122 protein-coding genes, 1 tRNA gene, 30 pseudogenes and 1 riboswitch (2 of these 154 cut by a window edge) are annotated in these 108,811 nt (G+C 68.9%); of the genes and pseudogenes, 84 read left to right on the forward strand and 69 right to left on the reverse strand.

What is annotated here, in order from left to right; genetic code table 11:
- The 10 genes and pseudogenes from LP418_RS34620 to LP418_RS25395 all read left to right on the forward strand — a co-directional run.
- A pseudogene (locus LP418_RS34620) lies at positions 1-285 on the forward strand (molybdopterin cofactor-binding domain-containing protein); its annotated part reaches 1,962 nt to the left of the window's first position; the annotation flags it as partial.
- On the forward strand, positions 285-890 hold the full coding sequence (locus tag LP418_RS25355) for an FAD binding domain-containing protein (protein WP_257954140.1): 606 nt from the start codon (positions 285-287) through the stop codon (positions 888-890). The pseudogene LP418_RS34620 and the gene LP418_RS25355, both read left to right, overlap by 1 nt.
- Complete coding sequence (locus LP418_RS25360; RefSeq protein WP_257954141.1) at positions 869-1,159, forward strand: hypothetical protein; 291 nt, start codon at positions 869-871, stop codon at positions 1,157-1,159. The genes LP418_RS25355 and LP418_RS25360 overlap by 22 nt, the downstream gene beginning before the upstream one ends.
- Before the next feature lies 1 nt (position 1,160).
- Positions 1,161-1,646, forward strand: coding sequence for a (2Fe-2S)-binding protein (locus tag LP418_RS25365; RefSeq protein WP_257954142.1), 486 nt, complete (start codon positions 1,161-1,163; stop codon positions 1,644-1,646).
- Positions 1,647-1,758: 112 nt separating this feature from the next.
- The gene (locus LP418_RS25370) at positions 1,759-2,082 is read left to right on the forward strand and encodes an AAA family ATPase (protein ID WP_257954143.1); all 324 of its coding nucleotides are present in this window, start codon (positions 1,759-1,761) and stop codon (positions 2,080-2,082) included.
- Complete coding sequence (locus tag LP418_RS25375) at positions 2,066-2,557, forward strand: hypothetical protein (RefSeq protein ID WP_257954144.1); 492 nt, start codon at positions 2,066-2,068, stop codon at positions 2,555-2,557. Before LP418_RS25370 ends, LP418_RS25375 begins: the two co-directional genes overlap by 17 nt.
- Before the next feature lie 138 nt (positions 2,558-2,695).
- Positions 2,696-2,860, forward strand: coding sequence for a hypothetical protein (locus tag LP418_RS25380; protein ID WP_257954145.1), 165 nt, complete (start codon positions 2,696-2,698; stop codon positions 2,858-2,860).
- A gap of 85 nt (positions 2,861-2,945) precedes the next feature.
- Positions 2,946-3,679, forward strand: a pseudogene (locus tag LP418_RS25385) (VWA domain-containing protein).
- A 10-nt stretch (positions 3,680-3,689) separates the two neighbouring features.
- Positions 3,690-4,748: a DUF917 domain-containing protein gene (locus tag LP418_RS25390; protein ID WP_257954146.1), complete on the forward strand. Its 1,059-nt coding sequence runs from the start codon at positions 3,690-3,692 to the stop codon at positions 4,746-4,748.
- A 213-nt stretch (positions 4,749-4,961) separates the two neighbouring features.
- Positions 4,962-6,353 carry a PucR family transcriptional regulator gene (locus tag LP418_RS25395; protein ID WP_257954147.1) on the forward strand — a complete coding sequence of 464 codons (1,392 nt, stop codon included), beginning with the start codon at positions 4,962-4,964 and terminating at the stop codon, positions 6,351-6,353.
- Here the strand turns inward: LP418_RS25395 and moaA are convergent.
- The 6 genes and pseudogenes from moaA to LP418_RS25425 form a co-directional block, all read right to left on the reverse strand.
- Entirely contained in the window at positions 6,298-7,296 is a 999-nt protein-coding gene (moaA, locus tag LP418_RS25400) for a GTP 3',8-cyclase MoaA (RefSeq protein WP_257954148.1), read from the reverse strand. The two genes, LP418_RS25395 and moaA, sit on opposite strands and share 56 nt — an antisense overlap.
- A gap of 89 nt (positions 7,297-7,385) precedes the next feature.
- Positions 7,386-7,946: a DUF917 domain-containing protein gene (locus LP418_RS25405; RefSeq protein WP_336275819.1), complete on the reverse strand. Its 561-nt coding sequence runs from the start codon at positions 7,944-7,946 to the stop codon at positions 7,386-7,388.
- 64 nt (positions 7,947-8,010) lie between these two features.
- Positions 8,011-8,463 (reverse strand): annotated as a pseudogene (locus LP418_RS25410) (S-methyl thiohydantoin desulfurase domain-containing protein); the annotation flags it as partial.
- Positions 8,464-8,534: 71 nt separating this feature from the next.
- Positions 8,535-8,786, reverse strand: coding sequence for a hypothetical protein (locus LP418_RS25415; RefSeq protein ID WP_257954149.1), 252 nt, complete (start codon positions 8,784-8,786; stop codon positions 8,535-8,537).
- 225 nt (positions 8,787-9,011) lie between these two features.
- Positions 9,012-9,791, reverse strand: a complete 780-nt coding sequence (locus LP418_RS25420; protein WP_336275820.1) for a hydantoinase/oxoprolinase family protein — start codon at positions 9,789-9,791, stop codon at positions 9,012-9,014.
- Between the two features lie 32 nt (positions 9,792-9,823).
- Positions 9,824-10,201 (reverse strand): annotated as a pseudogene (locus tag LP418_RS25425) (hydantoinase/oxoprolinase N-terminal domain-containing protein); the annotation flags it as partial.
- Positions 10,202-10,587: 386 nt separating this feature from the next.
- Between LP418_RS25425 and LP418_RS25430 the strand changes: the two are divergent.
- Positions 10,588-12,177 (forward strand): PucR family transcriptional regulator, encoded by a 1,590-nt coding sequence (locus LP418_RS25430; protein ID WP_257954151.1) that lies wholly within the window; start codon positions 10,588-10,590, stop codon positions 12,175-12,177.
- Positions 12,178-12,235: 58 nt separating this feature from the next.
- Positions 12,236-13,256 (forward strand): annotated as a pseudogene (gene fgd, locus LP418_RS25435) (glucose-6-phosphate dehydrogenase (coenzyme-F420)).
- On the opposite strand, the gene cofE reads toward fgd, so the two are convergent.
- The 8 genes and pseudogenes from cofE to LP418_RS31625 all read right to left on the reverse strand — a co-directional run bounded on the left by cofE (position 13,249) and on the right by LP418_RS31625 (position 18,003).
- Complete coding sequence (gene cofE, locus LP418_RS25440; RefSeq protein WP_257954152.1) at positions 13,249-14,025, reverse strand: coenzyme F420-0:L-glutamate ligase; 777 nt, start codon at positions 14,023-14,025, stop codon at positions 13,249-13,251. The pseudogene fgd and the gene cofE overlap by 8 nt on opposite strands.
- Before the next feature lies 1 nt (position 14,026).
- A complete protein-coding gene (gene ribA / locus LP418_RS25445) occupies positions 14,027-14,848 on the reverse strand; it encodes a GTP cyclohydrolase II RibA (protein WP_336275821.1) in 822 nt (273 codons plus the stop codon).
- Positions 14,848-15,402, reverse strand: a complete 555-nt coding sequence (locus LP418_RS25450; protein ID WP_336275822.1) for a hypothetical protein — start codon at positions 15,400-15,402, stop codon at positions 14,848-14,850. The genes ribA and LP418_RS25450 overlap by 1 nt, the downstream gene beginning before the upstream one ends.
- A gap of 160 nt (positions 15,403-15,562) precedes the next feature.
- Positions 15,563-15,757, reverse strand: a pseudogene (locus LP418_RS31605) (hypothetical protein); the annotation flags it as partial.
- Between the two features lie 90 nt (positions 15,758-15,847).
- Positions 15,848-16,459, reverse strand: a complete 612-nt coding sequence (locus tag LP418_RS31610; RefSeq protein WP_336276137.1) for a radical SAM protein — start codon at positions 16,457-16,459, stop codon at positions 15,848-15,850.
- 50 nt (positions 16,460-16,509) lie between these two features.
- Positions 16,510-17,157 carry a hypothetical protein gene (locus tag LP418_RS31615; RefSeq protein WP_336275823.1) on the reverse strand — a complete coding sequence of 216 codons (648 nt, stop codon included), beginning with the start codon at positions 17,155-17,157 and terminating at the stop codon, positions 16,510-16,512.
- Between the two features lie 7 nt (positions 17,158-17,164).
- Positions 17,165-17,347: a hypothetical protein gene (locus LP418_RS31620; RefSeq protein WP_336275824.1), complete on the reverse strand. Its 183-nt coding sequence runs from the start codon at positions 17,345-17,347 to the stop codon at positions 17,165-17,167.
- Complete coding sequence (locus tag LP418_RS31625; RefSeq protein ID WP_336275825.1) at positions 17,338-18,003, reverse strand: radical SAM protein; 666 nt, start codon at positions 18,001-18,003, stop codon at positions 17,338-17,340. Before LP418_RS31625 ends, LP418_RS31620 begins: the two co-directional genes overlap by 10 nt.
- 388 nt (positions 18,004-18,391) lie before the next feature.
- Between LP418_RS31625 and LP418_RS25460 the strand changes: the two genes are divergently transcribed.
- The 5 genes and pseudogenes from LP418_RS25460 (at position 18,392) to LP418_RS34635 (ending at position 22,069) form a co-directional block, all read left to right on the forward strand.
- Positions 18,392-19,084, forward strand: coding sequence for an FAD binding domain-containing protein (locus LP418_RS25460; RefSeq protein ID WP_257954155.1), 693 nt, complete (start codon positions 18,392-18,394; stop codon positions 19,082-19,084).
- Complete coding sequence (locus LP418_RS34625) at positions 19,026-19,277, forward strand: hypothetical protein (RefSeq protein WP_442940012.1); 252 nt, start codon at positions 19,026-19,028, stop codon at positions 19,275-19,277. The genes LP418_RS25460 and LP418_RS34625 overlap by 59 nt, the downstream gene beginning before the upstream one ends.
- Complete coding sequence (locus LP418_RS25465) at positions 19,274-19,774, forward strand: (2Fe-2S)-binding protein (RefSeq protein ID WP_257954156.1); 501 nt, start codon at positions 19,274-19,276, stop codon at positions 19,772-19,774. The genes LP418_RS34625 and LP418_RS25465 overlap by 4 nt, the downstream gene beginning before the upstream one ends.
- A gap of 92 nt (positions 19,775-19,866) precedes the next feature.
- Positions 19,867-20,074, forward strand: a pseudogene (locus LP418_RS34630) (hypothetical protein); the annotation flags it as partial.
- A 162-nt stretch (positions 20,075-20,236) separates the two neighbouring features.
- Positions 20,237-22,069 (forward strand): xanthine dehydrogenase family protein molybdopterin-binding subunit, encoded by a 1,833-nt coding sequence (locus LP418_RS34635; RefSeq protein WP_257957188.1) that lies wholly within the window; start codon positions 20,237-20,239, stop codon positions 22,067-22,069.
- A gap of 102 nt (positions 22,070-22,171) precedes the next feature.
- Here LP418_RS34635 and LP418_RS31640 read toward each other — a convergent pair whose 3' ends face one another.
- The 3 genes and pseudogenes from LP418_RS31640 to glpX all read right to left on the reverse strand — a co-directional run bounded on the left by LP418_RS31640 (position 22,172) and on the right by glpX (position 24,148).
- The gene (locus LP418_RS31640; protein ID WP_336276165.1) at positions 22,172-22,417 is read right to left on the reverse strand and encodes a hypothetical protein; all 246 of its coding nucleotides are present in this window, start codon (positions 22,415-22,417) and stop codon (positions 22,172-22,174) included.
- Between the two features lie 91 nt (positions 22,418-22,508).
- Positions 22,509-23,032: pseudogene (locus LP418_RS31645) on the reverse strand (NAD(P)-binding domain-containing protein); the annotation flags it as partial.
- 84 nt (positions 23,033-23,116) lie between these two features.
- Positions 23,117-24,148, reverse strand: a complete 1,032-nt coding sequence (glpX, locus tag LP418_RS25485; protein WP_257954157.1) for a class II fructose-bisphosphatase — start codon at positions 24,146-24,148, stop codon at positions 23,117-23,119.
- Positions 24,149-24,404: 256 nt separating this feature from the next.
- Between glpX and LP418_RS34640 the strand changes: the two genes are divergently transcribed.
- The 3 genes and pseudogenes from LP418_RS34640 (at position 24,405) to LP418_RS25495 (ending at position 26,849) form a co-directional block, all read left to right on the forward strand.
- Positions 24,405-24,581 carry a DeoR family transcriptional regulator gene (locus LP418_RS34640; RefSeq protein ID WP_442940013.1) on the forward strand — a complete coding sequence of 59 codons (177 nt, stop codon included), beginning with the start codon at positions 24,405-24,407 and terminating at the stop codon, positions 24,579-24,581.
- Positions 24,578-24,970: pseudogene (locus tag LP418_RS34645) on the forward strand (DeoR/GlpR family DNA-binding transcription regulator); the annotation flags it as partial. The gene LP418_RS34640 and the pseudogene LP418_RS34645, both read left to right, overlap by 4 nt.
- A 232-nt stretch (positions 24,971-25,202) precedes the next feature.
- Positions 25,203-26,849 (forward strand): FAD-dependent oxidoreductase, encoded by a 1,647-nt coding sequence (locus tag LP418_RS25495; RefSeq protein ID WP_257954159.1) that lies wholly within the window; start codon positions 25,203-25,205, stop codon positions 26,847-26,849.
- A gap of 16 nt (positions 26,850-26,865) precedes the next feature.
- Here LP418_RS25495 and LP418_RS34650 read toward each other — a convergent pair whose 3' ends face one another.
- Positions 26,866-27,036, reverse strand: coding sequence for a helix-turn-helix domain-containing protein (locus LP418_RS34650; protein WP_442940324.1), 171 nt, complete (start codon positions 27,034-27,036; stop codon positions 26,866-26,868).
- Positions 26,961-28,403, reverse strand: coding sequence for a PucR family transcriptional regulator (locus LP418_RS25500; protein ID WP_257954160.1), 1,443 nt, complete (start codon positions 28,401-28,403; stop codon positions 26,961-26,963). The genes LP418_RS34650 and LP418_RS25500 overlap by 76 nt, the downstream gene beginning before the upstream one ends.
- A 107-nt stretch (positions 28,404-28,510) precedes the next feature.
- Between LP418_RS25500 and LP418_RS25505 the strand changes: the two genes are divergently transcribed.
- From LP418_RS25505 to LP418_RS34675, 11 genes and pseudogenes are all read left to right on the forward strand, one after another.
- Positions 28,511-28,681, forward strand: coding sequence for a hypothetical protein (locus LP418_RS25505; protein WP_257954161.1), 171 nt, complete (start codon positions 28,511-28,513; stop codon positions 28,679-28,681).
- Positions 28,682-28,749: 68 nt separating this feature from the next.
- Entirely contained in the window at positions 28,750-29,718 is a 969-nt protein-coding gene (gene alr / locus LP418_RS25510) for an alanine racemase (protein ID WP_442940014.1), read from the forward strand.
- A 188-nt stretch (positions 29,719-29,906) separates the two neighbouring features.
- Entirely contained in the window at positions 29,907-31,181 is a 1,275-nt protein-coding gene (locus LP418_RS25515) for an ABC transporter substrate-binding protein (RefSeq protein WP_257954163.1), read from the forward strand.
- Between the two features lie 32 nt (positions 31,182-31,213).
- Positions 31,214-31,720 (forward strand): annotated as a pseudogene (locus tag LP418_RS25520) (ATP-binding cassette domain-containing protein); the annotation flags it as partial.
- Between the two features lie 133 nt (positions 31,721-31,853).
- On the forward strand, positions 31,854-31,970 hold the full coding sequence (locus LP418_RS34655; RefSeq protein ID WP_442940325.1) for a hypothetical protein: 117 nt from the start codon (positions 31,854-31,856) through the stop codon (positions 31,968-31,970).
- Positions 31,963-32,310 (forward strand): ATP-binding cassette domain-containing protein, encoded by a 348-nt coding sequence (locus LP418_RS34660; RefSeq protein WP_257954165.1) that lies wholly within the window; start codon positions 31,963-31,965, stop codon positions 32,308-32,310. The genes LP418_RS34655 and LP418_RS34660 overlap by 8 nt, the downstream gene beginning before the upstream one ends.
- 115 nt (positions 32,311-32,425) lie before the next feature.
- Entirely contained in the window at positions 32,426-32,686 is a 261-nt protein-coding gene (locus LP418_RS34665) for a hypothetical protein (protein WP_257954166.1), read from the forward strand.
- The gene (locus LP418_RS25535; protein WP_257954167.1) at positions 32,683-33,564 is read left to right on the forward strand and encodes a branched-chain amino acid ABC transporter permease; all 882 of its coding nucleotides are present in this window, start codon (positions 32,683-32,685) and stop codon (positions 33,562-33,564) included. The genes LP418_RS34665 and LP418_RS25535 overlap by 4 nt, the downstream gene beginning before the upstream one ends.
- A gap of 77 nt (positions 33,565-33,641) precedes the next feature.
- Entirely contained in the window at positions 33,642-34,775 is a 1,134-nt protein-coding gene (locus LP418_RS25540) for a branched-chain amino acid ABC transporter permease (protein WP_257954168.1), read from the forward strand.
- A pseudogene (locus LP418_RS34670) lies at positions 34,772-35,248 on the forward strand (helix-turn-helix transcriptional regulator); the annotation flags it as partial. The gene LP418_RS25540 and the pseudogene LP418_RS34670, both read left to right, overlap by 4 nt.
- 313 nt (positions 35,249-35,561) lie before the next feature.
- Entirely contained in the window at positions 35,562-35,741 is a 180-nt protein-coding gene (locus LP418_RS34675; protein WP_442940326.1) for a helix-turn-helix domain-containing protein, read from the forward strand.
- A 24-nt stretch (positions 35,742-35,765) separates the two neighbouring features.
- On the opposite strand, the gene LP418_RS25545 is transcribed toward LP418_RS34675, so the two are convergent.
- Positions 35,766-36,194, reverse strand: coding sequence for a molybdenum cofactor biosynthesis protein MoaE (locus LP418_RS25545; RefSeq protein ID WP_257954169.1), 429 nt, complete (start codon positions 36,192-36,194; stop codon positions 35,766-35,768).
- 606 nt (positions 36,195-36,800) lie between these two features.
- Here LP418_RS25545 and LP418_RS25550 point away from each other — a divergent pair.
- A complete protein-coding gene (locus LP418_RS25550) occupies positions 36,801-37,049 on the forward strand; it encodes a hypothetical protein (protein ID WP_257954170.1) in 249 nt (82 codons plus the stop codon).
- Positions 37,050-37,609: 560 nt separating this feature from the next.
- Here the strand turns inward: LP418_RS25550 and LP418_RS25555 are convergent.
- The 3 genes from LP418_RS25555 to LP418_RS25565 all read right to left on the reverse strand — a co-directional run bounded on the left by LP418_RS25555 (position 37,610) and on the right by LP418_RS25565 (position 39,247).
- Positions 37,610-37,683 (reverse strand) — tRNA-Pro (locus LP418_RS25555).
- Positions 37,684-37,763: 80 nt separating this feature from the next.
- Positions 37,764-38,363 (reverse strand): sulfatase-like hydrolase/transferase, encoded by a 600-nt coding sequence (locus tag LP418_RS25560; protein ID WP_257957189.1) that lies wholly within the window; start codon positions 38,361-38,363, stop codon positions 37,764-37,766.
- Positions 38,300-39,247, reverse strand: coding sequence for a sulfatase-like hydrolase/transferase (locus tag LP418_RS25565; protein ID WP_257954171.1), 948 nt, complete (start codon positions 39,245-39,247; stop codon positions 38,300-38,302). The genes LP418_RS25560 and LP418_RS25565 overlap by 64 nt, the downstream gene beginning before the upstream one ends.
- A 180-nt stretch (positions 39,248-39,427) precedes the next feature.
- On the opposite strand from LP418_RS25565, the pseudogene LP418_RS25570 reads away from it, so the two are divergent.
- From LP418_RS25570 to LP418_RS34690, 16 genes and pseudogenes are all read left to right on the forward strand, one after another.
- A pseudogene (locus tag LP418_RS25570) lies at positions 39,428-39,703 on the forward strand (DUF21 domain-containing protein); the annotation flags it as partial.
- A 485-nt stretch (positions 39,704-40,188) separates the two neighbouring features.
- The gene (locus LP418_RS25580; protein ID WP_257954173.1) at positions 40,189-40,944 is read left to right on the forward strand and encodes a transporter associated domain-containing protein; all 756 of its coding nucleotides are present in this window, start codon (positions 40,189-40,191) and stop codon (positions 40,942-40,944) included.
- The gene (locus LP418_RS25585) at positions 40,886-41,776 is read left to right on the forward strand and encodes a hemolysin family protein (RefSeq protein WP_257954174.1); all 891 of its coding nucleotides are present in this window, start codon (positions 40,886-40,888) and stop codon (positions 41,774-41,776) included. The genes LP418_RS25580 and LP418_RS25585 overlap by 59 nt, the downstream gene beginning before the upstream one ends.
- Before the next feature lie 43 nt (positions 41,777-41,819).
- Positions 41,820-42,458: a CDP-alcohol phosphatidyltransferase family protein gene (locus tag LP418_RS25590; RefSeq protein WP_257954175.1), complete on the forward strand. Its 639-nt coding sequence runs from the start codon at positions 41,820-41,822 to the stop codon at positions 42,456-42,458.
- A gap of 2 nt (positions 42,459-42,460) precedes the next feature.
- Positions 42,461-43,333: a DUF881 domain-containing protein gene (locus LP418_RS25595; protein ID WP_257954176.1), complete on the forward strand. Its 873-nt coding sequence runs from the start codon at positions 42,461-42,463 to the stop codon at positions 43,331-43,333.
- On the forward strand, positions 43,330-43,662 hold the full coding sequence (locus LP418_RS25600; RefSeq protein WP_257954177.1) for a small basic family protein: 333 nt from the start codon (positions 43,330-43,332) through the stop codon (positions 43,660-43,662). Before LP418_RS25595 ends, LP418_RS25600 begins: the two co-directional genes overlap by 4 nt.
- Positions 43,663-43,757: 95 nt before the next feature.
- A complete protein-coding gene (locus LP418_RS25605) occupies positions 43,758-44,399 on the forward strand; it encodes a DUF881 domain-containing protein (RefSeq protein ID WP_257954178.1) in 642 nt (213 codons plus the stop codon).
- Positions 44,400-44,434: 35 nt separating this feature from the next.
- Positions 44,435-44,821, forward strand: coding sequence for a glycine cleavage system protein GcvH (gene gcvH, locus LP418_RS25610; RefSeq protein ID WP_257954179.1), 387 nt, complete (start codon positions 44,435-44,437; stop codon positions 44,819-44,821).
- A gap of 128 nt (positions 44,822-44,949) precedes the next feature.
- Positions 44,950-45,282, forward strand: coding sequence for a zinc-ribbon domain-containing protein (locus LP418_RS34680; protein ID WP_442940015.1), 333 nt, complete (start codon positions 44,950-44,952; stop codon positions 45,280-45,282).
- Positions 45,209-45,490 (forward strand): FHA domain-containing protein, encoded by a 282-nt coding sequence (locus LP418_RS34685; protein WP_442940016.1) that lies wholly within the window; start codon positions 45,209-45,211, stop codon positions 45,488-45,490. Before LP418_RS34680 ends, LP418_RS34685 begins: the two co-directional genes overlap by 74 nt.
- Before the next feature lie 33 nt (positions 45,491-45,523).
- Positions 45,524-46,222, forward strand: a complete 699-nt coding sequence (gene ftsR, locus LP418_RS25620) for a transcriptional regulator FtsR (RefSeq protein WP_257954180.1) — start codon at positions 45,524-45,526, stop codon at positions 46,220-46,222.
- 42 nt (positions 46,223-46,264) lie between these two features.
- Positions 46,265-46,732: a bifunctional nuclease family protein gene (locus LP418_RS25625; protein ID WP_257954181.1), complete on the forward strand. Its 468-nt coding sequence runs from the start codon at positions 46,265-46,267 to the stop codon at positions 46,730-46,732.
- Positions 46,733-46,922: 190 nt separating this feature from the next.
- Positions 46,923-47,520: pseudogene (locus LP418_RS25630) on the forward strand (MerR family transcriptional regulator).
- Positions 47,521-47,567: 47 nt separating this feature from the next.
- Positions 47,568-47,687, forward strand: a riboswitch (glycine riboswitch).
- A gap of 72 nt (positions 47,688-47,759) precedes the next feature.
- Positions 47,760-50,604: pseudogene (gene gcvP / locus LP418_RS25635) on the forward strand (aminomethyl-transferring glycine dehydrogenase).
- Positions 50,601-51,554, forward strand: a pseudogene (locus LP418_RS25640) (serine hydrolase domain-containing protein); the annotation flags it as partial. The pseudogenes gcvP and LP418_RS25640, both read left to right, overlap by 4 nt.
- Before the next feature lie 104 nt (positions 51,555-51,658).
- On the forward strand, positions 51,659-51,970 hold the full coding sequence (locus LP418_RS34690; protein ID WP_442940017.1) for a DUF7586 domain-containing protein: 312 nt from the start codon (positions 51,659-51,661) through the stop codon (positions 51,968-51,970).
- Here LP418_RS34690 and LP418_RS25645 read toward each other — a convergent pair.
- From LP418_RS25645 to LP418_RS25655, 3 genes are all read right to left on the reverse strand, one after another.
- On the reverse strand, positions 51,939-53,939 hold the full coding sequence (locus LP418_RS25645; protein WP_257954183.1) for a metallopeptidase TldD-related protein: 2,001 nt from the start codon (positions 53,937-53,939) through the stop codon (positions 51,939-51,941). The two genes, LP418_RS34690 and LP418_RS25645, sit on opposite strands and share 32 nt — an antisense overlap.
- A 126-nt stretch (positions 53,940-54,065) precedes the next feature.
- Positions 54,066-54,542, reverse strand: a complete 477-nt coding sequence (locus tag LP418_RS25650; RefSeq protein WP_257954184.1) for a hypothetical protein — start codon at positions 54,540-54,542, stop codon at positions 54,066-54,068.
- Complete coding sequence (locus LP418_RS25655) at positions 54,472-54,840, reverse strand: hypothetical protein (RefSeq protein ID WP_257954185.1); 369 nt, start codon at positions 54,838-54,840, stop codon at positions 54,472-54,474. The genes LP418_RS25650 and LP418_RS25655 overlap by 71 nt, the downstream gene beginning before the upstream one ends.
- Positions 54,841-54,896: 56 nt before the next feature.
- Here LP418_RS25655 and LP418_RS25660 point away from each other — a divergent pair, with 56 nt between their 5' ends.
- Positions 54,897-55,592, forward strand: coding sequence for a sulfotransferase family protein (locus LP418_RS25660; protein WP_257954186.1), 696 nt, complete (start codon positions 54,897-54,899; stop codon positions 55,590-55,592).
- Between the two features lie 6 nt (positions 55,593-55,598).
- On the opposite strand, the gene LP418_RS25665 is transcribed toward LP418_RS25660, so the two are convergent.
- The 8 genes and pseudogenes from LP418_RS25665 to LP418_RS25690 all read right to left on the reverse strand — a co-directional run.
- On the reverse strand, positions 55,599-56,444 hold the full coding sequence (locus LP418_RS25665; protein ID WP_257954187.1) for an SbcC/MukB-like Walker B domain-containing protein: 846 nt from the start codon (positions 56,442-56,444) through the stop codon (positions 55,599-55,601).
- Between the two features lie 104 nt (positions 56,445-56,548).
- Complete coding sequence (locus LP418_RS25670) at positions 56,549-58,603, reverse strand: AAA family ATPase (RefSeq protein WP_257954188.1); 2,055 nt, start codon at positions 58,601-58,603, stop codon at positions 56,549-56,551.
- Entirely contained in the window at positions 58,603-59,313 is a 711-nt protein-coding gene (locus tag LP418_RS25675; RefSeq protein WP_257954189.1) for an exonuclease SbcCD subunit D, read from the reverse strand. The genes LP418_RS25670 and LP418_RS25675 overlap by 1 nt, the downstream gene beginning before the upstream one ends.
- Positions 59,314-59,467: 154 nt before the next feature.
- Positions 59,468-59,764, reverse strand: a pseudogene (locus tag LP418_RS25680) (metallophosphoesterase family protein); the annotation flags it as partial.
- Between the two features lie 224 nt (positions 59,765-59,988).
- Positions 59,989-60,342: pseudogene (locus LP418_RS31660) on the reverse strand (formate dehydrogenase accessory sulfurtransferase FdhD); the annotation flags it as partial.
- 1,531 nt (positions 60,343-61,873) lie between these two features.
- Positions 61,874-62,053 (reverse strand): annotated as a pseudogene (locus tag LP418_RS34695) (M1 family aminopeptidase); the annotation flags it as partial.
- Between the two features lie 148 nt (positions 62,054-62,201).
- A pseudogene (locus LP418_RS31670) lies at positions 62,202-62,456 on the reverse strand (M1 family aminopeptidase); the annotation flags it as partial.
- Positions 62,368-62,835 (reverse strand): annotated as a pseudogene (locus tag LP418_RS25690) (aminopeptidase N); the annotation flags it as partial. The pseudogenes LP418_RS25690 and LP418_RS31670, both read right to left, overlap by 89 nt.
- Positions 62,836-63,294: 459 nt before the next feature.
- On the opposite strand from LP418_RS25690, the gene LP418_RS25695 reads away from it, so the two are divergent.
- From LP418_RS25695 to LP418_RS25710, 4 genes are all read left to right on the forward strand, one after another.
- The gene (locus LP418_RS25695; RefSeq protein ID WP_257954191.1) at positions 63,295-63,438 is read left to right on the forward strand and encodes a hypothetical protein; all 144 of its coding nucleotides are present in this window, start codon (positions 63,295-63,297) and stop codon (positions 63,436-63,438) included.
- Between the two features lie 119 nt (positions 63,439-63,557).
- The gene (locus LP418_RS25700) at positions 63,558-63,899 is read left to right on the forward strand and encodes an OsmC family protein (RefSeq protein WP_257954192.1); all 342 of its coding nucleotides are present in this window, start codon (positions 63,558-63,560) and stop codon (positions 63,897-63,899) included.
- 47 nt (positions 63,900-63,946) lie between these two features.
- A complete protein-coding gene (locus LP418_RS25705; protein ID WP_257954193.1) occupies positions 63,947-64,105 on the forward strand; it encodes an SDR family NAD(P)-dependent oxidoreductase in 159 nt (52 codons plus the stop codon).
- On the forward strand, positions 64,102-64,818 hold the full coding sequence (locus LP418_RS25710) for an SDR family NAD(P)-dependent oxidoreductase (RefSeq protein WP_257954194.1): 717 nt from the start codon (positions 64,102-64,104) through the stop codon (positions 64,816-64,818). Before LP418_RS25705 ends, LP418_RS25710 begins: the two co-directional genes overlap by 4 nt.
- Here the strand turns inward: LP418_RS25710 and LP418_RS29985 are convergent.
- A complete protein-coding gene (locus LP418_RS29985) occupies positions 64,796-65,272 on the reverse strand; it encodes a peptidylprolyl isomerase (protein ID WP_272496292.1) in 477 nt (158 codons plus the stop codon). The genes LP418_RS25710 and LP418_RS29985 overlap by 23 nt on opposite strands.
- Positions 65,273-65,348: 76 nt before the next feature.
- The gene (locus LP418_RS25720) at positions 65,349-65,513 is read right to left on the reverse strand and encodes a hypothetical protein (protein ID WP_257954195.1); all 165 of its coding nucleotides are present in this window, start codon (positions 65,511-65,513) and stop codon (positions 65,349-65,351) included.
- 107 nt (positions 65,514-65,620) lie between these two features.
- On the opposite strand from LP418_RS25720, the gene LP418_RS25725 reads away from it, so the two are divergent.
- The 3 genes from LP418_RS25725 (at position 65,621) to LP418_RS25735 (ending at position 66,760) form a co-directional block, all read left to right on the forward strand.
- Complete coding sequence (locus LP418_RS25725) at positions 65,621-65,974, forward strand: hypothetical protein (protein WP_257954196.1); 354 nt, start codon at positions 65,621-65,623, stop codon at positions 65,972-65,974.
- Between the two features lie 286 nt (positions 65,975-66,260).
- Complete coding sequence (locus LP418_RS25730; protein ID WP_257954197.1) at positions 66,261-66,476, forward strand: hypothetical protein; 216 nt, start codon at positions 66,261-66,263, stop codon at positions 66,474-66,476.
- Between the two features lie 5 nt (positions 66,477-66,481).
- Positions 66,482-66,760, forward strand: a complete 279-nt coding sequence (locus LP418_RS25735) for a hypothetical protein (protein WP_257954198.1) — start codon at positions 66,482-66,484, stop codon at positions 66,758-66,760.
- Positions 66,761-66,781: 21 nt separating this feature from the next.
- Here the strand turns inward: LP418_RS25735 and LP418_RS25740 are convergent, their stop codons facing one another.
- Together LP418_RS25740 and LP418_RS34700 are read right to left on the reverse strand one after the other, a co-directional pair.
- Positions 66,782-67,495, reverse strand: coding sequence for a hypothetical protein (locus tag LP418_RS25740; RefSeq protein WP_257954199.1), 714 nt, complete (start codon positions 67,493-67,495; stop codon positions 66,782-66,784).
- Positions 67,492-68,127, reverse strand: coding sequence for a hypothetical protein (locus LP418_RS34700; protein WP_442940024.1), 636 nt, complete (start codon positions 68,125-68,127; stop codon positions 67,492-67,494). The genes LP418_RS25740 and LP418_RS34700 overlap by 4 nt, the downstream gene beginning before the upstream one ends.
- A 127-nt stretch (positions 68,128-68,254) precedes the next feature.
- Here LP418_RS34700 and LP418_RS25755 point away from each other — a divergent pair, with 127 nt between their 5' ends.
- Entirely contained in the window at positions 68,255-68,917 is a 663-nt protein-coding gene (locus LP418_RS25755; RefSeq protein ID WP_257954200.1) for a hypothetical protein, read from the forward strand.
- On the opposite strand, the gene LP418_RS25760 is transcribed toward LP418_RS25755, so the two are convergent.
- On the reverse strand, positions 68,874-69,221 hold the full coding sequence (locus tag LP418_RS25760) for a hypothetical protein (protein ID WP_257954201.1): 348 nt from the start codon (positions 69,219-69,221) through the stop codon (positions 68,874-68,876). The genes LP418_RS25755 and LP418_RS25760 overlap by 44 nt on opposite strands.
- Between LP418_RS25760 and LP418_RS25765 the strand changes: the two genes are divergently transcribed.
- Entirely contained in the window at positions 69,220-70,065 is an 846-nt protein-coding gene (locus LP418_RS25765; protein WP_257954202.1) for a hypothetical protein, read from the forward strand. The genes LP418_RS25760 and LP418_RS25765 overlap by 2 nt on opposite strands.
- A 212-nt stretch (positions 70,066-70,277) precedes the next feature.
- Positions 70,278-70,409 (forward strand): ATP-binding domain-containing protein, encoded by a 132-nt coding sequence (locus tag LP418_RS25770; RefSeq protein ID WP_257954203.1) that lies wholly within the window; start codon positions 70,278-70,280, stop codon positions 70,407-70,409.
- A 59-nt stretch (positions 70,410-70,468) separates the two neighbouring features.
- Here LP418_RS25770 and LP418_RS25775 read toward each other — a convergent pair.
- Positions 70,469-72,830, reverse strand: a pseudogene (locus tag LP418_RS25775) (ATP-binding cassette domain-containing protein).
- Between the two features lie 100 nt (positions 72,831-72,930).
- Here LP418_RS25775 and LP418_RS25780 point away from each other — a divergent pair.
- Genes LP418_RS25780 through LP418_RS25790 form a run of 3 tightly spaced genes read left to right on the forward strand, consistent with a single transcriptional unit; the run spans position 72,931 to position 73,933 of the window.
- Positions 72,931-73,470, forward strand: coding sequence for an AzlC family ABC transporter permease (locus LP418_RS25780; RefSeq protein WP_257954204.1), 540 nt, complete (start codon positions 72,931-72,933; stop codon positions 73,468-73,470).
- Entirely contained in the window at positions 73,449-73,619 is a 171-nt protein-coding gene (locus tag LP418_RS25785) for a hypothetical protein (protein ID WP_257954205.1), read from the forward strand. Before LP418_RS25780 ends, LP418_RS25785 begins: the two co-directional genes overlap by 22 nt.
- Positions 73,616-73,933 carry an AzlD domain-containing protein gene (locus LP418_RS25790; protein ID WP_257954206.1) on the forward strand — a complete coding sequence of 106 codons (318 nt, stop codon included), beginning with the start codon at positions 73,616-73,618 and terminating at the stop codon, positions 73,931-73,933. Before LP418_RS25785 ends, LP418_RS25790 begins: the two co-directional genes overlap by 4 nt.
- Here the strand turns inward: LP418_RS25790 and LP418_RS25795 are convergent.
- Entirely contained in the window at positions 73,825-74,877 is a 1,053-nt protein-coding gene (locus tag LP418_RS25795; protein WP_257954207.1) for an LLM class flavin-dependent oxidoreductase, read from the reverse strand. The two genes, LP418_RS25790 and LP418_RS25795, sit on opposite strands and share 109 nt — an antisense overlap.
- A 179-nt stretch (positions 74,878-75,056) precedes the next feature.
- Here LP418_RS25795 and LP418_RS25800 point away from each other — a divergent pair, with 179 nt between their 5' ends.
- The 10 genes and pseudogenes from LP418_RS25800 (at position 75,057) to LP418_RS25845 (ending at position 79,144) form a co-directional block, all read left to right on the forward strand.
- Positions 75,057-75,221 (forward strand): hypothetical protein, encoded by a 165-nt coding sequence (locus tag LP418_RS25800; protein ID WP_257954208.1) that lies wholly within the window; start codon positions 75,057-75,059, stop codon positions 75,219-75,221.
- A 2-nt stretch (positions 75,222-75,223) separates the two neighbouring features.
- Positions 75,224-75,658 (forward strand): annotated as a pseudogene (locus LP418_RS34705) (benzoate/H(+) symporter BenE family transporter); the annotation flags it as partial.
- Positions 75,659-75,728: 70 nt separating this feature from the next.
- The gene (locus LP418_RS25810) at positions 75,729-76,226 is read left to right on the forward strand and encodes a benzoate/H(+) symporter BenE family transporter (RefSeq protein ID WP_257954210.1); all 498 of its coding nucleotides are present in this window, start codon (positions 75,729-75,731) and stop codon (positions 76,224-76,226) included.
- A 17-nt stretch (positions 76,227-76,243) separates the two neighbouring features.
- Positions 76,244-76,894: a hypothetical protein gene (locus LP418_RS25815; protein ID WP_257954211.1), complete on the forward strand. Its 651-nt coding sequence runs from the start codon at positions 76,244-76,246 to the stop codon at positions 76,892-76,894.
- Positions 76,895-77,068: 174 nt separating this feature from the next.
- A complete protein-coding gene (locus tag LP418_RS25820; RefSeq protein ID WP_257954212.1) occupies positions 77,069-77,428 on the forward strand; it encodes an ArsR/SmtB family transcription factor in 360 nt (119 codons plus the stop codon).
- Between the two features lie 75 nt (positions 77,429-77,503).
- Positions 77,504-77,779 (forward strand): hypothetical protein, encoded by a 276-nt coding sequence (locus LP418_RS25825; protein ID WP_257954213.1) that lies wholly within the window; start codon positions 77,504-77,506, stop codon positions 77,777-77,779.
- A complete protein-coding gene (locus LP418_RS25830) occupies positions 77,736-78,092 on the forward strand; it encodes an aquaporin (RefSeq protein WP_257954214.1) in 357 nt (118 codons plus the stop codon). The genes LP418_RS25825 and LP418_RS25830 overlap by 44 nt, the downstream gene beginning before the upstream one ends.
- The gene (locus LP418_RS25835; RefSeq protein WP_257954215.1) at positions 78,089-78,502 is read left to right on the forward strand and encodes an arsenate reductase ArsC; all 414 of its coding nucleotides are present in this window, start codon (positions 78,089-78,091) and stop codon (positions 78,500-78,502) included. The genes LP418_RS25830 and LP418_RS25835 overlap by 4 nt, the downstream gene beginning before the upstream one ends.
- A gap of 87 nt (positions 78,503-78,589) precedes the next feature.
- The gene (locus LP418_RS25840; protein ID WP_257954216.1) at positions 78,590-78,736 is read left to right on the forward strand and encodes a hypothetical protein; all 147 of its coding nucleotides are present in this window, start codon (positions 78,590-78,592) and stop codon (positions 78,734-78,736) included.
- 60 nt (positions 78,737-78,796) lie between these two features.
- Complete coding sequence (locus tag LP418_RS25845) at positions 78,797-79,144, forward strand: putative quinol monooxygenase (RefSeq protein ID WP_257954217.1); 348 nt, start codon at positions 78,797-78,799, stop codon at positions 79,142-79,144.
- On the opposite strand, the pseudogene LP418_RS31680 reads toward LP418_RS25845, so the two are convergent.
- A pseudogene (locus tag LP418_RS31680) lies at positions 79,093-80,113 on the reverse strand (zinc-dependent alcohol dehydrogenase family protein). The gene LP418_RS25845 and the pseudogene LP418_RS31680 sit on opposite strands and share 52 nt — an antisense overlap.
- Positions 80,114-80,215: 102 nt before the next feature.
- Here LP418_RS31680 and LP418_RS25860 point away from each other — a divergent pair.
- The 6 genes and pseudogenes from LP418_RS25860 (at position 80,216) to LP418_RS25885 (ending at position 85,202) form a co-directional block, all read left to right on the forward strand.
- Positions 80,216-81,743: pseudogene (locus LP418_RS25860) on the forward strand (helix-turn-helix domain-containing protein).
- Positions 81,744-81,922: 179 nt separating this feature from the next.
- On the forward strand, positions 81,923-82,438 hold the full coding sequence (locus LP418_RS25865; RefSeq protein WP_257954220.1) for a GNAT family N-acetyltransferase: 516 nt from the start codon (positions 81,923-81,925) through the stop codon (positions 82,436-82,438).
- 19 nt (positions 82,439-82,457) lie between these two features.
- Positions 82,458-83,240 (forward strand): glycerophosphodiester phosphodiesterase, encoded by a 783-nt coding sequence (locus tag LP418_RS25870; protein ID WP_257954221.1) that lies wholly within the window; start codon positions 82,458-82,460, stop codon positions 83,238-83,240.
- A complete protein-coding gene (locus LP418_RS25875; protein ID WP_257954222.1) occupies positions 83,237-84,391 on the forward strand; it encodes an MFS transporter in 1,155 nt (384 codons plus the stop codon). Before LP418_RS25870 ends, LP418_RS25875 begins: the two co-directional genes overlap by 4 nt.
- Complete coding sequence (locus tag LP418_RS25880) at positions 84,369-84,599, forward strand: MFS transporter (protein ID WP_257957191.1); 231 nt, start codon at positions 84,369-84,371, stop codon at positions 84,597-84,599. The genes LP418_RS25875 and LP418_RS25880 overlap by 23 nt, the downstream gene beginning before the upstream one ends.
- Positions 84,600-84,811: 212 nt before the next feature.
- Positions 84,812-85,202: pseudogene (locus LP418_RS25885) on the forward strand (RNA polymerase-binding protein RbpA).
- 169 nt (positions 85,203-85,371) lie between these two features.
- Here LP418_RS25885 and LP418_RS25890 read toward each other — a convergent pair.
- The 9 genes and pseudogenes from LP418_RS25890 to LP418_RS25935 all read right to left on the reverse strand — a co-directional run bounded on the left by LP418_RS25890 (position 85,372) and on the right by LP418_RS25935 (position 92,255).
- A complete protein-coding gene (locus LP418_RS25890) occupies positions 85,372-85,671 on the reverse strand; it encodes an FxsA family protein (protein WP_336276140.1) in 300 nt (99 codons plus the stop codon).
- A 16-nt stretch (positions 85,672-85,687) separates the two neighbouring features.
- A pseudogene (locus LP418_RS25895) lies at positions 85,688-85,825 on the reverse strand (FxsA family protein); the annotation flags it as partial.
- Positions 85,822-86,322, reverse strand: coding sequence for a glycosyltransferase (locus LP418_RS25900; protein ID WP_336275827.1), 501 nt, complete (start codon positions 86,320-86,322; stop codon positions 85,822-85,824). The gene LP418_RS25900 and the pseudogene LP418_RS25895, both read right to left, overlap by 4 nt.
- A gap of 88 nt (positions 86,323-86,410) precedes the next feature.
- Positions 86,411-86,578 (reverse strand): annotated as a pseudogene (locus LP418_RS31685) (glycosyltransferase); the annotation flags it as partial.
- Positions 86,579-86,618: 40 nt separating this feature from the next.
- Complete coding sequence (locus tag LP418_RS25905) at positions 86,619-88,121, reverse strand: apolipoprotein N-acyltransferase (protein WP_257954223.1); 1,503 nt, start codon at positions 88,119-88,121, stop codon at positions 86,619-86,621.
- A gap of 98 nt (positions 88,122-88,219) precedes the next feature.
- Positions 88,220-88,921 (reverse strand): hypothetical protein, encoded by a 702-nt coding sequence (locus LP418_RS25910; RefSeq protein WP_257954224.1) that lies wholly within the window; start codon positions 88,919-88,921, stop codon positions 88,220-88,222.
- Complete coding sequence (locus LP418_RS34710) at positions 88,918-91,221, reverse strand: lysine 5,6-aminomutase subunit alpha TIM-barrel domain-containing protein (RefSeq protein ID WP_442940025.1); 2,304 nt, start codon at positions 91,219-91,221, stop codon at positions 88,918-88,920. Before LP418_RS34710 ends, LP418_RS25910 begins: the two co-directional genes overlap by 4 nt.
- Positions 91,218-91,427, reverse strand: a complete 210-nt coding sequence (locus LP418_RS25930; RefSeq protein ID WP_257954225.1) for a hypothetical protein — start codon at positions 91,425-91,427, stop codon at positions 91,218-91,220. Before LP418_RS25930 ends, LP418_RS34710 begins: the two co-directional genes overlap by 4 nt.
- Before the next feature lie 438 nt (positions 91,428-91,865).
- Positions 91,866-92,255 carry a hypothetical protein gene (locus LP418_RS25935; protein WP_257954226.1) on the reverse strand — a complete coding sequence of 130 codons (390 nt, stop codon included), beginning with the start codon at positions 92,253-92,255 and terminating at the stop codon, positions 91,866-91,868.
- 147 nt (positions 92,256-92,402) lie between these two features.
- Between LP418_RS25935 and LP418_RS25940 the strand changes: the two genes are divergently transcribed.
- The 4 genes from LP418_RS25940 to LP418_RS25955 all read left to right on the forward strand — a co-directional run bounded on the left by LP418_RS25940 (position 92,403) and on the right by LP418_RS25955 (position 95,586).
- Complete coding sequence (locus tag LP418_RS25940) at positions 92,403-92,741, forward strand: hypothetical protein (RefSeq protein ID WP_257954227.1); 339 nt, start codon at positions 92,403-92,405, stop codon at positions 92,739-92,741.
- On the forward strand, positions 92,698-94,062 hold the full coding sequence (locus LP418_RS25945) for a KamA family radical SAM protein (protein ID WP_257954228.1): 1,365 nt from the start codon (positions 92,698-92,700) through the stop codon (positions 94,060-94,062). The genes LP418_RS25940 and LP418_RS25945 overlap by 44 nt, the downstream gene beginning before the upstream one ends.
- Positions 94,063-94,124: 62 nt before the next feature.
- Positions 94,125-94,358 (forward strand): transposase, encoded by a 234-nt coding sequence (locus LP418_RS25950; RefSeq protein ID WP_257954229.1) that lies wholly within the window; start codon positions 94,125-94,127, stop codon positions 94,356-94,358.
- A 16-nt stretch (positions 94,359-94,374) separates the two neighbouring features.
- Positions 94,375-95,586, forward strand: a complete 1,212-nt coding sequence (locus LP418_RS25955) for a transposase (protein ID WP_257954073.1) — start codon at positions 94,375-94,377, stop codon at positions 95,584-95,586.
- Positions 95,587-95,754: 168 nt separating this feature from the next.
- Here LP418_RS25955 and LP418_RS25960 read toward each other — a convergent pair whose 3' ends face one another.
- A complete protein-coding gene (locus tag LP418_RS25960; RefSeq protein ID WP_257954230.1) occupies positions 95,755-96,093 on the reverse strand; it encodes an Lrp/AsnC family transcriptional regulator in 339 nt (112 codons plus the stop codon).
- A 153-nt stretch (positions 96,094-96,246) separates the two neighbouring features.
- On the opposite strand from LP418_RS25960, the gene LP418_RS25965 reads away from it, so the two are divergent.
- Entirely contained in the window at positions 96,247-97,173 is a 927-nt protein-coding gene (locus tag LP418_RS25965) for a 5'-3' exonuclease (RefSeq protein ID WP_336275828.1), read from the forward strand.
- Between the two features lie 88 nt (positions 97,174-97,261).
- The gene (locus tag LP418_RS25970) at positions 97,262-97,630 is read left to right on the forward strand and encodes a hypothetical protein (protein WP_257954231.1); all 369 of its coding nucleotides are present in this window, start codon (positions 97,262-97,264) and stop codon (positions 97,628-97,630) included.
- A gap of 150 nt (positions 97,631-97,780) precedes the next feature.
- On the opposite strand, the gene LP418_RS31690 is transcribed toward LP418_RS25970, so the two are convergent.
- The 17 genes and pseudogenes from LP418_RS31690 to prcB all read right to left on the reverse strand — a co-directional run.
- Complete coding sequence (locus LP418_RS31690) at positions 97,781-97,966, reverse strand: hypothetical protein (RefSeq protein WP_336275829.1); 186 nt, start codon at positions 97,964-97,966, stop codon at positions 97,781-97,783.
- Between the two features lie 45 nt (positions 97,967-98,011).
- Positions 98,012-98,242, reverse strand: a complete 231-nt coding sequence (locus LP418_RS31695; protein ID WP_336275830.1) for a hypothetical protein — start codon at positions 98,240-98,242, stop codon at positions 98,012-98,014.
- On the reverse strand, positions 98,130-100,448 hold the full coding sequence (locus LP418_RS25980; protein WP_257954232.1) for a DEAD/DEAH box helicase: 2,319 nt from the start codon (positions 100,446-100,448) through the stop codon (positions 98,130-98,132). The genes LP418_RS31695 and LP418_RS25980 overlap by 113 nt, the downstream gene beginning before the upstream one ends.
- A 61-nt stretch (positions 100,449-100,509) precedes the next feature.
- Positions 100,510-100,911 (reverse strand): hypothetical protein, encoded by a 402-nt coding sequence (locus LP418_RS25985; RefSeq protein ID WP_257954233.1) that lies wholly within the window; start codon positions 100,909-100,911, stop codon positions 100,510-100,512.
- Positions 100,860-101,381: a diacylglycerol/lipid kinase family protein gene (locus LP418_RS25990; RefSeq protein ID WP_257954234.1), complete on the reverse strand. Its 522-nt coding sequence runs from the start codon at positions 101,379-101,381 to the stop codon at positions 100,860-100,862. The genes LP418_RS25985 and LP418_RS25990 overlap by 52 nt, the downstream gene beginning before the upstream one ends.
- Positions 101,382-101,436: 55 nt before the next feature.
- On the reverse strand, positions 101,437-102,666 hold the full coding sequence (gene tatC / locus LP418_RS25995) for a twin-arginine translocase subunit TatC (RefSeq protein WP_257954235.1): 1,230 nt from the start codon (positions 102,664-102,666) through the stop codon (positions 101,437-101,439).
- Between the two features lie 24 nt (positions 102,667-102,690).
- On the reverse strand, positions 102,691-102,975 hold the full coding sequence (locus LP418_RS26000; protein WP_257954236.1) for a Sec-independent protein translocase subunit TatA: 285 nt from the start codon (positions 102,973-102,975) through the stop codon (positions 102,691-102,693).
- Positions 102,976-103,009: 34 nt separating this feature from the next.
- Positions 103,010-103,528 carry a helix-turn-helix transcriptional regulator gene (locus tag LP418_RS26005; RefSeq protein ID WP_336276142.1) on the reverse strand — a complete coding sequence of 173 codons (519 nt, stop codon included), beginning with the start codon at positions 103,526-103,528 and terminating at the stop codon, positions 103,010-103,012.
- A pseudogene (locus tag LP418_RS26010) lies at positions 103,461-104,615 on the reverse strand (WYL domain-containing protein); the annotation flags it as partial. The pseudogene LP418_RS26010 and the gene LP418_RS26005, both read right to left, overlap by 68 nt.
- A 388-nt stretch (positions 104,616-105,003) precedes the next feature.
- Positions 105,004-105,453: an FKBP-type peptidyl-prolyl cis-trans isomerase gene (locus tag LP418_RS26015; protein WP_257954237.1), complete on the reverse strand. Its 450-nt coding sequence runs from the start codon at positions 105,451-105,453 to the stop codon at positions 105,004-105,006.
- Complete coding sequence (locus LP418_RS26020; RefSeq protein ID WP_257954238.1) at positions 105,422-105,949, reverse strand: hypothetical protein; 528 nt, start codon at positions 105,947-105,949, stop codon at positions 105,422-105,424. Before LP418_RS26020 ends, LP418_RS26015 begins: the two co-directional genes overlap by 32 nt.
- A 79-nt stretch (positions 105,950-106,028) precedes the next feature.
- Positions 106,029-106,943: a proteasome accessory factor PafA2 family protein gene (locus LP418_RS26025; RefSeq protein ID WP_257957197.1), complete on the reverse strand. Its 915-nt coding sequence runs from the start codon at positions 106,941-106,943 to the stop codon at positions 106,029-106,031.
- 76 nt (positions 106,944-107,019) lie between these two features.
- Positions 107,020-107,178 (reverse strand): annotated as a pseudogene (locus tag LP418_RS34715) (proteasome accessory factor PafA2 family protein); the annotation flags it as partial.
- A gap of 25 nt (positions 107,179-107,203) precedes the next feature.
- Positions 107,204-107,392 (reverse strand): proteasome accessory factor PafA2 family protein, encoded by a 189-nt coding sequence (locus tag LP418_RS34720; protein WP_257954239.1) that lies wholly within the window; start codon positions 107,390-107,392, stop codon positions 107,204-107,206.
- The gene (prcA, locus tag LP418_RS34725; protein ID WP_442940327.1) at positions 107,320-108,327 is read right to left on the reverse strand and encodes a proteasome subunit alpha; all 1,008 of its coding nucleotides are present in this window, start codon (positions 108,325-108,327) and stop codon (positions 107,320-107,322) included. Before prcA ends, LP418_RS34720 begins: the two co-directional genes overlap by 73 nt.
- A complete protein-coding gene (locus LP418_RS34730) occupies positions 108,302-108,475 on the reverse strand; it encodes a hypothetical protein (RefSeq protein WP_442940027.1) in 174 nt (57 codons plus the stop codon). Before LP418_RS34730 ends, prcA begins: the two co-directional genes overlap by 26 nt.
- A gap of 7 nt (positions 108,476-108,482) precedes the next feature.
- Positions 108,483-108,811: pseudogene (prcB, locus tag LP418_RS26045) on the reverse strand (proteasome subunit beta) (it continues 471 nt past the right edge of the window).

Below are 108,811 nucleotides of genomic sequence, written 5' to 3' on the forward strand. Positions count from 1 at the left end.
CTGGTCTACGGGCCAGATGGTCAGATCCAGACCACGACCTTCATGGACTACCTGATCCCCACGGCCAGCGAGATCCCTGACATGGACATCTTGCACATGGAGACGCCGGCCGAGCACATCCCCGGCGGCTTCAAGGGCGTCGGCGAGGGCGGCACGATCGGTGGCGCAGCCGCGATCGCTGGTGCTGTTGACGATGCACTGTCCGAGGCAGGCGTGTTCACCACGAGTCTCCCGATCACTCCGCCGCGCCTCTTGGCGGCCATGAAGGCAGGAGCAGCCCAGCGATGAAGGCTTCCACTTTCGAGTACCACCCGGCCACCTCGGTGGACGAGGCGATCCAGCTGCTGGCGGCCAACGAGGATGCCAAGGTGCTGGCCGGCGGCCAGAGCCCGGTGCCGTTGCTGAACATGCGGCTGGCGCGACCCAGCCTGTTGATCGACCTGAACGGTCTGACGGACCTTGCGTACGTTCGCCGCGACGGTGGTCATCTGGCGATCGGAGCTCTCACACGTCATCGCGACGTCGAGGAGTCCGAACTGGTGCTGAAGCACGCCGAGTTGCTCAGCCTCGCGCTGGGACATGTCGGACACGTGACGATCCGCAACCGGGGAACCGTCGGCGGCAGCATCTCGCACGCTGACCCGGCAGCCGAAGTACCTGCCGCCATGACTGCGCTCGATGCCGAGCTGGTCGTCCGCGGGCCATCTGGTTCGCGCACGATCCCTGTGCGAGGATTCTTCCTCGGCTATCTCATGACGCTGCTGGAACCGGAAGAGATTCTCACCGAGATCCGGATCCCCCTCCTGCCGGATGGCACCGGCTGCGCTGTGGAGGAACTCACTCAGGCGCAGCGGCGACTTCTGCACTGGTGGCCGTCTTCGTGGCCCTGACGTTGGGCGCCGACGGCACGGTCGACGCTGCTCGCATCAGTGTGGCCGGTGCTGATTCCACTCCCGTTCGAGCCGATACTGCGGAGGCTCTCCTCGTCGGCAAACTCCCTTCGGATGAGCTGTTCGCCGCAGCGGCCGACGCCGTTGCAGCCGCAACGAATCCACCCAAGGACATCCACGCTCCCGCCGAATACCGGCGAGAGATGGCTGCGGTGCTCAGCCGCCGAGCTCTGAAGAACGCCGCCGCACGAGCCAATAGGGGTGAATGACGTGACTGACAAGATGAGCGTGAACGTGCGAGTCAACGGCCGGCAATACACGAGCGATGTCGAGCCGCGAAAGAGCCCGGCGGACTTCCTGAGGAAGGACATCGGCGTCACCGGCGTACACCCGGGTTGCGAGCACGGGGTGTGTGGTGCCTGCACCATCCTGCTCGATGGCCGCTCTGTCCGAGCCTGTTGCATGCTGGCTGTCCAGGCCGACGGCGCGGAGGTGACAACCGTCGAGGGCCTTGCACAGGACGGGGAGTTGCACCCCCTGCAGGAGGCGTTCTGGAAGCACCACGGGCTCCAGTGCGGATTCTGCACGCCGGGGATGCTGATGACCGCATGCGAGATGCTCGCGGACAACCCGTGTCCCTCGCGTGAGCAGATCCGTGACGGGATCTCGGGGAACATGTGCCGATGCACGGGCTACCAGTTCATCGTCGATGCCATCGAGGACGTCGCTCGCCAGTCAGACCAGTCGAGTGCCTGAGAGCCGGCCGGCTCCGGACACGATGCCAACGCCGCACCCAGCCTTTCCGACCGTTGCGGCGGTCGAGGACGTTCTCAGGTCGCACGACTACCTGCCGGAACACGGACTTGCCGTGGCCATCTTCCCGGCCATGGGCATGAGGCGTCCCCTCCTCCTCGAGGGAGAGCCCGGCGTCGGCAAGACCGAGGTCGCCAAGACGATGGCGCGAATTCTCGGGGTCGATCTCATCCGGCTGCAGTGCTATGAGGGCATCGACGCATCCCGTGCTCTGTACGAGTGGGACTACGCACGCCAGTTGTTGCACGTACGTGGCCAGAGTGAATTGGCACCCGACGAAAAACGAGACGTCGACCTCTTTGGTCCGGAGTTCCTGCTGGAGCGACCAATCCTCGGCGAGTGTCCGGCGCGGAGCGTCAGCCGTGCTGCTGATCGATGAGCTCGATCGTGCCGACGACGAGTTCGACGCGTTCCTCCTCGAGGTGTTGTCCGAGCAGGCGTTGACCATTCCCGAGATCGGCACCATCTCGGCGCCCTCGCCGCCCATCGTGTTCATCACCTCCAACCGCACGCGAACTGCACGACGCCTTGAAGCGTCGGTGCTTCTACCACTGGATCGACTACCCCCGCCGGAGCGCGAGGCGGAAATCATCCGGAAGCGGGTTCCGTCGGTCGAGCCTGAACTCGCTCATGCCATCGCCTCGGCTGTCACCGGCTTGCGGGAGCTCGGGCTGGTCAAGCAACCCGGGATCGCCGAGGCGATCGACTGGGCACTGGCAACGAGCCTGATGGGTGGCCCGGCCTTCGACTCGGCGATCGCGAATCTGACCGTGGGGGCCGCCATCAAGAACCGAGAGGACTCGGCCCGGGTCACCGACCTGCTCCCGGGCCTCTACTCCCCATCGACCACATGACCGCGTACGGCGAGCTCGTCGGGTTCGCTCGCGCTGCGGGCCGAGGGTGTGAACGCGTCCACCCCTGCCGTGATGGACTTTTGTCGTGCGTGCACCCTCCTCGACCCCGCTGAGTTGTACTGGTCCGGTCGGGTCACATTGGTCGCCAAGAGGGAGGACATCCCCGTCTTCGACCGCGTCTTCGCCTCCTACTTCGGCGAGAACAACGACCGACACGAGCCGTTGACGGCGAAGCGCTCGGTGGAGCGCCGCGCACTGGATGAGGACCGGGGAAGCCTCCGGGGATGCCTCCGAGGAGCATGAAGCGCTCGCCAGTCGCGTCGAGGTCCTTCGCACCAAGGACTTCGCCGACATGACCGAGGCTGAGCTCGCAGAGGCCGTTGCGCTGATGAGGGCGCTGCACCTCGAGCCACCTGAGCGAACTGGCAGACGCTGGCGCTCTGCGCGCCACGGGGCTGTGGACATGCGGGGTACCACCCGTCGAGCGATGAGATCGGCGAGCGACGGTGCAGCGCTTCGACACAGGCGCCGGAAGCTGAAGCCTCGTCGGCTGATCCTGATTCTCGACGTCTCCCGTTCGATGGCGGACTATTCGCGTGCGCTGCTGATGTTCGGACGCGGCAGCGCTCAGGGTGCCGCCCGTGTCGAGGTGTTCTGTTTCGGAACCCGGCTGAACCGGTTGACGAGCTGGATGTCGAGTGCAGGCGCAGGAGAAGTGCTGCCTCCGATGAGTGAGCTGGCGCCGGACTGGGACGGGGGACGAGAATCGGTGAGTCGTTGAAGGCCTTCCTCGACGGCTACGGACATCTCGGCCTTGCTCGGGGTGCGGTCGTCGTTCTCTGTTCGGACGGACTCGAGCAGGGAGACCCGGATGTGCTCCGAGAACAGATGGCGCGTCTGGCGCGGCTGTCCCACCGCGTCATCTGGGCGAACCCGCTGAAGGGAACGGAGAGGTACGAGCCGACGGCGAGAGGGATGGCAGCGGCGTTGCCGTTTCTTGACGACTTCGTCGGCTGCCGCAACATCGCGGATCTCGAGCGGCTCGGCGCGCTGGTCTCTGGTGCGTCATCGGCGGTCGACATGACCCGCGTTCGGGGCGAGCCATGCGTCCACTGTCCCTAGAGTGTGACGCGTGTGGCAACTCGTGGCTGACGATGTCGAGGCCCTCGCTCTGGGAGCCTCGATGCTGGGCAGCGGAGGTGGTGGGTCCACTCGCGTTGCCGCCCTCATGGCCGAGCGGCTCGTCCGCGAGGCGGGTTCGATCGACGTTCTCGACGCCAACGAGATGCCTCAGGGGGCCTATGCCGCCCCGGTGGGCCTCATCGGTTCGGTGACGGTGTTCGAGGAGAAGCCACCCCGGGGTGACGAGGTCAGCCGTGCCCTCGGACTACTCGAGCGACACACGGGCAGGAAGCTGCATGCGCTGCTTCCGTTTGAATCCGCTGGCGTCAACGCGTTGCTCGCTGTGTGCTCGGCGGCGTCGTTGAAGCTCCCACTGGTCGACGCCGATGGGATGGGGCGGGCCTTCCCGCAGCTCGACCAGACGGTCTTCACACTGCATGACTTGCCCGTTTCGCCGATGGTCCTGTCGGACGAGAAGGGTTCCCTCGTGGTGGTGGACGGCGTGAACCACCTCTTCGCCGAGGAACTCGCTCGGTCGAACGTCGTCACGATGGGGGGATGGGCGATGCTGGTGATGGCACCACAATCGGCCAGTGATCTCGTCAGGTTCGCGATCCCGCACAGCATCCGGCGAGCTGTCGAGGTCGGAAGGCTCATGAAGCAGGGTGGCATCCCTGCGCTCCTGACTCACGCGGGCGGGCGAGCCCTGTTCCGCGGTCGGATCGTCGAGGTGTCACGAGAACAGCGAGGACGATTCGGCGGTGGAAGCGCCGCCGTACAGCACGTGGACACGGAGAGCGGGCGCCTGATGCGGATCGAATTCCAGAACGAGAACCCGGTGGCCGTTGAGGACGGTGTCGTGCGGGCCTGCGTGCCGGACATCATCTGCCTCGTGGACGCTGAGCGCATGCGCCCGGTGCTGAGCGAGGAGTTGCGCTACGGCCTTGAGGTCGAGGTGATCGTGCTGCCGTGCCCGCTCGCTTGGCGGACGCCATCGGGCCTCGGCCCGGTTGGCCCTCGAGCGTTCGGCTACGACGTGCCCTACGTGATTCCGCGGGGCGAGCCGTGAGCAGGCTTGCCGTGCCCAGCCCGGTCACGCTGCGGCAGCTACTCACGCTGGACGTGCTCGCCGGAGCGGAGGTCATCGCGGGGGGAGCTGCGTCTGGACGAGGGCGTGCGCGATGTGTTTGTGGCTCACACCCCGACCCTGCCGAAAGTCGCACCGGGTGCACTGGTCGTGGCGGCATACCGCCGGCAGCGCGGGTTCGAGGCCGAGCTGCTGGTGAGGCAGGCCCACATGGCGGATGCAGTGGGAGTCGTCCTGCCCTCGATGAGCAATCTGATGTTGACGACGCGACGCCCGGCAGAGCGACTCGACATGCCCCTGTTGACCTTGCCCGATCGCGATCCGGTGGCGCTGGCCCGGCAGCTGTCGCGCGAAGTGCATGCGCCGGAGCGCCACGCGTCGAGCCCGGTGCCACGGGTGCTCAAAGCGCTGCGTGCACCCCTGAGCACCCCCGACCGGGTGGTTGACGCAGTGGACTCAGAGCTCGGATGCGTGACGGCAGTCCTCCGCGCTGAGGGCGCGCTGGTGGCTGGCGAGCTGGTCGCACCTGTGCCCGAGTCGCTGTTCGAGCGCGGGGTACCCGAGATCGTCAATGTCGAAGGAGGGCACCTGCTGTGCGCTCCGGTCTTCGTCGAGGACGCCATGCGTCCGGACCTGTGGCTGGTTGCGCGGTTGCCCCACTCACACGTCTTCTGGGTCGACGCGTCCATGCATGCTCTCACCGCTGCTGGGATGGCTCTCGCCACTTGGGCCGCTCGCCAACGACTGATCGGTGAGCGGAATGCGCGGGACAGGAGCACCCTCCTATCCGAGCTCATGGACAACTCCACATCGCTTCCGCGTCACGTGGCCGAGCACGCAGTCCGTGCTGGCTGGCGGCTGGAGGGCTGGCATGTCGGCATCCAGGTGCGGCTCTCGGGCGACACCCAGCAGCTGCTTCGACTCACCCCGCGGGTGCGCGAGCTGTTGGCCGAGCACGGGCTTGACGGACCCGTGGTCGAGCGGACCGACGGGTGGGCCTGCTGGGTGACGACGCCCAAGATGCCTTCATCAGGCTCGCATCGTGAGTTCACGATGCGCGTCAGGAGCGCACTCGGCCGGGCGGAGGTGATCGGCGACGTGGTGGGCGGGATCGGCAGACCGTACGCCGGTCCGGCCGGACTGGTTCAGTCGCTGAAAGAGGCTCGCGAGGCGTGCCTCTTCGCCGGCGATGGAAGTCGGCGCGGACGCGTGGAGCACGTGGACGAGCTGGGGGTCATGCGCGTGTTGGCGGACTGGTACAGGTCTGAAGCTTTCCGCGCCTATGCCAAGACCTTGCTGGCACCTCTACTCGAAAACGGCGAAGAGGCGCTACTCGAAACTCTGCGGACCTATCTCGAGCTTGAGTCGTCGGCCAGTTCCACCGCGTCGGCCCTCCGTGTCCACCGCAACACGGTGGCCCTGCGGGTCAGCAGGGTGGAGGAGATGCTCTCGATGAACCCGGCCGGGCCGGACGAGCGGCTGGTCCTTCAGCTCGCCTGTCGAGTACTCCAGTGTCTTACGAGAAGGAGATCTAGCCGCCGATGGCGGACATCGGCCGATCAGGCTGCAGGTAGCCGACGTCGTTGACGCCATGACCCGGTTGCTTCGCCCACATGGCGCCCACCCAGCTCTGGGCGATGGCTTCATCGGAAGCGCCGGCTCTCAGGAGTCCACGCAGATCCGTCTCACCTTGGGCGAACAAGCAGTTCCGCACCCGGCCGTCGGCAGTGAGCCGCGTCCTGTCGCAACTGCCGCAGAAGGGACGCGTCACCGAGGCGATGACTCCGACCCGCGCGGGACCACCGTCGACCGGGAAGGTCTCCGCGGGCGCGCTGCCCCGGATCGAGGCCAGCTCGGGGGAGAGGGTGTGACGTCGCGAGAGTCGTTCGAGGATCTCCTCGGCCGTCACCATGGTCTCGCGCGACCACTGGTGCTGCGCGTCGAGCGGCATGTGCTCGATGAAACGCAGCTCGAACCCGTGGTCAAGGCAGTAGTCGAGGATGTCGCTCGCCTCGTGGTCGTTGACCCCTCGCATCAGAACGGTGTTGACCTTGACGGGGGCGAGGCCCACCGCCGAGGCGGCTGCCAGCCCGGCCGGGACGTCGGCCAACCTGTCGCGGCGCGTCAGCTCGGCAAACACCGTCTCGCTGAGGGTGTCCAGGCTGACGTTCACACGGTCGAGCCCAGCGTCTCGAAGCGCGCCAGCGGTACGGGCAAGACCGATTCCGTTCGTCGTCGCGGAGATAGTCGGACGGGGCGCGAGCTGCGCTGTGCGGCGAATGATGTCCACGACTCCGCGGCGTACGAGTGGCTCACCACCGGTGAACCGGACCTCGGTGATGCCGAGAAGGGTCACCGCGACCTCGATGAGCCGGAGGACCTCGTCGTCGGTCAGGAGCTCGGGTTTGGGCAACCGGGCTAGCCCTTCGGCCGGCATGCAGTAGGTGCAGCGCAAGTTGCACCGATCAGTCAGCGACACCCGCAGGTCAGTCGCGACCCGTCCGAACGTGTCCAGCAGGGCGGACGTCATCTACTGCCTTCGATGTCTCGCCCTGACGACTGAATCGCCTCGAGTACCGCGAACGAAGTTGACATGGAACATCCTCCTGAAGAAGTCGATCAACTGGTGGCGGTGGACATTTGCTCGAACGGCTCGAACCGCTCGGCCAGACCGAATGCCTGAGGCCCGAAGACATCGAGAGCCTCCGGCGTACGCATGATGTCGGGTGTGGCGATGGCGAACACCTGAACACGCTGGCCGTACCGGAGCGTCTCTGCGGTGATGGGCTCGCCCGTTTCAAGATGAAGGATCGTGATCAGGTCAGGGACCATTACCCTCGTCTGATCTTCGATCCGGGCCACGAGATATTCGTTCTGGAACTCGATGACGCAGTTGGAGGTGCCTTCGAAGTTCTCGATCCGCGCAGCTCCCCGCGTGAAGCCTTCGATGGTTCGACGATCCACGTCGACGATCTTTCCCGTGAAGAGCACTGCCCCATGCTTGTAGAGCGTGTCGCTCAGAGTTTCACTGAGGGCTTCGGCAGGATCGCGGTGCTGTTCGCGGGCCTCTCGCAGCGTGCGCCCGAGGCGGACGGCCGGGGAAAGGGTGCCGGGGATCGCCGTACGACGGACAGTCGCACCGTCCATCGGGTACTCGGCGATGTAGCCGACACCGCCCATCTTGATGGTGATCGCGCGCCCGTGTCTCCATCTTCTTGTTGTCGGCACCCGTGTCGATGATGGCTGTGTGGCCGTGCTCGTCCGCGACGGCAAGAGGTGACCCGTTCACGCCGTAGACCGCGAAGGTCTCCATCTGGAGCTCGGGGAAGGCTCGCCCCATGCCGTCGGCATCGACGACCGGGATGCCGAGGGTGGCCCCCACGAAGAGAGGAATGGTCGAGTTGATGCCACCTGACTCGATGGGCATCGTGGCAGTCGCCTTGCGTCCCGGGTGCCTTTCCGGGGCCTGCAACGCGCTGACCGGCTCCGTGCCACGGGGCAGTCGCTCGACCGGGACGCTGGGAGCACCCATGAGCGCAGTCGGAATCACGAGGTCGTCGTCGTCCGGGTCCTCCGGATCGAGGATGGTCACGGAGCCGGTGTCTCGTAGCGCGTGAGAAACCGGGGCGTGCCCGATCTGCGGGTCGCCACCGCCCCCGGTGCCGAGCAGGGCGGCGCCGCGAACGAGGTCAGCCAGGGTCGTCGATGGTCAGTTGGAAGGCCATGAGAAGTCCTTTGTCTTGTTGCGAGCGTGGGCGATTGCTTGGGTCACGTGAGGTCGAGGTCGCCCACGGCGCGAACCCTGATTCGCGTGGCATTTCCGGGGAGGTAGGCGATGGGCACCTCTTCGATGTCCATCACCTGCACGGAACCGGGCGCGGCGCCGGCGGCGACGGCGCGATCGACGGCTTCCTGCTTGGCGGTCGCCGGGACTTCGTCGCGGCTCCCGGGGGCCATGGCGAAGATCCGGTCGACCTCGCCACCGATCTGTGCGATGGCCGCACCGATCGCGTTGGCCACCGAGTAGTGATCGGGCCGCACGACCTCGGCCGCACCGGGGAGGTCATCTTGGAGCAGGATGCTTCCTCCGCCGACCAGGGACGACGGGGAGAGGGGCTGGGCTGGTGCGCATCCTGTCCACGACAGTGGCAACCTCGTCGGCCATCCAGCCGAGAGCCTTGTTGACCATGCCCTTGTCGAGGTGTGCAACCAGTGACGGGTCGCCGATCTCGGCGAGGCCGGCCGCTACCGCAGGTCCGTCGCTGTCAGCTCTGATCCACCGAAGACGAGCGCCTGTTCACGCAACCGGAAGCCGACGCTGTCGGGACCGACGGTGACGTCCCCGCCGTCCGCGCGAATCCGGGATCCGCCGCCGATACCCACCGACAGCACGTCCGGCATCCGGAAGTTGGTGCGGATCCCACCGACGCTGACCTCAGCGGTTGCTTCATGAGGGAAACCGCCCTGCAGGATCCCCACGTCGCTGGTGGTGCCGCCGACATCAACCACGGCGCAGGTTTCCGGGCCCGAGAGGAACATGGCACCGCGCATCGAGTTGGTCGGTCCGGAGGCGAACGTGGCGACAGGGTGCTCGCGTGCGTACTCCACGTCCATCAAGGTGCCGTCGTTCTGACTGAGGAAGAGCGGTGCCTCGAAGCCCGCCTTGGCGAGGGTCTCTGTCAGGCCGCGACACACGTGGTCGGCCAGCTCACGCAGGGACGCGTTGATGATGGTGGCGTTCTCGCGCTCGAGGAGGCCCATTCGGCCGATCTCGTGGGACAGACTGACATGGAGGGAGGGCAGCTGCTCGAGCAGGATGGCTGCCGCCTCCTGCTCCATGTCCGCGTTGACGGGACTGAAGACCGACGAGATGGCGACGGAGCGAATCCCTGACGTGACCAAGGAATCGGCGACGCGCAGCAGCTCGGAGCGATCGAGGGGGAGATGAGTCGTCCGTCGAACTCGTGGCCACCATGGCACAGGTGCCCCTGACCCTCCATTGCCTTGATCAGACGTTCTGGCCATCCGCTGAAGGGCGGCAGAGCAGCCGTTGCTGGAAGCCCGAGGCGCACCGCCGCTGTCGGGCAGAGCCGATTGCCCTCGACAATGGCATTGATGAAGTGCGTCGTGCCGACCATGACCGCCTTGACCGCGCTCGGTTCGAAGGGCGTGACTGCCCGGAGCCCTTCGATCGCCTGCACGATCCCGGTCGTCACGTCGGCGCTGGTCGACGCCTTGGTCTCGGCCAGGGACTCGACTTCCCTCGAGCAGGACGGCGTCCGTGTTCGTCCCGCCAACGTCGATGCCAATTTGCATAGTGGAGATCCTTTAGCCAGTCGCAGGTGCGGCCTGCAGAGCGTTGAGTGAAGTCCCGTCCGGGGCAAGGCTCGGGCCGATCTGATTTGGATCGTATGAAACTCGGTTGGTGGCGTCATTGGACAGATCGCTGAACAGGCCACCGCCAATCAGTGCAAGAAGCCCTTTGGGAGGCGGTGGCCCTCGTTTGCTCTACCGCCGATTCTCATCAGCATTGCCGAGGCGCAGCATCTTCAATTGAGCGCGCAGGGCGAGTTGCCCAGTCCTTCAGCATTGACGTAGCGCTTTGCCCAGTGATGGGTCTCACGACCGGGTCTACTGTCGGCCAGCATCACCCTTCGGCTCAGTGCGCCGCACCGAGCCGGGACGAATTGGAGGCAGCCTCGTGACGATTGTCGAGCAGGTCAACTCAGGGATGGAGCCGGTGCGCACGTTGAGTTCGCTTCCCTTCGGTCCCTCGATCCGCCGGGCAGCCGACGCATCCTCGGAGCGTGGCTCGTCCACGTTGAGGCTCAGTCCCAAGGACCGGGCCGTCAGGCGACTCGGCGTACACGTCACCCTGTGGAACCCGGTCGCCGCAACCGGCGCAGAACTCAGCCCGGTTGCCTCGCCCAACGATCTTGATGTCCCGGTGTCGGGCGCCGTCATCTGGGACGCCCACAACCCCGCCGCGGTCGGACCCAACGAAATCGTGCTCGCGGTCGGGGTCGAGTCGGTCTCGCCACTCGCGTCCGAGCTCATGGAGCAGGCAAGCAGTGTCGGGGCGAGCGCCGTCATCTTCAAGGGTCTGATCGACCGCGACTGGGCCATCGCCCGGGCACAACGCACTGGCGTCACCATCCTTGCCCTTGCGGCCTCGACGACGTGGGACTGCGCGCGCTCGAGCCTCGGGTCATTGATCGGTGCCAGTTCACTCGTCGACGACCTGCCTGTCTCCGACCTCTTCGCGCTGGCCGAGACCGCGGCCGAGGTGCTCGGTCGCGCAGTCGAGGTCCACGACAGCGCCATGCGCGTTGTCGCCTACGCCAACTGTGGAGAACAGGTCGTTGACGACGCCTGCGCACAGGCGATCACCCGCCGCGAGCTGCCACAGCCGATGGCCACGTGGCTGGACGCGCCCGGCCACCTCCAACACATCAGGGAGTCCTATCAGCCGGTGCGACTCTCGCCGGAGGGCGCTCCTGCGAGGATCGTGTTCCCGGTGCGTGCCGGCATCGACGTCCTCGGATACGTGTGGGTCACCGAGGGAACGACGCAGCTGGCGGCAGCCCAGGAACGAGAACTCATCGAGTTCGCGCGTATCGCGTCGGTCCTGATGCTGCGCCTGCGCTCGATCCAGGACATGGGCCGACGACTCAACAGCGACCTCATGATGGCGGTCCTCGACGGCACCAGTGCTCCCCAGATGCTGTCGCCTTGCCTCGATGCCTCGAACGACTACCAACTCGTGGCCTTCCGAGCCACTGGTCGTGAGGTCGGTCCCATCGACCGGATGCACGTGGAGAATCTCGTCGGCCTCAGGATGGCGAGCCGGGCGCCCGGCGCGATCATGGCCACGCGGGGCGACAACCTCTACGCGCTCGTCCCGGGGATGCACGCCGACGACCCGGATACGTTCTGCTCCCAGCTGGGCACCCGGGCACGCAACCGGGCCAAGGTCGAGCTCTTCTGTGCGTACGGCGAACCGGTGACCGCCTTGAACAGCCTGCCCGGCATGCGCGCCGAGCTCGACCGTGTCCTTGACGTCACGTCCAGCAGCGATGGGCCGCGCGTGGCCACGGTGGCCGAGTGCCGAGCGCAATCCGTGCTGTGCGATCTCCGGGGACTGGTCCGTCAGCACCCGCACCTGCTGGTCGGACGGATCCGGGCTCTCAGTGCGAGCGACGAATCGCGCAACACGGACTACGTCGTCACCCTGCGGGCCTACTTCGATGCCGCGTGTGACCTGCCTCGGGCTGCCAAGCAGCTCTTCATCCACCGCAACACGCTGCGCTACCGGCTCCGCAAGATTCAGGAAGTCTGCGGACTTGATCTGGACGACCCCGTGGAGCGGATGGTGGCTGAACTCCAGCTCCGTCTCATGGCTGCGGCCTGAGCTCTCGGCCCGAACTCGCCTCAACTTCTGTCTTGACCACTCATCTAGGAGACCTCACATGGCATTGAAGATCGGCTACAAGGCGTCGGCGGAGCAGTTCGCCCCACGACCTCTGGTTGAGTACGCGGTCCCGGCCGAAGAGCTCGGCCCTGGACAGCGTCGTGACGTCTGATCACTTCCTTCCGTGGCGCCATGTCGGGGGCCATGCGCCGTTCTCCCCGGCCCGGATGGCGGCGGTGGGGGAGCGGACCTCGCGGGTCATGATCGGCACCAGCGTGTTGACGCCGACCTTTCGGTACAACCCTGCGGTGCTGGCGCAGGCCTTCGCCACGATGGCGTTGCTCTACCCGGGGCGCGTGATGCTCGGGATCGGTACCGGCGAGGCTCTCAACGAGATCGCTGTCTCGGGTCGCGAATGGCCGGAGTTCAAGGAGCGCTACGCACGTCTGCGTGAATCGGTGACCCTGATGCGCGAGCTGTGGACTGAGGCCGAGGTGTCGATGAATGGTGAGTACTACACGACGGTCAAGGCCAAGATCTACGACCGACCTGAGCAGCCGGTCCCGATCTACATCGCCGCGGGTGGTCCGCAAATGGCGAAGTACGTCGGTCGTGTTGCGGACGGTTTCATCTGCACGTCGGGCAAGGGCATGGAGCTGTACAACGACCAGCTCATGCCTGCCCCGGCCGAGGGTGCCGAGACTGCCGGACGCAGCCTTGATGAGATCGATCGCATGATCGAGATCAAGTTGTCCTATGACCGAGACCCCACCCAAGCGCTGGAGAACACCCGGTTCTGGGCTCCGCTGTCGCTGACTGCGGAGCAGAAGCACTCGGTTGACTCGGCCGTGGAGATGGAACGGCTGGCCGACGAGCTGCCGCTCGAGCAGGTTGCCAAGCGGTGGATCGTTGCCTCGGACCCCGATGATGCGGTGGCGCAGATCAAGCCGTATCTGGACGCGGGGCTGAACCACCTCGTCTTCCACGGCCCGGGACACGACCAGGAACGCTTCCTGCAGCAGCTGGCCGAGGACGTCATCCCCAAGCTGCGCAACATGACCGGACCCACCATCACCTAGCAGTCGGAGCTGTTGGTCGCGCTGGCCCGCCCGAGTTCGAGCGCCTCATTCGTGCCCATCCGGAACATGTCCTCGTCCGGCGATCGGACCAGCGCGGGGGCACCGGCCCGTCGTCGAGTGTGACCAGATGGTGAAGGCCGCGGACGACCACGACGGGTATCTGGGCGGTCTTGCCGGCGATGAGCTCGGCGAAGGCGGCGATCTCATCTGCGGCCGCTGTGATCGTCAGCGAGAGCTCGTTGCCGTAGGCATCGACCCGTGAACGGCAGTCGATGAGGACCTCGAGTCCGGCAGCGCCGATCGCGAGGTCGACCAGTCCGTTGCGCCACGGCCGCCCGGCTGTGTCGGTCACCAAGACCGCGACATCGGCGCCGGACAAGCGTCGCAGCTCGCGCCGAATCTGGCGCGCGGACTCGTCCGGGTCGATTGGAAGAAGAAGCACCAGTCCCGACTCGACGTTGGAGTTGTCCACGCCCGCAGCCGCGAGCACGAAGCCGTGTCTCGTCTCCACGATGCGGGTGTCACCGCGAGCCGCGACCAAGCGGACGGTCTCGGCGTCTATGGCCGCACTGCGATCGGCGGCGGCCGGGTGGCGGCCTTCCGCCTTCGAGACGATCTTGCTCGTGACGACCACGACGTCGCCGGACCTCAACGTGTTGACTCCGGCTGAGCCCGCCGTGATGCAGGCCCAGATCTGGCCGGCGAGATCGTCGCCCGGCACTACCTTGGGCATCCCGTGAACGGCGAAGCCGTGTACGTGGTCGGGCATCTCAGTCTCCGGGGCAGGTGGAATCGCTGTCATCGGCCACGGCGAACTGGTGGCCGCGCGCGGCCTTCGTCCGTAGGTAATGCAGGTTGGACGGCGTGCTGTGCAGGGCCGTGCTCAGCACCCGGTCCACCTCGATGCCGAGCTCCGTCAACTGACGGGTCTTGGTCGGGTTGCCGGTGAGCAGGTCAATCCCGGCGGCACCCAGAGCCAGCAGCATCTCGGCAGCCACCCGGTAGTCGCGCCCGTCCTCGGCGTACCCCAGCGCGAGGTTGGCCTCGAACGTGTCGAGTCCGTGGTCCCGGAGCAGGTAGGCGTCGAGCTTGGAGTACAACCCGATGCCGCGACCCTCCTGACGCAGATAGAGCAGAAAGCCGCCGCGCGCATGGATTCGCCGCATGGCTTCGTCGAGCTGAGGACCGCAGTCGCATCGCCGCGAACCGAGCACGTCACCGGTCATGCACTCCGAGTGGATCCGGACGAGCGGCACGCCTCCGACGGGATGACGGAAGGATCCCAGGCCGACTGCGAGGTGCTCGGCGCTGTTCGCGAGACCACGGAAGGTGAACAACATGGCCGGGGCCTCGACCCCATCCGCGAGATCGATCGGGACCTCCACCTGAGCCCGCACCTCGGGACCGCTACCCACAGCATCAGTGAGGTCCGACGGGCTGGGCATCGAGGCACTCACCTTGCTGCCTCCAGCTCCGTGTCCGGGGACTCGGTGTCCAGCACGAACGAAGCCGTGTGGGGGCCACACCCGAGTGCCGGGGCGTGCTCGAGGGCAGCCAGTCATCAACGTCGCGGCGAAGGCTCGGCAAGTCATCACTCGCAAGCTCGTGCGCGCCGGAGGCCCGGTGGCGCATCCGCGAGCTCGCGCCGTAACGACGCGCGCAACGGAGAATGTCCGGTGGCGGTCAGCACGCTGGTCCCGTCCTTGTCCGCATCCGGCACGAACGCACGACAGAATCGGCCCGCCCGGTCGAGGAAGGTGGCCAGCTCGGTCGGGTCGAGGGCAGGCAAGTCGCTCGGTACGACGACCACGTGCGAGCCGGGCATGGCTCGCCGAGCCCGGGCCGCGCCCAGTTCGACGGAATGGTTGAGGTCAAGCCCCGTGGCAGCCAGTGGATGAAGGGTCTCGGTCTCCGGCAGCTCACCCATGTCCGCGTCGTCGTCCCACACCACGAAGACGTGCCCGATCGCCGGCGTCACCTCGAGCGCCGAAACGGTGTCCCTCAGCATCGCCGCGGCCGGGTCCCGTCGCGGTGCTGCCAGTAGAGCGATCCGGCTTTTGGCGCGCGCCAAGGCCTTCTGGGGCACGATCGCGCACCACATGTCCGCCGCGTCTGTCGGCAGCCACCCCTCGCACGAACACGTCATCACGCCCTCGCCCTCCTAGGTCGTGGCCGGAACCCGGGGGCAGGAGCCGTCGAGTGGCCTCGTCGAACCCGAGGGCCGCGCTGGCTCGCTCCTCTGACACCTGCCCATAGGTTGTGGTGCGCTGTCGTGCGGGGCGACCCGCCGGGGCAGCGATCTCCTGCATCTCGACAACCGTCTTGAGAGAGCCGAAGCTGGAGCCCGCCATCCGGCTGATGGTCTCCTCCATGAGCGTGCCGCCGAGGTCGTTGGCGCCGCCGAGAAGAACGTCGAGACACCCTTCCTCTCCGAGCTTCACCCACGAGCACTGGATGTTGTCGATGGCGCCGTGCAGCAGCAGTCGAGCCACCGCGTGCACGGCTCGATTGTCGTGGGTCGTGGGCCCGGGTCGGGCGACGCCGGCCGGTAGACCGGCGAGTTCTGATGGATGAACGGCAACGGCACGAACTCAGGTGAAACCGCCCGTCTCGCCCTGCAGCCGCGCCAGGAGCCGCAGGTGCGCCACCCAGTGATGGGGCGCGTCGACGTGGCCGTACATCATCGTGGAGCTTGACCGGATTCCGAGCTCGTGGGCGGTCCGGACGACCTGAACCCACACATCGGTGGGCAGCTTGCCCTTGGTGAGGATCCAGCGGATCTCGTCGTCGAGGATCTCCGCCGCGGTGCCCGGAATGGTGTCGAGACCCGCGTCCTTCGCGGCCTGCAGCCACTCGCGGATCGGCATCCCCGTCCGCGATGCCCCGTTGACGATCTCCATGGGCGAGAACGCATGCACGTGCATCTCGGGCACGCGGCGCCGTACCTCGGCGGCGATCTCGAAGTAGGCGGTGCCGGGCAGCTTCGGGTCGATGCCACCCTGCATGCAGACCTCTGTCGCCCCCGCCTGCCGGGCCTCCTCCGCACGCACGCCGACCTCGGTCAGCGAAAGCGTGTAGGCGTCCGCGTCGGTCTCTCGCTGCGCGAACGCACAGAACCTGCACCCGACGTAACAGACGTTGGTGAAATTGATGTTGCGATTCACGACGAACGTGACGTCGTCGCCAACAGTGTCGCGACGCACGTCGTCGGCCAACTGACAGACCGCCTCGAGTGCTGCGCCGTCCGCGGTGATCAGGGCGAGTGCTTCGTCGTCGGTGACCGCAGCTGGATTCCGCTCGGCCGACCGCAGCGCCGCCGGGACGTCCTGCTCCAGTCTTGCGACGACCCGGTCGGGCTTCGCGACCTGCTCCCGGAGCACCGACCAGTCGCCGTACGCCGCGTCGAAGTCGCTGCGCGTGTCCGTGATCCTGCCGACGGTGTCGATCGCGGTGTGCAGATCGGTGCGTCCGGACGACTCCCAGACTCGGTCGGGCTCCTGCCGGGAAGGCCCGCGGCCCTGACGCCTGTCTTGGCCAACCCCGTTGCCGGGTCCATCAGTGCCCGCACGTGCGGGACCACGCGCGGGTCCAACCGGGGGTCTCCGGCCAGCGCGTGCTCAGGGTGGACCGTGAGCCGCTCGCGAAGCTCGAAGCCGGCCTCGGCGGTCAGCTCGGTCAGCCTCTCGATCTCGGGCCGGGGACGCTCGGGGTTCACGTGGTCGGGTGTCACCGGTGAGACGCCGCCCCAGTCATCGACGCCGGCCGCCAGCAACAGTGCGAAATGGTCGGGCCGCGAGAGGTTGGGCGGGGCTCGGATCCGCATGCGCGGCCCGAGGATGATGCGCGCCACTGCGACCGCCGCGAGGTACTCCTCGAAGTCGGCGTCGGGTTCGTTGCGCATCGCCGTGTCAGGCTTCGCGCGGAAGTTCTGGACGATCACCTCCCGGATCGCGCCGAACTGCTCCGGCGATCCCGCGCATCTCGAAGATCGAGTCCGCACGGTCCTCGATCGTCTCACCGATGCCAACGAGGATCCCGGTGGTGAAGGGGACCGCAGATCGTGAGGCGTCCTCGAGCACCCTCAGGCGCACCGACGGCTCCTTGTCGGGTGATCCGTAGTGGCACCCGCCGTTCCGGACCACAACTTGGTCGAGGTCGTCTCCAGCATCATCCCCATCGAGGGGGCAACGGGCTTGAGGCGCTGGATCTCTTCCCACGTCATCACACCCGGGTTGAGGTGTGGCAGCAGGCCGGTCTCCTCCAACACCGGGATCGCCATGGCGCGCACGTAGGACAGGGTGTCGGCATACCCCGCTGCATCGAGCCACTCGGCTGCGGCACTCCAGCGCTCCTCGGGCCGGTCGCCGAGCGTGAAGAGGGCCTCCTTGCAACCGGCGGCCTGACCGGCGCGCGCGATGGCGAGCACCTCGTCGGGGGAGAGATATGGCGACTCGACCCGGCCGGGCGTGGTCGCGAACGTGCAGTAGTGGCAGCGGTCGCGACACAGCCGCGTGAGTGGCACGAACACCTTGCGGCTGTAGGTGACGATGCCGGGTCGACCGGCGTCGCGCAGGCCGAGGTCTCGAGACTTGGCGGCCACGGCGCACAGCTGCTCAAGATCGTCACCTCGCGCCTTCAGGAGGACGACGGCCTCGTCGCGGTTCAGCGACTTGGCCGCTACGGCCCCGGCCAGTGCGCGGACATACCTGCGACCGGTGAGCTGTTCAACGCGACACCATGCCGACAAGCATGCAACGGCTCTGAGAGCTCATATGGAACTCACTTCCTGTGTTGAAGGAGCGTCAAGCCCGGTGCTCGACATTCAGCCAAGACGCGGCGAGGGGTGCCCGCATCGGCCCGGGGTTCCGCCCACCATGGACACTTCAGCGTCGCACGGGGATCGGGACGCTTCATTGGCGCGATGGCTAGCAGAAGCCCGAAGAATTTTCCTTTTGGGTCACCAACGCCGGTGGCTGATGTCAGCCGCTCGTTCGCAGTGCGAACCGCACTACCTCAATGCAAGTCACGTGCATTCTGCACATCCACTCGTGCGTCAGGCAGGTCTAATGTCCTGCGTATCGCCCCGGCGGCCATCTGCCGCCGTCTTGTCGGGCATTGACCCGGGAGGTGGATCAATGGCGTCAACCGTGCAGTTCCATGCTGCGACGTCACTCGAGGACGCGCTGGAGCGTCTCGATCAACTCGGCTCGGAGGCGAGGGTGCTCGCCGGCGGGACCGACCTGATGATCCAGTTGCAGGGAGGACAGCTCTCCCCTCGTGAGCTCGTGCACATCCACGCGGTCCCCGGCCTCGCCGACTTCGCCGTCGATGAACAGGGCCTGCGCCCGGGCGCCATGGTGACCCACGAGAACCTCTGGCGCCACGCCGGGGCCGACGATTTCACGAGCCTCAGTGAGGCGGCACGTCAGGTCGGGGGCTGGCAGACCCAGTCCATCGGCACCGTTGTGGGAAATGTGGTCAACGCGTCCCCCGCAGGGGACCTTCTGCCGAGCCTGCTCGTGCACGAAGCCGTGCTGCATCTCGCCCGAAGTGGCAATGAGCGCACGGTGCCGATGTCGGAGTTCTTGCTCGGGCGTAGGCAGACCGCACGCGAACCGGAGGAGCTCGTCACCAAGATCACGATGGGGCCGGTGCCTGCCGGTGCAGCCGAGGCCTTCGTCAAGGTCGGCCGACGGCGTGCCATGGAGGTGTCGGTCGTCGCGGTGGCTGTTCGACTTGTCATGGACCCGTCCTCAGGTGTCATCACGGATGCCCGGATCGCGGTCGGTGCCGCGAGCGCCGTTCCCCTTCCGGGCGGCCGCTGCTGAGCAGCTGCTCATCGGTGCCCACCCCAGTCACTCGATCTTCCGTGAGGCCGGGCAGGCAGCCCTTGAAGGCGCCAACCCCATCGACGACATGCGGGCCAGCCGCCGCTACCGGCTCACGGTGCTGCCTAGAGCCGTTGCCCACGCGCTCGCCCGTGCTGGTGAGCGTATTGACAAGACAAGGAGTGTGGCATGACCACCGAGTCGGTGAGCTTCACCGTGAACGACTCCGAACGCACCACTGAGGTGACAGGTTCGGAGACACTGCTCGACACGTTGCGCGAGCGAATGGGCCTGCGTGGCACCAAGGAGGGCTGCCTCGAGGGTGAGTGTGGCGCCTGCACCGTGCTGTTGGACGATCGCCCGATCGATTCCTGCATCTATCCGACCGCGGCATGCGCCGGTCGCGCGGTCCGTACGGTGGAAGGCGTCGGTGAGGTCGATGCGCCGTCCCTGCTCCAGCAGGCAATGGTGCGTTGCGGCGGCGTTCAGTGCGGCTTCTGCACTCCCGGGTTCGTCATGTCCCTGACGGCGCTGCTCGAGCGGGAGGCAAACCCCGACCGGGAGGCCATTCAGAACGCCATCAGCGGCAACATCTGCCGGTGCACCGGATACACCCAGATCGTCGAGGCAGTCGAGGCCGTGCTGGTCGAGAGTGGCCGGGCCAACACCGCGCAAGGGGCAACGTCATGAGCGTGACCATCGGCGCAAACATGAACCGCACGGACGGCGTGGCCAAGGTGACCGGCTCAGCGCAGTACGGAGTCGACCACGTCGTGGTGGGCATGGCACACGGAGTGGTCCTGCGCTCCCCGGTGCCGGCCGGGCGACTGGTGGGGATCGACGCCGAGCGGGCGAAGCGTCTGCCGGGCGTCGTCGCTGTCGTCACGGCCGCAGACCAGCCGAACGTGTACGGCGGATGGGTCCTCCAGGGATCAGCAGATCCTCGCAGTCGACCGGGTCCGCTACGAGGGCGAGCCTGTGGCGATCGTCGTGGCGGAGTCGCGCGAGCAGGCGCAGGCTGCGGCCGATGCAATCCTGCTCGACATCGAGGAATGGGAAGGCATCACCCTCGAACGTGCTGCGAAGGGGGATGCACGTGTCATCCACCCCGAGTGGGCGAAGTACGTTCCGACCTTCGGGGTGGACCACCCCGTGTCGGACAACTGCGCGTGTGAGGTCACCGCCGAACCCGAAGGGGTCGACGAGGCCTTCGCTCGGGCTGCCCACATCGTCGAGGGCACCTACTCGGCCCAACGGCAGTACCGGGCATATCTCGAGCCGAAGGCGGCCACCGCGACCTACGAGCACGGCCGCTTCGTGATCACGACGGCGAGCCAGTACCCGTTCAACGTTCGCGATCGGATCGCCCAGCTGTTGGCAGTCCGGCCCAGCGACGTTCGAGTCGTGGGCAAGACGATCGGTGGCGGCTTCGGTGCCAAGCTGGACGGTTGGGTCGAGCCGCTCGCCGCGCTCGCCGCGAAGGTGACGGGACGAACCGTCAGCATTCGCACGAGCCGAGCCGAAGACATGCTCACCTGTCCGACCCGCGACAACGCGACAATGACGATCCGGACTGCTCTCGACGCCGAGGGTCGCATGATCGGGCGTGAGTTCTCGTGCGACATGGACAACGGCGCGTACAGCGGGGAGATGCCCCGGCTGGCCAGCCTGCCGCTGTCCATCATCGGGTCGGTCTACAAGATGCACGGCCCGATGCGTGCCAGCGTCCGGTTGTGGTATACGAACACCGCTCCCACAGGTGCGTTCCGGGCCGTCAACGGCGTCTACCTCTACATGGCGCAAGAGCAGCACATGGATGAAATCGCCGACCTGCTCGGCGTGGACCGGCGCGAGTACCGCTTGCGTCACCTGTTCACCGACGGCGAGAAGAGCCGGACCGGTCAGGTCTTCGAGGACGCCAGCATCTTGCGTACGGCCTTCGACAAGCTCGAGGAACACGCCCCGTGGCAGGAGGTCCTCGACGGCCTCAAGCCGAACCGGGGGGTGGGTATCGCGGCCGGCGTCTGGATGACGAACCCGATGCCGGGCGAGGTGACGATCAAGATGTACGAGGACGGCACCGCCAGCCTCATCACCGCGGCGAACGACAATGGTTCCGGTGCGGTCTCGATGGGTCTGACCCAGATCGTCGCCAGCGCGCTCGGCATGAATGAAGGCGACGTTCGGTCGTCCCTTCCGGACACCGATGTCTCCGGATACGACGGGGGCTCCCGGGGAGGTCGCACCACGGCCATCGTGGGCACAGCGGCCCTCGAGGCCAGCATCCGGGTCCGGGACAAGCTCCTCGCCGTCGCGGCCGGTCTCCTCGAGGCCAGCCCGGAGGACATCGAGCTCATCGATGGTCATGCCCGAGTCAAGGGGGCTCCGAGCTCGGCAGTGCCCCTCGCTGCTGTTGCCGCGACGGCGACCTTCACGACGGGTTCGATCTCGGCAACGTCGTCCTACACGTCTCCGCCCATTCCCTTCGATGCCGGCTGCGCGTCGGGCGCGCTCTTCACGACCATGAGCACGCCGACCTACCACGTGCATCTCGCCGTGGTCGAGGTGGACGAGGTGACTGGGCATGTCGAGGTGGTGCGCTACATCGTCGTCCAGGAAACCGGGAAGGTGATCAATCCGGTCGGCGCCCGCGGACAGGTCCGGGGCGGAGTGGTGCAGGGCATCGGATACTCGCTGTACGAGAGCATGCGCATCGGCGACGACGCGCGACTCGTGGAGAGGAGCCTCGAGAGCTACCGTCTGCCGCTCGCAGTCGACGTTCCCGAAGTCGAGATCATCTTCATGGAGCACCCCGATCCCCTGACCGGTCACGGTGCCAAGGGATTGGGAGAGGCCCCGGTGGTTCTCACCGCGGCTGTGATCTCCACCGCCGTCCGCCATGCCACGGGCAAGTCGTTCACGGCGATTCCGATCACCCCGGAGGACGTGCTCTTCGCACTGGTGGACGCGGAGTCTGATTCCTGACCGCAGGCTCGACCAGCAAGGCGAGGGGGTCATCGGCACCGGCCGATGACCCCCTTGACGCGTAACGTTTCGCCGCGAGGCGTGAACTGAACCGAGTTTCGACTACCCGGTGGAGCCGGAAGTGCTCGTGACTGCATGTCCGCCGAACTGGTTGCGGAGTGCGGCGATCATCTTCATGCTCGGTGAGTCGTCCCGGCGTGAGGCGAAACGTGCGTAGAGCGCGGCTGTGATCGCGGGCAGGGGGACGGCCTGATCGACTGCGGCCCGGATGGCCCAGCGGCCTTCGCCGGAGTCGGCGGCGTATCCCCGCACGTCTCGGAGGTGCTCGTCCTTGTCCGGGGCGAGCACGGCAAGGTCGAGGAGCCGAGGAGCGGACGACGGATCCGTGCTGCCACGAGCGGAAGACCTCGCGCACGTCGGTGACCCGGTTGGCTGTCTCCAGCAGTTCCCAGCCCTCTGCGAAGGACTGCATGACGCCGTACTCGATGGCGTTGTGAACCATCTTGGCGAAGTGTCCGGCGCCGGTCGGTCCCGCGTGGACGAATCCCTCACCACCGGTGGGTGTCAAGGCATCGAAGATCGGTCGCGCTGCAGCCACGTCGTCGTCGGAGCCCCCGCACATGAGGGCGTAACCCTCGGTGAGTCCCCACACGCCACCGCTCACTCCGCAGTCGATGTAGGCGACGCCGCTGGCGCCAAGGATTCGGGCGTGGTGTTCGTCGTCGCTGTGGTGCGAGTTGCCGCCGTCGATCACCGGGTCGCCGGGGAGAGCAGTTCGGCGAGCGTCTCGATCGTGCGTATGGTGGCGTCCCCCGCAGGGACCATCACCCACAGTCGGCGCGGGGTGGGGATTGCTTCCACGAGTTTCGCGAGGGAATCGACGTCGCTTGACTCCGAGTGCGGGTCGAAGCCGATGACGGACAGTCCTGCTCGCCGCAGCCGCTCGGCCATGTTGCCGCCCATGCAGCCCCGGGCCGATCATTCCGATCGTTTCCATTGAGTCCTCGTCTCTGTTTGATCTTGTGCGACCGGGGCGATGCCGTTGGCCTAGTGAGTGGTGGGTGTGGTCGATTCGATGAAGTCGACGGTCCGGTGTCGCGAGTGCATGACGACGGAGTGGGTCACCGTGGAGCCGGCGTCGCGCCTGACCCCGCGGACCGGGTCTCCGTCCGTCACTCCGGTTGCCACGAAGATCACGTCGCGGCCCGAGACGAGGTCCTCCGTCGTGAGGATGCGGTCGAGGTCGTGGCCGGCGTCGACCGCCCGGGCCCGCTCTCGCTCATCCTGTGGCCAGAGTCGACCCCGGATCACGCCGCCCGGGCTGCGAATCGCACATGCCGCCGGGGTCCCTTCGGGAGTGCCGCCGATTCCGAGCAGCAGATCGATCCCGGTCCCCGTGCGTGCGGCGGCGATGGCGCCCGCGACGTCCCCGTCCATGAGGAGCTGGAGGCGGGCACCGCTGCGTCGAACCTCGCGCACGAGATCTTCGTGGCGTGGCCGGTCGAGCATCGCGACCGTGATCTCTGAGGGTGCGCGGCCAGTTGCCTTGGCCACGCGCCGGATGTTCACCTCGGCCGGGGCGCTGATGTCCACGACGTCCGCAGCCTCGGGACCCGTGACCAGCTTCTCCATGTAGAACACGGCGGAGGGGTCGTACATCGCGCCGCGTTCGGCGATGGCGACGATCGACAGCGCGTTGTTCAGCCCGTTGGCTGTGAGTCGGGTGCCATCGATCGGGTCGACGGCAAGATCACACGCCGGGGCGCCGCCGCCGGAGCCGACTCTCTCGCCGTTGAACAACATCGGCGCGTCATCCTTCTCGCCCTCGCCGATCACGACCGTGCCGTTGATGGCCACTGTGCCGAGGAGGTGCCGCATCGCGGCGACTGCCGCGCCGTCGGCGCCGTTCTTGTCCCCACGCCCGACCCGGGCAGCCGATGCGACGGCCGCAGCCCGGGTGACTCGAGCAAGCTCCCACGCCGGGCCCGGCTCCAACGAGGACGATCCGTGGGTCAGGTCGAGCGGCGTGTGCCCGGTGTTCTGGCTTCCCGGTGCTTCAAGGGTGATGGACTCATTCATGTGCCGGTACCTCGCTGTCTGCGCGCGTGCATTTGCGCGATGTCGCGCAACCGAGTGGAAGATATCGGGCAGATGCCGGGTCTACAATCTCCCATCCGTACAAATTGGGCCTTCCTCGCAGTGCAGGGCGCATTATGCTGCGTGAATACGCGCGACCAATGCGCCGCACACGAGGCCGGGGGGACGAACGTGACCGCGCAGGCGAGACAGCGTCAGATCATGGATCGAGTGACGTCCGAGGGCTATGTCGAAGCCCATGACCCGGCTGAGTCCCCCGGGTGTCAATCCCTCGACCATTCGGCGCGACCCGGATTCGTTGGCCAAGACCGGACGGATCCAGCGGACACATGGCGGCGCCGGCTCGTCGCTGATGGGACTGGGGACGTGCCGTGCACGCGCAAGGTGCATGAACGCGTGTCCGAGAAGAGGATGATCGCCGGGATCGCCGCGGACCCGGTCAAGGACGGGGACACAGTCATCCCGGACAGTGGTTCCACGACGTATGAGATCGCCGTCGCGCTGCGTGATCGGCCAGTCACGGTGATCACCAACGACCTGAGGATTGCGCATTTCGTCGCAACGAGCTCGGATGCGCGGCTCCTGGTAACGGGCGGCGAACTACTGGGCGCCGTTTTCACCTTGGTGGGCGATCGCGCCCTGTCGTTCTTCGACGACCTGAGTGCGGATTGGACGTTCCTCGGAGCGGATGCCGTTGACGCCTCGATCGGGATCACGAACACCAACACGCTCGAAGTGCCGACCAAGCGCGCGATGATCGCCGCGGCTGCAAAGACCCTTGTCGTTGTCGACAGCAGCAAGTTCGGCCACCGAGCGCTGGCCGGGGTGGCCGCCATCGACGAGGTCGACGGAATCATCACCGACGACCAGATCGCTCCCCGAAGAACGTCATGCCTATGGCGCCGGAATCATCGCCGGCACGTAGCGACCGACATATCTTCCGGTCGCCGTGACTGTGGCCCGGTCACAGTCGGGGCCAGTCGAACTGTGCTGGCAGGGCAAGGACAGAGTGCCCGTCGTGGGCGAGCATCGAATCATGGTCAACAGCTCTCGCCAACGACGCCAGCGCGTCGCAGTCCTCGGTGCCGGCATGGTCGGACTCAGCACAGCCTGGTACCTCCGGGAGCACGGCGTCGACGTCACGGTCTACGACCGCGACGACGTGGCCGCTGGATCCAGCTGGGGCAACGCCGGCTGGCTCACCCCCAGCATTGCGGTGCCCCTGCCTGAGCCGTCGGTCCTGAAGTACGGCTTGCGAGCTGTGCTCAGTCCGTCGTCGCCTGTCTACATCCCGCCCACTGCCGACCCCCGACTCATCCGGTGGTTGCTGCAGTTCGCGCGCAACTGCACCAACACCCGTTGGCAGCGTGCGATGCAGGCGCTCATCCCCTTGAACAACGGTGCTCTGGCGGCGTTCGACGAGATGGGCCACGGCGGCGTCATCGAACCGACGCGCACGGCGGAGCCCTTCACTGCCGCCTTCCGCACGGTGGCGGACAGCAAGGGCCTGCTGGAGGAGTTCGAGCAGATCCCGGCTGCCGGACAGCAGGTGAACTTCGAGGTCATCGACGGCGACGAGGCGCGCCGGCAGGACCCGGCACTGTCGGACGAGATCGGCACCGCAATCAGGCTCCATGGCGAGCGCTTCCTCGACCCGTCGGCCTACGTGCACTCGGTTGCCGAGTCAGTCCGCAACCGTGGTGGGGAGATCCGCTCCGACTCCGAGGTCACCGACATCCGGGCCAGCGGGTCGGGCGTCATCATCGCCGGCGAGCACTACGACGCCGTGGTGATCGCGACCGGCGCGCGCCTGAACAAACTGGCCCGCCAGTTCGGCGTACGACGGGTCGTCCGGGCGGGACGCGGCTACTCCTTCACGGTCAAGGTGGACCAGCAGCCCCGGGGCCCGGTCTACTTCCCGAAGCAGAGGGTGGCATGCACTCCCGTCGGAGATCGGCTCCGCGTTGCGGGGATGATGGAGTTCCGCGACGTCGCCGCCCCCCGGGACCCACGCCGCATCCGGGCCTTGGTGGACGAGGCCAGCCGCCTCTTGACGGGCGCCCACCTCGACCAGCGTGAGGACGAGTGGGTCGGAGCCCGACCCTGCACCGCCGACGGTCTGCCACTGGTCGGCGGTACAGAACAACCCGCACGTCTTCATCGCCGGCGGTCACGGGATGTGGGGCATCACGCTCGGGCCCGTGACGGGCAAGCTCCCGGCCGAAGAAATCATCACCGGCAACAGCCCCGCGCAGCTGCGCGCGGTCAACCCCCTGCGCTGAGAAGGAAGCCCATGACCAACCCGACTCACATTGCATCGCCGGACGCGCCGGCCGCGATCGGCCCCTACGTCCGGGCGGTGGCCCATCACGGTGTCCTCTACTGTTCCGGCTCGCTGCCACTTGACCCAGCAACCGGTCAGCTGGACAACGCCGATCTGACCGCGGAGGTGCGGCGCAGCCTCGGCAACCTCGAAGCCGTGTGCCGCGAGGCGGGTACCTCGCTCGATCGAGCTCTTCGCCCGGGCGTCTTCACGACACGCCCGGAGGCGTTCGCGGAGATCAACGCGGCGTACACCGAGCACTTCGAGGGTCGGCCGGTGCCGGCCCGAACCACGATCGGCGTGGCTGCGCTGCCTCTGGGCGCCGTGGTGGAGATCGATGCGATCGTCGCCTTGACCTGATCGGGACTCGCCCCGGTCAGTGCCCTGCTTGCTTACCGGCTATCTCCGGGCGCAATGCCGGGCGCTGGGCAGGATCGGTGAGGTCGACCGGCCATCGTTCGGCCAACCGGGTCAGGCGGTAGCGAACCGTGTTGGGGTGGATTCCGAGTGCGTGCGCCGCGCGACGGGGTTCGCCCCAGTAGTCGATGACCGCAGCCGGGGGTCTCGATCAGGTCCCCACCGTTCTCGCCCTCGTCCACGAGGAGATCCTTCACCGGCGAGACCAAGGACCTGTGGGCGAGCCCCGCAACCGCTCGGGCCAGCACCAGTGCGGTCCATGAGGATTCCAGGGGACGCCACAGGATGCTCGAGTGAATCGGGGCTCAGCCTCATCAGCTCGTCCGCAGCAGCTCGAGACTGGGTCACCTCGGCGACAGAGTCGACCGGTCCGCCGGCGACGATGAGGAGCGACGAGTTCCGCGTGCTCTCCTCGCGGACGAGCTCGCGGAGCCACGCCCAGCTGCCGACGCCCGCGCCCTCTTCCTGCAGCAGGGCATACACGGCGTCGTCGATGTCCGCGATCAAGGGCTGGCGCCAACCACGCCGGCGGGTCAGCGCTTGCCACAGCTGGCAGCGGGCCTCTGCCGGTGTCTCGACCACGGGGCCGGAGAGGACCGCAACGCGCCAAGGACCGGGAGCGAGCCAGCTTGGCTGCCCGGCAACACGGCTCTTCAACACGGTGCGGATCTGGTCCAGGTGCACCTGCAGCTGCAGCTCGCTCTGCGCACGGATGCGGAGCAGATAGAGCGCAACAACCTCCGTAGCAGCGCGCAGCTCACGCGCTCGAGCCGCGGGGGCCGGCTCTTCCATCACGGCCCACACCGATCCCAGCCATTCGCCACCTGCCCGAACGGGCACGACGAACCGCGCCTTGACGCCTGCCTCTCCCGCCGGCACGAAGACGGCAGCGTCGGATGACGCGAGCCGACGGAAGACGCCCAGTGCGCGGAAGTGCTCGCGCACCTGCCGCGGCACCTGCCGACCCACGATGGTCGACATCCTTGCCTCGTCGACCCCCGCTTGACCGGTCGAGTAAGCGAGCACTCGAGAGGCTGGGTCCTCGATCGTGACCGGAGCCCCGAGAATGGTGCCGATCTTGTCGGCCATCTCGAAGAGGTCGTGGTAGACGTGGTCGGCCGCGCCCTCGTCACGCCGGGTGCTGGCAGCGGTGTCGAGCGTGCTGCGCAGTAGCCGAATGGCGGCGGTCCGGGTGACGTCGGGGACCACCGCGAGCAGGGACAGCCCCGCGTCGACACACATCTTCTGGACCCTCACGTCCCCAACCCACGGGTCACGGAGCACGAGGCCGGAAGCATCGCGAGCACGCTGGACGAGGTCGGCTACGTCGTCGATGTCCCGAGCGCCTACACCCGGGACCGGGTCACCTGTTTCGACAACGGTGCTGTCACCCGGCTCGATCATCTCCAGCTCGCGGACCGGGATGTGTCCGTCACCCTGAACCAGCGTGATGAAGGCCGAGGTAAGGGCATCTGCGAGGCCTGATGCCGTGATCACGAGGCCACATTGTCACGAGAACGGTCGCCGCGGCGTTGACCTCACGTCACAATCCGACCCCCGGAAACTGTGCCGCGCGGCCAGCCAGTCCCGTTCAGGTCCGGGCGATGATCGGCCACAGCAACACCGAGATCAGGAGGATTGTCATGCTCGTCGATGGACAAGCGAGTGCGTACGGCGCACAGAACCGCGGTGCTGCGCTGGCCCGGCGCGAGATCGACCCGGACGCTGTGGCGCACAACGTCGGCCTCCCCGGCGGCCCGTTGTGCTCCCGCTGAGCTGATGGTCGTGGTGAAGGCCGATGCCTACTCCCACGGAGCGGGGCAGGTCGCCCGAGCTGCGCTGGATGCCGGCGCGGCCCCGCTTGGGAGTAGCGGTCCTCGAGGAGGCGTTCGAGCTGCGACGCCCGGGGATCGATGCTCCCATCCCGGCTCGGCTTGCCGCGCCCGGTGCGCCGTGCGCAGAGGCCCTCGGTCTCGACATCGAGCTGGCTGCCTACTCCTGTTCGCAACTGGACGCGATCGCTCGGGCTGCTCAACTCATCGGGGGCGTCGCCCGGGTCCATCTCAAGGTGGAGACAGGCATGTGGCGCGGGGGTGCCGCAGGGGAGTGGCCCGACATGGTGGCCCCGGCCCGCAGGTACGAAGAGGAGGGCGTGCTGCACGTGCAGGGGGTCTGGTCACATCTGGCCTGCGCAGACACCCCTGACAACCCGGCCAACGACGCTCAGCTCGCGGTCTTCCTCGATGCAGTGGCGACCGCACACGCCGCCGGACTACGGCCCACCTTCCGGCACCCGGCCAACTCGGCGGCGGCCCTGACGCGGGCGGACATGCACTTCGACATTGTGCGCTGCGGGCTCGCCGTCTACGGCGTCAATCCGCTCACCGATCAGGATGTGAACGTGGACCTGCGTCCTGCGATGGCGATCAAGGCGCACGTGGCGCACGTGAAGACAGCCCCGGCCGGCGTCGGAGTCTCCTATTCACTTACCTACGTCACGACCGCTCCGACAACCTTGGCTGTGGTGCCACTCGGCTACGCAGACGGAGTGCCAGTCCTCGCTGACCCCGGGGCTCCGATCGGACGCCCGGGGACCGCTCTCCAGATCGCCGGGCGCGTCTGCATGGACCAGCTCATCGTCGACATGGGTGAGGTGCCGGTGGAACCCGGGGACGTGGTCACCCTGCTCGGCCCCGGCGACGACGGTGAGCACACTGCGGCCCAGTGGGCCTCGGCCAGTGGGCGCAGCGCCTACGACATCTTGACCGGCTTTGCGAGACGGCGGGTCCCGATCTTCGCGCGCCAGCAGTGATGTCCGGACATCGGCCCTGAACTCACGCTCGCACAAAGCGAGGACCGCAACGTTGTCGCGGCGGGCAATGCGCTGGCCGGTCACTGGAACTGATGATCGGAACACCGATGACACACCGCCTCCTCTTCTCGCAGGACGGCGCGGTGTCACAGCAAACGGCGGCCCCGCTCGCCAGAAGGAGAACCCCAATGCCCGCACCATTGATTCGAGGACTCGTGCTCGCGGCGGCCTCCGCCCCGGCGCTCAGCGCCTGCGCGACGACTGCGTCGACCACTGGGTCCTCGACGTCTTCGGACGAGGCCATCACCGCCAAGACGGTGGGCGAGAAGCCGGCGGACGACGCGACGCGCATCAAGGCCGACGCCTCGGCGGCGCAGCCCACCGGCGACCCTGTCCTCATCGGTCAGACCGGTGGCCTGACCGGCTTCATGTCGATCTTCGACGGCCCGATCAAGCAAGGGATGGAGTTCGCGATCGAGGATCTCAACGCGTCCGGAGGCATTCTCGGTAGGCCCGTCGAGCTCGTCACCACCGACAATACGAGTGACGTGTCGAAGATCCAGACCGCGGCCGAGAACCTCTTGGAGCAGGGGGCTGACGTGGCGGTCGTTTCCTGCGACTACGACATGGGTGGCCCGGCGGCCGGGACGGTCAACGCCAAGGGCATCCTCGCGTTCGGCTGCGCAGGAGCCGACGAGTTCGGCTTCAAGGACCTCGGTCCACTCACCTACAACGTCAACAGCGGCACCGGGGCCGAGGGTGCGGCGATGGCCGACTACCTCAAGGCCAAGGGCTACACGAAGCCCTTCCTCATCACGGATCAGTCGCTGCAGTTCACCCAGACCCTCGGCGAGACCTTCACTGAGCGGGCCGAGGAGATCGGACTGGAGCTGGAGGGGGAGGAGGACTTCCAGAACAGCGACGCCTCGGCCGCGGCCCAGATCGCCGCGATCCGGCAGTCGCAGGCCGACGTCGTCGTCGTCGCGAGCTACCCGCCCGGCGGACCGACGCTACTGCGCCAGCTCCGAACTGCCGGCGTCTCCCAGCCGGTCGTCGCTGGTAGTGCCTTCGACGGCGTCTACTGGCTCGACACGATCAAGGACCCCGGTGACTTCAGCATCGTCGTGGCGACGTCGCTCTTCGGTGACGACCTCAGCGCCGCGCGCAACGAGTTCTTCGCCGGGTTCGAACCGGCGACGGGCATGTACCCGACCTTCGGCTATTCGATGGTGCAGGCCTTCGCCCCGGCTGCTGAGAGCGCCGGCAGCATCGAGACCGACGCGGTCCGGGCGGCGCTGGACGAGTTCACGGATGAGCAGCTGCTCATCGGGGCCACGACGTACACCTCCGAGTGCCACATCCCCACGCCGCGGCCGTACCACGTTGTCAGCTATGCCGGCGGCACCGCCAAGGTGGTCGACTACGCAACGACGGTCGACATCCCCGGCGAGCAGCCGTGCTGACGTGGTTCGAGATGAGCCGACGGAGAACCCCCATGCCGAACCCGGGGGGCAACCACGGCGCCCCCCGGGTTCTCCGCTCGACGGGCCTGTCGGTCGCCTTCGATGGCATCCGGGCGCTGCAGGGCATCGACCTCGAACTACGACACGGTGAGATCCTCGGACTCATCGGGCCCAATGGCGCGGGCAAGTCGACCATGACCAACGCGTTGACCGGTTTCGCGCAGTTCAGCGGTCAGCTCGAGGTGGACGGGCACGACGTCACTGGCTGGAGCTCACACCGACTGGCGCGCTTCGGCGTACGCCGTTCCTTCCGAGCGGTACGGCTCTTCCAAGGCATGTCCGTCAGGGAGAACGTCGAGGTGGCGGCCCTCGGCTGCGGCATGGCCCCGGCCGCGGCGAGCCGAGCCGCGGCCGACGCGCTCGAGGCGTTCGGTCTGCTCGACCACGCAGACTCCCCGGCCGGGGCCATGCCGTACGGACATGAACGTCGGCTGGGGATAGCGCGGGCCGTCGTGGCTCAACCGCGGTACCTCCTGCTCGACGAACCGGCCGCCGGTCTGAACGAGGAGGAGAGCGATCTGCTGCTCTCCCAGCTCCGGGTCGTACCTCAGCACTTCGACTGCGGCGTGCTCCTGATCGAGCACGACATGCGGCTGGTGATGGGGCTTTGCCATCGCATCCACGTCATCGACCACGGAAGGACCCTCGTGGTGGGAACCCCCCGACGAAGTTCGCTCCGACCCGGCCGTCATTGAGGCCTATCTCGGGAGTGGAGCGCACCATGCTTGAGGTCCGAGATCTCACGGTCTCCTACGGGACGTTGACCGCGGTGCGTGATGTGTCGCTCCGCGTCGGCGTGGGAGAGATCGTCGCGGTTGTCGGCCCCAACGGTGCCGGCAAGTCAACGACACTGTCAGCCGTGGCCGGGCTGCTCCGGCCGGGGAACGGGACCATCGAGTTCCAAGGGCGCGAGATCCGGGGGGAGTCACCCGAGAACATCGTCCGCCGTGGCATCGCGCTCGTCCCGGAGGGGCGACACATCTTCTCCTCTCTCACCGTCGAGGAGAACCTCATGCTCAGGGGCCACCTGCCGCACCGATCGGGCTGGTGTACGGCGATCGCTCGATGAGCAGTGCTCCCGGTTCCCCATCCTCGCGGACCGGAAGAAGCAGCAGGCCGGATACCTGTCGGGCGGAGAGCAGCAACAGCTCGCCATCGCCAGAGCCCTCATGTCGTCGCCCACCATGCTCCTGCTCGACGAGCCGTCCCTCGGCTTGGCACCGCGAATCGTCGACGACGTGTTCGCAACGATCTCCGAGCTTCGAACCGGTGGATTGAGTGTGCTGCTCGTCGAGCAGAACGCCACGCGCGCCGTGGCGATGTCTGATCGGGCGTACGTGCTCGGCACCGGACGCGTCACCCGATCGGGAACCCCCGAAGAGCTCGGTGAAGGAGGAGGCATGGCCGCCGCATATCTCGGTCTCTCCCGGGAAGCAGAATCATGAACGCACTCATCCGGGCGCTCGTCGACGCTCTCTACCTCGGAAGCCTCTACGCGCTGTATGCACTTGGTGTCGCCATGATCTTCGGGATCATGCGCCTCATCAACTTCGCTCATGCCAGCCTGATCGCGGCCGGGGCCTATGCCCCGGCAGTCACCACCGGCCAGCCGCTCGCCCTGCGCATCGTCTTCGCCGTCGCGGTCTGCGTGGGCTTGGCGCTGTTGCTCGAGCTCGTGGCGTTCAGGAGCCTGCGTGGCGCAGACCCGGCCACTCTCCCGGTCACGTCCTTCGCGGTCTACGTCACGCTCACCGCCGTGTTCGAGGCAGTGTTCGGAAGTCTGCCGACGGCGAGTCCCATGAACGACTGGTTCCAGCTCAGCTGGGTGGCCGGCAGCCTCTACCTGCCCACGATCAACGGTCTCACGCTGGTCGTCGTCGGGGTGCTGCTTATCGGCCTCAGCCTCTTCCTCGCCAAGACGCGATGGGGCCTCCAGATGCGCGCTGCGGCAGAAGACTTCTCAACCGCGCGTCTGCTCGGAGTCCGTGCCAATCGAGTCATCATGCTGGCGTTCGCCATCAGCGGCATGCTGGCCGCGGCGGCCGCGATCCTGCTCGTGGGGAAGGTTGGGACGGTCACGCCGACGTTCGGCATCATCCCGGTGCTGTTCGGGCTCATCGCTGCTGTGGTCGGCGGGTTGTCGAGCCTGCGTGGCGCGGTGCTCGGCGGGTTCGTCATCGGCATCACCAGCCAGCTGCTGCAGTACTTCCTCCCCGAGGACCTGCGGCCGTTCCGGGACGCGTTTCTCTTCGCCACGGTCTTCCTGATCCCGGTCTTCCGCCCACAGGGCCTCATCTCTCCCAAGCAGGGTGTACGTGTATGAAACGCCTTATCGAACGTCTCGGCGTTCCACTCAGCATCTTCGTCCTCGTTGCCGTCGTCGCTGGACTCGTCCACGCGGTGTCTCAGGCCTCGCTGCAGCGGACGGTCATCGTGGTCCTCATCAACATCGTGCTCGTCGTCGGGCTCTACGTCTTCACCGGCAACTCAGGCGTCTACTCGTTCGGTCACCCGGCCTTCGCCATGTTGGGCGCGTACGTCGGGGGCCTGCTCGTCATGTCGACAGAACTCAAGGAGGTCCAGGTCCCGGACGCCCCGGACTTCCTTCGCGCGATCGAGGTCTCTCCGGTCCTCGCGGTGCTCATCGCCGGGCTCGTGGCGGCATTGGTCGCCATCCCCATCGCGATCCCGCTGTCACGCATCGGCGGGCTCTCCGCCGGCCTCGCGACCGTGGCGATGCTCCTGTCGATGAACGTGATCGCGAGCGAGTGGACCGATGTCACGCGAGGTCGTCGTGCCCTCTCGTCCATCCCTACTGAGACGACCTTGGCGTCGGCGCTGTTCTGGGTCTTCATCGTGCTGCTGCTTGCCGGCCTCCACCAGACCTCGTCCTCAGGTCGCCAGCTGCGGGCGTCTCGAGATGACGAGATCGCCGCGGCGGCCTCAGGAGTGCGCACCCCGTTGCTTCGCGGCCGGGCCTTCGTCCTGAGCGCGTTCGTCACCGGTGTCGGCGGCGCCCTGTTCGGCATGTTCCTCGGCTCGGTGAGTCCCTCGGTCTTCTACCTTGACTACACCTTCATCGTCATCGCCATGCTCGTGGTCGGTGGCGCCCACAGCCTGACCGGCGCCGTGCTCGGTGCTGCGGTCATCGGAATCCTCCAGGGAGTTCCTGCGCCGCGCCGAGGCAGGCAACCTGTTGGGGCTCGACATCCCGTCTCGTCCCGGGTTGGCGAACATCGCACTCGGCGTCCTCCTGATCGTCATCCTCGTCCGGCTGCCTCGGGGCCTGAGTGGCGGTCACGAGCTCCGATGGTGGCGTTGGCGCCCGAGTTTGGGATCGGCGGCAAGGTCCGCGACCACCCGACCAAGGACCAGTTACTAGAACCACGTCCGAAATTGCTCCATCGCCCGCCACACCGAGCAAGACAAGGAGAAGGCATGGCAGTGACCAAGATCGAGATCGCCACCTCCAACGAAAGGTTGAGCTCGCCGGTTGCCATGGACGACTACGTCGTCGCCTCACAAGAGGGGTGAAGGTTGACTTCGTCGGTACTCGCGCACGCAGATCGGGCCCCCACCGGGAGTCCGCGGCAGGCAGCGAAGAACCGCGCCACGAGCACCTGCTGAGACATCGTCGGCGGCGGAAGGCATTGACGGTGCATCACGTCGCCGCGGAGGTGGGCGTCCACCCGACCACCATCTCGCGGTGGGAACGTCGAGCGCGGTTGCCGGGACCGCACCACGTGCGCGCCCCGGCCGGTGTCCTCGATCTGAGCGTGTCGGACGTGGCGGAGTTCTTCGACAGTGTGCGCCTGCCTGACGTCGAAGCATGCGGCGTACGAGGCCACGGACTGAGGCCGCTGCGGCGTGCGGCAGGGCTCAGTGCTCACACCGTGGCCGCAGCGGTCGGAGTTCCGGTCCACAGCGTCTACAACTGGGAGCTGGGCACGGCGCGGATGCCCGACCGGGCAGTCCGCGGTGTCGCAGATCTGATGGGGCTGAACCCCGAGCGCCTCGTTGCGCTGCTTCATGTTGCCCCTCCGCCACCGCCGACCCGCCGGGGGGCGTCGCCGCTGCGTCGGCTGCGTCATCGGGCCGGGTTGTCGCAATCGGTCGTTGCGGGAGCGAATTGGCCACTCTCGCCATGCGCTGGGTGGCTGGGAGCGGGGAGCGGAGCCTCCGTTGGTGGCCTTGCGTCGGCTCGCGGTCGTCTATGGGGTGCCCACGGACGTCGTGGCCGGGGCCGCGCGAGTGCAGCCCCCACCGTTGCTGGACACGCGTCGCTGGAAGCCGGGCACGATTCAGGATGTCCCGGCCGTGATGCGCCGTTGGCATGGCTTGACCCAACGCGAGGTCGCGGACCTGACAGGGAGCAGCGGTGCCGCCGTGCGGACCCGGGAGGCGGGGCTCCATTTGCCCTCGCCTGCGGCCCTACAGCGGCTCGAGCGAGCCTATGGTCTCGAACACGGAGCCCTGCTTGCTACGTATCCTCGACGGTGATCGTCCCGACGAAATTTGCGGGGCTCAAGGTGTGCCGACCCACTCATCGGCGCCGTCCGTAAACCGTTGGTGCTTCCAGATGGGCACCTGCTTCTTCAGCTGATCTATCAGTGCTCGAGAAGCTTCGAAGGCCGTTCCGCGGTGCGCGGCGGAAGTCGCGATGATGACGGCTGCATCACCTATGCCCAAAGTACCGACACGGTGAACGGCCGCGACGGCGTGCACGTCATACGACGACGCAACCTCGTCGCAGACCTCAACCAGCCGAGCCGCGGCATTCGGGTGGGCGGAGTAGTCAAGCCCGGTGACCCCCTTGCCGCCGTCATGATCTCGAACGCACCCGACAAACAGGTTCACTCCACCCGATCGCTCGCTCTCGACGGCGGCCGGGACCTCGGTGACGTCGAGAGCTTGGGTACGGATCTCCGCCAAGCGGACTGCAGGATGCGTCATGGCCGGATCCTAGGCCCGGCCCCTCGCTGGCGGCCCGCCGTCTCATCGACCGACTGGCCTTGGCGCGGGGACATCGGACCACCCCTATCTACCGTCGCAGGTGCCGGACTCGCCGCCCGGTTGGTGACCCTGCCTCAGCTCGGGAGTGGCTGCACCGGGTGCGCACCCCGGTGACAAGGCAGCAGAAGAGCAGCACTTTGGTGTTGCAGGTGGCCCGAATCGAGACGAAATCGCCGAGACCACGAGGTATGTCATCGGCGGGAAGAGGACGTCGCGCGCCTGCCGCGCGTGCCCTTCGGGCGATGGAGGCGACGGGGATGAACCAGCGGGAGATCGCAGCAGCACTGGGCATCAGCCAGCCTGCGGTGAGTCAACAGTTCAAGGCGTCGCAGGACTTGGCGCGGGTTCATCCCGATGCCCAGTCGAGGCCGCTGCACCGGTCCTGCGGCGTCTCGCTGAAGAGTCGGAGGGGACGTCGTCGTTCGGGTTCATCTAGTTCAAGCAGTTGATGGAGCAGGTGCTCGGCCGGCAGATAGACTCGGTCGACTACGGGGGTCTGAAGGCGAAGGTGGATGACGACATCCGGCGCGAGGCGGTGCTGTTCTGATGGAGCTCAAGGCAGCCAAGGAACTGCTCCACGTCCAGACATGGCTAGGCCGTGTCGACGCGATCGTGACACGCGGCATGACGGCCTACCTCGCCGACGACCAGCTCCGGGAGGCGGGGGATTCACTCATGATGAAGCTGGGTGAAGCAGCCAACCGGTTGTCCCGGTTCGGGGTCCCGGCGCCGGACGGCGTGGAGTGGGCACTCGCCGACGCGAACCGCAACTTCGTCCATTTGTGTTGGCGGTGAGTGCTGGCCCAGTCGGTGTCGAGCGATCGCAGCCAAGTTGCCAAACGCAACGTCGCGCTGCGCGAAAATTGAAGTGTGCAACCCCGCATGCTTGACGCCTCCGCCCCCTCGAGTTCGGAGAGGGGCGAAGGCGACGAGGTCCTAGGCAGGCTGGGCCTAGGTCCCGCGTGTCAGAGAGCCCAGCAGTTGAGGCGGACCGGCTGCTTCAGCAGGCCTTGGATGACGCCGGAGGCGACGGGACCGTCGGCGATCGTTGCGCCATCGACTGCGGCGTTAGTGAGACCGGTACCTCGTAGGTCGTGGAAGTGGAGGTTGGGTCTCGCGGCCAAACCCCGCGCTCACGGCCACAGCCTCATGCGGTCATCGTCGAGGGGACCTCGGAGGGCCAGCGAGGGCAATCCATGGACTGCTCAGCGAGGCCTTCCAGATGCCCCGTTGGCGGCGGTGGAGAGCTGTTCGGGGCGAATACTTCAGGGAATACTTCGGGAATATGGCCTTCTCGGCTCAAAACCACACTTGCCTCTGACCTGCGTTCCCGCAGGTCAGAGGCAATTTGTCGGTCGGGCTGACAGGATTTGAACCTGCGACCCCCTGACCCCCAGTCAGGTGCGCTACCAAGCTGCGCTACAGCCCGAACGCCCGTTCGCTGTCGGCGGGCCGACGCGGTGAGCGAGCGAAACCTTACCCCAGCCCCGCCGCGTCCCTCACATCAGGTCAGCTGGGGTCGGGCAACAGGCCGAACGTGCCGTTGCACGTCCAGCCACGACAGCTCAGCAGCTGGAGCCGGCGCTGCTCGAGGAGCGCGCGGATCTCGAGGTATCCGGGGTCGTCGTACCGGTTGATCAGCTCGTGCGGATCGCGCAGGTTGTCGTAGAGGAAGCCGTCGGCACCGTTGACGCCGTACAGGTAGCGGGTCGTGCGCACGCCTCGGTAGGCCCACCCGTCCCCACCGTCGTCGCCGGTCTGGACGAGGGTGGTGTCGTGGAACGGCTGGTCCCGGCCGCGCAGGGTCGGGGTGAACGAGAGTCCGTCGAGCTGCCAGCCGGGCTGCACGTCGGCGAGCGAGGTGAAGGTGGCGGGCAGGTCCACGAGCGTGACCGGCAGCTCGGAGGTCGTGCCGTGGTCGATGCCGGGGCCGCGCACGAGCAGCGGCACCTGCATCACCTCCTCGGTGAGCACGTTCTTGCCGACGAAGCGGTGCTCGCCCGGGGAGTAACCGTTGTCGGAGGAGAAGACGATGACGGTGTTGTTCAGCTCGCCGACGCTGCGCAGCGTCTCGACGAGTGACTCGACGGCCCGGTCGACCGCCTGCAGGGCGCGGAGGCGCGCGGGTGCTCGGTGCTGACGACCTCAGGGTCGGCCAGTCGGCGGGTGCGGAACGGTCGGGGCTGGTCGAGCACGTCGCGCTCGTTGAAGGAGGGTGAGCGGAACGACGGCGGGACCGCCCGGGCGAAGCGCCCCTTGTCCCTCGCGGCTGCGGGCGGTGGCACCGGCGTGCCGTTGCCGTTGATGCGGTAGTGCGGAGCAAGGTGCCGGGAGTAGACGAGGAACGGCTCGTCGTGGTCCGCGAACTCACGCACCGTCTCGTTGGTGCGCTCGGCGATCACGTCGGTGACATAGCTGTCGCGGTAGGTCTTCGGGTCACCGTCGTTGTCGAACGCGAAGTCGAAGTAGTCGTAGACCCCGGCACTGAGCGCGTCCCAGTGGTCCCAACCGGAGGGCCGGACGTCCTGAGCGGTGTAGCCGTTGAGGAACTTGCCGATGAAGCCCGTCCGGTAGCCGCCCCGCTTGAACCACGAGCTGATCTCGTGCGTCGGGTCGAGGGCCCGGAAGCCGCCGAAGGGCCCGGCGTTGTGCTGCACGCCGTTGTTCTGGGCGTACTGACCGGTGACCAGCTGGGCGCGTGCCGGGCAGCACAGCGGATGTGGCGAGATCGCGTCGGTGAAGTCGATGCCGCGCTCACCCAGCAGCTCGCGGGTGTGCGGCATCCACCGCAGGTCGTCCTCGCGCATGTCGTCGGTCATCACGAAGACGATGTTGGGACGTTCCTCACCGGCGGCGGGGGCCGCGACAGACGCACCGACGGCCGCCTGCACCGCGCCCGGCAGGGTGGTGGCCTCCTCGGCCAACGTCACACCCGAGGCAGCCAGCAACAAGACGATCAGCGCGGTTGTCCCGCTGCGAACCCACGCCTGCATGCTGTCCCTTTGTTGCCTCGATCGGAGGGCACAGCGTAGGCGGTGGCGCGCCCCCTCCCCAAAGCGGTGAGCGCCCGCCCCGACTGCCGTCACCGTTGGCTGCCTCGCTTACGCTGAAGTGTGACCCCGTGGCTGCTCCTGCTTGCCTCCTTGGCGCTGATAGCCATCTGCGGGCTGTTCGTGGCGGCGGAGTTCTCCTTCGTCACCGTCGACCGCGCGAGCGTCGATCGGGCGGCGGAGGCCGGGGACACTGGCGCCGAGGGCGTGCAGCACGCGCTGAAGTCGCTCTCGACGCAGCTCTCCGGCGCCCGTGTCGGCATCACGGTCACCAACCCGGCGGTCGGCTTCCCGGCCGAGCCGGCGATCGCCCAGCTCGTCGACTCACCCCTCGAGGCGCTCGGGGTGCCCGCCGACTGGGTCTCGCCGGTCGCCATCGGGATCGGTCTCGCACTCGGCACCGTCCTGACGATGCTCTTCGGTGAGATGGTCCCCAAGAACGTCGCCCCCGGCCATGCCGCTCGAGACCGCGCGCAACACCCAGCGCTTCATGCGCGGCTTCACGACCCTGAACAAGGGGCCCATCCGGGTGCTCAACGGCTCGGCCAACGCTCTCGTACGCCGCTTGGGCATCGAGCCCCGGGAGGAGCTCCGTTCGGCACGCAGCTCGGAGGAGCTCGCGTCGCTGGTGCAGCGCTCCGCCGTCCGGGGCACGCTGGACGCCGAGACCGCGGAGCTGATGGAACGCAGCGTCGAGTTCGGCACCCGCACGGCCGGCGAGATCATGACGCCCCGCGTCCGCACCACCACCCCCGGACGACACCGAGCGCGCCGAGGCCGTCATCGAGCTCACCCGCCAGACGGGCCTGTCCCGCTTCCCGGTCCTCGACGCCGAGGACACCGTCGTCGGCACCGTCCACGTCAAGCACGCCGTCGCACTGCCCATGCACGAACGCGCCACCACCCGCGTCCGCAAGATCATGGTCAAGTCGACGGTTGTGCCTGACAGCCTGCGCCTCGACCCGCTCCTGTCGCTGCTGCGTGGCGACGGCTTCCAGATGGCGATCGTGCTTGATGAGTACGGCGGTCATGCCGGCGTCGTCACGCTCGAGGACGTCGTCGAGGAGATCGTCGGCGACATCTCCGACGAGCACGACCGGCTCGGGGCCCGCGCCCGTCAGCGCCGTGACGGCAGCTGGAGCCTGTCCGGCCTGTTGCGCCCCGACGAGGTCGAGGACGCCACCGGCGTGGAGCTGCCCGACCACGAGGACTACGACACGATCGGCGGGCTCGTCATGCGCGAGCTCGGGAAGATCCCCGCCGCCGGTGACCGGATCGAGGTCGCCGTACCCGACAGGACGGATCCGGACGAGCCGGGCGAGCACTCGGCCACGCTGACCGTGGAGCGGATGGACGGGCTGCGTGTCGACCGCATCGAGCTTCGCCTCGTGACGGGGAGACGGATGGGTGACCTCAGCGGCGTCCTGCTCGCGGTCGTGCTGCTCGCGTTCAACGCCTTCTTCGTCGGTGCGGAGTTCGCGCTGTTGTCCGCGCGCCGCAGTCAGATCGAGCCTCGCGCCCGGGAAGGCTCGCGCTCGGCGCGCACGGCACTGCGCGCGATGGAGCACGTGTCCCCCGGTGATGGCGGGGGCCCAGCTGGGCATCACGGTGTGCTCGCTCGGTCTCGGTGCCGTCGGTGAGCCGGCGGTGGCGCACCTGCTCGAGCCCGTCCTCCACGCCATGCGCGTGCCCGACGCCGCCCTGCACCCCGTGTCCTTCGTGGTGGCCATGTCGATCGTCGTCTACCTGCACGTCGTGCTCGGCGAGATGGTGCCCAAGAACATCGCGCTCGCCGGGCCCGACCGCGCGGCGCTGTTCCTGAGCCCGCCGATGATGGTGATCGTGACCCTGCTGAGGCCGTTCATCAGCGTCCTCAACCTGACGGCCAACGGCATCCTGCGGCTGCTCGGCATCGAGCCGAAGGACGAGGTGAGCTCCAGCTACACCCGCGAGGAGGTCGCTGCCCTCGTGGAGGAGTCGCGCGGTGAGGGGATGATCGCCGCCGACGAGTACGACCGTCTCTCGGGCGCACTCGGCTTCACCGAGAAGGTCGTCACGTCCGTGCTGATGCCGGTCGACGGGCTCTCCACCGTCCACACCGGTTCCACGCCGGCGGACGTCGAGGCGCTCTGCGCGGCCACCGGCTACAGCCGCTTCCCGGTGACCAGCGACGACGGCAGCCTCCGGGGCTACCTCCACATCAAGGACGTGCTGCAGAGCGACGAGGCGCGACGCCAGCGCCCGATCGAGGACAAGTGGGTGCGCCCCCTCGCCACGGTGGGCCCCGACGACGTCCTGCACGAGGCACTTGAGAACCTGCAACGCCGCGGAGCCCACATGGCCCGCGTCGTCACCCGCGAGGGAGCCGTGCTCGGTCTGGTCACGCTGGAGGACGTGTTGGAGGAGCTCGTCGGAGAGATCCGCGACGGCTCGCACCACGAGTGGGCCGGAACCACGGGCGAGGCTGGATAGGGTGAGGTCGGCAGCACACCGGCGGCCACACCCCGCAGATCCGATGGCAGGCGATTCAGTGCAGGAGCAGACCGGACAGGCAACCGGGCAGTCTCGTGTGTGGACGATCCCCAACATCATCAGCATGCTGCGACTGGCGGGCGTCCCGCTGTTCCTGTGGCTGGTGCTCGGTCCCGAAGCCGACGCGTGGGCGCTGGTGGTGCTCATGATCTCCGGCGTCACCGACTTCCTCGACGGCTACCTCGCCCGGCGGCTCAACCAGTTCTCCAGCCTCGGCGAGATCCTCGACCCGGTCGCCGACCGGCTCTACATCCCGGCCGTCGTGGTCGGACTGGCACTGCGCGACATCATCCCGTGGTGGGTGGCGATCATCCTCCCGCTGCGCGACCTGCTGCTGTGGGGGCTGGTGCCGATCCTGCGCACCCGCGGATACAGCGCGCTGCCGGTGCACTTCCTCGGCAAGGCAGCCACCTTCAACCTGCTCTACGCGTTCCCGCTCCTGCTGCTGGGGGAGGGCACCGGCGTGGTGCCGACGATGGCCCGGGTGTTCGGCTGGGCCTTCGCTTTCTGGGGCATCGGCCTCTACTGGTGGGCTGGCGTGCTCTACGCCCGGCAGGTGCGCAAGCTGATCCGTGACACGCCGCGGCGGGCCACCCGGTCAGCGGCCCAGCCCGGGGACTGAGCATGTTCGACCGGACCGCGTCCGACGCGCCACTGCCACACCACGTCACGACCCCGTTGCTGACGCTCATCACTGAGCGCTCGCTCGACGAGGACTACGCCCACGTCGCCGCAAAGCGCCGCGCCACCGGCGAGAACGAGCCACCGCGTTCGCGTCTGTGGAGTACGGCGTTGGCCGTGGCCGCCTTCGGAGCGCTGGCCACCATCGTGGCGGTCCAGACCCAGCGCGACGCCGACGTCCGGGAGCTCGGGCGCGCCGCGCTGATCCGGCAGATCGAGTCGGGTCGTGCCGACGTGGCCGACCTGCAGAAGCAGATCCGCAGCCTCACCGACGACGGGCTGGCGCTCGACAAGGCCAATGCCGCGCTCGCCGAGGAGGTGGACGACCTCAGCGCCCGGCGCCAGCGGCTCGAGGTCGTCAACGGCTACATCCCGGTCCGCGGTCCGGGGGTGCGGATCAAGGTGGCCAGTGCGCCCGGCGCCGTACCCAATGACGAGGTGCGCGACTCCGACCCGGCGCTGCTGGTCGACGGGTTGTTCACCGCGGGAGCCGAGGCGATCGCGATCAACGACCAGCGGATCGTCGCGCTGGGTGGCATCCGCAACACCAATCGGGCCGTCCATGTCAACGGCCGGCCGCTGACGCCGCCCTTCGTCGTCGAGGCGATCGGCAATCCGGGCACCCTGCAGGCGCGATTGCTCGAATCCAGTGCAGGATTGGAGTGGTTCAGCGTGGTGAGTACCTACGGATTCTCCTACGTACCGCAGAATGTCGATGACCTCCGCCTGCCGGCCGCCACGCTGCGGACGTTGCGGCAGGCAAAGATCGACACGCTCACCGACACACGCCCGGACGAGGAAGGAGCCGCCCCGTGATCGCCGCTCTCGGACTCCTGCTCGGCATCCCGGCCGGACTCGTGTTCGCCCCCGATGTGCCACTGTGGCTCGAGCCCTACCTGCCGATCGCGGTGGTGGCGGCCCTCGACGCGGTCTTCGGTGGGCTGCGGGCATTCCTCGACGGCATCTTCGACGACAAGGTCTTCGTCGTCTCGTTCGTGAGCAACGTCGTGATCGCCGCCGCGATCGTCTTCCTCGGTGACCAGCTGGGCGTCGGCGGCCAGTTGACCACCGGCGTCGTCGTGGTGCTCGGGATCCGGATCTTCTCCAACGCCGCGGCCATCCGCCGTCACCTGTTCCATGCCTGAACAGGACGTTCCCGACGAGACCGGTCGCGACCGGCTCCCGGCGACGCTGCGCAGGCCGACGCGGGCCCCGGGCCATCGTCGGCGTACTGCTGGCGGTGCTCGGCTTCTCGGCAGTGGTCCGGGTCAGGAACAACGAGCAGGACAACACCTACGCCGGACTGCGCGAGCAGGACCTGATCGAGATCCCGGACGCGCTCACCGGCACCGCCGAATGCGCGCGGCGCGAGGTAGACCGGCTCGAGGGCACGCGCGACCAGCTGCAGTCGGAGTCGACCCGGAGACAGGCGGCGTTGAACGCGACGCAGGAGCGCGTCACCACCCTGAACATCATCGCGGGTCTGGTGCCGGTGACCGGCCCCGGCATCCGGGTCCGCATCGAGGAGGAGACCGGCTCGGCCACCCTCGTCTCGTTGCTCGACCCGGTGCAGGAGCTGCGGACGGCCGACGCCGAGGCGATGGAGTTCAACGACACCTACCGCCTCGCGGCCCAGAGCTCCTTCAACACCGTCGTCGGCGGCATCGAGCTCGACGGCGAGCTGCTCGAGCCGCCGTACATCATCGACGTCATCGGCGAGCCGCACGCTCTGACCAGCGCTATGACCTTCGACAGTGGGCCCATCGAGCAGCTGAAACGCGACGGCGCGAGCGTGCAGGTCACCGAGCTCGAGTCGCTCGACGTCGAGAGCGTCCGGGAACCGGTGCGACCCCTGAATGCCGAGCCCGACCCGGACCAGTAGCCTGCCCACAACCGACCCGAGGAGAAGGAGTCACCGTGTATCCCGAGGACCTGAAGTACACCAGTGAGCACGAGTGGGTTCGCAGCCCCGGCGACGCCGAGGGATCGGTCCGCGTCGGCATCACACACTTCGCCCGGGACGCCCCGGGCGACATCGTCTACGTGTCGCTGCCCGAGGTCGGGGAGCAGGTCACCGGCGGCGAGACCTGCGGGGAGCTCGAGTCCACGAAGTCGGTGAGCGACGTCTACGCACCGCTGACCGGTGAGGTCGTGGCCCGCAACGAGACCCTCGACGCCACCCCCGAGCTCGTGAACAACGATCCGTACGCCGCCGGCTGGCTGTTCGAGATCGTGCCGGCCGACGCAGGTGCGGTCGAGGCGCTGCTGGACGCTGCGGCGTACCAAGCCGGCCCGGAAGGCTGATCCGCACACGGATCGCGCCGACGTGCCACGCTGCGCATCGTGCGACTGATAGGTTCGAATCAGTAGTCAGAGTTGAGGTTTCGCGCCAGTCTCCGGTCTGATCGGGCCCGGCAATCGAGGAGGGTTTCATGCCGTTCTGCACCGCCTGTGGCAAGCAGAACCCGGACGATGCGCGGTTCTGTTCGCAGTGCGGCACCCGCCTCGTGACCGACGGCGCGGAGGCGCCGACCGGCACCGCCGGTTCGGAGGGCGCGGCCGGGGCCAGCGACGCGACCGCGACGATCACCTTCGGCGTCCCCACCCCCGTGGACACCTCGGACCGCAAGCTGAGCCCGGTCGATGCGGCCGCCGTGGACGCGCTGCCGGGACGGTCACGCGCTGCTCATCGTGCAGCGCGGCCCGAGTGCGGGCAGCCGGTTCCTGCTCGACGCCGACCTGACCGGCGCTGGCCGACACCCTGACAGCGAGATCTTCTCGGACGACGTGACGGTGTCGCGTCGTCACGCGGAGTTCCGCCGCGTGGGCAACGACTTCACCGTCAGCGACGTCGGCAGCCTCAACGGCACCTACGTCAACCGCGACCGCATCGACTCGGTCGAGCTCACCGACGGCGACGAGGTCCAGATCGGCAAGTACCGCCTCGTCTTCTTCACCAGCGCCGCAGGCTGATCCATGGCTGAACCCGCTGCGTCTCGGACGCGGATGAACATCGGCCGGGTCCTCGATCACCTGCGCAGCGACTTTCCCGGGGTGACGATCTCCAAGATCCGCTTCCTTGAGGACCGGGGGCTGATCAAGCCCGAGCGGACGCAGTCGGGCTACCGCAAGTTCTCCGGCGGAGACGTCGACCGGTTGCGCTACATCCTGCGGATGCAGCGAGACCACTACCTTCCGCACAAGGTGATCGGCGAGCACCTCGACGCGATCGACCGTGGCCTTGAGCCGCCGGCGATCGACGGCGTCGTGCCGACGGTGCCCAAGGTCGCACTGGCCCCCGACGGGCTGCCGTCGCCAGAGTCCTTCCGCACCACCAGCGACGTGCGCCTCTCACGGCGCGAGCTGATCAAGATCGCCGAGATCTCCGAGGAGCTGCTGGCCCAGCTGGAGCAGTTCGCGCTGATCTCCCCACGTCCCGGCACCGGGCACTACGACACCGACGACTCGGTCGTGGCCAAGACGGCTCGCGAGCTGGCCGCCTTCGGGTTGGAGCCACGTCACCTGCGGGCCTTCAAGACGGCCGCGGACCGCGAGGTCGGCCTCGTGGAACAGGTCGTTGCGCCCCTGCAACGCGGCCGTGATGCCGCAGCGAAGGGACGCATCGAGGAGGCGGTCAGCGAGATCGCCGCGCTGTCCGTGCGCCTGCACGCGACGCTGGTCAAGACGGGCCTGCGTCGCTCCTGACTGCCCGCCGGTCGCTTCACGCCGTCGGAGTAGGGTGAACGAGTGCGCGAAGTAGACGTCATCGGAGTCCGGGTGGAGATGCCCTCCAACCAGCCCATCGTGCTGTTGCGCGAGGCCGGGGGAGAGCGTTACCTGCCCATCTGGATCGGCGCCGTCGAGGCGACGGCCATCGCGTTCGCCCAGCAGGGCGTCACGCCGCCGCGTCCGTTGACGCATGACCTGATGAAGAACGTGCTGGAAGCGACCGGCCAGCAGCTGAGCGAGGTGCGGATCACCGATGTCCGTGACGGTGTCTTCTACGCCGAGCTCGTGTTCGTGGGCGGTCAGGAAGTCAGCGCACGGCCGTCGGACTCGATCGCCCCGGCGCTGCGCATGGGCACGCGGATCGTGTGCGCGGAGGACGTGCTCGACGAGGCGGGGCTGGCCGTGCCGGCCGAGCAGGAGGACGAGGTCGAGGCGTTCCGGGAGTTCCCGGACCACGTCTCACCGGAAGACTTCGAGGCTCAGTGACAGCCTCAACCTCACCCTCAGGTTGAGGTTGAGGGGTTGCGACACGCCGCGACCATGATTGACCGGGCTGGATTCGCGGCCTACTTTGAAACGTCTCTGTTGTAACTCCACCCGTGTGGTTGCCCTTCCCCGCAGCCTCTTCCCCCGGAGTTACGCCCAACGGAGTAGGACTCGGAGGGTCGCTGTGGCTGTGAACGAGAACGACCGGGACCGCCCGGCCGCCGCACACGCGGCCAAGGCGGCCGAGGCCGCTGAGGAGCAGGGACTGCTCTTCACCGACGACGTCTCGACACTGCCGAGCGACACCGGCTACCGCGGACCGACGGCGTGCAACGCCGCCGGCATCACCTACCGCCAGCTCGACTACTGGGCGCGCACCGGACTGGTCAGAGCCGACCGTCCGCGGGGCCACCGGCTCGGGCTCGCAGCGTCTCTACTCCTTCCGCGACATCTTGATCCTCAAGGTCGTGAAGCGCTTGCTGGACGCGGGCATCTCGCTGCAGCAGATCCGCACCGCCGTACAACACCTGCGGGAGCGGGGCACCGACGACCTGACGCGTGTGACGCTGATGAGCGACGGTGCCAGCGTCTACGAGTGCACCAGCAATGACGAGGTCATCGACCTCCTGCAGGGCGGTCAGGGCGTCTTCGGCATCGCCATCGGCGGCGTCTGGCGCGAGATCGAGGGCACCCTCGCCGAGCTGCCCAGCGAGCGTGCCGCCGAGGACGTCAGCGACGTCGCCGGTGACGAGCTGGCCGCAAGGCGCGCCGCCCGCAAGATCGGCTGAGCCGACCACGGCTCGATCGGCATGACACGGTAGGCTGGTGCCGCTGACGATCCCGCGCGGGAGAGTCGACGGCACGGCGACTCCTCCTTGAGGAGGAATCGTGTGCGTTGCGCCGAAGGGGCAATTCCTCCCCGGAACCTCTCAGGCACCCGAACTGCGCGGAGCAGGCAACTCTGAAGGACCCGTCCGGGCCTGACAGAGGGGGAGGCGCCTGCTGACCGCCAACCGAGGGAGCCTCCATGACGGACCCGTCCGCGCCCCACTCACCCTTCGTCGACCGCCACATCGGTCTGCGCCCCCGACGACATCGAGAAGATGCTCGAAGCGTTGGGGGCACGACTCGCTCGAGTCCCTGATGGCGGCCGCCGTCCCCGGTGGCATCCGTGCCGACGGAGACCTCGACCTGCCCGAGGCCGTCAGCGAGGACGCGGCGGCCAAGGAGCTGCGGCACCTCGCGGGCCTCAACCGGCCGGCCGAGGCGATGATCGGTCTCGGCTACCACGCGACGATCACCCCGCCCGTGATCCGGCGCAACGTGCTCGAGGACCCGAGCTGGTACACCGCCTACACGCCGTACCAGCCGGAGATCTCGCAGGGCCGTCTCGAGGCGCTGATCAACTTCCAGACCGTCATCGGCGACCTGACCGGCCTGCCGACGGCCAACTCGTCGTTGCTCGACGAGGGCACCGCCGCCGCGGAGGCGATGACGCTCCTGCGCCGTGGAAACAAGAAGGCGTCGGGCCCGTTCGTGGTCGACGCGGACGCGCTTCCGCAGACGATCGAGGTCGTGCGCACCCGCGCCGCGGGCATGGGCATCGACGTCGTCGTCGCCGACCTCACCGCCGGCCTGCCGGAGGGCCCGCTGAGTGGCCTGCTCGTGCAGTATCCCGGAGCCAGCGGCCGGATCCTCGACCCCCGCCCGCTGATCGAGGCCGCACACGGTCGCGATGCCCTCGTCGTCGTCGCCGCCGACCTGCTGGCGCTCACCCTGCTCGAGGCGCCCGGGGAGATGGGGGCCGACGTCGTCGTCGGCTCGTCGCAGCGCTTCGGCGTCCCGCTGTTCTACGGCGGCCCGCACGCCGGCTTCATGTCCGTCAGCGCCGGTCTCGAGCGGCACCTGCCCGGTCGCCCGGTCGGTGTCTCGATCGACGCGGAGGGCCGCCCCGCCTACCGCCTCGCCCTCCAGACCCGCGAGCAGCACATCCCGCCGCGACAAGGCGACCTCCAACATCTGCACCGCCCGAGTCCTGCTCGCCGTCGTGGCTTCGATGTACGCCGTCTACCACGGTCCCGAGGGGCTGAAGGCGATCGCACAGCGCACCCACGACTACGCCGCCCGCATCGCCGCGGCGCTCGAGGCCGGGGGAGTGGAACTGGTCAACGACACCCGGTTCGACACGCTGACCGCGCACGTGCCCGGTCGTGCTGCGGAGGTCGTCGCGTCGGCCCGCTCCTTCGGGCTGCACCTGCGCTCGGTCGACGCCGACCACGTCGGCCTCTCCACGTCGGAGACCACCACGCCCTCCACGGTCTCCAGCGTGCTGCGTGCCTTCGGCGTCAGCGATGGCGTCTCCGAGACCGCGTCGTCGATCCCGAGCTCGGTGGTGCGGCAGTCGGCCTACCTCACCCACGAGGTGTTCGGCAGCCACCACAGTGAGACGCAGATGCTGCGCTACCTGCGCCGCCTGTCGGCGCGCGACTACGCCCCTTGACCGCGGCATGATCCCGCTCGGCTCGTGCACGATGAAGCTCAACGCCACCACCGAGATGGAGCCGGTGAGCCTGCCGGGGTTCGCCGACCTGCACCCGTTCGCGCCCGCAGAGGACGCGGCCGGCTACCGCAAGCTGATCGACGACCTCGAGGGTTGGCTCGCCGAGGTCACGGGCTACGACCGCGTGTCGATCCAGCCCAACGCGGGTTCGCAGGGCGAGCTCGCGGGGCTGCTGGCGATCCGTGGCTTCCACCTCGCCAACGGGGACACCGAGCGGACTGTCTGCCTCATCCCCTCGTCGGCGCACGGCACCAACGCCGCGTCCGCGGTGATGGCCGGGATGAAGGTCGTTGTCGTCAAGGCGGCCGACGACGGTTCCGTCGACCTCGACGACCTGCAGGCCGCGTGCGAGAAGCACTCCGACTCGCTGGCCGCGATCATGGTCACCTACCCGTCGACGCACGGTGCCTACGAGGACTCCATCACCGAGCTGTGCAAGATCGTGCACGGCCACGGCGGTCAGGTGTACGTCGACGGCGCCAACCTCAACGCGCTGCTCGGGTTCGCCAAGCCCGGCGAGTTCGGCGGCGACGTCTCGCACCTCAACCTGCACAAGACGTTCTGCATCCCGCACGGTGGCGGCGGTCCGGGTGTCGGGCCGGTCGCGGTGCAGGGCACACCGGCGCCGTACCTCCCCTCGCACCCGATGCACCCCGAGCCCGAGAAGCGCGCGGGCATCGGCCCGATCAGCGCGGCTCCCTACGGCTCGGCGGGCATCCTGCCGATCTCGTGGGCCTACATCCGGCTGATGGGCGGCCCCGGCCTGACGCGGGCGACCGCCGTGGCGGTGCTGTCCGCCAACTACGTCGCGCTCCGGCTCGCCGACCACTTCCCGGTGCTCTACCGCGGGCACGGCGGCCCGGTGGCGCACGAGTGCATTCTCGACGTGCGCGGCCTGACCAAGGACTCCGGCGTCAGCGTCGACGACGTGGCCAAGCGGCTCGTCGACTACGGCTTCCACGCACCGACCATGTCGTTCCCGGTCGCCGGCACGCTGATGGTCGAGCCGACGGAGTCCGAGGACCTCGGGGAGATCGACCGCTTCTGCGACGCGATGATCGCCATCAAGGGCGAGATCGACCGCGTGCAGGCAGGGGAGTGGTCCCCGGAGAACTCGCCGCTGCGGCACGCGCCGCACACCGCCCGCGCGCTGGTCGGCGAGTGGGACCGGGTCTACTCCCGCGAGGTGGGCGTCTTCCCGACCGGCATCGACCCCGACAAGTACTGGCCGCCGGTGGCCCGCATCGACCGGGCCTACGGCGACCGCAACCTCGTCTGCGCGTGCCCGCCACCCGAGGCGTTCGCCGAATGAGCCCGGTCACCGACTTCACCGACTACCGCCTGCGTTGGCGGGTCGCGAAGGCCCGGGCCGACGGCATGGTGCCCTCGATCGTGGCAGGGGTCGTCCGCGACGGCACGCTGGCGTGGGCCGGTGGAGCCGGCGCGGTGCCCGGCCCGCTGACCGACACGCAGTACAAGATCGGCTCGATCACCAAGACGTTCACGGCCGTACTGATCCTCCAGCTCGTCGAGGAGGGGCTGCTGTCGCTCGACGCGCCGGCCTCGTCCGTGCTGGGTGAGGTGGGCTACGCCGACCGTTCCATCCGGCAGCTCTCGGCCCACTCCGGTGGACTTCAGGCCGAGCCGGCCGGGTCGTGGTGGGAGCGGTCGGAGGGCGGTTCTTTCGAGTCGCTCGCTGGTGCAAATGACGGGTCGGCGGCGCCGTGCGCCCCGGATCGGCAGTTCCACTACTCCAACCTCGGCTACGGCCTGCTCGGCGAGATCGTGGCGCGCCTGCGCGGCCAGACCCGGTGGGAGGTCGCATCGGAGCGGATCCTCACCCCGCTCGGGATGAACCGCACGTCCTACCAGCACTCGGGCACGCATGCCGAGGGCTGGTCGGTGCATCCCTATGCCCAGACGCTGATCGCCGAGCCGCTGCCAGACACGGCGGCCATGGCGCCGGCCGGGCAGGTGTGGAGCACGGTCGCCGACCTCGCGACCTACTGCGGCTTCCTGCTCGAGGGACACGACGACGTGCTGAGCCCAGAAGTCCTCGGGCGTGCCTTCACCCCGCAGTCGGGGGAGGAGCACGCCGGGCTGGCCTACACGCACGGGCTCGGGTTCCAGATCTTCCGCGGCGGCTCGGGGACGCTGGTCGGGCACAGCGGGTCGATGCCCGGGTTCCACGCCATCTGCACGGTCGACCGCACGCGCCATGCAGGCGTCGTCGGACTCGTCAACGGCACCTCGGGCGTGCCCGTGGCGGCCTTCGGCGCCGACCTCTGGACGAGCTCGAGCAGTGGGAGCCGGCCCTGCCCGTCGCGTGGGCGCCCAACGAGACCGTGCCGCCCGAGTTCGCCGACGTGCTCGGCCTGTGGCACTGGGGGCCCGGGCCGGTCGTCTTCGCCTGTGAGGCCGGCGATCTCGTGGCACGACAACGGGGCATCGAGGCATGGCGCTTCGGGGTCGACGCCGGTCGGGTGGTCGGGATCCGCGGCTACCACTCGGGCGAGCAGCTCCGGGTCGTACGCCGAAGCGACGGCGTGGTCTCGCACCTCGACATCGGCACGTTCATCCTGACGCGTGAGCCCTACGAGGACGGGGCGCCCATTCCCCGGTGGACGCCCCGACCTCGGCTGAGGGCTACTGGGCCTGCGAGACGCTCGACATGTTGAAGTCGGGGATCCGCAGGGCCGGCATGGCGGTGCGCGAGAAGTAGTCGTCGCCCCACTCGCGGCTGAAGCTCGGCACCGTCGCGCTGGCGTGCGAGAAGCGGTTGAGCAGGTCGATCGGGCTCTCGTTCCAGCGGAAGTTGTTGACCGCGCCGACGATCTCGCCGCCCTCGACGAGGTAGACCCCGTCACGAGTGAGTCCGGTGAGCAGCATGGTCTGCGGGTCGACCTCGCGGATGTACCACAGGCACGTCACGAGCAGGCCCTTATCCATCCCGGCCACGAGGTCCATCTCGCTGCCCTGACCACCGTCGACCTCGAGCACGAGGTTGTCGATCATCGGGGTGACGGGCTGGCCGGTCATGACTGCGGAGTGCCGCGTCTGCAGCAGCGCGGAGAGCGTGCCGTCGGCGATCCAGTCGGTGCGGCCCAGCGGCAGGCCGTTGTCGAAGACCGACTCGGTGTTGTCCGAGGCGCCCGCGATGTTGAACGGAGTGCACTGGAGCCCGGTGTAGGCGGGGTCGGACCACAGGTGGACGCCCTGCTTGACGATCCGCTCGCCGATCTTCGTCCCACCGCCCGTCCTGCTGTAGACGGACTCGCCCTCGTGCGCGACCCGGGCACCCGCGCCCCAGTAGGCGTCGATCATCAGGTCGGCGACGGACGTCGGCGGCAGGATCGTGTCGTAGCGACCTGCCGGCAGCTCGATCTGCCGCTCGGCCCGGGCAAGCCGCTGCTTGACCTGCTCGGCCATCGTGGCCGCGTCGACCTCGGCGAAGTCGCGGGTCGCGCCACCCACCCGAGCACTCTCGGACAGACCGAGGTCCTTGGCCGTGCAGGCGTAGTGCCCGGTCGGCTGCACGTGTCGCAGCCGGAGTCCGCGCGACGACCCCGGGTAAGTGGTGACGACCTCGTGGCTGACGAAGCCGTAGAGCAGGCGGTCCTCGGCCGAGGCAGCGCGGAACGCCTCGCCGAGGGCGGGGGCGAACGAGTCGTAGGCCTTGATGCCCGTGCGCTCGGGAGCGGCGTCCCAGTCGGTGCTGGTGTGGTCGGCAACCGGGTCGGCGGCGTCCTCGGCAGCCGAGGCCGACCGTGCCGCCGCATCGGCGGCCTTGACCGGGGTCTCGACCTGTTCGGGGGTGCTCGCGCTCCCGGAGACCGACCCCGTCGCGACGCCGTCGCCCCGGGCCACGAACGAGATGACGGTGACGTCGACGGAGACCATCACGCCGTTGGTGGTCAGGGTGTTGTTCGCCCAGCGCAGGTTGGCGCTGCTGCTGTCGGCCGCGATGGCGATGCAGTCGTCGGCGGTGGAGGTGGCGAGCGCGTGCTCGACCAGCTGCTGCGGGGTGTGCGCGGTCATCAGTGGCCTGCCTCGTCGGTGGTGTTGAGGATGCGGACGCCGCGGAACAGCGCCGTCGGCGCTCCGTGGCTGACGGCGGCCACCTGACCGGGCTGAGCCTTGCCGCAGTTGAACGCGCCGCCCAGCACCCGGGTGTCGGGGCCGCCGACGGCCTCCATGGAGTTCCAGAAGTCGGTGGTGGTCGCCCTGGTAGGCGACGTCGCGGAGCTGGCCGTCCAGCTTGCCGTCGGTGATCTTGAAGAACCGCTGGCCGGTGAACTGGAAGTTGAACCGCTGCATGTCGATCGACCACGACTTGTCGCCGACGATGTAGATCCCGCGCTCGACCTTGCCGATCAGCTCGTCGGTGCTGGGACCGTCCGGCGCCGCCTGCAGCGACACGTTGGCCATCCGCTGGATGGGGATGTGGCCCGGCGAGTCGGCGTACGCACAACCGTTGGAGCGGCCCTCGTGCAGCTCGGGCTTCATGTGCCCCATGGACCGGTCGAGCTGGTAGCCCACCAGCACACCGTCCTTGACGATGTCCCACTCGCGGGTCTGCACGCCCTCGTCGTCGTAGCCGACGGTGGAGAGCCCGTGCTCGACGGTCCGGTCGCCGGTGACGTTCATGATCGGGGGAGCCGTACTGCAGGTTGCCGAGCTTGTCGTAGGTCGCGAAGGAGGTGCCGGCGTAGTTGGCCTCGTAGCCCAGCGCCCGGTCGAGCTCGGTCGCGTGCCCGATTGACTCGTGGATCGTCAGCCACAGGTTGGACGGGTGGATGACCGGGTCGTAGCTGCCCGGCTCCACGCTCGGGGCCACCAGCTTCTCGGCCAGCAGCTCGGGGACCTGCGCGAGCTCGGCGTCCCAGTCGTAGCGGCCGTCGGTGATGTACTCCCAGCCGCGGGCGACCGGGGGAGCGATGGACGACATCGAGTCGAAGATGCCGGTCTTCTCGTCCGAGCCCATGGCCTCGAAGCCCGGCTGCAGCCGGACGCGTGCTGCGTGGTGCGGGTGCCGGCCGGGTCGGCGTAGTACTTGTTCTCCTGCACCTGCTGGAGGTCCGCGGTCGCGTGGCCGACGCTCGCGTGCCGGCGCAGCCGGTCGGTCCACTCGGTGAGCACCGCCGCCTTCTCCGCGGTCGGCACCTCGAGGGGATTGAGGTCATAGGCCGAGACCCGGGTGACGTCGTCGTAGACCGGCTCGGCCGCCAGCTGCACAGGCGTCGTGGTCATCTCGGCGGCCACCTCGGCGACCGCGATCGCGGTCTCCGCGACACGCCGGGCTTCGGCGTCCGTGAGGACGACACCGGAGGCGAAGCCCCGGGCGCCGCGATGGATGACGCGTACAGGCGAAGCCGACGTCCTCCACATCGCTGGCAGTCTGCAGCACGCCGTCGCGGGCTGCGAGGTATTGGTAGCGGACGCTTCCGAAGCGGAAGTCGGCATGGGTGGCGCCGAGCTCGGCCGCTCTGGCCAGCGCGGCGTCACCGAGGGTGCGGTGGGGCAGCGCGGCGAAGGTCGGATCGATCATGGAGCGAACCTAACGCAGAGCACAGGCGCGATGACGCAGCCATTAGGGTGGCGCGCATGGGTACTCCGTCGTGGCTGGGCATCGGCGCGCAACGGTCCGGGACGACGTGGTTCACCGACCTGCTGACGCAGCACCCGCAGGTCGGGTTGGGGACGAACGGCAAGAAGGAACAGCACCTCCTGCACAAGGTGGGAGACGGTGTCGAGCCGGCTTCGGCGTACCTCGACCTGTTCCCGGAGGACGGGATCCGTCGCGGCGACTGGACGCCGCAGTACCTCCGTCACTCGTCGGCTCCGGCCACGGCCGCGCGGCTGCTGGGCCCGGACGCCCCGGTGCTGGTGCTCCTGCGCGACCCGGTCGACCGGTTCGTCTCGGCCATGCGGCTCGCCGCCACGCGGGCCAAGTCGCCGTGGCCCTATCCGGTGCCGATCACGGTGCAGACCTTCAGCGGGTTCTATGCCGACCAGCTGGCGATGTGGGCGCACCATGTCGGGCGTTCGCGCATGCAGGTGATGGTCTTCGAGAGCGTGCGTCAGGACCCGCAGGCCGCCGTCGACTCGGTGTGGTCACGTCTCGGGGTGACCTCCGTTGCGCTTCGCGACGTCGACCGCCCCTCGGGTTCGAGCAGCCGGGCGTCGTGGACGCCGCCCGAGGGGCTGCTGGCTTCGCTCGAGGTGCTCTATCGACCGCAGGTGCGTCGCCCGGTCGACGACTGGGGACTCGACATCTCCACCCGGAAGACCCAGCCCTGAGGCGCTTCAGCCGACGCTGACACTGACCCGGGAGCCGTCGCGGCCCTTGGTCACGCGCAGCTGGCTGGGGATGCGGGTCTGCATCTCGGCCACGTGGCTGACGACGCCGACGACGCGCCCTCCGTCGCGCAGGCCGTCGAGGGTGTCCATCACGTCGTCGAGGGTGTCGGCGTCCAACGAACCGAAGCCCTCATCCACGAACAGTGTGTCGAGGTCGGCGCCCCCGGCTTCCCGGGTGATGACGTCGGCGAGGCCCAGCGCCGGGGCGAGCGAGACCACGAACGTCTCGCCGCCGGACAACGTCGCCGGATCGCGTGCCTCGCCCGACCAGTCGTCGCGCACGAGGAGGCTCAGCCCGCCACGCGTCTCCCCGGCACCGCGCTTGCCGGTGTGCTCGAGGGAGTAGCGCTGGTCGCTCATCCGCGCCAGCCGCTCGTTGGCCGCTGCCACTACAGGGGTCAGCCGATGCGCCGGGACGTAGGCCGAGAGCCGCATCTGCAAGGCGTTGTCGGGCGACTTCCCTTCCACGAAGTGGGCGAGGCCCGCCGTGAGCTCGAGCTCCTCGCGGACCGGCCGCCACGTGTCCGGGGCGTCCGACACGTCCTGCACCAGCGCGGTGAGCCGGTTGCGCCGCCGGACCGCCTCGTCGTGGGCGGCGTGCGCGATCCGGGCACGGGTCTCGGCGAGCTCGAGCGCCGCGACCAGCTCGGGGATGTCAGGTCGGGGGAGTGCGGTGGCGGCACAGTGCTCGGCGTCCTGCGTGATGGCACGTGCGGTGTGCAGGGCGTCGTCGAGAGCGGCGATCTCGGCGGCCAGTGCCTGTCGTTCGTCCTCGTCCATGAGGCGCTGCACGGGCGGCCTCGACGGAGCCGAATCCAGCGCCCGAGGCAGCGTCGGCCAGTGCGCGCTCTGCCCGCGCGAGGTCACGCTCGGTCCCGGCGAGCTGCTCGTGCGCTTCACAGGCCCGGGCCAGTGCGTCGAGCTGACGCTGGCGCAGCGTGCACAGCTCGGTGACGGTCCGGCAGCCGCTGCCCTCGAGCAGCTCCTCGATGCGGTCGCGCAGTCGTTGATGCTCGTTGGTGTGGAGCTCCAGCCGGGCCGCCGTGTCGGTGCATCGCTGACCCGCCGTGTCCCGGGCTGCTCGCAGGTTGTCTCCGGCGGCGCGTTGACCGGCCACCTCTGCGGCCAAGGCGATGTGCGTCGCCGCGAGGGCGGCGGCCTCGTCGTGCGCCTGCCGGGCCTCGGCCGGGGGCGCGTGCGGCATCGTCGCCCGTGAGTCCGTCGGCGACGGTCAGGAGCCGCGTGTGGTGCGCCTCGGACTGCCGCAGCTGGTCGTCGAGCACGACCAGCAGGCCTTCCGCGTCGTCCACGTCCTTGCGTGCCGCCCGCTCGGTGGCGGCGTCGGGACTGCCGGCCGTGGCCACCGCCGGGCGGGGATGGTCGTGCGAACCACAGACCGGGCAGTCAGCGCCGACGGCCAGAGCGCCGGCGATCTCCGCGGCCATCCCGTCGAGCCCGGCCTCGCGCACCTCGAGCCGGGTCTCCTTGAGTCGTGTCAGCACGTCGCGGGCCGTCTCGCGCTCGCGGCGCAGATCCGTGAGGACTGCGGTCGCCGAGACAAGCTCGGTCGCGGCGCCGGCGCGTTCGTGAGCCGGGGCCAGCGTGGCCGCCAACGCCGGGAGCCGCACCTGTGCAGAGTGCGCCGAGGCCGGGGGCTTCCTCGACTGCCGCCGGGCGCCCAGGAGCCTCGTCGACCTCGGACGAGAGGCGGACGACTGCCGCCGTGGCCGCCGAGAGCAGCTCGGTGACCTCGGTGCAGAGCCCCGTGAGCTCGTGCAGGCGCTCGGCATCGGGGCGCGCCGCCTCGGCCGGGTCGAGCGCGCGGCCCGCCGCCGCCGGGACCGAGGGCAGCTCGTCGTAGGTCGGAGCCGCTTGGCCGGGAGCCGCGATCCGCAGCCCGGGCAGCGGTGGTGGACTCCGCTTCGCGTCGGCGCTGCGCGACGAGGTGGGCGTCCCGGGCGGCCGCAAGATCGAGGTCGGCCAGCGCTGTCGCGCGCTCGGCGCCCTGAAACAGCCCCCGACTCCGTGCGAGCGCGGACTCGTCGTGCTCGGCGAGCCGCGTCATCGCGGCCGCGTGCGCGGCCCGGCGGTCCGCTACGAGATGTCCGCTGGCAAGGGAGTCGGCCGACGTGGCCACGAGCCGGTCGGCATCCGAGCACCCCAAGGTCGCCCTCGCCACGTCGGTCCCGGCGGGAGCTGACGCAGCCGGTGACCCAGCTGACGACGCCGCCGTCCGCGGCATCGAGGGAGAGGTCGGAGATGTCCCATGTCGCCGGCATTGGCTGGCCTGCGCTCTCGCTGACCCGACCGAGCAGCTGGGCGAGCGCGCGCCCGTGGTCCGTGGAACTGCGCTGCAGGTCGAGCCGCCGCTCGCGCAGCCACTGCTCGATCCGGTCGAAGCGTCCGGTCCGGAAGACCTGTCGCAGCAACGCATGGCGATCCTCCGACCGGGCGCGCAGGAAGGCTCGGAACCGACCCTGCGGCAGCATCGCCACCCGGCAGAACTGCGTCAGGGTGAGCCCCACGAGCCCGGTGACGAGGTGACCGGTCTCGTCGAGCCGGGTCGAGAGGGGTTGCCATCCGTCGTCCACGCGCTCGCTGATGACAACGGAGGCCTGCTCGGTGGTCATGCCGGTGCCGCGCTTCTTGGGCCGCTCCCACTTGGGGGAGCGCTCGATCCGGAACCGGCGGCCCGACAGGGTCACCTCCAGTCGCACTCGTGGCGCCACACCCTCGCCGGCCCGGTCGCAGCGGAGTCGACCGGCGGTGCTGCGATCGCCGGGGACGTCGCCGTACAGCGCAAAGCAGACGGCGTCGAGGACGCTCGACTTGCCCGCGCCGGTGGGGCCGCTCAGCAGGAAGAGGCCGGAGCCGGAGAGCGTGTCGAAGTCGACTTCGACCGTGTCGGCGAAGGGGCCGAACGCGGTGATGCTCAGGGAGTGCAGGCGCATCAGGCCTCACCCACCGGGACGTCGAGGTCGGTGTCTTCGCAGCAGGCGTCGCAGGCCTCGAGAAGGAGGTCGGACTCGACGGACGTGGCGGGCACCCCTCGCAGCTCGGCGACGAAGTCGAGAGCGATCTCGTGGTCGCGACGACCGACGACGCTGGCGATCGGGAGCTGGACCGGCGTGGCACCGGTGGGGGCGAAGGAGAGCACGAGGGTGTGCTCGAACCGGCGCCGCAGCCGCTCCATGGCTCGGGCTGGGCGCAACGCGTCGGTGAGCGTGACTCGGACCCAGTCGTGCTCGTGCCGGTCCGGGTCTGGATCGGAGAGCAGCGTCTCGAGGTCGCCGGTGAGACGGACCAGCCGACGGGGGACCGGAGCCTCGATGAAGTGCGCGGCGCTCACCCCGGTCGGCCCGAGGTCGACCAACCAGCTGCCCTTGACTCGGTCGGACTCGCCGAACGAGTAGGCCAGCGGGGAGCCGCTGTAGCGGATGTGGTCCTCGAGGACATGGCGACCGTGCAGGTGCCCGAGCGCGACGTAGTCGATGTCGTCGAAGATGCCGGTGGGGACACGGCTGACGCCGCCGACGCTGATGTCGCGCTCCGACTCCGACGGCTGCGCCCCCGCGACGAAGGCGTGTGCCAGCACGACCGAGCGCGTGTGTGCCCGCTTGTCGAGATCGGCGCGCACCCGGCGCATCGCCTCGCCCAGCACGATCTCGTGGGACCTGCCGGGCAGGCCCCCGGGGCTCGATCATCGCGGTCGGGTCGAGGTAGGGCAGGCCGTGGAAGGCCACCGGCCCGTGCGCGTCCTCGAGCAGGACGGGGGAGCCGACGGTCCGGGCGTCGGTGCGGATGAAGACGCCGGCCGCGTCGATCAGCCGGCTGCCGAAGCCGAGCCGCTGGGCGGAGTCGTGGTTGCCGCTCGTGACCACCACCGCAGCCCGCGACGCGGCGAGCCGGGCGAAGGTCTCGTCGGCCGGGCGCACCGCGTCGACGTGGGGGAGGGCACGGTCGTAGATGTCGCCGGCGACGACCACCACGTCGACCGACTCGCGCTTGACCACGTCGAGCAAGTGGTCCATGAACACGCCCTGATGCCCGAGGAGCCCTTCGCGGTGGAAGGACCTCCCCGTGTGCCAGTCAGAGGTGTGCAGGATCCGCATGGGACGAACCTAGGTTCGACCACCGACAACGCCGGGGAGCCCACGCCGTTCAGGCGTACTGCACGCACCGCTCCGGGCCGGTGAAGCCGAACAGTGCGAGCCCGGACTCGGTCGCCAGCCGCACGGACAGGCTCGTGGGCGCGCCCACCGCCACCGGGGCTGCCGATGCCGCTGGCGACCGCCTTCTGCACGAGCTCGAACCCGGCCCGTCCGCTGACCACGAGGCACGCAGCTGCGCGTGGTTCGCCGGCCAGCACCCGGTGGCCGATCACCTTGTCCACGGCGTTGTGGCGCCCGACGTCCTCACGCACGACCAGCAGCCGCCCGTCCTCGTCGGCGAGGGCCGCGGCGTGCACGCCGCCCGTCCTGCCGAAGACGGCCTGCCCTTCGCGCATCCGGGCGGGCAGGCCGCGGATGACGTCGACGGACGGGATCGCACCGGGCCACGGCGGCGCCGACCGCACGTCCAGCACCGCCGCGACGCTGTCCTTGCCGCACACGCCGCACGCGGAGGAGCCGGCCGACTGAGCGGCATGCCGGTGACCGATGTCGGTGGCCTCTGCCACGGTGATCGTCACGACGTTGAACTCCCCGGTCGGGGGCCGGGTCGGCGTCGGTGCAGTAGGCCACCCGCACGATCCCTGAAGGAGGCACCAGTGACTCGTTCGCCGCGAAGCCCGCCGCCAGCTCGAAGTCGTGACCCGGCGTCCGCATCGTCACCCAGACCCGCTCGGCCGGGGCTCCGGGCGATGCCAGCCTGATCTCGAGGGGTTCCTCGGTCGCGAGCCGGTCCTCGTGCGTGCGCTCACCCGCGGCCGTGTGCTCGGTGACCCTCGCGCGCACCGAGGGTCCGGGGCGGCGTGCCGGGCTGCTCATGCTCTCGAGCGCACGGCGATGCGCCGGCGCAGCTCGTCGGCCATGATCCTGAGCTGCCTGCGCAAGGAGGGGTCGAGCCTCTCGTCGCGCGCCAGCTCCTCGGCCCGGTCCACCGTCTTGTCGTGCAGCGAGGTGAGTGGGAAGAACCAGCACGCGGCGTCGGCCAGCAGCCAGCCGCTGCGACGGGACGCGGTGCCCGGCAGGTCGTCGAAGAACCGGTCGACGTAGACCTCCGTCAGGGACTCCTGCCCGGGTTGCCACATGCCCTGACCGGCCGCCTGCAGCTCGTAGTTGGAGACGTCCTCGAAGCCCGAGGAAGCGGTCCCACGCCCACGCCTTGGCCTCGGGGGAGGGGAGGGACGCAACGGCACGGGCATGTTCGACCTGCGAGATCGCGGTCGGGTCGGCGGCCAGCTCCTCGTCGAGCTCCGGTCGTCCGACCGCGCCCGGGCTCGCGAGCCGGGTCAGCAACCGCCAGCGCAACGAGAGATCGAGCTCCACACCCGCCGGGACGTCACCGCTCAGCCACCGAGTGAGGTCGTCGGGGGAGGCCGACGACTCGACGGCGGCCCGGAAGGCAGCGTGTTGCACGGTGCTGCCGGGCTCGGCGCTGTGCGCGCGTCCCGCAAAGACCTCGTGGAGGGCACCGAGCGCGGCCACCGGATCGGCGCTGAGCGGCGCCACCTTCGAGATGAGCCACTCCGTCAGCAGCATCTTGCTCGGGTCGATGGCGCGGGCGTTGAACGAGAACGGCTCGTCGTTGGTCTCGTCCGGGATCGCGCTCACGGCCACGGCGAGCACGTCGGCCGGGCCCGCACTGCCTGTCTCGAACGAGCTGCGCACGTTGTTCCACACGGCCGATCGCAAGGCGTCGTCCGTGATGCGCGACATCAACGCTGGCAGCCGCGTCAGCGTGTCCCGGTCCAGCTCGGCCACCAGCCACGAGGTCTCGTAGACGTCGAGCACGACGGCCTCCTCGGAGGCGACCACGACGGCAACCGAGTCGCCGACGAGCTGCAACGCCTCGCGCCGCCACGTGCCGTCCGGACCGACGACGGCGACGCTGAACGCGTGGCGGCGGTCGACGACCCCGGGGGCGGCATCCGGCGCCGTACGCCGCAGCACGCCGCTCTCCCGGTCGAACCCGACCCGGTCGACCCCGCTGGTGCGCAGCCAACCCTGTGTCACGTCACTGAGATCACCGGCACCGGCGCGCTCCCAGCTGCCGAAGAGGTCGTGCATGGTCGCGTTGGCGAACCGGTGCCCGGCGAAGTGATCGTTCACGCCTCCGAAGAACACCTCGTCCCCGAGCCGTGCGTTGAGCTGCTTGAGGACGCTCGAGCCCTTCGTGTAGGAGATGCCATCGAAGTCCTGCAACGCGGCCACGGCGTCCGTGGCGCCGTTGCCGGCCACCGGGTGCGTGGCCGGGCCGGCGTCGGCGAGCAATCCCCATTGCCGCCGCTGGTAGGCGTGCCGGACCCGGAGCGTCGTCGAACTCCGTCACGTCGGCGATGACCCGGTTGCCCATGTACTCCGCGAAGGACTCGTTGAGCCACAGGTCGTCCCACCACTTCGGCGTGGTGATGTTGCCGAACCACTGGTGGGCCAGCTCGTGCGCGATCGTCGAGGCGCGGAGGCAGTGCGCGCCCCGGGTGACCCCTGGACGTGAAGATGTAGGGGTCTCGGAGGGTGACGCACCCGGGGTTCTCCATCGCGCCGGCGTTGAAGTCGGGCACGAACGCCCGGTGGTAGTCGCCGAAGGGATAGCGCTCGTCGAAGAGCCGGTGGAACTCGTCGAAGCTCTGCTTCGTGACAGTCAGGATCTCCTCGGCGTCGTGGTCGAGGGCACCGGCAATGCTCTGCCGGGCTGTCAGACCGAGCCGGATGCCGTCGTGCTCCGTCTGGACGACGTGCCGGGGCCCGGCGACCAGCGTGACGAAGTAGGTCGACAGCGGCTGGGTCTGCTCGAGCTCCCACACACCGGGCTCGACCTGCTCACCGGGCGCATTGCCGATGACCGTCCAGTCTCGCGGCGCCCGCACGTGGAAGGTGTAGGGAGCCTTGAGGTCGGGCTGGTCGAAGGAGGCGAAGATGCTCGGCGCGGCGTCCATGAATGACATGCCGTAGACATAGTGGCGACCGTCGGCCGGATCAACGCTGCGGTGCAGTCCCTCGCCGTCGTTGCGAAAGCGCATGACCGCGTCCACGACGAGCTCGTTGGTGCCGGCCTCCGGCTGCAAGGCCAGTCGGCCCCGGTCCAGCGCTTCGGGATCCAGCGGCACGCCGTTCAGCCTGACCTCGTTGATGCGCACCGGCTTCACGTCGACGAAGGTCGCCGCTCCGGTCGACTCGAAGACGACCGTGCTCCGCGAGCCGAAGGTCGCCTCGTCGCCGGCGATGTCGAGGCGCGACGTCGTAGGACGTGATGCTCAACGTCGCGAACCGGTCGATCGCCTCGCGGTGCTGCAGGCTCAGGTGGGGGGATCCAGTCACGCCAGCACCCTAGTCACGACAAGCCTTGTGGCGTGGGGGAGGTCACCCCGGAAATGGTCCGGCGAAGTGTTTCCACACCCGTAGAATGTAAGAGTCGCATCAGCGATCTATGCATTACATCTCTCACCCGGCCGGCACGGCCGAAAGGACCAGGGAACACCATGAGCACGCAGCTGCACCTCGCCAACGGAATCGTCGAGGGACGGGCCTTCTCCATCGAGGACAGGGCGCTGCTGCGGACCGTGGAGCTGGCCCGCCGCGAGCAGCGCCGCGCGGCACGCGCCGCCCGCCGGAACGCTCGCTGACCCGAGCCGCGCTGGCGCCTATGCTCGCCGCATGAGCGACAACCTCCGCAGCATCGAGCTGACCCGGGATCGGCAACGCCCGCTTCAAGGCCACCAACGACCGCGGCGGCGAGACCTTCATGGGCGTCGGGGGAGAGGACCCCGACTTCACCCCGGTCGAGCTGCTCCTGGCCGCCATCGCCGGCTGCAGCGCCCTCGACGTCGAGGCCCTCACCAGGAAGCGGTCCGACAGCACCGTCTTCGACGTGTCGGTCGAGGGCAGCAAGGTCCGCGACGATGGCGGAAACCACATGACCGGGCTGCGCGTGAGCTTCGACGTGACCTTCCCCGACGGCCCCGAGGGCGATGCAGCACGCGAGTTCCTGCCGCGCGCGATCGCGATGTCGCGCGATCGCCTGTGCACGGTCAGCCGCACGGTCCAGCTCGGCGCCGAGGTCGCCTACGACGGCACGGAAGCCTGACGCGGGTGTGGCGTCGGAGCACCTCCCGAGGCTGGACCACGGATCGGATGCCGCGCCGGGACGGGCGGACCTTCGTCGTCACGGGCGCCTCGAGCGGTGTCGGCCTCGCGACAGCCAAGGCGCTGGCCGCGGCGGGGGCGCGGGTCGTGGTCGCCGTACGCAATCCGGACAAGGGACGTGCGGTCCCGAGGGGGTGTGCCGGGTGACTTCGTCGTACGCCGCCTCGATGTCGCCGACTTGTCGTCGGTACGCGCCTTCGCGGACGAGACGCCCACCCCCGGACGTGCTGGTCAACAACGCAGGCGTCATGTCGCTGCCCGAGTCACGGACGGTGGACGGCTTCGAGACGCAGCTCGCGACCAACCACCTCGGCCACTTCGCGCTCACCAACCTGCTGCTGCCCCGGCTGACCGACCGCGTCGTGGTGATCGGGTCCGCGGCCCACCGCAGCGGAGTGCTCGACGTCGACGACCTGTTCTTCGAGCGCCGGCCGTGCCGCCCCTACGCCGCGTACGCCGCGTCGAAGCTCGCCAACGTCAGCTTCCTCGGCGAGCTGCACCGACGTCTCACCACGGCCGGATCGTCGGTGCGAGCCGTCGGCGCCCACCCCGGTTACACCTCGACCGGGATCCGAGGTCGGCACCGGGAGTGCCGCGTTCAACCGCGTGGGCGCCCCGGGCAACCGACTGGTCGGCATGCCGGTGGAGCGGGGCGCGCTGCCCTCGCTGTACGCGGCGACCATGGACATCGCGGGCAACACCTATGTCGGTCCGCACGGACCGCGCGAGCTGTGGGGCTCGCCAGTCCCGGTCGGGCGCTCCGAAATGGCCAGCGACCCCGACCTCGCCGCCCGGCTGTGGGCGAAGTCGGAGTCGCTGACGGGTGTCAGCTGGTGATCAGCCGATCGTCACGGCGGTGATGTCGATCGGGCCGGCGTTGGGCACGCCGCCACCGGCGGGGTGCGAACCGTCATCGCCTTCCTTGGCGGCGTCGGTCAGCAGCTTGAGGCCAGCCGGGTCGACGGTGCCGAAGACGTTGTAGTCGGGCGTCAGGCCGGGGGAGTCGTTGAACACCATGAAGAACTGCGAGCCGTTGGTGTTGGGGCCGGCGTTGGCCATCGCGAGAGTGCCGGCCTCGTAGGTCTCCTCGCCGGTCAGCTCGTCGGCGAAGCTGTAGCCCGGACCGCCGGAGCCGGTGCCGGACGGGTCGCCGCACTGCAGGATCCCGAACGAGGACGACGTCGCCATCCGCGGGCATGGGGAGTCGTCGAAGAAGCCCTGCTCGGCCAGCGAGACGAACGAGTTGACCGTGCACGGGGTGGCGTCGGCGTCCAGCGTGGCCGCGATGTCGCCGAGCGTGGTCTCGAAGACCACCTTCACCTCTCCGGAGACCGTCGGCTCGCTCGGCGGGAGGTCGACCTCCTTGGCCGCGGGGGCTCCTTCGACGTACTCACAGGGACCAGCGGCGGACTCGTCGGGGAGTCTCCGTGGTCTCGCTGGTGGTCTCGTTGGTGGACGGGTCGGTCGCGGTGTCGTCACCGTCCCCTTCATTGCCGCATGCGGCGAGGGACAGGCAGGCCGGGGTCGCCGAGACGGCGACGAGTCGCTTCAACATGTCGATGATCGTAGGGGAGCGCTGGGCGCGAGGTGAGAAGGCCCGGCATCGATGGCGACGACGGGCCGGCGGAGCCAGCTTAGGGCGATGCGCCTACGATTGCGCCCGTGAATCAAAGCGCGAGCAACCCGGGGGACCGGATCCCGCTGCTCATCACCATCGGAATCTTCCTCGCGATGCTGGCATGCGTGCCCCTCGTGCTGATGCTGGACGACAACATCGACGAAGATCGGCCGATGTACCGGGACCTGCAGCGGATGCAGACCTACCGGGCCGCCCACGTTGCCAACGACGGTAGTCCCGTCGAGGTGACCGTGTCCGAGGGTGAGGTCGTCGAGATCGGGGCTTCGGCGTTCGAGACATCGCCCGGCGTGACGATCCGCGTGCGAGCGACAGACAAGGACTCGTTCTGCGTCACCGCGAGCAACGACTCAGGCGAGAAGGCCGAGCGCTGCAGCTAGCCAGAGCTCACGACCGCGATCATGAACGTGTTCGCTCCGCCGGCCCACCGGCGTCTGAGGATGGGGAGTGGCCACCCTCATCTCGACTCGTATTGACATAATGTCAGTTATCGGCGGTTCGTGACGCGTCGTCGACCAAGGTGGATCGAACCGAACGCGCGGCCTCTCTATCAACGCAGGCTGTCGAGGGACTCTCACCCCCGGCTGTCGTATACGGCAGTTCTCATTCGTAGTGGAGACAAGCGCCGGCAAACCGTCGGCGCTCGCACCCACGGAAGGCAATCAGATGAGCGAGCTCGTCAACTCCACCTACATCAGCCTCGACGGCGTCATCGAGAGTCCGCAGACCCGGCCGGCCACAGGCGGCTTCGGTGAACAGGGGAACAAGATCCAGACGGATCTCGTGCTCGCCAGTTCAGCCCTGATCATGGGCCGGCAGACCTATGAGGTCATGGCTCCCGTGTGGCCGACGATGGCCGGCACTGCCCCGGCGGACAAGTGAACTCGATGCCCAAGCACGTCGCGTCCACCACGTTGAGCGATCCGGAATGGCACAACACCCACGTCATCGAGGACGAGCTGGTGACCGCCGTGAAGGAGCTGAAGGAGAAGTCGCAGGGCGACATCGTGCAGTTCGGCATCCTCGGCCGCAGTGGGCCGCAGGCCCTGCTCTTCAGCGAGGGGCCGGTGACCCGTTTCCAACTCACCGAGGCCACTCCACTCGCGTCGGGGATCGTGATCCTCGACTACCGCGTCGTCGGTGCCGACACGGACGTGCAGTCATGACCGCGATGAAGGAACAGGCTGTCAGGGCGTGTACCCAAGGCTGACCACCTCGACAGCGAACCTCTCCAAGATGTCTCGGTGTCGGTTCACCATCTCGGACCGCTGCTCGAGCATCAGTGTCTCGACCATCGCGAAGTAGTCCTTGCCGCAGTCGGCGTAGATGGTCGCAAGGCGCTGCCTGTCGGCGTCGGCCGCGCCGTCGACCCCTGACAGGTAGCTGCTGGCGGGGTTCCTCACGGAGACGGTCAGGCCTGAGCGCTGTTCGAGGCACCCTGCCAACGGGCCTCTCAAAGCTGCTACCCGGTTGTCCGCAGTCACCGTGCGCTCGACCTCGGCCCACGGTGACCTCAGCTCGGACCACGCTTGGAACGTCGGCGCCTGATCGATCAGGTTGCCGGGACTCGCCGCGTCACAGTCACGCCGCGCGCCGGCGAACATGTTGACATAATCTTCCGTGAAGCCCCGCTCGCGGATCAGCTCGAGGTCGGGTGTGGTGTCCTGCGAGAAGCGCTCCGACGTGTCGTCGATCGGTGCTCCCCGACCACCGCACTGCTGGGCCATCCAGCTTCGGATGAACGTGTTGATCCGGATCGAGCGCCGCTGCCCGGGGCCCGGAACGCTGAAGGTCCCCTCGATGACGTCGGACAACACCTTCGGGTCCACCGCGGTTGGGCTGCTCGCAGCATCGACCGCCCGATCTCCGGAGTCGTCACCTCCGGCGCCGACCTGCGTCACGATCGCTCCCCGCCGAGAACCACCGCAACCGAGGCCGCGACGAGCGAGACTGTGATCAGCGACCTTTGTCGCTTCGCCTTCTTGCCGGACGCGACGAGGGATGCCATGGCCGGCCGGCGATCGGGGACGCGCTCCCCCAGGTCATCAAGAAGTCGAGTGGCTTCGTCGTGATTCATCGCGTCCCTCCGTGGTCGGTCAGGTCTGGGCTGTTGGCGAGCACGCCGAGCGCCCGCGACAGGCGGCTCTTGACCGTGCCCGGCGCGATGGACAGAGCGGCGGCGATCTCCGATTCGGTCAGGCGAACGAAGTAGCGGAGCGCGACGACCTCGCGTTGCCCCCCGGCTCAGACCGCTCACTGCTCGCCGTACGGCGTCGGCGGTGTCACTGGCCCCGGTGGCATCGGCTTCGTGCACGTCGGGGACGTCCGCGACCGACGTTTCTCGCCGCCACCGACGACGATGCGTGTCTCGGTGGGCGTTCACGAGCATCTTCGACACGTAGGCGTCGCGATGGTCTGCCTTCATCACCTTGTGCCGGGCGACGTAGACCTTGAGGAGCGTCGTCTGTGCCGGGTCCTCGGCCTCGGAGAGCGTGCAGCCCAGTGCCGGGGCAGTGCGCACCGGGAGCGACATGCCCTCGCGACGGCGGTCCCCGCGTACACCCAAAAAGGACGCCCACACGGACGCCCCTTCCACTCTCAACTTATAGCGGAGGTGGGGGCTTGCGGCAAGGCCCCGACGATGCCGCAGACTTCACGCCGTGACGCTGCTGAACACTGATCCCTTCGCCCTGCCCGACGCTCTCTCCGCCAAGTCCGACCCCGCCCTCATCGACGCCGACCGCGCGCACTTCGCTGCGATCGAGCAGAGCCTCGAGGTCACGATCGCCGACCTCCGGGACCGTCTCGACGCCACTCTCAAGGCGCCCGGTGGCATCGACCGGGCGGCGATGGACCACGACGAGGAGATCCACCGCCTCGGCGTCCGGCTGCGCACGCTGCGGCGCTACACCCCGGACCTGTGCCTCGGCCGGGTCGTCGGAACGAACGGCGAGACCCTCTACGTCGGACGTCTCGGCCTCACCGACCGCACGGGCGCCCGACTGCTGCTCGACTGGCGCTCCCCCGCGGCCGAACCGTTCTTCGGAGCGACCCACGCCAACCCGATGGGGTTGGCGAGTCGCCGTCGCTACCGGTGGACGCGCGGCCGGATCAGCGACTACTGGGACGAGGTGTTCACGCCGGAGGGACTCGAGGGGCACGCTGCCCCGGATGACCAGTCGGCCTTCATCGCCACCCCGGGCAGCAACCGGTCGCCGCAGATGCGCGACGTCCTCGGCACGATCCGGGCCGACCAGGGACGCCATCATCCGTGCCGGTTCACGCGGCGCCCTCGTCGTCGACGGCGGCCCCGGCACGGGTAAGACAGTGGTCGCACTCCACCGCACGGCCTACCTCCTCTACTCCGATCCACGACTCGGCGATCGCCGTGGCGGCGTGCTCTTCGTCGGCCCGCACCAGCCCTATCTCAACTACGTCGGCGACGTGCTGCCCAGCCTCGGCGAGGAAGGCGTGCAGACCTGCACGCTCCTCGACCTCCAGCCCGAAGGGTTGACGACCAAGCCGGAAGCAGACCCCGAGGTGGCGCGCCTCAAGTCGTCCGCCGACATGGTCCGGGCGATCGAGACCGGCCGTGCGGCTGTACGAGGAGCCACCCAGCGAAGGCATGGAGGTCGAGACCCACTGGGCCGACGTCTGGCTCAGCACCAGCGACTGGGCCGAGGCCTTCGAGACGCCCGCCCCCGGCACCCCGCACAACGAGGCACGCGACGAGATCTGGGAGGAACTCATCACGATCCTGATGGACAAGCACGAGGCCGACGACGACGTCTCCCCCGATCTTGTACGGCGATCGCTGACCCAGAACGCGGCGCTGGCCGACGCCTTCAACAAGGCTCGGCCGATCATCGAGGCCACGGACCTCGTCGGCGACCTCTGGGAGGTCCCGGCATATCTGCGCATGTGCGCGCCCCGGCTCAGCGCCGACGAGGTCCGCACTCTCCGGCGTGCCGACGCCCGTGACTGGACACTGTCCGACCTGCCGCTGTTGGACGCCGCCCGACAACGTCTCGGCGACCCCGAGGCATCTCGGAGGCGACGACGTCACGAGGCCGCCGTTGCCGCGGAGCACGCCCAGATGGATCGCGTGATCGACGAGATCCTCCAGCTCGACGACGAGGACGGGCTGATGGCGCAGCTCAAGCAGGGCGGCATTCGCGACGCACTCGTCGACGAGGGTGCACTCCCCCGGGCCGAGCGCGACCTGCTCGCCGGTCCCTTCGCGCACGTCGTCGTCGACGAGGCACAAGAGCTCACCGACGCTGAGTGGCAGATGCTGCTGCAACGGTGTCCGTCACGGAGCTTCACCATCGTCGGCGACCGTGCGCAGGCGCGGCACGGCTTCACCGAGTCGTGGGAAGAGCGGCTCGAGCGCGTCGGGCTCGGCGAGGTCCAGCTCGCCTCGCTGGCGATCAACTACCGCACGCCCCAGGGAGGTCATGGCGGCCGCTGAGCCGGTCATCCGCGCCGTACTCCCCGACGCCAACGTGCCCACCTCGATCCGCAGCAACGGCGTCCCCGTGCACCGCGGATCGGTCGACGAGCTGCCCTCGATCCCGAGAGGCCCGGCTCTCCGAGCACGAGCACGGCGAGGGCATCGCCTGCGTCATCGGCGACCCCACGTTCGAGGCGACCGACCGGATCAGGTCCCTCTCCCCCGAGCACGTGAAGGGCCTCGAGTTCGACCTGGTCGTGCTCATCGACCCCGAGTCGTTCGGCACCGGGATCGAGGGTGCTGTCGACCGCTACGTCGCGATGACGCGCGCGACCCAGCGCCTCGTCATCCTGACGTCATGAGGACTGGTCGTTCGAACGATCAGCTCCCATGACGTCCGGCGCACTCCCGCGTGCGAACGTCACCCACCGACGTACGCCGCCGGTGCTCGCCGGTGAGCGTCTTCTTCTTCGCGGACACCAGCTCGGCCGGAGTGCCCTCGAAGACGATGGTCCCGCCGTCGTGGCCGGCGCCCGGGCCGATGTCGATGATCCAGTCGGCGTGCGCCATCACGGCCCGGTGGTGCTCGATCACGATCACCGACTTGCCGGAGTCGACGAGCCGGTCCCGGGAGGCCGAGCAGGTTGGCCACGTCGGCGAGGTGCAGGCCGGTCGTGGGCTCGTCGAGGATGTAGACGTCGCCCTTCTCGGACATCTGGGTGGCCAGCTTGAGCCGCTGGCGCTCGCCACCGGACAGCGTGGTGAGCGGCTGCCCGAGGCTGAGGTAGCCGAGCCCGACGTCCTCGAGCCGGTCCAGGGATCTTGTAGGCCGCCGGTGTCTTGGCCTCGCCCTCGGCGAAGAACTCCTCGGCCTCCGTCACCGACATCGCCAGCACCTCGGCGATGTTCTTGCCGCCGAAGGTGTACTCCAGCACCGACGCCCGGAAGCGCTTGCCCTCGCACTCCTCGCACGGTGACTCGAAGGTCGCCATCACGCCCAGCTCGGTGAAGATCACGCCGGCGCCGTTGCAGGAGGGGCAGGCGCCCTCGGAGTTGGAGCTGAACAGTGCGGGCTTCACGCCGTTGGCCTTTGCGAAGGCCTTGCGGATCGGCTCCAGCAGACCGGTGTACGTCGCCGGGTTGCTGCGCCGAGATCCCTTGATCGCCCCCTCGGTCGATCGTGACGACGCCGTCCCGGCCCGCCACGGAGCCGTGGATGAGGGAGCTCTTGCCGGAGCCGGCGACGCCGGTGATCACGCACAGCACGCCGAGCGGGATGTCCACGCTCACGTTCTTGAGGTTGTGGGTCGACGCGCCCTTGACCGACAGCTTGTCGGACGACGCGCGCACGGACTCCTTCAGGACGGCGCGGTCGTCGAGGTGGCGTCCGGTGGTGGTGTCGCTGGCCCGCAGCCGCTCAACGGATCCCTCGAAGCAGACCTCGCCACCCGCCGTACCGGCTGCCGGCCCGAGGTCGACCACGTGGTCGGCGATCGCGATCGTCTCCGGCTTGTGCTCGACCACGAGCACGGTGTTGCCCTTGTCGCGCAGCTGGAGCAGCAGCTGGTTCATCCGCTCGATGTCGTGCGGATGCAGGCCGATGGTGGGCTCGTCGAAGACATAGGTGACGTCGGTCAGGGACGACCCGAGGTGGCGGATCATCTTGGTGCGCTGGGCCTCTCCCCCGGACAGCGTGCCGGCGGGCCGGTCGAGGGAGAGGTAGCCGAGGCCGATGTCGTCGAACGAGTCGAGCAGGTGCTGCAGGCCTTTGAGCAGCGGCGCGACCGACGGCTCGTCGAGGTCGCGGATCCACTCGGCCGGTCACTGATCTGCATCTGGCAGAGCTCGGCGATGTTCTTGCCGTTGATCTTCGACGACAGCGCCTCCTTCGTCAGCCTCGTCCCGTCGCACTCGGGACAGGTCTGGAAGGTGACCGCGCGCTCGACGAAGCGGCGCACGTGCGGCTGCATCGCCTCGGGGTCCTTGGACAGCATCGACTTCTGGATCTTGGGGATGATCCCGTCGAAGGTGAGGTTGATGCCCTCGACCTTGATCTTGGTCGGCTCCGAGTAGAGCATCGTGTCGAGCTGCTTCTTGGTGAACTTCTCGATCGGCTTGTCCATCGGCAGCCCGATGCCCTCGAAGAGCCGGCCGTACCACCCGTCCATCGAGTAGCCCGGGATCGTCAGCGCCCCCTCGCTCAGCGACTTGGTCGCGTCGTAGAGCGCGGTCAGGTCGATGTCGTTGACGTTGCCCATGCCCTCGCACCGCGGGCACATGCCCCCGAGGTAGATGGCGTCCTTGACCATGGCCTTCTCGACGTGGGTGCCCTTGTCGGTGCTCATGACGCCGCTGGCCTTGCGGGTCGGCACGTTGAAGGAATAGGCCGTGGGCGGTCCGACGTACGGCGCACCGACCCTGCTGAAGAGGATCCGCAACATCGCATTGGCGTCCGTCGCCGTACCGACCGTCGAACGCGGGTTGGCGCCCATGCGCTCCCGGTCGACGATGATCGCGGTCGTCAGGCCCTCGAGGTAGTCGACCTCGGGTCGCGCCAGCGACGGCATGAAGCCCTGCAGGAACGCGCTGTAGGTCTCGTTGATCAGCCGCTTCGACTCGGCCGCGATGGTGGCGAAGACGAGCGAGCTCTTGCCCGAGCCGGACACCCCGGTGAAGACCGTGAGCCGGCGTTTGGGGATCTCGACGCTGACGTCCTTGAGGTTGTTCTCCCGTGCCCCCCGGACGCGGATCAGGCCATGGCTGTCGGCAACGTGCGTGCTCATCGTGCTCCCTCGTGCGGTCGGACCGGTGGGTCGATCCTCCCCTGTCGAGGACCTCGGGGGCCAACGATTCCCGCCCGTGTCGAGTTCCTACACTGCAGCAGTGACAGCAGGGGCCGACGACAGAGCGCGTACGGCGTTTCGTCGCGGACTCCGGTTGGGTGTCCCCTTCGCCGTGGTCGGCTTCCTGCTCAGCCTCTCCTTCGGCGTGCTGGCCGGGCAGGCGGGCTTCAGCACCGGCCGGGCGATCGTCACCGCGATGATCGTCTTCGCCGGGTCGGCCCAGTTCGCGATGCTGTCCGTGATCACCGTCGGTGGCGGCATCCCCGCCGCCCTGACCGCGGCGTCACTGATGAACGCGCGGTTCCCCGGCCATGGGCGTGGCGCTCGCCCCGTCGCTCCCCGGCGGTCCGCTCAAGCGGGGCGGCCCGGGGGCAGACCGTGGTCGACGCGTCGTGGGCACTCGCCAACCGGGGGCGACGGCACCTTCGACCGGTGGCTGCTCTTCGGCACGACGCTTCCGCAGTACGTCGCCCTGGACGCTGGGCTGCATGGTCGGAGCGGTCTTCGGCGACGCCCCCGGGCGACACCCACCGCCTCGGGCTCGACGCGATCTACCCGGTGTTCTTCCTGTCCCTGCTGATCGCGGAGCTGCGTGATCCCGCGTCCCGTTGGGTGGCTGCCGGCGGCGGGCTTCTGGCGCTCGCGCTGGTACCGATCACGCCACCCGGTGTGCCGATCCCGGCAGCCAGCGCGGTCGCCCTCTTCGGTCTGGCGCGGAGGTCGCGATGACGTTGTCCTACACCGAGATCTGGGTGCTGATCCTCGGCTGTGCCGCGCTCACCATCGCGATCAAGGCCGCCGGACCTGTGCTGCTGGGCGGGCGCCAGCTGCCGCCGTGGTTCACCCGGGTCGTGGTGCTGATGGCACCGACCCTGCTGTGCGCGCTGGTCGTCACCTCGGTGTTCGCCAGCGGCCGGTCGTGGTCGGTGGGGGCTCAGACTGTCGGGGTGGCGGTCGCCGCGGTGATGCTGTGGCGACGGATGTCCCCGGTGCTCGCAGTCGTCGTCGCCGTGGTCATCACAGCAGGACTGCGAGCACTCTGACGCGTCAGCGCCAGCCGAGCTCCGGGGCCACGAGCGTGAGCACGTTCTCGATCAGCGCCGCGTTGTAGTCGACGCCCAGCTGGTTGGGCACCGTCAGCAGCAACGTGTCGGCAGCCGCCACGGCCTCGTCCTCGGCGAGCTGCTTGACCAGGGACGTCCGGTTCGGCGGCGTACGTCTTGCCGAACCGTGCCTTCCCGCCCTCGAGCATGCCGACTGGGTCGGTGCTGCGGCGCTCGTTGCCGAAGTACGCATGGTCGATCTCGGAGACCAGCGGCATGATGCTGCGGCTGACCGAGACGCGTGGTTCGCGCTCGTGCCCGGCGGCCTTCCACGCGTCGCGGAAGCGCTGGATCTGCTCCGCCCGGAGCTGGTGGAAGGGCACGCCGGTGTCCTCGGTCAGCAGCGTCGAGCTCATCAGGTTCATCCCCTGCTCGGCCGTCCACTCCGCGGTCGCCCGGGTCGCGGCTCCCCACCAGATGCGCTCGCGCAGCCCTTCGGAGTGCGGCTCCAGCCGCAGCAGGCCGGGAGGGTTGGGGAACATCGGCCGCGGGTTGGGCTCGGCGAACCCCTCCCCCTCGAGCATCCGCAGGAAGACCGCGGTGTGCTCGCGGGCCATCGTCGCGTGGTCCCCGTCCTTCGGCTCGAAGCCGAAGTAGCGGTAGCCCTCGATCACCTGCTCCGGTGATCCGCGACTGATGCCGAGCTGCAGTCGGCCGTCGGCGATCAGGTCGGCCGCGCCGGCGTCCTCGGCCATGTAGAGGGGGTTCTCGTAGCGCATGTCGATCACGCCGGTGCCGATCTCGATCCGGCTGGTGCGCGCGCCGATGGCGGCGAGCAGCGGGAACGGCGACGCGAGCTGACGCGCGAAGTGGTGCACGCGGTAGTAGGCGCCATCCGCGCCGAGCTCCTCGGCGGCCACCGCCAGATCGATCGACTGGTGCAACGCGTCCGACGCGGTGCGGGTCTGCGAGTGAGGCGACGGGGTCCAGTGACCGAAGTTCAGGAAACCGATCTTTTTCATACCGCTTTCAACAACCCGGCGGTGTGGCTATTCCGCCGCATCCCGCGCCGCGGATCACCCCGTGACGCGCTGGCGCGGAGGTGGTCCCCTAGCCTCCAGCCATGAGCCGGGTCCCTGACGGCAGCGCGACGCACGCCGTTGCCGCAGGCGTCGTCACCGCCGTCGTCGGCTTCAGCTCGTCCTTCGCCGTCGTCCTCACCGGGCTCGCGGCTGTCGGCGCGAGCCCCGGCCAAGGGCCGCCTCCGGCCCGGCTGTGGTGTCGGTGAGCATGGGGCTCGGCTGCATCGTGCTCTCGTTGGCGCACCGGACGCCCGTGACCATCGCGTGGTCGACCCCCGGAGCAGCCCTGCTGGCCGGTGCGGCACTGCCCGCGGCGGGCTGGGCGGGCGCGGTCGGAGCCTTCCTCGTGGCGGGCACGCTCTATCTCGTCACCGCGATGGTCAAGCCACTCGGCGACTGGGTCGCTCGCATCCCGGGCGCGGTCGCCAGCGCCATGTTGGCCGGGGTGCTGCTGACGCTCTGTGTCGAGCCGTTCCGTGCCCCGGCCGCCGACCCGGCCGCCATCTCACCGGTGCTGATCACCCGGTTGGTGCTGCTCCGGCTGGCTCGTCGCTGGGCCGTGCCGGGCGCGCTGGTGGCGGCGGTCGTGGTCATCTTCTTGGTGGGTGAGCCGCTGGGGGGCGGCTCGCTGCTGCCTTCGTTGACTCGGACGGCGCCCGAGTTCGACTGGCGCACCACGGTCGCTCTCGGCCTGCCGCTCTACACCGGTGACGATGACCGGCCAGAACATCCCGGGCGTGGCCGTGCTGGAGTCGTTCGGCTACCGCGCTCCCCTGCGCTCGGCGCTCACCCGGGCAGGCCTGAGCACCGTGGCAACGGCTCCGGCCGGTGGCTTCAGCATCAACCTCGCCGCGATCTCCGCCGCCCCGGCCGCCGGTCCGGAGGCCGGCGCGGACAAGGGCCGACGGTGGATCGCAGGCGTCACCTGCGGCGTCGTCTACGTGTTCCCGGCTCCGCTGTCCGTGCTCGTCACCAGCGTGAGCTCGGCCGCGCCGGACGGCCTCATCGCCTCGGTCGCCGGGGTCGCGTTGATCGCGACGTTCGCAGCCTCGGCCTCTGCGGCACTGTCCGACGAGCGGCACCGGGAAGCGGGGGCCGTGACCTTCCTCGTTGCGGCCTCCGGACTCTCGTTCGCCGGCATCAGCCCGGCCTTCTGGGCACTCGTCGCCGGCGGTGTCGTCCTGATCGTCCTGCGGCTCCGCTCGCGCTGACTGCTTGGATGTTCACCATGACTGATCTGAGCGGGCTCGAGACCGCCGAAGAGTTCCACGCCCGCGTCGCTGCGGCGACGGACGACGAGGGTCGGCTGCCCGTGGCGGTCGAGGAGATGCCCGGGTGGGACATCTTCCCGTTCGAGCTCGACTCGTTGCGGATCAAGCCGCTTCAGCCGCTCGCTGACGCGGAGCCCGCACGCCGCGGCGAGGATCCATCGGACTGCTGGTGCAACCGGGACGAGGTTCCGGCGCGGATCACGGACAACGTGGTGTGGAGCAACGAGCGCTGGCTGATCACCCTCGATCACCAGATGCGGCTCCCGCTGGCCTGCAACCTCCTGCCGCGCGAGCACTGCGACCTGACCGATGTCCCGGACCACCTGAGCGGCGAGATGGGTCAGCTGATCGTGGCCATCTCGGCCGCGATCGAGGAGCTGCCGAGCGTCGGTCGCGCCCAGCTCGCGAAGTACGGCGATGGCGGCGCCCACCTGCACCTGTTCTTCTTCGGCCGCCCCGATCGCATGCTCCAGCTGCGCGGATCGCCGCTGCTCGACTGGGAGGAGAACCTGCCAGCCGTCCCGCTCGAGGTGTTGCGCGCCAATGCGTCGTACGTCGCCGCGCGGCTCGTCGAACGGGTGGGTGGCTCCGGTCCTGTGTGGTCCTGAGGCCGGAGTCCTCTCCCATGCCGCCCGGGGTGGCGGCACCTGACCGTTTCGGCCAGCCTCCGACAGCAATATGCCGCCACCCTGCGAGCGGAGCCGGGAGAGCAAGAGGCAGCGGGTCCGGCGTGGTCCTGAGACCGGGCCGCCGCAGATATCGGCGTGTGTCAATATTGACGCATGTCGAAGTCGAAGCTGACGCTCACGGCCGCCGAGTCGGTGGCGTGCTGCTCCCCCGTGCTGACCGACCCCATGAGCGAGGACCGGGCTGAACGCATCGCGCCTCTGCTCAAGGCGATCGCCGATCCCGTCCGGCTCCGGTTGCTCAGCCCGGTGGCCGCGCACGAGGGTGGAGAGGCCTGCGTCTGCGACCTCAACGACGCGTTCGAGCTGAGCCAGCCGACGATCAGCCACCACCTCAAGGTGCTGCACGAGGTCGGCCTGCTCGACCGGAGCAAGCGCGGAGTGTGGGTCTACTACCGCGTGCGCAGCCGGGCGCTCGGCGACTCGGCCACCCTGCTCGCCGGTGTCGGCCGGTGACCCCGGCACGCACCGCCCTCGCCGAGCTCGTGGGGACGGCCTTCCCCGGTCGCCACGGTCGTCGGCTCCGGGGTGATGGCCACCCAGCTGACCGACGACGTCGGGCTCCAGCTGCTGATCAACAGCACCGCCACTGGCGCCGTGCTGGTCGCGCTGATCCTCGCCCTCCAGCCGGTCTCGGCCGCGTTCAACCCGGTCGTGACCCTCGTCGAGCTCGGCCTCGGCACTGGTCGCACCGCTCGCCGCAGCCTGCCACGTGGGCGCCCAGCTGGTCGGCGGGATCCTCGGCGCCGTACTCGCGAACCTGATGTTCGACCTCGACGCCGTCACGATGGCCACCACCCAGCGTGACGGGTCCCACCTGCTGATCGCGGAGGTCGTCGCGACCCTCGGACTCGTCGTCGTCATCTTCGGCAGCGTCCGATCGGGCCGCACCGAGACGATCGCCTTCGCCGTCGGCGGCTACATCGCCGCGGCCTACTGGTTCACCAGCTCCACCAGCTTCGCCAACCCGGCCGTCACCGTGGCCCGGATGTTCTCCGACACCTTCGCCGGAATCTCTCCGGCCTCCGTTCCCCTGTTCGTGTTCATGCAGCTCATCGGTGGCGCGCTCGCCCTCGGGCTCGTCCGCGTCCTCTACCCCACACCACAGGAGACCTCGTGAAGCCCACCGTTCTCTTCGTCTGCGTCCACAACGCCGGCCGTTCCCAGATGGCGGCCGGCTGGTTGCAGCACCTCGCCGGCGACCGGGTCGAGGTTCTCAGTGCCGGCTCCGCTCCGGCGGAGACCATCAACCCGATGGCGATCGCCGCAATGGCCGAGGAGGGCATCGACATCGCCTCCGCGCAGCCCAAGATCCTCACCGACGGAGCCGTCCGGGCCTCCGACGTCGTCATCACCATGGGGTGTGGCGACGCCTGCCCGTTCTACCCGGGCAAGCGCTACGAGGACTGGCAGCTGGACGACCCGGCCGGCCGGGGCCTCGAGGCTGTCCGCCCCATTCGCGACGAGATCAGGAAACGGGTCGAGACACTCATCGCGGAGATCGCACCGACCGGTGGACCCGCGGTCTAGTCATCCCGGGTGGTTCGGGTAGCCCGATCGCCCCCGTTGGCCCGAGTTCGCCCTCGCCGTACGGCGAATCGTGCCAACCTCGACAGCATGTGGGACACCGTGACCAGCTCGACCGAGCATCTCTCGCACGATCGCCCGTGCGTCGAGTGCGGGCACGGCCAGCACACCTACCTCCCGTGCTCCGACTCGTGCCAGTGCGCGCACGGCCGCGTCCTGATGGGCAGCTCCAGCTGACCTTGGCGCCGTACAGTGCCGGAAGGCCCGGGATCGGGACACTCCACGAGAGGCACAGCCATGAGTGAGCTGAACGTCGTCGCCACCATCCCCGTCAAGGACGAGCACGTGGAGGTGATCCGGGGAGCGCTGAGCGACCTCGCGGCGGCGACGCGGGACGAGGCTGGGTGCCCGGCCTATGACCTCTACGAGTCCGCGGCCGCGCCCGGTGTCTTCGTCACCGTCGAGCGCTGGACCGACCGGAGCCGCCCTCGACGCACACATGCACACCCCGCACGTGGCGGCCGCCTTCGCCGCCGCCGGGGACGCGCTCGCCGGCGACGTCGCGATCCACCCGCTGACGCCGGTCGGCTGAGTCACGGCTCAAGCAGCACCTTGATCGCACGTCGCTCGTCCATCGCCCGGTAACCCTCGGGCGACTGGTCGAGCGGCAACGTGAGGTCGAAGACCGGGCCGGGGTTGATCGCTCCCCGACAGCGTCAGCTCGAGCAGCTCGGGGAGGTACTTGCAGAACCGGCGCCATGCCGCCGGCGAGGCCGATGTTCTGCTGGAACATCTTGCGCACGGGCAGCTCCACGTCGTGGGGTACGCCGACGAAGCCGACCGTCGCGCCGGGGCGGGCCACGGCGAAGGCCGTCTTGATCGCTTTGGTCGGTGCCGACGCACTCGAGGACGGCGTCGGCACCGATGCCGTCCGTGATCTCGGCGATGCGGGCCGCGCCCTCCTTGCCGCGCTCGGCGACGATGTGCGTCGCGCCGAACTGGCGGGCGATGTCCCGGCGGGGCTCGTGGCGAGACATCGCGATCACGCGCTCGGCGCCCAGCTGGGCCGCGGCCAGCACGCCGCACAGGCCGACGGCTCCGTCCCCGACCACCACCGCCGTACCACCCGGCTTGACCCCGGCCGTGACGGCCGCGTGCCAGCCGGTCGCCATCACGTCAGACAGCGCCAGCAGCGACGGCAGCAGCGCCTTGTCCGGCATGCCGTCGGTCTTGACCGAGGGAGCCGTTGGCACGGGTGACAAGGGCGTACTCCGCCCGGCCGCTGGCTGTGAAGCCCGGGTTGACGCAGCCCGACTGCATGCCGTTGCGGCAGTGTGCGCAGGTGTTGTCGCAGTGGTCGAACGGGACGATGACAAAGTCCCCGGGCTTGAAGTCGGTGACCTCGGACCCGACCTCCTCCACGACACCGACGCACTCGTGCCCGATCGTGTCGCCGGGCGTGATGTCGTTGAAGCCGCGGTAGGGCCACAGGTCGGACCCGCAGATGCAGCCGGCCGTGACCTTGACGATGGCGTCGGTGGGCTTGGTGATCGTCGGGTCGGGGACCTCTTCGACGCGGATGTCACCGGCAGCATGGATCGTCGTTGCGCGCATGCCAGCGATCCTTGCACGGCTCCCGAGCGGCCCGCCCCTGTGACGCGGCTCGCCCGTTCGGCACGGCTTGTCGTATCTCATATCTGAGATACCGTGTTCGCCATGGAGACGGACTACAAGGGTCGCATCGGAAATCTCATCCGCGACGCGCGCAAGCACCGTGGGCTCACCCAGCACCAGCTCGCAGAGCTGCTCGCCACCAGTCAGAGCGCGATCAACCGGATCGAGAAGGGCCACCAGAACCTCTCGCTCGAGATGCTGGCCCGCATCGGCGCCGCGCTGGACTCCGAGATCGTCGCCCTCGGCGCCGGACCCACGCACCTGCGGGTGACCGGCCCGACGACGCTGTCCGGCTCGATCGAGGTCAAGACCTCGAAGAACGCCGGTGTCGCCCTGCTCTGCGCCTCCCTCCTCAACCGCGGCCGCACCACGCTGCGCAAGGTGGCCCGCATCGAGGAGGTCAACCGCCTGCTCGAGGTGCTGACCTCGTTGGGCGTCCAGACGCGCTGGCTCAACGACCAGAACGACCTCGAGATCATCCCGCCGGCGGTGCTCGACCTGACCAAGATCGACGAGGAAGCGGCTCGCCGGACCCGCTCGGTGATCATGTTCCTCGGCCCGCTGCTGCACCGCAGCGACAGCTTCGACCTGCCCTACGCCGGCGGCTGCAACCTCGGCACCCGCACGGTCGAGCCGCACATGTCGGCACTGCGCCCCTTCGGCCTCGAGGTCAAGGCGACCGACGGGATGTACCACGCGGCGGTCAACCGGGCCGTCGAGCCGGTGCGCCCGATCGTGCTGACCGAGCGTGGCGACACCGTCACCGAGAACGCCCTGATGGCGGCCGCCCTGCACCCGGGTGTCACCGTCATCCGCAACGCGTCCTCCAACTACATGGTCCAGGGACCTGTGCTTCTACCTCCAGAAGCTCGGCGTCGCGATCGAGGGCGTCGGCAGCACCACGCTGCGTGTCACCGGTTGCGAGAGCATCGACGTGGACGTCGACTACTCCCCCTCCGAGGACCCGATCGAGGCGATGTCGCTGCTGGCGGCGGCGATCGTGACCAAGTCGTCGATCACCATCACCCGGGTGCCGATCGAGTTCCTCGAGATCGAGCTCGCCACACTGGAGGAGATGGGTTTCCGCTACTCCCGCACCGAGGAGTACGTCGCGGCCAACGGCGCCACCCGCCCGGTCGACCTGACGACCCATGCCAGCGACCTGACCGCTCCCCCGGACAAGATCCACCCGATGCCGTTCCCGGGCCTCAACATCGACAACCTCCCGTTCTTCGCCGCGATCGCGGCCGTCGCCGAGGGCCAGACCCTGCTGCACGACTGGGTCTACGAGAACCGCGCGATCTATCTCACCGAGCTCAACAAGCTCGGCGCGCAGGTGAAGCTGCTCGACCCGCACCGGGTCCTCGTCGAGGGCCCGACGCACTGGTCGGGCGCGGAGATCGTCTGCCCGCCGGCACTGCGCCCGGCCGTGGTCATCCTGCTGGCGATGCTCGCCTCCAAGGGCACCTCGGTGCTCCGCTCGACCTACGTCATCCACCGCGGCTACGAGGACCTCGCCGAACGTCTCAACCTCCTCGGCGCCAACATCGAAACGTTCCGTGACATCTGAGGCTCTGCTCAGGGCGTACGACGAACAGCTCCGCCGCGAGGCCGAGGTGCTCACCGCAACGGACGTCTCTCTCGACGGACCGCTCGTCCGAGGGCGCTTCGACCGGGGCGGGTTCGTCAGCTATCGCGACCTCGACGGGCTCACCGGCGAGAGCCTCGACGACCTGATCAGAACGCACCGTGGCCCACTTCCGCGACGAGACCGACGTCGACGAGCTCGAGTGGAAGACCCGCGGACACGACGCGCCGGCCGACCTGCCCGAGCGACTGGTGGCGGCCGGGCTGCACGCCGAGCCTGAGGAGACGGTCATGATCGGTGAGGCGTCCGCGCTCGCCGTACCCGTCGAGGTCCCGGCCGGGGTGACCGTGCGGCGCCTCGATCCCACCAAGCACGCGCACGTCGAGGAATGGGTGGCGGAGGCGGAGGGTTCCGTCGTCGCAACCGGCCGGCTCGAGGTCGTGCCCGGCACCGAGTTCGCAGGGCTGTGGGGCGGCGCGACGCTCGAGCAGTGGCGCGGTCGTGGGATCTACCGCGCCCCGGTGTCAGCGCGGGCCCAGTCGGCGATCCAGCGCGGCGTGCGCTACCTGCACTCCGACTGCACCGAGATGTCGCGCCCGATCCTCGAGCGCTCGGGTCTGTCCAGAGTCACCACCACCACTCCTTTTGTGTGGCGGCGCTCTCCCACCGTCGACTGACCACAGCCATACTGCTCGCGTGAAACGTCGCTACCTCGACCACGCCAGCGTCCCGGCCTTCGCCCACCGCGGTGGTTCCTACCACCCCGAGATCGAGGGCCCGGAGAACACGATGGCGGCCTTCAGCCATGCCGTCGCCCTCGGCTACGACTACCTCGAGACCGACGTCCACGTGACCAGAGACGGCGTCCTGCTCGCCTTCCACGACGACGTGCTCGACCGGGTGACCGACAAGACCGGCAGCATCGCGGAGACGTCGTACGCCGATGTGCAGGCCGCCCTCATCGGGGGACGCGAGCGGGTGCCGACGCTGGCCGAGCTGTTCGAGGCCTTCCCGGACGTGAAGTTCAACATCGACATCAAGTCGGCCGGCTCGGTGCCGGCTCTCGCGGACTTCATCTCCGAGCACGATGCCCGGGACCGGGTGCTCGTCGGCTCGTTCTCGGGACGCCGGCTCAACCAGTTCCGCCGGCTCACCGACCGGCGAGTCGCGACGTCGGCACATCCTCGCGAGGTCGCGGCCTACGTCCTGTCCCCCTCGGCGGCGCTGGCCCGGCTGCTCACGCCGGGGCGACCCGACGCCTTGCAGGTCCCGCACCGCCGGGGGCGACTCACCGTGGCGTCGAGGGGCGTCATCCGTCGCGCGCACGCCAACGGCGTACAGGTGCATGTGTGGACCATCGATGAACAGGCGGAAATGATCGAGCTGCTCGACCGTGGTGTCGATGGCCTGATCACGGATCGCACCGACATACTCTGCGACGTGCTGCGATCCCGCGGCCAATGGGAGGACAAGTCATGAGCAACTCGGTTCCCGGCGGGATCGCCGACCTCAGGCCGCTCGAGGAGGAGAAGGAGCAGAAGGCCTGGTACTGGTACGACTGGGCCAACAGCGCCTACACGACCACGATCGGCACCGTCTTCTTCGGGCCCTACTTCATCAACCTCGCCGAGAACGCGGTGGGCGAGAACGGCCGGTTCCACGTCGGGCCCTTCTCGATGCCCCCGGGATCCCTGTTCTTCTGGCTGATCACGGCCTCCACGATCCTCTCGGCCCTCATCCTGCCGCCGCTGGGCGCCTACGCGGACCGCACGGCCAACAAGAAGGGCATGCTCGCCTTCTTCGCTCGGACCGGCGCCGCCTTCGCCGCCCTGATCTTCTTCGCCACGGGCGACAACTGGCAGCTAGCGGCCGTCGGGATCGTGATGGGCAACCTGTGCTTCAGCGCGGCCGGGGTCGTCAACGACTCGATCCTGCCGCTGATCTCCGACGAAGCCAACCGCGACCGCGTCTCGTCGCGGGGCTGGGCCTTCGGCTACCTCGGCGGCGGCCTGCTCCTCGTCGTCAACCTCGCCGTCTTCCTCGGCCACGACGCCCTCGGCCTCGAGGAGGGCTTCGCCGCCCGTCTGTGCATGCTGTCGGCAGCGGTCTGGTGGGCAGGGTTCACCGTCATCCCGTTCCTGCGGTTGCGCAATCACCAGCCTGCCGACATCGAGCCAGTCGAGGGCAACGCGATCGTGCGCAGCTTCGGCCAGCTCGCCGCGACACTGCGCGAGATGAAGAACTACCCGATGGCCCTGACCTTCCTGCTGGCCTACCTGTTCTTCAACGACGGCATCCAGACGGTCATCGCGTCCGCCAGCGTCTACGGCGCCGAGGAGCTCGGCCACTCCCAGACGATCCTGATCGCCACCATCTTGATGGTGCAGTTCGTGGCCTTCTTCGGAGCGCTGCTCTTCGGCCGGCTGGCGGCCCGGCAGGGCGCCAAGAAGACGATCCCGGTGGGGCTGGGCATCTGGTGCGTGATCGTCACGATCGCGCTCTTCCTGCCCGCCGGCAACGTGCCGTTGTTCTTGATCCTCGGCGCCGCCATCGGCATCGTCCTCGGCGGCACCCGGGCCCCTGGCCCGCTCCTACTTCTCGCTGCTGATCCCGCGCGGCAAGGAGGCTGAATACTTCAGCTTCTACCACGCGATGGACCGCGGCACCTCGTGGTTCGGCACCGCCACCTTCGCGCTCGTGCTGGCCATCACCGACTCCTACCGTCCCGCGATCTTCGCGCTCATCGCCTTCTTTGTCGTCGGCGGCTTGCTGCTGACGCGCGTCGACACCGAACGCGGGATCCGCGAGGCCGGAAACGACGTCCCGGCCGTCGTCTGAACGCTCGTCCGAGACGGACTTCCGTGAACTGGCTCACCCCGCAGGGGTGAGCCGGGTCTCTGGATTCCCCGGAACCTTGCGCGCACCGCTAACGTTGATTGAATCGAGACGTAATCGCCGGCCTTCCCGGCGTCAGGACACGCCAGTCCGCCCGTCTCTCTACCGTCCACATCATCCGGACGGTTTTCATCAGCACACTTGGAGGTGGCTCAATGGCGGAGCGCACGCTACGCGGCGCACGGCTCGGCGGCCAGAGTTTTGAGGACGAGCGCGGCATCGAGTTTGCCGCTCGTCAGCAGGTCGGCTACCGCTGCGACCACGGTCACGAGTTCGAGATCACGATGTCCGTCGAGGCCGACATCCCCGCAAACTGGGAGTGCCCGCGCTGCGGCGCGAAGGCACTCAGCACCGCCGGCATCCTGCCCGAGGTGAAGGTCGAGAAGCCGGCTCGCACGCACTGGGACATGCTCCCGGAGCGCCGTTCGACCCGGGGAGCTCGAGGACATCCTCAAGGAGCGCCTCGACCTGCTCCGTGGCGGTCAGATCGGTCCGGCGCACCTGCACCGGGCCAACGCCAAGAAGCGCAAGGCAGCATCTGCCTGACCCGCCCCAACACCGGGAAGGCTCAGTGCCAAGAAGCGCAAGGCAGCATCTGCCTGACCCGCCCCAACACCGGGAAGGCTCAGTGCCAAGAAGCGCAAGGCAGCATCTGCCTGACCCTCCCCGCACCGGGAAGGTTCAGTCGACCACTTCGCCCTCCACCACGGACCCGTCAGGGTTCGGGTGGGGGGCGTTGTTGATTTCCGGGGCCGGTTCGAGGCATGTACGCCGCCGCGCCGGCGCCCACCAGCCGGCGGGTCACCACCCCGGTCAGTGCCCGGCGGGCCGGGGGTCGCGTGAACGGCAGGATCAGCACGATGCCGAGCAGGTCGGTGACGAAGCCCGGGGTCAGCATGAGCGTGCCGCCGATCAGGATCAGCGCGCCGTCGGCCAGCTCCCCGGCCGGCATCTGGCCGCTGTTCAGCGCACTGCGCAGGGCTGCGAAGGCGCGACCGCCCTCCCGTCGGATCAGCCAGGGTGCCCGGGATGCTGTCGGCGATCAGCAGCAGGATCGTCCACCACGCACCGATCACCTGCCCGACCCGGATGAGCACGAAGATCTCGACCGGGGGCACGACCACGAAGGCCACCGGGAGCAGCCAGCCGGGGATCCTGCGTCGCGTCATGCGGTCCTCCCGCGTGAGCCCTTCCGGCCCTTGCGCCGGTGCAGCGCCCGGCGCACCTGCTGACGGCGCTCGTGCAGGCCCCAGACGGTGATCTTCTTCAGCGACTCGCTGGCGACCCGGCCGCTCATCTTGGAGTCGCCGCGCACGCGCTCGATGAACTCGATGGGCACCTCGGCGACGGCGAGCCCGGCCATGATGGTGCGGTAGGCCATGTCGGTCTGGAAGACATAGCCCGTGGACGTGACGGACGCGAGGTCGATCTTCTCCAGCGTGTGCTTGCGGAAGAGGCGGAAGCCGGCAGTGGCGTCCTTCACGCCCATGCCGAGCAGCAGCCGCACGTAGATGTTGCCGCCGCGCGAGAGGAGCTCGCGTCGTCGTGGCCAGTTCACGATCGAGCCACCGGGCACGTAGCGCGAGCCGATCACCGGGTCTGCCGAACCGAGCGCCGTCAGCAATCGGTGCAGCTGCTCGGGCTGGTGCGAGCCGTCCGCGTCCATCTCCCCCGATGACGTCGTAGCCCTGCTCGAGTGCCACCGCGAAGCCGTGGAGGTAGGCGGCGCCAAGGCCCCCCTTCGCCGTACGGTGCAGGACCTGCACCCGGGGATCGGCGGCCGCCAGCGCATCGGCGATGTCCCCGGTGCCGTCGGGCGAGTTGTCGTCGACGACCGGGATGTCGACGTCGGGCTGCGCCGCGCGCAGTCGCCCGACGATGAGCTCCGGGTTGGTGGCCTCGTTGAAGGTGGGGATCACCATCACAACTCGACCAAGCTCGGCTGTGCTCACTGGTCTCCCCTCACGTGTTCAGGTTGTGGTCAGGCGAATCTTGCCGTTCCTTCCGACGATACGTGACCAGAATGAATGCAAGAGAAACAATCGTGGCGCCCACGATGACGCGACCCGGCCACGGCCCCAACCACACGGCCGGGGTGAGCTCGTCCGCGAGGGTCACGTCCCCGACCACGACGCTGCGGGTGCGGGGGCGACCGACTCGACGACATTGCCGTCGGGCCCGATGATCCCCGAGAGGCCGTTGATGGCGGCGACGACGACGTAGCGCCCGGTCTCGATCGCCCGCAGCCGGCTGATCTCGAACTGCTGGTCGATCTGGGCGGTGTTGATGAACATGGCGTTGCTCGTCTGCACGGTGATCAGTTGTCCGCCATTGGCGACCCGGCCGTGGATCGCATCGTCGTAGGAGACGTCGAAGCAGATCGCGTCGGCCACCCCCGGCACCGGCGATCCGCAGCGGTTCGAGGCTCGTCCCGGCCGCCATGTCGCGTGGGATCAGCGCGAGCTGGCCATAGGTGTCGGGGATGAACGAACCTCGGTAGGGGATGTATTCGCCGTACGGCACGGGATGGCGCTTCGTGTAACGGTCTCCCCCGCCGACCTCGGGCTGCCAGACGATCCCCCGGTTGAGGACTTCCTTCTCCCGGCTCGAGTTGACCATCCCGCCGACGAGGATCGGCACCCCGATCGCGTCCGAGGCCTGCGTGATCTCCGCGCGGGTCTCGACATCGGTGAAGGGGTCGACGGCGGTGGAGTTCTCCGACCAGACCACCATGTCAACCGGCTCCCCCGACTCGGCCAGCTCGACCGTCGTGTCTGAGAACGCTCGGGTGATCTCGCGGTAGTGCGCCAGCACGTCCGTGCCGTCGCCGGGCACGTCGGCCTGCACGGCCGCGATCGTCATCGTGCGTCCCCGCTCGAGGTCGTACGGCGCCAGCGACGGCACGCAGGTCACGGCGACCAGCGCAGCAGCGCCCGGGGCTGCGGCCACCGGGCGCCGGAGCCGGGTGGTCAACAGCCGGGCCGGGAACGTGCCCGTCAAGGCGATGAGCAGGCTGGCGCCGGTCATCCCGATCCACGGGAGCGTGGCTGCCCACGCCGTGTCGGCGGTGGCGAAGGACAGACGACCCCGTGTGAGGCCGCCGAACGGCCGGGCGCCGCGCCCGGTCTCGACGCTGACCCGGGCGAAAGCGGTCCACACCGGCCACCCGCGCAGGCGGGTGACGGCGGCGATCGCCATACCCAACGGGGCGAAGTAGATCGACTGCACCACGGTGAGTGCTCCCCACGCGTCCGGCCCGACGACGCGCAGCCACCACAGGAGACCACCGAAGAACGCCAGTCCGAACAGCCACCCGATGAGGGCGCCCGCCCGCAGGCGACGGCCGCGGACGCAGAGCACGAGGATCGCGATCCCGACCGGCATGGCGGGCGCGAACCCGACTGGCGCGAAGCCGGCCGACAGCACCACTCCGCCGAGCAGGGCAGCGACGCAGCGGATCAACACGCGCACACGCTAGCCGCTCGCACCTGCAGTGGAACGGGAGGTGCGCACACCCTTCGGACCAACCCACTGAACGCTGGCTGCGCACGGCGGGAAGTTGTCTACGGAGCGAGCGCCCCTCCCGTGTCCACCCTCATGGTGCGAGACCGACCTCCGTGAACCAGAACGGCTGAGGATGCTGGCACCACACCCCCCGATCCGGCCACTCGGACGTCGGTCCGCCATCCATGATCTGCACGGGCGGACCACGGAACACTGACTCCGAGAAGTCCGCCTGTCAACGGCCCCCTGACCTGCGACAACGCGTCTTCGCAGGTCAGAGCCGCGCCTGCACGGCGCAAGTTCCTTGGAAAAACATCGGAAAATCGGCGTGTCGGTGCATGACACGCCGCAAGATCTACTCGTTCGATGGCGTCGGCGGGACGACCACGGTCCCGGTGGCCGTCGTGGCCACCTCGGGAGGCGACAGCGTGCTGGCCGCGCCGGGCGCCTCGGGCGTCGCTGCGCCGCGCGCGACCACGCTGACGACGAAGTCCATGACCCGGCTCCGGGTGCCGGCCCGGACCAGGGGTGGCTGTGATCTCGAGGACATCGCCGGCGCGCACGGGCGCCTTGAACTGGACGTCGGAGTAGGACGCGAAGAGCCCCTCATCGCCGTCCAGCTGGATGCACAGCTCGGTGGCGACGTCGCCGAAGAGGCCGAGGCTGTAGGCGCCGTCGACGAGGTTGCCGGCGTAGTGCGCGTGGCTGTAGGGGACGTAGCGGCGGTGCGTGACGGTGGTGCCGATGCGGCTGTCGCTCATGAGGCAGTCCCGGTGGTGAGGCGGTGGACGATGAAGGAGGCGACCTCGCCGGGTGTCGTGCCACGGCTGAAGACGCGGTCGACCCCGAGCTCGTCCGCCATCGTCTCATCGAAGCGCGGACCACCGACGACGAGCAGCGGACGCTTGGCGGCCGGGTAGGACTCGCGGAAGGCCGCCGACATCTCGCGGGTGTTGAGCAGGTGCGCGTCGCGCTGGGTGACGACCTGCGAGACGAGGACGGCGTCGGCCTTCTCCTCGCGGGCCGCCTCGACGAGGTCGGGCACGGAGACCTGTGCGCCCGGGTTCACGACCTTGACCTCGCGGTAGTACTCCAGACCCTTCTCCCCCGCGAATCCCTTGATGTTGAGGATCGCGTCAATGCCGACGGTGTGGGCGTCGGTGCCGATGCAGGCACCGACCACGACCATCCGGCGACGCAGGGTCCGCTTGATGGACGCGTTGGCCTCCTTCGGCGTCAGCAACGGGTAGTCGCGCTCGACGATCTCGACCTTGCTGGGATCGACGAGGTGGTTGACCCGGCCGTAGACGACGAAGAACGTGAAGTCGGGACCCATCGCCTTGGAGTGGACGACCATCGCCGGGTCCATGCCCATCTTGTTGGCCAGCTGGGCCGCGGCTCCCTCGGCGACCTTGGAGTGCGCCATCGGGAGCGTGAAGGACAGCTGGACCATGCCGTCGCCGGTCGTGTCGCCGTACGGACGAATGAGGCTCATCGGTCGCCTTCCGGGATCTCGGTGGCGGGGTTGTAGTAGTCGCGGGCCTTCTTCGCGACGCCGTCCAGCCCGCGGCCCCTGTCGGCGGGGCGCTTCATCAGGCCGAAGGTGCCGTCGGCGATCGCGTCGAGCAGGCCGTCGGGGTGGCCCTCGATGTCCTTGAGCAGCTGGATGGAGTCGCCCGGGACCTCCCGGGGCCCGGTTGACGATGAAGCCGCCCGGTTTCGGGGAGAAGTCCTCGTGCAGGTTGCCGGCGGCGTTCATGACGTAGCGGACGTTCTGCAGGGCGAGGTCACGGTCGGAGAGCCGGGGCGTCACCACGGCTTCGGTCATCATCCCGACGAGCAGGATGCCCCGGTCGGTCAGGGCACCGACGAGGTTGAAGAAGCCGTCGAGGAGATAGCCCTTGAACACGTCGCCGGTCATGTGGCGTGTCGGCGGCATCCACTTGAGCGGCGCCTTCGGGAACAGGTCGCGCGCGAGCATCGCGTGGGCGAGCTCGAGGCGGAACGAGTCGGGCACCTCGGGGTCGATCTCGAACGCGTGGCCGAGGCCGAGCTGCCAGTCCTCGAGGCCGGCCTCCTTGGCGAAGTACTCGTTGAGGAGCTGGCTGGTCGTGACCGTGTGCGCGGCGTCGACCGCGTCGGCGGTGGTGAGGTAGTTGTCCTCGCCGGTGTTGATGATGATGCCGGCGCGGTGGACTCGGCGGCTGAAGCGCTGGTCGACAAAGGTGCGGATCGGGTTGATGTCGCGGAAGAGGATCCCGTACATCGAGTCGTTGAGCATCATGTCGAGCCGCTCGAGGCCGGCCAGTGCCGCGATCTCGGGCATGCACAGGCCACTCGCGTAGTTGGTCAGCCGGACGTGGCGGCCGAGCTCCTTGCTCGTCTCGTCCGGGGCCGCACGCATGAGGCGGAAGTTCTCCTGCGTGGCGTAGGTCCCGGCGAAGCCCTCACGGGTCGCGCCCTCCGGCACGAAGTCGAGCAGGCTCTGGCCGGTGCTGCGGATGACGGCAATGACGTCGGCGCCCTCGCGGGCGGCGTTCTGCGCCTGCGGGATGTCCTCGTAGATGTCGCCGGTGGCGACGATGAGGTAGATCCATGGCTTGCGCGGTGCATCGCCGACCTTGGCGATCATTCGCTCGCGCTCGACGCGACGCCGGTCGATCTGCTTGATGCCCTTCGCGACGGCCTTGTGGGCCGCGGCTCGTGCCCTCACCTCGTCGCTGCCGTCCGGGAGGCGGAACGTGATCGAGCCGGCGGAGGCCTTCTGCGCGAGCGTCTCGAGGTCGTCGGCCTCGCCGCGGACCAGCGCGTCCCACACCGGGAGCGCCGGGCCGTGCTCGAGACCCACGTCGGCGCGCACCACGTCGGCGAGCCGGTTGACCCGGGGCGTGCCCTCGGAGTCGGCGCCGGCCAGCCCTGCGAGCCGCAGAGTGGCGCGCTCGACGGAGACGGTGGTGTGCTTCTTCGCGGTGTTGACGATCGGCTTGCCGACGCGTCGCGCCAGCGTGCGCGCCTCGCGGATCTGCGCGGTGTCGAGGCCGAGCTTGCCGGTGGTCTTCACAGCCGGCCCTCGAACAGTCCGCGCACTCCGGCGTTGCTCCGCAGGAGCTCCATGGCGTACGCCGCATGGCCGGGCACATAGCCGTTGCCGACGATCATCCGGACGTCGGCGGCCGGGCCCTCCGCGCCGAGCGCCGCGGCCGAGAAGGAGGTGGCCATCGAGAAGAAGATGACGGTGCCGCGCTCGGCCGTGGCCGGGGATGGCACCGCCCTCGCAGCCCGGCACGTCGACGCAGACGACCGTCACGTCGGCCGGTCCGCCGGCCTCGGGCCACCGCGTCGCGCAGGGCGATCGGGTTGCGAGCGTCGGCGACGACCACCTCGTCGGCCAGCCCTGCGCCTCGCAGTCGCTCCGCCTCCGCCTCCTGCGGAACGATCCCGATGAGGGCGTCCGGCGCCGGCCCGGCGAGCCGCGGCGAGGCTGAGGGAACCGGACTTGCCGCCTCCTCCGATCACGGCCACTGTCGGCTCGACGTAGTCCGCGACCACGCGCGGGTGAGCGCGGGAGCACCACAGACGTCCATGACGCTCAGGGACAGTGCCGGGTCGAGGTCATCGGGAATGACGGCCGCGATGGAGCGACCGAACAGGACGGCGTACCCGTCACAGGGGACCTGCTCGCTGAGGCCGTCCCACTGCTTCAGCTCATCCTCGAGGACGAGCGGGGTGAGGGGTGAGGCTGACCAGAGTGGCGATGCGGTCGCCGACCTTGAGGCCGAGCGTCGACTCGGGGCCGACCTCCTCGACGGTGCCGACGAGCATGCCGCCGGAGCCGGTCACCGGGTTGTGCATCTTGCCGCGGGTGCTCACGATCTCGAGGACCTCCGCGCGGACCTTGTCCCCGTCATGGGCGTGCTTGCCCTCGAGCTGGCGGAAGGACGCGGCGTCGAGGTTGAGCTTCTCCACGCGCACCCGGACCTCGTCGGGCCACAGCTCTGCGCTCGTCTCGAGCCGCTGGGCTGCCTGAGGCAGCACCACGACCTCGTCCAGGACACGGTGCAGGCCAGTGGGATCGCTGGTCGAGTCGCGGGACATCCGCTCGTCCTCCGTCATTTGGTAACCGATACAGGAGATATTGCGGCGCGTCATTGGACTTGCCGGATAATCTCCTCGTATCGTGTCAGATGAGGCGCGGCTCACACAACTGACGCGCCGACCCCGTCACTCGCCCTTGGAGCAACCATGAGCCTCGACACCGCAACGCCGGACCTCCGCGTTGATTCCGGTCAGCCCTACCCCTACCAGCGCGTCGAGCTCGTCGAGCCCGACTGGACGCGGTTCCCGGGATGGCGAGACGTCACGGCCGAGGACTGGGCGTCCGTGCAGTGGCAGCGTGCGCACTGCGTGAAGAACGTGAAGCAGCTGCGCGAGCTGCTCGGTGACTCGGTGGACGAGCGGTTCTACGCCGACCTCGAGCGCGACCCGGGCCGAGCGGGCCACGATGTCGATGCTGGTGCCGCCGCAGATGATGAACACGATGGTGCCTTCCGTCGTGCCGTCGGGGGCTGGCTCTCTCACTGAGGCCTTCTACGCCGACCCGATCCGCAACTACATGATCCCGGTGTTCAGCGATCGCCGTACGGACTGGTCGTCGCACCCGCACGCCACCCGCGACTCGCTGCACGAGCACGACATGTGGGCCACCGAGGGGCTGACGCACCGCTACCCGACGAAGGTGCTCGCCGAGCTGCTGCCGACGTGCCCGCAGTACTGCGGCCACTGCACGCGCATGGACCTCGTCGGCAACTCGACGCCAGTGATCGAGAAGCTGAAGTTCGCGGGCAAGCCCAACGACCGCATCGGCGACATGATCGACTACCTCAAGCGCACGCCGTCGGTGCGCGACGTCGTCGTCTCCGGTGGCGACGTGGCCAACATGCCGTGGCCCCGCCTCGAGGCGTTCCTGACCTCGGTCCTCGAGGTCGACAACATCCGCGACATCCGCCTCGCTACCAAGGCGCTCATCGGGCTCCCTCAGCACTGGCTGCAGCCCGAGGTCGTCGACGGCGTCGGTCGCGTCGCCGCCATCGCCCGCTCGCGCGGGGTCTCCTTGGCGATCCACACGCACGCCAACCACGCGAACTCGGTGACGCCCATGGTCGCCGCTGCCACGCGCGCCATGCTTGATGCGGGTGTCCGCGACGTACGCAACCGGGGAGTGCTGCTCAACGGCGTCAACGCCGACGGCGACACCCTCCTCGACCTGTGCTTCCGGCTGCTCGATGGCGCGCAGATCATGCCCTACTACTTCTACATGTGCGACATGATCCCGTTCTCGGAGCACTGGCGGGTGTCGGTCGCCGACGCGCAGAAGCTGCAGCACCACATCATGGGCTACCTCCCCGGCTTCGCGACGCCGCGCATCGTCTGCGACGTGCCGTTCGTCGGCAAGCGCTGGGTGCACCAGCTGGCGGACTACGACACCGAGCGCGGCATCTCCTACTGGACCAAGAACTACAAGACGTCCATCGAGGCCTCCGACTCCGAGGCACTGTCGCGGACCTACGAGTACTACGACCCGATCCACACCCTCCCCGCCGCCGGCCGGCCCGGTGGGAGAAGCACGGGCGCCTCGACGAGACCGCGCTCAAGGCCGCCGAGATGGCCGAGGCGTCTCGCCGTACCGCCGCGCTGCAGGCCCGGTAGGTCCCCGGGTAGGCCGTCGGACTTCCCTGACAGGTGGTGGAGTCCCCGGATATCCGGGGACTCCGTCACGTGTAAGGCGTTGCAGAGGCTGTTGCTAAATCGCCGGTCCGGGTACGTGACCTCTGAGCGCTGTGCCGAAATACTGGGGCCATGGCTCGTTCGTATCGTCCGGTTGATCGTGATCAGCAGTTTCTGATGCCTCCCTCGTTGCGTGAGTGGTTGCCGGAGGATCACCGGGTGTGGTTCGTGTTGGGGGTCGTGGAGGAGCTCGACACAAGCGGTTTCCATGCCCGGCACCCGAAGGTCGGTCCGGGGCGCCGCGCGTTCGATCCGGACCTGCTGCTGGGAGTGCTGGTCTATGCCTACGCGGTCGGGGAACGTTCCTCGCGACGGATCGAGACGCTGTGCGGTGAGCACGTGGCGTTCCGGGTGTTGTGCGGGCGCGATGTGCCCGACCATACGGTGATCTCCCGGTTCCCGCGCGACCCATGAGGACCGGTTCGCTGAGGTGTTCGCGCAGGTGCTGGTGCTGTGCGGGCAGGCCGGGATGGGCAGACTCGGCACGGTCGCGATCGATGGCACCAAGATCGCCGCGAACGCCTCGATCTTCGCCAACCGGGCCGAGGACTCACTGCGCGCTCAGGCCGACCGGATCGCCCGCCAGATCGCCGCCGAGGCTGCCGCGGCCGACGCGGCCGAGGACGAGCTGTACGGCGACAAGCACGGTGATGAGCTGGCCCCCGAGTTCGCCAACCCGGCCACCCGCGCGGCCGCGATCAAGGCCGCGCTGGCCGAGATCGAGAAGGAGAAGACCAAGCAGGCCGAGGAAGCCGCCGATGAGGCCGAGCGACGCGCACAAACCCGGCAGGTCCGGGCCGCGGCCCTGCGTGAGGAACTTGCCGCGGCCGAGCGGGAGGCCGCGGCACGGGTCGCGGCCCGGGAGGGCGTCCGGGAAGCGGCTCGCACCCACGGCACGCGCCGCCCCAGCGGGCAACGGCCACAGTTGGTGTCATGGAAGGTCCGCCGGCTGCGCGAGCGGCTGGCAGCCCTTGAGCGTCGCGCGGCCACCGCGGCTCCCCACCCCCGCAAGAGCATGGGCCGTGCGAGCACCCGGAAGGCGAACTTGACCGACCCGCAGAGCCGGGTCATGAACACGCGTACGGGCTGGGTGCAGGGCTACAACGCCCAGCTCGCGGTCACCGCCGACCACCTGATCCCGGCGCTGATGCTGACCCGGGCGCCCACCGACATGGACTGCCTGCAACCGATGATGAACGCAGCCCAGAGCGCCGCGAGGACCATCGCCCACACACGAGCCGACGACGGCGGTGACGATGAGATCGGGCTGGTCCCGGCCGATGCCGGCTACTGCTCGATGGACAACCTCACCGCCCCCGGACCCAACCGGCTCATCGCCACCGGCAAGGACCGACGACTCGCCGACGAGGCCGCCGACGACCCGCGGACCGGCCCACCACCGCCCGACGCGAGCCCGCTCGAACGCATGCGGCACCAGATGAAGACACCCGAAGGACTCGCCGCCTACGCCCACCGCGGCGCAACCGTGGAACCAGTCAACGCACACCTCAAAGACCAGACCGGACTACGCCGCTTCAGCCGCCGAGGACTCGCCGCGGCCACCAGCGAACTCAACCTCGCCGCCGCAGTCGTGAACCTGCTCAAGCTCCACCGCCACACCACCGCAGCACTGGCCACCTGACGAGATCGGCCGGGCGCGCGCCCGGCCGACGACCCTCAACACCGCCATCGCCGCCATCCCCACGCGCCGACGTACCGAAATCAAACAGCAACAGCCTCTGCAACGCCTGACACGTGAGGGAGTCCCCGGATATCCGGGGACTCCACCACCTGTCAGGGAAGTTCGACATTAGCCGAGAGGGCGGTTCTCGTACGGCGTCGAGAGCACGATCGTCGTCCGGGTGGACACGTTCGCGGCGGAGCGGATCCGGGCGAGGAGATCCTCGAGGTCGCGCGGGGTGGGGACACGGATCTTGAGGATGTACGACTCCTCGCCGGCCACGGACCAGCAGGACTCGATCTCGGGGATCTCGACGAGCCGCTCGGGGTAGTCGTCGGGCTGGGAGGGGTCGATGGGTGTGATGGAGATGAAGGCGGTGAGCGGGCGACCGAGCTGCTCGTGGTCCACCCGGGCGCCGTACCCCTTGATCAGGCCCTTGGCCTCGAGCCGCTTCACGCGCTGGTGCACGGCGGAGGTGGACAGGCCGGTCGCCTTGCCCGTGGTCGGTGAACGACATCCGCCCATCGGTCCCGAGCAGGGACAGGATGAGGCGGTCGGTGTTCTCCACGGCTGGGGTCGTCACGCGCTCAGAGTAGCGATGGATCGTGCAAGGATCCGGTTGTGACCGCACAGCGAATGATGCTTCTCGACACGGCCTCTCTCTACTTCCGCGCATTCTTCGGCGTCCCGGACTCCGTGCGGGCTCCCGACGGCACTCCGGTCAACGCCGTGCGCGGGCTTCTCGACTTCATCAGCCGGCTCGTCGAGGAGTACCAGCCGACCGACCTCGTCTGCTGCTGGGACAACGACTGGCGCCCGCAGTGGCGCGTCGACCTGATCCCGTCCTACAAGGGACACCGCGTCGTCGCCGTACGCACTGATCGACCGGACATCGAAGAGGTCCCCGATCCGCTCGAGGCCCAGATCCCGGTGATCATCGACGTCCTCAACGCGTTCGGCATCTCCATCGTGGGCGCCGATCACTACGAGGCCGACGACGTCATCGGCACCCTCGCCACCACCGCGACCATGCCCGTCGACATCGTCACCGGCGATCGCGACCTCTTCCAGCTCGTCGACGACGCGGCGCAGGTGCGCGTCCTGTACGTCGCCCGCGGGGTCGCCAAGCACGAGCGCATGACGGAGCACACGGTCGTCGAGAAGTACTCCGTCCTCCCCCAGCAGTACGCCGACTTCGCCACGCTCCGAGGAGACGCGTCCGACGGCCTGCCCGGCGTGGCCGGGGTCGGCGACAAGACCGCGGCCAGCCTTCTCCTGTCGTACGGCGACCTGTCGGGCATCCGAGCGGCCGCGGCCGACCCCGGGTCGGCGCTGGGGCCCGGCCCGCGAGGCAAGCTCATCGCGGCGGCGGACTACCTCGACGTCGCACCCACCGTGGTGGCGGTGGCGAAGGACATCGAGCTCGGCACGCCGGACACGGTGCTCCCGACCATGCCGAAGGACCCCGCGGCGCTGGCAGTCCTCGCCGAGCGATGGGGACTGAGCAGCCCGGTCGCGCGCCTGACCGGGGTGCTCGCCGGTCGATGAGCGACGACGGCACCCTCGTCGTCCGCGTGACGATGAACCCGACGCTGCGAAGGGTCGCGTTCGCGAACACCACCCTGTACGTGCTCTGGTGCGCCGTGGTGATCGTGCCGGCGCTCCTGTTCCTGTTCACCCGGCCGGAACCGGCGGGCGCCGTCATCTCCGTCATCGTGATCGCCCGGTGCAGCCGGGTGATCTGGAGCATCGTCCCGTCGGCGAGGAAGAAGTACCGAGCACTCTCGATGGGAGTCCCGACGCTGCGGCTCGACGACCTCGGCGTCCGCGTGCGCGACGTACCCATGAATCTCGACGGTGCGAGCTCGGCATGGGCGGACTGTGCCGCCGTGGTGGTCAGCAAGGCACCCAAGGGCCCGGAGTGGCCGGTGCAGCCCGCTCGCTACGTGCAGTTCGTGCCGGTGAGCGAGGACCGCGTGGCGACGCACGGGGCCACGCGCGGTGACGTCCGGAAGAAGCTGCTCGGCCTCACGCAGACCGCCGCCGCGCTCGCCCGGCTCGAGCTACCCGGCGTGCGACCCGACGCGGACGATGTCGTCGCCCTGGATCAGGGCACGTCGGCCGCAGACGAGGCTCGTCGGCGCCGGTCACTCCGTCACGGACGAGTAGGCCACGACCCCCGCTTCAGCGCGTGCACCGCGTCGCGGGCGGTCTTGCGCAGAGGCGTGTCACCGGCAGCGTCGGCGACCCGGCCCGCGAGGTCGAGGAGCTGCTTCATCCAGCGGACGAAGTCACCCGCCGCGAGGTCGGTGGCACCGAGCACGTCGTCCGAGGTCGTCACCCTCCGCCCAGCGATAGGCCGCCCGAGGCGAAGCCGAAGTCGGGCTCACGCAGGAACTCCAGCTTGTTGTCGCGCTCCGGGGCGTCCAGCTGTCCCCAGACACGGACCGTCTCGACGAGCGCCTCCGCGGACCGCACCGCCGGGCACCCCAGGCGCGGATGCGTCATCGGCGCGCCGCGCCTCGTAGACCAGCGACGAGAGCACCGCCGCCAGCTCGGACGCGGTCAACGAGTCCCAGAGGCCTTCGCGCAGCGACTCGGCCGCCACCGGGTCCATGTCGGTGTAGATCCGCCGCAGGTGCCGCCCGCGCTCCGTGACGGTGTCGCCCTCGAGATATCCCAGCGCGGTCAGCACGCTGCAGACCCGGTCGAAGGTGCGCGCCACCGTGTTGGTGCGCGACTCGACCCGGCGCTTGAGCGTCTCCGCGTCGCGGCCCAGCTTGAAGGACCGCTCCGCCCAGCGCGCATGGTCCTCGCGCTCGGGGCACTGGTGGCACGGGTGCTGCTTCATCCGGGTGCGGAGCTCGGCGATCTCGCGGTCCACCGGCGAGTCGGCAAACGACTCCACGGATGTCGTACGGCGCGGGGGCGGCGGCGTCAGGTTGTGTGTCTTGGTCCGCAGCGCCGAGGCGAGGTCTCGTCGCATGGCCGGGTTGCGACCGTTGAACGACTTGGGCAGTCGCATCCGGGCCAGCGCCTCGACCGGGGTCTGGAAGTCCATCGGCGCGAGCCGGCGCGCCCGGGCGGTCCGCGGTCAGGACGTAGGGCCGCTGCTCGTGGCTGCTGATCCCCGGGTCGAGGATCACCGCGAAGCCGGCGAACTTGCCGTTGGGCACCATGATGATGTCGCCGGGCTTGAGCCCGGCCAGCGACGCGATGGCCTCGTCGCGTCGATCGGAGCGCCGCTCCCGGGACGCCCCCTTCTCGACCTCGGAGATGCGACGGCGCAGTGCGGCGTACTCCATGAAGTCGCCGACGTGGCAGGTCGCGGCCTCGTTGTAGCCCACGATCGCCTCCTGTGCCTTCTGCAGCTGGCGCGCCAGCCCGACGACGGCACGGTCCGCCCGGAACTGCGCGAACGACTGCTCGAGCAGCTCACGGGAGCGCTCCCGGCCGAACTGGTGCACGAGGTTGACGGCCATGTTGTAGGACGGGCGGAACGAGCTGCGCAACGGATAGGTGCGGGTCGAGGCGAGTCCGGCGACCTCGCGGGGGTTCATCCCGGGCTGCCACAGCACGACGCCGTGGCCCTCGACGTCGAGGCCACGGCGACCGGCGCGCCCGGTGAGCTGGGTGTACTCCCCCGGCGTGATGTCGGCGTGCGTCTCGCCGTTCCACTTCGACAGCTTCTCGATCACCACCGTGCGCGCCGGCATGTTGATGCCGAGCGCCAGCGTCTCGGTCGCGAAGACCGCCTTGACGAGCCCGCGGAGGAAAAGCTCCTCCACGCAGGACTTGAACGTGGGCAGCATCCCGGCATGGTGGGACGCCACGCCGCGCATCAGCCCGTCGAGGAACTCGTGGTAGCCGAGGACCTCGAGGTCGTCCTCGGGCAGGTGCCGGCACCTCTCCTCGACGTACGCGAAGATCTCCTTGCGTTCCAACTCGTTGTTGAGCCGCACGTTGGCCGAGAGGCACTGCGTCACCGCGGCGTCGCAGCCGACGCGGCTGAAGATGAACATGATCGCCGGCAGCAGACCCTCGGCGTCGAGGCGCTCGAGCACCTCGACGCGGCTCGGGATCCACACACGGCGACCGTTGCCCACCTGACGTGGGTTCTTCGACGACCCCGGCTTGCCCTTGCGGGCCGACTTCCGGTCGCGCATCAACCGGGAGCTGGCCCAGTCGTCGCGCGCGATCCGGACCAGCTCGTCGTTGACCGGCGCGCCTTCCTTCACGAAGCCGGCGCTGGCGTCGACGTCGGAGGACGCGAAGAGGTCGAACAGCTTGCGACCGACCATGACGTGCTGGAAGAGAGGCACGGGTCGGCGTTCCTCGACGATGGTGGTCGTCTCACCGCGCACGGTCGCCAGCCACTCGCCGAACTCCTCGGCGTTCGACACGGTCGCCGACAGCGACACCAGCGTGACCGACTCCGGGAGGTGGATGATCACCTCTTCCCAGACGGCTCCGCGCATCCGGTCGGCGAGGTAGTGCACCTCGTCCATCACCACGAAGCCGAGGCCGAGCAGCGTCCGCGAGCTGGCGTAGAGCATGTTGCGCAGCACCTCGGTGGTCATCACCACGATCGGCGCCTCGCCGTTGACGACGTTGTCGCCGGTCAGCAGGCCCACCTTGTCCGGCCCGTAGCGCGCGACAAGGTCGTTGTACTTCTGGTTGCTGAGCGCCTTGATCGGGGTCGTGTAGAAGCACTTGCGTCCGGTCTCGAGCGCCGGGTGTACGGCGAACTCCCCCACGATCGTCTTGCCGGACCCGGTCGGAGCAGCCACGAGGACACCGCGACCGTCCTCGATCTCTGGCACGCTCGCAGCTGGAAGTCGTCGAGCGGGAACTTGTACAGGTCCGTGAACGAAGCCATGACGCTCACGCGAACACCCCCAACGCGCCCGGCTCGCACGTGATCGTCAATGGCAGCTCGCCGAACCGCTCGCCGTCGGCGTAGGTGACGACCCCCGCCGCGGCGACCGTCACGCTGCGGACGCGGTGGTGCTCGTACTCCGGCTCGCCGACGTGGGTGCCGGAGAAGAGCTTGGGATAGGTGCGGATCAGCCCGGGCTTGGTCATCGTGTTGATGATGACCACGTCGAGGAAGCCGTCGTCGAGCAGGGCCCCTTCGGTGATGCGGAGCCCTCCGCCGTACGACGTGCCGTTGCCCACAGCGACGAGCATCGCCTCGCGCTTGAGGGAGACGCCGTCGAGGTCGAGGGTGAAGGTCATCGGGCGGAAGGTGCGCAGCTCGGCGAGGGTGGCGACGTTGTAGCGCATCTGGCCGCGCGGCCGATCATCTCGTTGGCGCGCTCGTTGACGATGGCGTCGAAGCCGGCCGCCGGGACCGTGACGAAGTAGCGAGAACCGGCGCGCGCCGGGTCGACGGTGCGGATGCGGGAGCCGATCACGCGGTCGGCCGCCGCGACGGGGTCCTTGCGCGGCAGGTCGAAGTAGCGAGCGACGTCATTGCCGGTGCCGGCGGGGATGATCCCGAGCGGGATGCCGGTCCCGGCGAGTATCTGGGCGGCGAGGTGGACGAGCCCGTCGCCGCCGCAGACCACCAGCGCTTCGACGCCGTCGGCGGCACTGGCCTTCGCCGGGTCGAGTGCCTCGTCGGCGTCGCGGCCCTCGAGGTTGCGCACGACCAGTCCGGCGTCGCGCAGGCGCGGCAGGGCGGCCTCGCGGTAGCGAGCGCCCTTGCCCTTGCCCGACGTTGGATTGGTGAGAAGAGCGATCTCGCGGGCCATGTCACCGACCCTATCCAGCGTCAGCGACGACCCTGCTTCTCCGCGCCGATGCGGATCAGGGCAGCCATGTTGTCGGGCGAGCCACCGACGGCCCGCGCCAGCCCGGCCGGGGTGTCGAGCACCCGGTCGGCATCGAAGCGGGTGCCCGGCGCGGCGAGCACCGGGCGGTCGGCGTACGAACCGAGAAGGACCTGCCCGTGCCGCCACGCCCGGTGGGCGCGCAGTCGTGAGTCGTCGTCGGTGACGGGAGCTGGGTAGGCCTCGTCGACGGCGAGCAGGTCGCAGCCCGGGACGTGGTCCCCCGAGACGATGCGACCCGCGACGAGGTGCCCGTTGCGCAGGCCCTCGTCGGCGTGCCAGACCACCCGGCCGATGCCGAGCCACTCGGGCAGGTCGAAGGGATCGACGTCGATGATCGGCGTGGACTCCATGCGCGCCACTGTGTCAGATGGGTGAGAGCTCGTCGGGTGACAGTCCCGCGTTGGGCTTGCAGGGCCGCCTTGCGACGGTCGTTGTAGCGGGCGATGACCTCGGAGATGAGGTAGAGGACCAGCATCGGCACGGCCATGAAGGTCATCGTGAACGGGTCGGCCGACGGGGTCGCGACCGCCGCGAAGACGAAGATGCCGACGACGATCCATGGCCGGTGCGCGCCCAGCTGCTTGCCGGTGACCACGCCGGCGAGGTTGAGCATCACCACGAAGACCGGGATCTCGAACGCCGGGCCGAAGACGAGCAGCGTGCGCGTGAAGAACTGGAGGTACTCGTTGAAGTCGACGAGGTTGGTGACGCCCTCTGGGTTGAGCCCGATCAGGACCTCGAGGCCCTTGGGCAGGGTGACATAGCCGAGCACGATGCCCGCCGGGAACAGCGGACCGGCGATCGCCACGAAGATTCGCGACCACTTCCGCTCGCTGGCGTGCAGGCCCGGCAGGATGAAGGCCCAGATCTGGTAGAGCCAGTACGGCGCCGTGGAGACCAGCGCAGTGAAGCCGGCCAGCTTGAGATAGAGCATGAGACCACCGGCAGCGCCTCCGGTCGTGGCTTGGGTGGTCCCCTCGGGCAACCGCTCGCGCGCCTGCATGTAGGGCCCGACCACGAGGTCGTAGAGCGGATCGAAGAAGTAGAGCGCGAGGCCGACGGCCGGGATCATCAACGTTCCGGCGCGCAGCACGCGGGCGCGCAGCTCCCTCAGGTGGTCGCCCAGCGCCATCCGGCCCTCAGGGCCGACAGGGTGCGCGGGCTTGGCCGAGTAGAGACGGGCGAACCGTCCGACGAAGCTCACAGAGGTGGTGTCGTGGTGTCCGGGTCAGCCCCGGTGCTTGTCAGCGCGGAACTCGGGGTCGACCTCGGACTGGATCGTGGGCTCGGCCTGCGTCGTCGAGGTCGGGGGCAGCTCGGACGGCGCCGTCGGGGCGGCCTTGTCGTCATCGTCGTCGCGCAGGCCCTTGGTCTCGGTCTTGAAGATCCGCAGGGCTCGGCCGGTGCCGCGGGCGAGCTCGGGCAGCTTGGCCGCACCGAAGACCAGGATCACGATCGCGAGGATGACCAGCCACTCCGCGCCCTGCGGCAGGCCAATCAAGGGGTTGATCATGAGTTGCTCCAAAAGTCGGGGACGGCTGCGTCTCTCATCCTACGCCGCCATCCTGATACAGCCTGAGCGCCGCCCGTGCACTGGCTGTGAACGATTCGGAAAACTCCGGGGGCGCAATCACGGTGGCGTGCGGGGCCACCCGGAAGAGCAGCTGCTGGAGCCACGACTCGCTCGCCACGTCGATCACGACATCGAGGGTGCCGTCCGGTCCGGGAGCGGATTCGGAGACCGGGTAGTACTCCGGCACCCACTGGGCGGCCGGCTGGAGGCGCAGGGTCACGGCCACCGTCTCGCCGTCGCCACGGAACCAGCCACCGGACAGGTCGCGGGGCTCCGCGGCACGCTGGGAGACCGGGTCCGGCAGCTCGGTGGCAGCCACGATCCGGTCGAGGCGGAAGGCTCGGTCTCCGTTGGCGGTGTGGCACCGGGGCGTCGAGGTAGGTCGCGTCGCCGACCCGGGTGAGGGCGCGGGGTTCGACGATCCGCGAGGACTGCTCGTCCCGGCTCGGCACGTAGTAGGAGATCTCGAGCTGGTGTCCGCGGTCGATCGCACCCTGCAGCAGCGGCAGCAGGTCGGCGCCCGGGGCGTCGTCGCTGGTCACGTGGATCTGCTCGGCCGCTGACGCGGCGCCGGCCTCCTCGAGCTTGGCCAGCGTTCGCGCCACGACCTCGCGTGTCTCGGCGGAGGCGCTCTGCTCGATGGCCCGCAGCGCCACGACCAGCGCGGCTGCCTCGGAGGGCCCGAACCGGACCGGGCGTGCGAGGTAGTCGGCGTTGTCGACGCGGATGATCCCCTCGCCCTCCAGCGCGTCGAGGTCGACGTTGATCAGGTCGTCGGGGTAGCCACCCGGCAGCCCGCACATGAAGAGGACCCGCAGGTCCTTGTCGAGCTGGGCGGCATCGACGCCGAGCGCGGCGGCGGCCTCGGAGATGCGCACCTCGCCGTGCTGGTGCAGGTAGGGCACGAGCGCGAGCAGGCGACCGACCTGTTCCCCGGCGGCGTGCGAGACCGGCTTGGGCGTCGTCACGCGATCACGCCCTCGAGCCGTGAGACGACCTCGGCGCGCAGGTCGTCGGGAGCCTCGACGACGGCGTTGGCACCGAGCGTGAGCACGGTGTTGACGAGGTCGCGGACCCGGCCGCTGACCGTGAGGCGGTCCCGGGGCCGTGAGTTCGTCGGGGCCGGCGACGTCTTCCTCGATCACGGCGGCGTTGCGGCGTACGCCCACGCCGGTGCGCTGACGGACCAGCAGCGTCGCCTCGATGTCGGGGGTGCGGTGCACCGGGCGGTGCGCGACCAGCTTCACGTCCGTGCCGGCCGGGACGTCGTACGCCGCAGTCTTGCCGGTCAGGGTCACCTTGCCCTGCACCCGGGAGAGCCGGAAGACGCGCTCGGCCTTCCGGTCGAGGTCGAACCCCACGACGTACCACCGCCCGGACGACCGGACGACGCCCCGGGGCTGGAGGCGGCGCCGCGCCGGGTTCTCGCCGGGACGGCGGTAGTCGAACGTGATGACCCGGCGCTTCTGGGTGGCCTCCCAGCAGGCGTCGAACGCCGGTTCCTCGGCCCGCAGGCTGGGCGGGACGAGGCCGAGCCGACTCGTGTCGATCTCGACGCCCTGCGCGGCCAGCTTGCGCATCGCCTCGGTGGTGGCGCGCGCCAGCGTGGCCTGCTCCCGGGCGCGCCGCGATGCCGAGCACGGCTGCCTCGTCGGCCTCGAACGTGATCTCCGGCAATGAGGACGTGTCGGGAGAGATGCGATAGCCCTGCTCGTCCTCGAAGTAGCCGTCGAGCGAGCCCACCTCGATCACGACACCGAGCTCGCGGAGGTCTTCCTTGTCCCGCTCGAAAGCCTTCTCGAAGGCCTCGTCGCCACGGATGTTGTCGGCGTATTCACCGTAGTGAGCGCGTCGGATGTCTCGCTTGGAGACGAAGCGGGTCTGGGCGAGCAGCATGATGTAGAGATTGAGCAGTCGCTCCGACTTCTCCGCCATGCCGCTCCCCCTCCCTGCTTTCGACGTGCTCGGTCAGGCGGCGGCGAGGATGTCGATGACGAAGAACAGCGTGTCGGTGCCCTTGATCCCGGCGCTCTTGTTGCCTTCCTTGCCGTAGCCGTCGGCCGGCGGGATCGACAGGATCACGCGGGAGCCGACGGTCTTGCCGACCAGTGCCTTGTCCCAGCCGGCCACGACCTGGCCCACGCCGATCGGGAAGGAGGTCGGGTCCTTGGAGTAGGACTCGTCGAACGGCGCCTTGGCGTCGTAGACCTGCCCGAGGTAGTTGACCGCGATCGTCTGGCCACTCTCCACCACGGGGCCGTCGCCCTTGACCAGCGTGGTGTCGAGGAGGTTCTTGCTCGGCTTGTTGGCGTCGGCGAAGTCGAAGCCGGTGATGACACCGTCGGCCTCGATCAGGCTCGGCGACCACTTGGCAGCGTCGCGCTCCTCACCGGTCGGCTCGTCGCCGACGCGGGCCATCAGGTCGACCACGAAGACGAGGCCGTCCTTGTTGCCGATGCCGAGCTGGGAGTTGCCGGCCTCGCCGAAGGCGTCGGTGGCGTTGGCCGCCACGGCGACCCGGGAGCCGACCTTGTGGCCCTCCGGGGCCTCCCCGGAACGGCTTGGAGATCTCGCCGATGAGCAGCTGCGGCGCCTTCGTCTCGTAGCTGTTGTAGGCCTCCTCCTCAGTGAAGCCGTTGCCGATCCAGATGTGGGCGAGCGCGCCGTCGCCGGCCTCGATCACGTCGCCGTCGCCCTCCGTGAGGACCTCGGTCTCGATCTCCTCGGGGTCGACCTCGCCCTCCCGGGTGACCTTCGGCGCCTTGCCGATGTCGCCGGTGATCTTGACGCTGTCGAGTCCACCGGCCGCGTCGGTGCCCGACCCGTCGTCGGAGCCGCAGGCGGTGAGCGAGAGTGCCGTGAGGGCGAGGACGCCGCTGGCGGCGACGAGGCGGGTGCGGGTGGAGCGAGACACGATGGGGTCACCTAATCCGTTGATGTGCAGGACAGCGCGGGTCACCCTATCCGGCCAGTCTGTGACGTTGTTGAACGACTCACATGCCGTCGATGAGTCGTTGCACGCGCTCGTCGTAGGCCTTGAACGGGTCCTTGCACAGCACCGTGCGCTGGGCCCAGTCGTTGAGCTTGAGGTGCACCCAGTCGACGGTGAAGTCGCGCCGTCGTTCCCGGGCCTTGCGGATGAACTCGCCGCGCAGCCGGGCGCGGGTGTTCTGCGGCGGCACGCTCTTGGCCTCGAAGATCTTCAGGTCGCTGGTGACGCGCGTGACCGCGCCCCGCTTCTCGAGGAGGTAGTAGAGCCCCCGGTTGCGGTGGATGTCGTGGTAGGCGAGGTCGAGCTGCGCGATCCGCGGGTGCCCCATCGGCAGCCCGTGCTTGGCGCGGTAGCGATCGATCAGCTTCCACTTGATCACCCAGTCGATCTCGCGGTCGACCAGACCGAGGTCGTCGGACTCGATCGCCTTGAGCCCGCGCTCCCACAGGTCGAGCGCCTGCTCGATCAGCGGCGTGCTGATCTGGCGGCGGTCGACGAAGTCGCGCGCCTTGCCGAGGTATTCGGCCCGGATCTCCAGCGCACTCGCCTCGCGGCCGTTGGCCAGCCGCACCTTGCGGCGACCGGTGACGTCGTGGGAGATCTCCCGGATGGCTCGGATCGGGTTCTCCATCGTGAGGTCGCGCATCACCACGCCCTCCTCGATCATCCGCAGCACGAGGTCGCACGAGGCCACCTTGAGCATGGTGGTCGTCTCGCTCATGTTGGAGTCGCCGACGATGACGTGCAGGCGGCGGTACTTCTCCGCGTCCGCGTGCGGCTCGTCGCGGGTGTTGATGATCGGCCGGCTCCGGGTGGTGGCGCTCGAGACGCCCTCCCAGATGTGTTCGGCGCGTTGGGAGACGTTGTACGTCGCACCGCGTGGCGTCTGCGTGACCTTGCCGGCGCCGACGACGATCTGGCGGGTGACCGGGGAAGGGGATCAGGATGTCGGCGAGCTTGCTGAACTCCCCGGCCCGCCCGACGAGGTAGTTCTCGTGGCAGCCGTAGGAGTTCCCCGCGGAGTCGGTGTTGTTCTTGAAGAGGTAGATGTCGCCGGCGATGCCCTCGTCGTGCAGGCGCTGCTCGGCATCGAGCAGCAGCCCCTCGAGGATCCGCTCCCCCGCCTTGTCGTGCGTGACGAGGTCGACGATGTCGTCGCACTCGGGCGTCGCGTATTCAGGGGTGGCTACCGACGTCGAGGTAGAGCCTCGCGCCGTTGCGGAGGAAGACGTTGCTCGACCGACCCCAGCTGACGACCTTGCGGAAGAGATAGCGCGCGACCTCGTCGGGGCTCAGCCTGCGCTGGCCCTTGAACGTGCACGTGACGCCGTACTCGTTCTCGATCCCGAAGATCCGACGGTCCATGACCCCACCCTAGAACCGTGCTGGGCGTCGTGTGGGGCCGAACACGCAAGTCTCAGGGAAGGGGATCGCCCGGGTCCCCCGGAGGGGTGCCCGGAGCAGGCGGCTGGGACGGGTCCGGGATCGGCGGCTGGGGCGTGGGTGGCGTCGGCTGACCCGGGTCGGCCGGGTCCGGTCGGGTGCGGCGCAGGAGCGGGCGGTGCGATGGGCGGCGCGGTCGGTGGCGGCACCCGGTGCTCCGTCGGCTCGCCGCTCAACGGGTGCTCGAGCGGCGGCACTCCCCCACTGACCCGGTCGGTGGGATCGGCCGGGTCATCCGTGCCGGGCGCGGTCGGCGGCGTCGCGCCCACGTTGTCGTCGCTGCGCGGGGTGTCGGGCTGCTCCGGGCCTCGGTCTCCGAGGATCTCGACGAGCCGCGACGGTCGCAGGCGGACGAACTTGCGCGGCTGCGTGCGGGTGCGGTCGAGGATCGCAACCTCGAGGTCGTCGACCGGGATCACCCGGTCGCCGGAGTCGGTGTGCCCGAGGGCAGCCACCGCGACGTGCATGGCGTCCTCGAGGCTGGCGCCCTCGACGTAGTGCTCCTTGAGGTGCGTGGCGACGATGTCCGCCGCTCCGCCCATCACCGCGAAGCCGTGCTCGTCGGCGACCCGGCCGTCGTAGGTCAGGCGGTACAGCTGGTCCTCGGCGGGCTGGTCCCCCACCTCGGCCACGAAGATCTCCACCTCGTAGGGCTTCTCGCCACCACTGGAGAAGATCGTGCCGAGGGTCTGCGCGTAGGCGTTGGCCAGTCCGCGACCCGTCACGTCGCGGCGGTCGTAGGCGTAGCCGCGCATGTCGGCCAGCCGCACGCCGGCGATGCGCAGGTTCTCGAACTCGTTGTAGCGACCGACCGCGGCGAACGCGATCCGGTCATAGATCTCGGAGACCTTGTGCAGCGCCTCGGGACGGGTTCTCCGAGACGAAGAGGATGCCGTCGGCGTACTGGATGGCGACAACCGACCGACCGCGGGCGATGCCCTTGCGCGCGAAGTCGGCGCGGTCCTTCATCAGCTGTTCGGGCGAGACGTAGAACGGGGTGCTCATGGTGTCCTCAGATCAGGGCGGCCGCGGGGCCATCGGGGCGCTGCATGCGCGCGGCGAGCATCCGGTCGGCGATCTCCGCGACCTCGGCATCGGGCATCCGGTAGCCGCCATCGGCAGTGACGACCCGGACGACCGGGAAGATGCGGCGGGTGATGTCGGGACCACCGGTGGCGGAGTCGTCGTCGGCGGCGTCGTACAGCGCCCGGATGACGGCCGTGACGCAGCCTTCTGCCGTGAGGTCCTCGCGGTAGAGCTTCTTCAGCGAGCCGCGAGCGAACAGCGAGCCCGAGCCGACGCTGTGGAAGGCGGTCTCCTCGTAGCGGCCACCGGTGACGT

This window comes from Nocardioides sp. B-3, assembly GCF_024703895.1.
Lineage (GTDB): Bacteria > Actinomycetota > Actinomycetes > Propionibacteriales > Nocardioidaceae > Nocardioides.

Bases quoted from the DNA above. Each gene is read 5' to 3' on its own strand.
- LP418_RS25945 (WP_257954228.1), top strand. From the start codon at position 92,698: ATGGTGCCTTCCGTCGTGCCGTCGGGGGCTGGCTCTCTCACTGAGGCC.
- LP418_RS25760 (WP_257954201.1), bottom strand. From the start codon at position 69,221: ATGCCTTCGCTGGGTGGCTCCTCGTACAGCCGCACGGCCGGTCTCGAT.
- LP418_RS25515 (WP_257954163.1), top strand. From the start codon at position 29,907: ATGCCCGCACCATTGATTCGAGGACTCGTGCTCGCGGCGGCCTCCGCC.
- LP418_RS25495 (WP_257954159.1), top strand. From the start codon at position 25,203: ATGGTCAACAGCTCTCGCCAACGACGCCAGCGCGTCGCAGTCCTCGGT.
- LP418_RS25505 (WP_257954161.1), top strand. From the start codon at position 28,511: ATGATCGGCCACAGCAACACCGAGATCAGGAGGATTGTCATGCTCGTC.
- LP418_RS25660 (WP_257954186.1), top strand. From the start codon at position 54,897: ATGGGTACTCCGTCGTGGCTGGGCATCGGCGCGCAACGGTCCGGGACG.
- LP418_RS25550 (WP_257954170.1), top strand. From the start codon at position 36,801: ATGGAGCTCAAGGCAGCCAAGGAACTGCTCCACGTCCAGACATGGCTA.
- LP418_RS25820 (WP_257954212.1), top strand. From the start codon at position 77,069: ATGTCGAAGTCGAAGCTGACGCTCACGGCCGCCGAGTCGGTGGCGTGC.
- cofE (WP_257954152.1), bottom strand. From the start codon at position 14,025: ATGCCCGACCACGTACACGGCTTCGCCGTTCACGGGATGCCCAAGGTA.
- LP418_RS25735 (WP_257954198.1), top strand. From the start codon at position 66,482: ATGCCCAAGCACGTCGCGTCCACCACGTTGAGCGATCCGGAATGGCAC.
- LP418_RS34680 (WP_442940015.1), top strand. From the start codon at position 44,950: ATGCCGTTCTGCACCGCCTGTGGCAAGCAGAACCCGGACGATGCGCGG.
- LP418_RS34700 (WP_442940024.1), bottom strand. From the start codon at position 68,127: ATGTCGCTCCCGGTGCGCACTGCCCCGGCACTGGGCTGCACGCTCTCC.
- LP418_RS25810 (WP_257954210.1), top strand. From the start codon at position 75,729: ATGACCGGCCAGAACATCCCGGGCGTGGCCGTGCTGGAGTCGTTCGGC.
- LP418_RS25465 (WP_257954156.1), top strand. From the start codon at position 19,274: ATGACCACCGAGTCGGTGAGCTTCACCGTGAACGACTCCGAACGCACC.
- LP418_RS25990 (WP_257954234.1), bottom strand. From the start codon at position 101,381: ATGGCCCGCGAGATCGCTCTTCTCACCAATCCAACGTCGGGCAAGGGC.
- LP418_RS34625 (WP_442940012.1), top strand. From the start codon at position 19,026: ATGCCCGGATCGCGGTCGGTGCCGCGAGCGCCGTTCCCCTTCCGGGCG.
- LP418_RS25670 (WP_257954188.1), bottom strand. From the start codon at position 58,603: ATGCGCCTGCACTCCCTGAGCATCACCGCGTTCGGCCCCTTCGCCGAC.
- LP418_RS25645 (WP_257954183.1), bottom strand. From the start codon at position 53,939: ATGAACGTCACCGGCGACCGGACCGTCGAGCACGGGCTCTCCACCGTC.
- LP418_RS25800 (WP_257954208.1), top strand. From the start codon at position 75,057: ATGAGCCGGGTCCCTGACGGCAGCGCGACGCACGCCGTTGCCGCAGGC.
- LP418_RS25355 (WP_257954140.1), top strand. From the start codon at position 285: ATGAAGGCTTCCACTTTCGAGTACCACCCGGCCACCTCGGTGGACGAG.
- LP418_RS25460 (WP_257954155.1), top strand. From the start codon at position 18,392: ATGGCGTCAACCGTGCAGTTCCATGCTGCGACGTCACTCGAGGACGCG.
- LP418_RS25935 (WP_257954226.1), bottom strand. From the start codon at position 92,255: ATGTCCCGCGACTCGACCAGCGATCCCACTGGCCTGCACCGTGTCCTG.
- LP418_RS25705 (WP_257954193.1), top strand. From the start codon at position 63,947: ATGCCGCGCCGGGACGGGCGGACCTTCGTCGTCACGGGCGCCTCGAGC.
- LP418_RS34720 (WP_257954239.1), bottom strand. From the start codon at position 107,392: ATGGACCGTCGGATCTTCGGGATCGAGAACGAGTACGGCGTCACGTGC.
- LP418_RS25765 (WP_257954202.1), top strand. From the start codon at position 69,220: ATGGAGGTCGAGACCCACTGGGCCGACGTCTGGCTCAGCACCAGCGAC.
- LP418_RS25695 (WP_257954191.1), top strand. From the start codon at position 63,295: ATGAGCACGCAGCTGCACCTCGCCAACGGAATCGTCGAGGGACGGGCC.
- ftsR (WP_257954180.1), top strand. From the start codon at position 45,524: ATGAACATCGGCCGGGTCCTCGATCACCTGCGCAGCGACTTTCCCGGG.
- ribA (WP_336275821.1), bottom strand. From the start codon at position 14,848: ATGACTTGCCGAGCCTTCGCCGCGACGTTGATGACTGGCTGCCCTCGA.
- LP418_RS34730 (WP_442940027.1), bottom strand. From the start codon at position 108,475: ATGAGCACCCCGTTCTACGTCTCGCCCGAACAGCTGATGAAGGACCGC.
- LP418_RS34675 (WP_442940326.1), top strand. From the start codon at position 35,562: ATGCGCCGTTGGCATGGCTTGACCCAACGCGAGGTCGCGGACCTGACA.
- LP418_RS25730 (WP_257954197.1), top strand. From the start codon at position 66,261: ATGAGCGAGCTCGTCAACTCCACCTACATCAGCCTCGACGGCGTCATC.
- LP418_RS25700 (WP_257954192.1), top strand. From the start codon at position 63,558: ATGGGCGTCGGGGGAGAGGACCCCGACTTCACCCCGGTCGAGCTGCTC.
- LP418_RS25650 (WP_257954184.1), bottom strand. From the start codon at position 54,542: ATGACCACGACGCCTGTGCAGCTGGCGGCCGAGCCGGTCTACGACGAC.
- LP418_RS25815 (WP_257954211.1), top strand. From the start codon at position 76,244: ATGACTGATCTGAGCGGGCTCGAGACCGCCGAAGAGTTCCACGCCCGC.
- LP418_RS25900 (WP_336275827.1), bottom strand. From the start codon at position 86,322: ATGGACGCGGACGGCTCGCACCAGCCCGAGCAGCTGCACCGATTGCTG.
- LP418_RS34665 (WP_257954166.1), top strand. From the start codon at position 32,426: ATGCTCCTGCTCGACGAGCCGTCCCTCGGCTTGGCACCGCGAATCGTC.
- LP418_RS34640 (WP_442940013.1), top strand. From the start codon at position 24,405: ATGACCCGGCTGAGTCCCCCGGGTGTCAATCCCTCGACCATTCGGCGC.
- LP418_RS25595 (WP_257954176.1), top strand. From the start codon at position 42,461: ATGTTCGACCGGACCGCGTCCGACGCGCCACTGCCACACCACGTCACG.
- LP418_RS25450 (WP_336275822.1), bottom strand. From the start codon at position 15,402: ATGACGTGTTCGTGCGAGGGGTGGCTGCCGACAGACGCGGCGGACATG.
- LP418_RS25580 (WP_257954173.1), top strand. From the start codon at position 40,189: ATGCACGAACGCGCCACCACCCGCGTCCGCAAGATCATGGTCAAGTCG.
- LP418_RS25545 (WP_257954169.1), bottom strand. From the start codon at position 36,194: ATGACGCATCCTGCAGTCCGCTTGGCGGAGATCCGTACCCAAGCTCTC.
- LP418_RS34660 (WP_257954165.1), top strand. From the start codon at position 31,963: ATGCTTGAGGTCCGAGATCTCACGGTCTCCTACGGGACGTTGACCGCG.
- LP418_RS25985 (WP_257954233.1), bottom strand. From the start codon at position 100,911: ATGCGCTACAACGTCGCCACCCTCGCCGAGCTGCGCACCTTCCGCCCG.
- LP418_RS25790 (WP_257954206.1), top strand. From the start codon at position 73,616: ATGACGTTGTCCTACACCGAGATCTGGGTGCTGATCCTCGGCTGTGCC.
- LP418_RS25845 (WP_257954217.1), top strand. From the start codon at position 78,797: ATGAGTGAGCTGAACGTCGTCGCCACCATCCCCGTCAAGGACGAGCAC.
- LP418_RS25840 (WP_257954216.1), top strand. From the start codon at position 78,590: ATGTGGGACACCGTGACCAGCTCGACCGAGCATCTCTCGCACGATCGC.
- moaA (WP_257954148.1), bottom strand. From the start codon at position 7,296: ATGACGTCCGCCCTGCTGGACACGTTCGGACGGGTCGCGACTGACCTG.
- LP418_RS25405 (WP_336275819.1), bottom strand. From the start codon at position 7,946: ATGGGCGGTGTCGGCTACATCGCCGAGTACCCGATGGACGGTGCGACT.
- LP418_RS25940 (WP_257954227.1), top strand. From the start codon at position 92,403: ATGAGCCTCGACACCGCAACGCCGGACCTCCGCGTTGATTCCGGTCAG.
- LP418_RS25655 (WP_257954185.1), bottom strand. From the start codon at position 54,840: ATGATCGATCCGACCTTCGCCGCGCTGCCCCACCGCACCCTCGGTGAC.
- LP418_RS25590 (WP_257954175.1), top strand. From the start codon at position 41,820: ATGGCAGGCGATTCAGTGCAGGAGCAGACCGGACAGGCAACCGGGCAG.
- LP418_RS25420 (WP_336275820.1), bottom strand. From the start codon at position 9,791: ATGGCCAGAACGTCTGATCAAGGCAATGGAGGGTCAGGGGCACCTGTG.
- LP418_RS25875 (WP_257954222.1), top strand. From the start codon at position 83,237: ATGAGCAACTCGGTTCCCGGCGGGATCGCCGACCTCAGGCCGCTCGAG.
- LP418_RS31695 (WP_336275830.1), bottom strand. From the start codon at position 98,242: ATGGACCCGGTGGCGGCCGAGTCGCTGCGCGAAGGCCTCTGGGACTCG.
- LP418_RS25830 (WP_257954214.1), top strand. From the start codon at position 77,736: ATGTTCGACCTCGACGCCGTCACGATGGCCACCACCCAGCGTGACGGG.
- LP418_RS25535 (WP_257954167.1), top strand. From the start codon at position 32,683: ATGAACGCACTCATCCGGGCGCTCGTCGACGCTCTCTACCTCGGAAGC.
- LP418_RS31615 (WP_336275823.1), bottom strand. From the start codon at position 17,157: ATGCGCAACGAACCCGACGCCGACTTCGAGGAGTACCTCGCGGCGGTC.
- LP418_RS26000 (WP_257954236.1), bottom strand. From the start codon at position 102,975: ATGATCAACCCCTTGATTGGCCTGCCGCAGGGCGCGGAGTGGCTGGTC.
- LP418_RS25585 (WP_257954174.1), top strand. From the start codon at position 40,886: ATGGCGGGGGCCCAGCTGGGCATCACGGTGTGCTCGCTCGGTCTCGGT.
- glpX (WP_257954157.1), bottom strand. From the start codon at position 24,148: ATGAATGAGTCCATCACCCTTGAAGCACCGGGAAGCCAGAACACCGGG.
- LP418_RS25720 (WP_257954195.1), bottom strand. From the start codon at position 65,513: ATGTTGAAGCGACTCGTCGCCGTCTCGGCGACCCCGGCCTGCCTGTCC.
- LP418_RS25825 (WP_257954213.1), top strand. From the start codon at position 77,504: ATGGCCACCCAGCTGACCGACGACGTCGGGCTCCAGCTGCTGATCAAC.
- alr (WP_442940014.1), top strand. From the start codon at position 28,750: ATGCCGGCGCGGCCCCGCTTGGGAGTAGCGGTCCTCGAGGAGGCGTTC.
- LP418_RS25565 (WP_257954171.1), bottom strand. From the start codon at position 39,247: ATGCAGGCGTGGGTTCGCAGCGGGACAACCGCGCTGATCGTCTTGTTG.
- LP418_RS25910 (WP_257954224.1), bottom strand. From the start codon at position 88,921: ATGAGCGACAGCCGCATCGGCACCACCGTCACGCACCGCCGCTACGTC.
- LP418_RS26015 (WP_257954237.1), bottom strand. From the start codon at position 105,453: ATGGCCCGCGTCGGCGACGAGCCGACCGGTGAGGAGCGCGACGCTGCC.